The sequence below is a fragment of the Ferruginibacter sp. genome, assembly GCF_028288465.1.
GTDB lineage: Bacteria > Bacteroidota > Bacteroidia > Chitinophagales > Chitinophagaceae > Ferruginibacter.
The window spans coordinates 57,672-150,647 of the sequence record NZ_JAQBNR010000069.1; the positions used below are offsets into that span (position 1 = coordinate 57,672).

Consider the following 92,976-nt stretch of genomic DNA (forward strand, 5'->3'; position numbering starts at 1 on the left):
ACATCATTGGGTACTTCAAAATAATCAGCGAGTGTTTGTTTACCATCACCAGATGTAAATTGCGATAACACATTAAATGGTTTGTAAACGATGCAGTAATATTCCAACAGAAAGAAAATTATAGATGAATAAAATTGAGCAATGAGCAGTAAATAAAGCCAATTGAATGTGTTGTAAAAATAATAAAGCCCGACATTTAATAGCCAGGCTTTGTTATATTAATGGGTTAGTAAGTACCAGGAAATAAATTTCCTTACACAATATTAAAAAGAATTTATTCTATCTGAAAAATTATTTTAATAAATTTTATGCACATTTTATTTTGAGCTGTGGATAAGGGCCGTATGTTTTAACGCATCTTACAAAACGATGACAACAAAATGGAAGCAGTCAATTGTAATTTTGATCGTCGTTGGAAAATAGCAGTGCGCTGAAAGTATTGATTTTACAGATATTTCAGCGATTTGTAGTTTATGTAATCAGGTGCGGTAATAAATTATATCAGCAGCATTGCGGTTTTTATTTTGCTATACCGGAAGCTCTTGCTATGATTTTTTTGATGAAAAAAAATTTAGAAAAATTTTGACTGCGGCATGCATTTTTGATGCTTCAATACAAATATTTTGATGCTCCGCTTATAAAACAAAGCAGCCTACCTTTGACAAAATTTTTATTGCATGCAATTCCCTTCTCCTGTTTCTGTACAATGGATCGCTTCCTTCATTGATGCAGAATTAATTGGTAACGTAAACGGCTCCGCTACCGGCATCAACGAGATACACAATGTTATGGAAGGCGATCTTGTTTTTGTTGATCATCCAAAGTATTATGATAAGTGCATTAACAGCGCCGCAAGTTTTATCATCATCAATAAAACAGCAACGGTACCTGGCGGAAAAGCGTTGCTGATTGTAGCGGATCCTTTTGAAGCATACAGTAAAATTGTTGAGCATTTTTCTCCTTTCAAAGCATCTTTAAAAGCTATCAGCGACAGCGCCATCATTGGTGAAGGAACGGTAGTAATGCCGAACTGTTTTGTTGGCAACAATGTGCGCATTGGTAAAAACTGCATCATTCATCCTAATGTAAGTATTTATGATAATTGCATTTTAGGGGATGAAGTAGAGATACATTCCGGCACCGTAATCGGCAGTGATGCGTTCTATTTCAACACTAAAAAAAACAGGGAGGTATGGTACAAAAAAATGAGCAGTTGCGGCATCGTTTTAATTGAAGATAATGTAGAGATCGGAGCCGGTTGTACCATCGATCGGGGCGTGAGTGCCGTCACAAAAATTGGTAAAGGAACCAAGTTTGATAACCTGGTGCATATTGGTCATGATACAGTGATAGGAAAAAACTGCCTGATCGCCGCACAGGTAGTTGTTGCCGGCTGTGTGGTCATTGAAGATGGTGTTACACTGTGGGGACAAGTTGTTGTTAATAAAACATTGACCATTGGAGCCAATGCAGTACTGTTGGGTACATCAGGTGTAACACATAGTCTTGAAGGCAATAAAACTTATTGGGGCACGCCGGCGCAGGATGCTGTTTTAGCAAGAAGAGAACTGGTATGGATAAAAAGAATTCCACAGTTGTGGGATAAGGTGATGGGGAAGTAAGGCAGGTTTGAGTCGTGAATGGTGAATTCTGAATGGTAATGCGGAGTATTGTTGCGACTTGTTATTGAGGTTGAGTACTCATCACTAATACTCACAATTCACCATTCACCATTCACCACTGGCACTTACTACTCATAACTAATTACTGCGGCCTGAAATCGTATGGAAGTACATCCGCCACTTTTTGCCATGTCCAGTAGCCGTTGACCACAATATCATTCTGATCAAAGAAGTAACCATTCTGTTCTATGCCCAGTGATTGGTCCGGCGCAAAGGTTACAATTGACAATTGAAATTTCCTGGGTGTATCACCGGTGGTTGAAAGATACAGCGGGTCAGGCGCCTGCTTGTTGTACAACACTGCCAGGTTGGGTTGATTGGGCAGTATTTCTACCACCTGCGTACTGTCATTTTTTGTATAGTTGAGAGCGCCATAAAAATCCTGCACAGGGATGGCGGTTTCTACCTCGTTTGCTTTTGTCACCAACTGAATTTCAAATCCTTCTTCCTTTATTTTTTTATCATGCACGCTGCGCATAAAATGCAGCATTGATCCCTGGTAAGCTTTTAACCGGTTATTGTACCAGTTAATTTTTTGCGCTTCATCTGCAGGCTGCAAATCCTTAAATAACGGATAACCGGAGTAAGTACTTAACTGTGATGCGTACTCATGCGTAAAAGAGTCCAGCGTATATTTTATGGAATACCCCAAAGCAGTATTTTCAATCTCCAAAGGTTCGGTTGCCAACACTTTTAAGCGGTTCTTCTTTTTATAAAAATAAAAATGCAGTGCGTTTTTATTTTTAATAACGCATTGGCTGCTGTTGGCGGTTTTGCCAATAAAGTTTTCTTCAAAAAAACTACCATATTTTTCTAGTCCGTCTTTTACTTCGTTGCTTGATTTTATCACTACATCTTCCAGTGCTTTTTCTTTGGGTACTATTTCAATGACGATGTTTTTATCCAATGCATCGGCGGTAGTAATACGCCGGTTGGCCGTTTGGTAACCGGTAAAAGTGATAATCAAATCGTATCCGCCATTTAACAGGTGCAAACTAAAGTTTCCTTGCTGATCCGTAGCTGTACCGATGGTTGTATTTTGTGCGAATACGCTTGCACCCTGCAACGGTAATTTGGTATTGCCATCTATCACCCGGCCGGTAATGATATACTGCTCAAACTGAGCCCGGGTTTGACTGGTAATAAAAACAACACACAATAAAAAGATGATTTTTTTCATACAAAAAGAATTAATCCAACACCATTTTATAAATAACAGAAACGGTATTTTACAAACAAAATTGCCACCGAAAATACATCAACGGTTGTTAAGCTTTTGTTGCAATGCCCTGCTGGTTTCATTGATGGTTGATTCTATGCTGCGGTAATTAAAATGAGGCAAAAAGGATTTTAACTTGCTGTTATCATACCGCTCCTGCGACAACGCGGAAGCTGCGGTTTCTTTTGTTAGTAATGGGTCTTTCCCGGTAATCAGGCTTTTAAGTGCCTCCATACGCCAAACCATTTTTGCAATGAGTGGTGTAACTTTCTTATGCGGTTGCTTCTTATGAAAAGCGGTGGCTATTAAATTAAAAATTTCCTGGTAGGTTTTGTTGGCAGCACTTACGATAAAACGCTCGGCTGTTATATTACTGTCCATTAATTGCAGCATGATGGATGCAACGTCCCTGACATCTACAAAGCCGTTGATACCATCCGTATACCAGGGAAATTCATCGTAGGCTGTTTTAAAAATCTGGGAGCTGCCAGATTCCCAGTCTCCTGCACCTAAAATAATAGTGGGGTTAACTACCACAGCATCCAGTCCCTCTGCTATACCACGCCATACTTCGAGCTCGGCCATGTACTTGCTCTGGCCATAACTGCTGGTGCTGTTTTCTTCTGTCCAGGGCATTGTTTCATTGATCATTTCCCCGGCAAATTTTCTTCCCAACGCTGCTACGGAACTTACATACACCATTTTATTTACGCCTGCATTCAATGCAGCATTTACGATATTGGCAGTGCCTTCAATATTTACGGTAAACAATTCTTTTTTACGGCGGGGATTAAACGTAACGATGGCTGCACAATGATATACCTGTGTAATATCCTGCTGCATCAGTTCTTCAAGACCAATCACATCCAAAATACTACAGGGTACCTGTGTTAATAATGTTGAATCAAAAGAAGGCAATGCGGTCTTATTGTAAATCGCTGTAACTCCTTTGCCTTGTGCAAGCAATTGCGTAATTACCTCTTTACCCAATAAACCGCTGCCGCCTGTGACAAGAATCATAATATTTGATATAAGATTGGTCACGAAGATAATCCCAATCTGTGAAAGCTGAAATACCTGTAGCTGCCGCGATTTATTATTACAGGTTAGAAATAAAAACTGCTATGCAACCATATCGATTTTTTTCAAAATCTCAGGCCACATAGCAGCAAACCAAAACCAAATACCAAGATGAAAAATTTCTTCCAGATAATTTTCTAATTTTTAAAATAGATATAGAAACAGATCATACCGCAGCCCGATCCTGAGCCTTTAATTTTTTTGAGCTGCCTGTTGTTTTGCTTCCGCTTTCATTTTATCATTGGCAGTAACTGCAAATTCAACGCGGCGATTACTTGCCCTTCCTGCTTCAGTACTATTATCAGCCTTTGGCTGTGTTTCGCCATACCATTTAATGGTTAACCTGCCTGATGAAATACCCTGCGCTTTTAAATAATCCCCTACAGCGTCAGCCCTTCTTTGTGAAAGGGATAAATTATAGGGAGCAGTACCCACATTGTCGGTATGCCCTTCAATTAGAATATTAGTTTCAGGATACTGGTTAAATATCTTTACGAGTTTACCCAATGCCAGTTTTGAATTGTCTGTAATATTATATTGATTGGTAGCAAAAAAAACACCCGCTGCCGAACCATCCGGATTTTTTTCATCGAAGGTTACATTGATACCTTCTTCTACCCTGCTTACCTGTGCACCAGGTACTTCATTCTTTATTGCATCTGCCTGCCTGTCCATTTTGTCACCAATCAAGCCACCAGCTACGCCGCCTACTACGGCTCCAATAAGTGCACCCAACACAGTATTGCTTTTCTTACCAACATTGTTTCCAATGATGCCACCAACAGCAGCCCCACTTGCAGCACCAACGGTGGCCCCCTTTTGTTTGTTGTTCATTTTCCTGGTGGTTTTGCAGGCTGGCAAAACAAAAATAGTTGCCGCCAGACACAGCAAAAAATACCCTTTTAACTTACACATAGACGTTTATTTTAAAACTTATTTTTTTACAAAATTGTATACATATACTGCAGGCTTTCCCTCAAATGTTATGTGTGATTTCAGCTGCATACTGTTATCAGTTATACCTGAAACATCCAGCCGGAAACCATCACCATTATCCATCGGATTTCGTTTATCATCAAGTCTCTTAAATTGAAATTGTTTTGCCGCGTCTTTTGGTTCGTAAATGGACCATTTTATCAAACGCTGTACAGCACTGCATTCCGAGCCGCTAGAATTAATATTGTAACTACCTGTGCCATTATTGGAAACAAAATTCCAGGAACTACCCACGAAGCAATTAAAGGATGCTTCATTAAAAATTGTGGCTTTCACTTTTCCTTCAATACCTTCTGTAGTGATGGTTTCAAGCATCCAGGTGCCATCTATCTTATGCTTCATATCTCTTGCCTCTTTTGACGCAGAGCAGGAATAAAGCAAGACAAGCACCAGGAAGGCAGTGACATATTTTTGTATATTTCTCATACAATAGTTTAATTGTTTTTTTGAGAAAGGCAATTTGGATGCCACAAAAAATACCAGTTGGCTATGGTCAGTAAAAAAGAAATAAATAAAATGTGTTTGAGGAACTTATTCTACAAATTGGAGTGCTGTGCCAGATACTGAAGGCGGTTAGAATTTAAAGCCAGGTAAGTTATCATATAGGTGATTTATTTATGACACTATTAAAAAATGCTACTGCTTTTATGCTGTAGCATTAATACTATTTTAAAAGATAATAATAATCAGATCACCTATAAACAGATGGGTTTACACAACGACTCAACAGTTCCAAAAAGGTATACCGTATAAGTGAGTGACACAACGATGCCGCCATAAAAAACTACTGCCGGCAAAAAATAATCAGGCAATTGCTATACTGCACTGGTAAACTGTTTTAAAAAACGTACATCATTTTCACTGAACAACCGCAGATCTTTTATCTGGTATTTCAGCATGGTAATTCTTTCAACCCCCATACCAAATGCAAAACCGGTGTACTTATTGGAATCGATGCCACAGTTATCCAGCAGATTTGGATGCACCATGCCACAACCCAATATTTCTACCCAACCGGTATGTTTGCAAACGCTGCAACCCGGGCCACCACAAATGAGGCAGCTGATGTCCATCTCGGCACTGGGCTCTGTAAAAGGAAAATAGCTTGGCCTGAAACGAATCTTCACTTCTTTGCCAAACATTTCCTGCACGAAAAAATACAGGGTTTGTTTAAGGTCGGCGAAAGAAACATTTTCGGCAATGTACAAACCTTCCACCTGGTGAAAAAAGCAATGCGCCCGGGCGCTGATGGTTTCGTTGCGGTACACACGTCCCGGGCAAATAATGCGGATCGGCAATTTACCTTTTTCCATCTCCCTTACCTGTACGCTGGATGTGTGTGTGCGCAGCAGCCAGTCAGGATTTTGATTGATATAAAAAGTATCCTGCATGTCACGGGCCGGATGATTTTCGGGTAAATTAAGGGCGGTAAAATTATGCCAGTCATCTTCTATTTCGGGGCCTTCTGCAACGGCGAAACCAAGGCGTTGAAAAATAGATACCATGCGGTTGCGCACCAGGCTGATGGGATGACGGCTGCCCAATGGCAAAGGATCTGCCGGCAGGGAAAGATCCAGCTCATCCGCAGCGGCTTTTCCGTTATTGCTTTCAGCATCTTTCAGTGCTTCATATTTCGCTTCTGCAAAAACTTTAAAATCATTCATTACCTGGCCGAAAGATTTTTTATTTTCCGGCGCCACATTTCTCATTTCCCCCATCAGTTCTTTCACAAGCCCTTTGGTGCCAAGGTATTTGATACGAAAAGCTTCCGCCGTTTCTCCGTCAGATGCTATAAAATTGCTGATCTCTGTTTTGTACTGATCAATCTTCAATAATAAATTATCCATACTGCAAAAATAAGGAAATAGCTGCAAGCGGATAAGTGGCAAGTACAAAGTATAAAGTATCAAGTATCAAGACAAAGGCAGGCAGCTGTATTTGCCACGCCCCAACAAACTCATTATTGCCTATTTACTATTGCCCGGTGACTGTCAACCATTGACCATCGACTATGGACTATCGACTTACAACTTATAACTCAGAACTATTTAATAAGTTTGCTGCAAATTATAAAACGGATGTACGACCTGCACGATTTTTTACAACCCATCAATATTTACAGTTTAAATGATGACAAAGGCTATAACGATGGCCAGCTGGCTAAACATATACTGATTAATGAAGGTGAAATTCCCAACCTGGAAACAGCTGATATTGTGCTGGTGGGTGTGGGAGAATCCAGGGGCAGCGGTGTTTTCGATGCATGCAACGATGCGCCGGACGCCATTCGCAAACAACTTTTTCAATTGCATTACTGGCATAAAGATGTAATAATTGCAGATGTGGGCAATATTAAAACCGGGGCCAGCCTCAGTGATAGTTACGCCGCCATCACTACTGTGCTGGCCGAATTACTGGCACTTAATAAAACCGTTGTATTACTGGGCGGATCGCATGATGTTACACTGGCACAATATTTTGCTTACCGCAAACTGCACAAAATAACAGAAGCCACCTGCATAGATGCCACCATTGACTTACGCGGCGAAAGTGCTTTAAGAAGTGAAAATTTTTTACTCGAAATGCTCACCGGCGAACCCAACCTGGTAAAACATTACAACCACATTGGTTTTCAAAGTTACCTCGTGCACCCTCACATGCTGGAAACCATGGACAAGCTGCGTTTTGATTGTTACCGCGTTGGTAAAGTAAAAGACAGCATGGAAGAAATGGAACCGGTGATCCGTAATACCAACCTGCTCAGCTTCGATATCAACGCCATTAAAAACAGCGACGCACCGGCCAACGAATGCAGTCCCAACGGCTTCAGCGGCGAAGAAGCGTGTACGCTTACCCGTTATGCCGGCATGAGTTCCGCACTCACCAGTTTTGGCATTTATGGCTACCAGCCCAGGGCAGATATACATGATTTAACAGCCAAGCAAATTGCACAAATGTTGTGGTATTTTATAGATGGAAAAAGCCGCAGCAAGCAGGAAGCGTTGCTGGAAGACAGTTCCAGTTTCAATGAGTTTCACACCGTGTTTGCAGAAGTGGATACCCGCTTTTTGCAAAGCCGTAAAACCGGCCGCTGGTGGATGCAGTTGCCTGATCAAAGCATCATCGCCTGCAGTTACAGCGATTATGTAAATGCCAGCCGAAACGAAATTCCCGAGCGCTGGTTAAGAACCCAGGAAAGAAATTAGTAAAGCCATTGACTAAATAATACATGAAGATGGATCAAAATAAAAACAATACCAGCATCAATTTTCATGGCGGCATCGTTGTGTCACAATCCTTTCATCCGCATACCTGCGTGCATCTTCAGCCCACGAATGCAAGTGTACACACTCACTGCAAACCATTTTTTAATTTAATATTTTTTGCAGGTATATCGCTTTTTTTATTCTCCTGTTCTATCAGCAAACAAATCAATAAACAGGCAACCGCAATTTTATTCAAAGACACGACGGTTAGCTCAGGTTACACCGGCATCAGCATATACGAACCTTCAACAGGAAAATATTGGTACAATCATGATGCAACAAAAAACCTTGTGCCGGCGAGCAATGTAAAATTATTCAGCCTGTACGCGGGTTTAAAATACCTCGGCGATAGTTTAACCGGGCTGCGTTACCAGCAAACGGACAGTGGGCTAATCATCTATCCAACAGGCGACCCCAGTTTTTTACATCCTGATTTTAAAACACAACCCGTAGCTGATTTTTTAAAGAGTAAAAACAATCTCATCTATTGTACACAACATTTTAAAGAAGCATTAGGCGCAGGCTGGGCATGGGATGATTATATGGATGATTATATGGTGCAGCGAAGTGAGTTTCCCATCTATGGCAACCTGGTACAAATAAGCAACAACAAGGGTTTGCTCAGCAGCACACCAAAAAATATTGCACTATACATCATAAAAGGAGCGGAAAATTATGGAGACAGCATCGCCTACAAATTCAGTAGAAAATGGGACAGCAATGATTTTACAGCTACCCCAGACCCGCTCGTTGCGCCCCAAAATTTATATACAATACCAATGGTTGCAAACGAACAGGAATCGGTTCGCTTTTTACAGGACACACTGCAACAATCCATTCGTTTAACTGCCACCAATGATTTATTTCATTTCAACAATACAAAATTTCAACGCATTCATTCGCAACCGGCAGACTCGCTCTTTGCGCCCATGATGCACAACAGTGATAATTTTTTCGCAGAGCAAACGTTGCTGATGGCAAGCAATGAACGCCTTGGTTACATGAGCGATGAAGCGATGATCGACGCATTGTTGAAAACAGATTTAAAAGACATTCCGCAGCAACCGCAGTGGGTGGATGGTAGTGGCTTAAGCCGGTATAATTTGTTTAGCCCGCAGGCGATGGTGTATATCTTGGATAAGATGCAAACGGAGTTTGGTATAAGCAGGTTAAAAACAATTCTGCCCACCGGCGGCACCGGAACTTTAAAACGGTATTACCTGAAAGACGCCGGCTACATCTTCGCAAAAACCGGCAGCTTAAGCAATGTGATTGCATTAAGCGGTTTCCTGTTTACTAAAAAAGGCAAACAAATTATCTTCTCTGTTTTGGTAAATAATTTCCAGGGAAGTGCTACCAGGGTGCGGCGTGCAGTTGAAGAATATATCGAAGGCATCCGGGAAAAATACTGAGGTAATCACACGGATTATAAAACACAAATTCCACGAAATAAATACAACGTGTTGTATCAGTTCGTGGAATTTGTGTAAAAATTTTTGTACAAGTTTCGTTATGCTCTTACATAAAACTATCCGCTTCTCGGTAAGCTTTTATCAACGCAAGTTCTCCTTCTTTTCCTTTGCCCGCGGTACCGTGTTCCATACCTAAAATACCTTTATAGCCTTTGCCATAAATGTGTTTAAAAATATTTTTATAATTCATCTCGCCGGTGCCTGGCTCATTGCGATGAGGGTTGTCGCCAATCTGGAAATAACCTATTTCATCATACACCAAATCCATCGTAGGAATAATGTGACCCTGGTTGCGTTGTACATGATACATATCGTATAATATTTTACAACTTGGGCTGCCCACCGCTTTACAAATGGCATATGCCTGGTCTGGCGTGCGCAAAAACAAATTGGGATTATCGCTCAATGGTTCCAGCACCATGATAATACCAGCCGGTTCTAAAATGGCAGTTCCTTTTTTTACCGCTTCAATTACATTACCCGTTTGTACTCCAATAGGCAGATCACGTACAAAATCACCTGGTACAACTGTTACCAGTTTACTGTTAATGCGTTTGGCAATTTCCACGGCCTTCTTACACGAAGCAACAAATTTTTCTACCTGGTCGGCCTTGCCCGATGCCAGCATATTACTATCATTACCAAGTCCCGGTTGTACAAACACACCCATACCCATACCCAGTTTCGCCAACAGATCACCGATTTTTTTCTGTTCGTCATCTGAGCGGCCGCTCATGCCATTGTCTTCTATCGATCTGAATCCTGCATCGTAAGCAAATTTTATCTGATCTAAAAAATTTCCGCCCGCATGGCTTTCAAACATACCGTCATGAATGCCATAATTCAAATTAAAAGGCTTATCGCTGTTAGCTGCGGGTACAGTATTGTTGTCGGCAAGTGCGTTAACAGATGTAGTTAGCAAGGCCCCGCCCGCCAGTAGCGATTGCTGCATAAATTTTCTTCTTTGCATGATTTTGTTTTTTGTGGCTTAAATTTACCAACATTCATTTACAAAAAATTAAATATTGTTTTTAAGGATATTTTTTGCTGCCATTGTATTGTGCAACTCGTTGCAAATTGTTGCACAACCCAAACGATTCTCTTTTACTGAATCTAAAATGGGTTCTCCGTTTTCAATTATTTTTTATTGTAACGACAGCACGGAAGCCCGCCGGATTGCAAAGCAAAGTTTTGCTCTGACAGATAGTTTTGTTGCCATTTTTAGTGACTATATAGACAGCAGTGAATTGTCTAAATTAAGCGCTTCATCCGGAACGAATGCATTGCCGGTAAAGGTTTCCCCAGCCATGTGGGATATTTTACTGCAGTCAAAAAAGGCGTATGAAAAAAGCGGTGGTGCATTTGACATTACCATCGGGCCATTATCCAAATTATGGCGCAAAGCAAGAAAAGCAAAACAATTCCCGGATAAAGATTCGGTAATAAAAACAAAACAACTGGTTGGTTTTAATAAAATCATTTTCGACACTATCCATCAACAGGTAAGTTTAGCACAAGCTGGTATGCGACTGGATTTGGGGGGTATTGCACAAGGATACATTGCACAGAAAGTAATGGATTATTTAGCTACGCAAAATATACAACAGGCCCTTGTAAATGTAAGTGGTGATATTGCTGTAAGCGGAGCACCACCAGCATCCGATGGCTGGACGGTTGGCATCAACATTCCTGAAGAAGCAGATGAATTATTGCCACGCAAATTGCAATTGCATCATAAAGCCGTTACCACTTCAGGCGATATTTACCAGTTTATTGAACATGATGGAAAAAGATATTCCCATATCATTGATCCACGGACAGGATACGGCTTAACCTCTCAGCGAAACGTCACGGTAATAGCGAGTGACTGTACCAGTGCCGACTGGCTCGCAACAGCATGCAGCATTCTTTCCATAAAAAAAGCAAAAAAATTAGTCGCACAGTTTAGTGCCGCGATGCTGATTGGGGAAAACAAAAAAGGCAAGCTGCGCTTTTATTCTACCAAAAATTTTAATACAAATTATAAATAGCTCCAATTTTAAGTTGCAAAAAAATCCCTGTACAAAAAGCTGTTGTATGAAATTTGACACGCAATCGTTTCAATTCTATTTGTTACGGTTTATTGCGTAACTTTCCGCCTAAAATTTTTTAGTACGATTGTGAAGAAATTACTTATCCTCTTATTTACATCCGTTACCTGCCAGTTGGCCGCAGCACAGGATTCAGTCAAATTATTTGTCACCTACAAATTCAGTATACCCGGATCAACCCTCCAATGCAAGATGGTGCCCATAGAAGCGGGGAATTTTTTAATGGGCAGTGCTGCAACAGAAAAAGACCATGCGGCGGATGAAGGGCCGCAACACAAGGTTAGTGTAAGTGCGTTTTGGATGGGTGCTTATGAGGTTACCAGGGATGAGTTTGATGTATTTTATAAAGACGAAACCACCAGTGAAAATTCTGCAGTAGATGCCGTTACAAGACCCAGCCCGCAATACATTGACCTTAGCTGGGGTATGGGAAAAGAAGGTGGTTATCCTGTAAATAGTATGTCGCAGTTTGCCGCCCTGATGTATTGCAAATGGCTGTACACCAAAACCGGTGTGTTTTATCGCCTGCCTACAGAAGCTGAGTGGGAGTATGCCTGCCGGGCCGGAACTACTACAAGATATTATTTTGGCAATGATGAAAAACAACTGGATAATTATGCCTGGTATGAAAAAAACAGCGATGGTAAATTTCAAAAGGTTGGGATGAAGTTACCCAACGCCTGGGGTTTGTATGATATGCTGGGCAACGTATGCGAATGGACGTTGGATCATTACGATGCCAAACGCATGGAAGCCCTGCAAGACAATACAAAAGACCCGGCAACGGAACCTAACACATCAAAATATCCAAAAGTTTTAAGGGGTGGCGGCTTTGCAGATGAGGCCGGTCAGTTAAGAAGTGCTACCCGGTATAAGTCAGATGCATCGTGGAACAGGCGTGATCCACAAATTCCAAAAAGCAAATGGTGGCTAACAGATGCCTCGGCCGTTGGGTTCCGGATTGTTTGCCCGCTGGAACAGCCCACACCTGCGCAAGCGTTGGCGTTTTATAAAACGTACATTGGGCGATAAGTATATGGCGATGGTTGATTCTTTCTGCTTGAAGAGCAGGGTGTACAGACGGACCTTTTTTGTTTTTTTGATCAACAGGTTTGTGATAATAAGATTGCAGAAGAACTATTAAAAATATGCAGATTCTATTAACGGCGTGGCTTGCCGTAGGTAATTGCCAGGATTGGGTATTTTGATCAGCAACCCTGCGATGTCATAAAACAACTGCCGGTTCAATAATTATAAAACGCACTTTACAATTTGAATTATATCTTAAAACAATAAACCAGATCAATTATGAACAACGATGCTTCTAAACTTACTAACCCCGGCCGCAGGGAATTTTTACGGCAGGGAACATTACTGGCCGGAGGTTTAATGGCCGCCCCGCTTTTATCTCATGCAAATTATTTTTCCGGTGCTGATGGCGTAATTAAAATTGCCATGGTGGGTTGCGGTGGTCGTGGTACCGGTGCCGTAACACAAGCGTTATCAAGCAAGCAAAATGTAAAGCTGGTTGCCATGGCGGATGCATTTCGCGATAATTTAGATACCTGTTATAAACAACTTACCAGTGAAGATACCGCTGAATCAACCAATGGTCGCGGCAGTTTAAAAGATAAGGTAGATGTGCCGGAGGAAAATAAATTTACAGGGTTTGATGCCTACAAACATGCCATTGCTTTGGCTGATGTGGTAATACTGGCAACGCCTCCCGGCTTTCGCCCCATCCATTTTGAAGAAGCAGTTAAACAAGGCAAACATATTTTTATGGAGAAGCCGGTAGCCACCGACCCTGCAGGTATTCAGCGGGTGTTGGCAGCAGCAGCCATCGCCAAAGAAAAGAAATTAAATGTAGTGGTGGGTTTGCAAAGACATTATCAAAACAGCTACCGGGAATTGTATAAGCGCAAAGATATGATTGGCGATATTACCTCTGCACAAGCCTGGTGGAACAATGATGGCGTGTGGGTTAGGCCTCGTAAATACAACCAGACAGAAATGGAATACCAGATGCGTAACTGGTATTATTTCAACTGGCTTTGCGGCGATCATATCAATGAACAACACATTCACAACATCGACGTGATTAATTGGTTTAAAGGAGGCTACCCGGTAAAGGCGCAAGGCATGGGTGGCCGCCAGGTGCGCAAGGGAAAAGACCATGGTGAAATATTTGACCATCACTATGTTGAATTTACTTATGCCGACGGCAGTATTTTAAACAGCCAGTGCCGTCATATACCAGGCACCATGAGCAGGGTAGATGAGCTGCTGATTGGCACTAAAGGAAGAATACAGGCTGGCGCAGCCAACATCATCGATAACAAAGGAAAGGTGTTATACCAGTTTGATAAAACAAAAGAAGAAAACGCTTACCAAACAGAACACGATGAGTTGTTTGCTGCCATTGCAAAAGGCGAATATAAATTTGCTGATGCGGAGAATGGTGCCAAGAGTACCATGACTTCTATATTGGGTCGCATGGCTACTTACAGCGGACAAATCATTGAGTGGGATAAAGCCATCAATTGCGGGCTGGACCTGCATCCTAAAGAATACGCATGGGATGCATTACCACCATTGGTACCGGATGCAGACGGCCATTACCCTGTTGCAGTACCAGGTGTGACGAAATATTTTTAGTACAAATAACTTAGGTGATAACATTGGCCGCGGTATTAAATTATCGCGGCCATTTTTTGTGCGTCTTATTTTTATTTCAAAAAAATTTTTGAGTTACTGTAACAATTATAACCTCTCTGCATCCAATACATGTAAACAACGGAAAGGCCAAGTACGTATCCTTAAAAAAGTAATTAAAAAAGATGAAAAAATTATTGGTAATAGCAATATTAAGTTTGGTTATAATTGAAAGCAATGCACAAAAACAAAAATCATTTTCCGTAACGGTTACCGGCAAGGGGCAACCGGTAATTTTAATTCCGGGGTTTAGCTGCAGCGGCGATGTTTGGAAAGAAACGGTGGATCATTTAAAGGGTAAATTTCAATGTCATATTATTACACTCGCGGGATATGCAGGTACGCCTGCTATTGATTCGCCCGGCTTAAAAATAGTGAGGGACGAGTTGATCCACTATGTACAACAACAGCACCTCAATAAGCCGATCGTGATAGGTCACAGTCTTGGTTCTTTTATGGGGTTGTGGATTAACAGCACCGCACCGGAACTTTTTGGCAAACTGGTTTGTGTTGATGGCATGCCTTTTTATTCAGCATTGAATGACCCTAACGCCAATGCAGATTCATTAAAGAATAATCCATCGTTGAATGAGGCCGCAGTCATCAAAAGCTTTGACAGGCAGGATGATCCCGGATTTGTTGATATGGCTGCAAAGGCGCTTGCATGGCAGGTGGCAGATACGATAAGGGCAAGGCAAATCGCCACCTGGCAATACCGCAGTAACAAGCGCACACTTGGCATAACTTTAATTGAACTGGCTACCACAGACCTTCGGAAAGACATTGCTCAAATTACTTCACCGGTACTGGTGTTGGGTAGTATTTACTTCACCAAAGAAAAGAGTTATGAGTTGATCGGGCAGCAGTTTAAAAATTTACCTTCGGCAACCATACACGTGGCGGATAGTAAACATTTTATTATGTACGATCAGCCACAATGGTTTTACCATGAGCTGGATGCATTTTTAAATTGATGCTGCTGAATTATTTTGCTGTCGCGATAAAGAGTAGGCACTTCCGACATTTGTTCAATAAAGATTTTTTGTACAAGTGTGCGACGCCAATGAAGCATCATAGCAGCACATATGCCCGGACAAAAAATTACAGTAATAAAAAAATATACTCAATCATTTGAATCAACAAGTATTTTTAACCGCATGAATCAGCAAGACGAATTTACAAGGCTGTACAACGAATATGGCGAAGGCATAAAAAAATTATGTCTTGGTTATACCGGTGATGCGGTGCTGGCGCAGGATCTGTTACAGGAAACTTTTATTGCTGTGTGGAATAACATGCAACAGTTCAGGGCCGATGCAAAATGGAGTACCTGGATTTACCGCATTGCCGTAAACACTTGTCTCACACACCTGCGGAAAAAGACGGCCACATTGGTGGATATTGAAGCCACTTCGCTTGCCATGCTGCCGGAGGATATTAATACCAAAGAACAGGAAGTACAATTGCTGTACAAATGTATCAGCCAGTTGCCGGAAACGGAACGTGTTATTATCACGCTGGTGCTGGAAGACAAACCTTATGAAGAGATCGCTTCCATCACCGGCATTACGGAAGCCAACCTCCGGGTAAAAATTCACCGCATTAAAAAACAACTCACTCAAATTTATAACAGCCATGCAGGACTTTGATTCATTAAAAAATATGTGGCAGCAGCCAGCTAAGGGTGGCGAAGTCAGCAGAGAAATACTGGATAGTATAACCCATACAAAAACAACAAAAATGAAATTGCAAAAACCTCAATTACATGGCGCGATAGCGCTTACCATTACAGCTATATTTATTGCATGCCTTGCCTTGTTTGGTAACCTCAATTTTAAACACTGGTACACGTATGGCGGCATGGTGCTGATATGTTTGATTTGCCTGGTGCAGGCTGGCTTTATGTATGCCACTTATAAAAAGATAAAAACCATTGATGATACCGTTGAACCGGCTGCTCACCTGCAACAATGGGAAGCCTATTACGATCTGAGAAAAAAACAAAACCGCTGGAACATGCCGGTGTATTATTTGCTGCTGAATGTTGCCATGGCAATTTATATGGTAGAAATATTTACGGGAAGGCCTGTTGTGAATGTGCTGATTTTTATCGGCGTATATGCCGCGTGGATGTTATTTGCCTACTTTTATCTTGGCAGAAAAAATTTAAAAAAAGAAGACAACCGGTTGCAGACAATCATCAATGATTTAAAGTCGATCGAAGGGCAATTGAAGAAATCCGAATAAGAAAACGGCCGCTACTTTTTAGGCGGCGGCCGTTTATAAATTACAAATCTACTCCCCTACAATTTCATCCTTTCGCTTCCTGAATTTCTTCGGATCGTTACCATCCATCTGCACAATGGCAGGATAAAATTTACCCAACACATCCACCAATGTTGTCTGGCTTTGCATTACTTCGTTGATATCCTTGTAGGCAAAAGGTGCTTCATCCAGTCCGCCACCGATCAGTTTTACTCCATGCTCTTTCAGCTCTTTTTTCAAGGCTTCATGCGTGATGTTGGCGAGCGCTTTGCTCCGGCTCATTTTTCTTCCGGCGCCATGGGACGCAGAATTTAAAGAAGCTGTTTCGCCCTTACCTTTTACAATAAATCCCGGTGCCGTCATGCTGCCCGGAATAATGCCAAGTTCATCTTTACCTGCAGGCGTGGCGCCTTTGCGATGCACAATTACTTCCTTGCCTTCCCACATTTCTTTCCATGCAAAGTTGTGGTGATTTTCTACCATAGCCAATGGTTGTTCACCAATCGCCTTAGCAATTTTTTCGTGGATGGTATGGTGACAGGCACTTGCATAATCACCTGCCAGGTTCATTGCCAGCCAGTATTCCATTCCCTCTTCCGTATCCAGGCCCAACCACGCCAAATGTTTTGCCTCTTTTGGCAACACCATTTTTTGCATGGCAATTTGTGTGTAATGATTCGCAATGGTAGCACCCATGCCGCGGCTTCCGCTATGGCTTAACAGGCCAACATAATTTCCAACTGGTAAATTCATCGGGTTGTCAGCATCACTAATTTCCACTTTACCAAATTCCACAAAATGATTACCGCTACCGCTGGAACCCAATTGCTTTAAGGCCTTGTGTTGTAAGCCGTTTAGGAAAGCGATCTCGCTAAATTCTTTACGGTCGATTACTTCGTGATCCCTGCTGTCGCTGAATTCCCGGCCTGCACCAAACAATGTATGCGCCACCAATTCTCTTTGAAAATATGCTTCCCGCTTTTTCAGTTCCTCCGGGTCAATGGCGAAAATACTCAGGCACATTCTGCATCTACGCCCACCGCGTAAGGAATAATGGCATTGTCTGTTGCCAGCACACCACCAATCGGCAGTCCGTACCCCTGGTGTGCGTCGGGCATTAAAGCACCGGCGATAGCCACCGGTAATTTAGCTGCTATTCGCATTTGCGCCAAAGCACCCTCGTCAATATGTTTTGCACCGAAGACGTTATACGCAACGCTGTTTTCATTCAAAGGAATTTCTATTGCTTCGGCTTCTTCTACTGCCATTAGTTTCTCTGCAATTTTAGATAATACTTCATCTGCCAGGTAATTTTCCGGTGCCGCTAAAATATCTTTTAATATTGTCAGTGCTTCTTCTTCGGTAGCATGTTTAAAGTGCGTGCACATGGTATGCATGGCCACACTCACCACAGGCCCTTCTTCGTAGCCAATGGCACGGATTTGTTTTCCGGTTAATTTTGATTTGCTCATTTTTTATTTTGCCCGCAGAATTCGCTGAGGGCGCTGATTTTTTTTGTTTTAATTATATTTGGATTCCAGCGGATAGCCCTGATTAGACTTCAGTGGCGACGCTCCATTCAATGGTAGAATTAATATACGGCTTTTATTAAGCGCAGATTAATTCATAGTCATTTAATCAATTGTCTCCATCTCCGGCATTGTATGAAGCGGGCCAGGAGTAGGCTATACTCCCGGCATAGCTTCTATTAATTCATCAGTGCCTCTCTTCTAAAACCCATAACCTGTATGGCAGGTTGTGCAAAATCCATCTCATCTGGGTTCGCTATTTCTGCAAGTGTCATTGGCTTTTCAATTGTTATATTGAACCCCAATTCATCACTCAGCCGCTGAGACTTACTCACACTCAATTTGTCAAACTCATACTTAGCTATCAATCTTCCCTTTCGCAGCAAAGCGCTGTCTACGGTGTTCAACGCACTGTTGAAAGTGCAGATGATCTGTACATTCAGGCAGTCGCTCAGCAAACCATCGCTGATGTTGAGCAAATTACTCACACTGCTGTTGCCGCTAAACCTTCTGTCCATAATGATGTTCTCCGCATCTTCAATCACCAGTACTGCATTTGGATTGTCAATCAACAAATCCATAAATTCAGGGTTCATCAGATTACCAGCCACTGCAGGTGATAAAAACAATACCCGTTTATTGATACTTCCAATCAGGTGACGCAAATAAGTTGTTTTACCAGTGCCTGGCAAGCCATGCAACAGTATAATACCCTTGTCACTTTTTTGTTCCAGCCTTTTGCGGATGATGCCATCAATTTCTTTAAAGTCATCATTGTAATACAGGTCAATGTCCAGGTGTGTTGGTTCAATATCCAACTGCTTCAAATCAAGTCCCGCTGCAGTATGCGTTATGATATTAATTTCAAAAGCCTTTTTCTTTTCCGGCATTTTAAATGCCGCCAGTTTATTCACCAACGCTGCTGAAAAAACAAGATCATTCGGCAGATGCAATACTTCAGCATAGTCAGTCCCCAACTCAATAATAACATTGTTGTTCAGCACGAAAATTGTCCTGGTGAATTCCTGCCTGTTTCTCTCATGGCTATAGTCGCAGGATTGATAAATATTCACCTGCAAACTTTTTAATTCGCTGTTTATGTATTCAAAAGCTTTTGCTACATCCACTTCATCTATATAGACCACTGTAGGTACTTTTCTAAACTGGTAAGTAAAAAATGCTTTGCTTTCTATGTACTGATGATCAAAAAATCCCAGCGACCTGTATGCGTTCACCCAAAGCCGCAGCTTTCGAAAGCGGCCGGCAAAACTTGCTACAGCAAAGCATATCAGCCATATCAGTATGATGATTATTATAAATTGCATGATTGTAAATTTTAATTATTTCTTTTTTATAAAATATTATTGCACCACTTTATTAGCGCAACTGCTGCTTGCAAAAGCATCCGGTTTGGCCTTAAATACAAAGCCCATTCCCAGTATATAACCCATCGCTTCTCTCAGCGCATCATTGCTTTTAAAATTCGGATTGGTATTGATGTCCACATGCACTTCCATATCTACACTGTACCGGCTGAAAATATTGCACAACGGGTACGCCACTTCAATACTCTTCGCCACTTCAACCAGCATCCTTTCTTTAATGCTCATTTTTTGTTGGGTCACTTCGTTGCGGATGTACATAAAACCTCCTTTACCTTTCCGGATAAAAACGATTACGGTAGCGAACTCAGTTTCTTTTCCTTTCACCTGGCTGTCGGTACCGATGCATACTTTCAGCTCATGCCCGCCCGCTCTTTCCCTGGCAATAGCAGCCCTTACTTCCTCTTCAATCGGGATGCGTATTTTTTGTCCATTCAATTTTCTCCATTGCTGTTGATCAGTTTCCATCGTTGCATGTTTTATTGTTTTGCTTACCAGCAGTTGTTTTTCATGGCGTCATCGTTGTGTCACTCACTTGTACGACAAACCATCATCCATCTTTGTCCACATTTTATTGTTGCATCAATACAAGGATTCGAGCCCTGACAGATAGTGCTGGAAGCTATCGTGCTACCGTTACATCATACTGATATTTTACTGTGGACAAAACAGGATTCGAACCTGTACCCCTGCGGCTTCAACGCAGTGCTCTACCGTTAGAGCTATTCGTCCGTTTGTCTGTGACAGATTTTTTGATTGATCCCTCTTTCCTCATTATCGAATTCATCTATCAACAAACAATTATTTTAGACTCTTTAAAATTTCTTTTTTTCAACAACCGCTGCCGGGGTTTATAACCGCCGACAGGGTTTTGCGGAGAGAAAGAGATTCGAACTCTTGAGGCTTTTTACACCCAGTCTGTTTTCAAGACAGCTTCCATGACCATTCGGACTCTCTCCTTTGTGTGAGTAGTAATTCCCGATAGCTATCGGTAGAACTTACTCAGCTAAAAAAGCAACGGTTTTACAGACCGCTACGACTCTCCAACTTCGTCGCACGCACATGATAAAACCGCCCACCCGGTTTTGCGGAGAGTAAAGGATTCGAACCTTTGCACCGAATCAACGATGACGGCTTAGCGGGCCGTTACATACCACTCTGTCAACTCTCCAACATATTTTGAGGACGAAGAAAGATTCGAACTTTCAACCCTTCCGTTAACATCCGCCGGCCAGCGGACTGCCATTGAGCTATTCATCCAATTGGTAGTTCCGGAAGGATTCGAACCTTCAACCCCCGGATTAAAAGTCCGGTGCATCTGACCATTGAGCTACGAAACTGTTTTTTTGCGGCCACAATCCCGATAGCCATCGGGAGAACTTGCAGGTAAGGCTTATGAGACCTTTGAGTTACTATTACTCTAAACCACAATTTGTTGTTGGCTCAAAAAGAATCGAACTTTTATCTCTGCGTTCGTAGCGCAGTATTCTTATCCGTTGAACTATGAGCCAGTTTGTGCGGCTTCCGGACTTGAACCGGATAAAACCTTCTTATGTTTACCTCTTAGAAAAAGAGTAAGAAGATGATGTTACCATTACACTCAACCGCATTATTTTTTAACGTTGGCTAAAACAGGCTCGAACTGTTAACCTGGAACGTATAGGTTCCTGCTCTAACCATTGAGCTATGAGCCAATTTTAACCTGGTTGTCTCCGGGACTCGAACCCTGTTCTTCACATTCACAGTGTGCTACTTTGCCTGTTAAGCCAGAGACAACTTCTTGTTTCAATCCAGGTTTGCGGTTCGTACGGGAATCGAACCCGTTTCAACAGATCGACAATCTGTGATGTTAGCCGTTACACCAACGAACCTTTATGGCGGAGTACCGGCTGAAACAATATTGCACGCCACGCTTCAAAGAGTTTGTAGTCTGTACCGGATTCGAACCGGCATACTCAGGTAGAAAGCCCGATATCCTGAACCCTTAGATGAACAGACCAACTCGTATAACAGACAGGATTCGGACCTGTATCCTCTCCGTTCCAGGCGGAGTATCCAACCAATTGGAATGCTGCTATATTTTTCCTACTGCGTTTAAAATAGCGCCCCTGTTGCATCTCACAGGGAACGCTACTCCTCCTTTGACATCTCTTTATTTATTTTTTTCTTGCCGTTAATTTTTCCAGTTGTATTACGATCATCCTGAAAAGAAAAATGGCCGCGATCATTTTCATTTGTTCCTTTTTATAAACCAGCGCCCAACAAAAAGCCCGGTTAGATTTTTCAATCTGACCGGGCTCGCACGCTAACAGGTTTTGCCTGTCAGGTTGGTAAATTACACGGTCGTCTATATGGTTCATCATTGCACACACTTGTATCAAAATACAGATGGGTACTATCCATATTCCACGCTAAGCGATTCGGCGATTGATGTAATTTGTTTTTTATCATTCCAATTATTTTATTACTGTGATGCGATTATTTTTATGGCATAAAAAAACCCCAACTTTTTGTCGGGGCCATGTTGTAGTCAGTTAGTTTGGTAACTAAGGTGTAATACAATTTGCCCCCGAAAATGAACAATCCGCTAACGGACCATACCATTTTGTTGTTGCTATATGTTGATTGCGTTGAAACATTTTTTGTTGTTGGTTATAATTTGTTTTGCGTTGCAAAGATGGAATTATTTTTTTCATTCTGCCAAATATTTTTAAAAAATATTTTTGTTGTAATAAAAGTAAGGTGGCTGAAACACCTGTAAAATCAATGGTTTCAGGGGAATTAATATTTCTTTATTTTACTTAAAATCAACACTACCAATTTCTATGTCACCATATTGATTATCCATGATCACATTTTCAATTTCGATCGACTCACTTTTTTCGCCAAAATGTTTAAATGTTTTAATCCGCACAAATGAAGGAAAATCATTACTGTGATAACCACCATAATAGTTAAGCCGTATTTTATATTTACCGGCCTTTGCCTGTTTCACCTGGTAAATCACCGGGCCATTGTTTCCATAATACCAATAATTATTTGCATAAATAACCGCACCACTTTTTGTTGAATCATCACTTTTTGAAATCACTTTTCCACCTGGTTCAACTACTGAAAGTTGAGCATTACTTCCATCATTTTTATCTACTACGATTCTTAAACCGGATGGCATTTCTTTTATCAGTGCAGCTGGAATTAAAGACAGGTCAAGCAGACTTTTATGCGCCCGGATAATCTCATTCATTTCATACAGCATAGTTGCCTTTATGGCAAGGTTTTCAGTTTCCTTATTTTCTGTATTTATTTTAACAGCGTCATATAAAATGGCCACAGCCCGTTGGTAATTTCCCTGCTGGTAATAAGCCCATGCCAGGTCTCTTTTTAGTGAAAGATTGTGGTTGTTATCTGCTGCCAGTTGCCCATAAATTGCGATAGCATTGTCAAACATTTTCCAGCTCTCTAACAACCATGCAACCGAATGCTGTACTGCCTCTCCGCCGCCGACTTCAGCGGCATTCATCAGTATATTCACTGCATCTGTTTTTAATCCATTGTCAAAAAAATGTTGTGCCATATCAAAATAAAAACCTGTTTCTGTAGCATGTTCTTCCATTAATTTTTTATAAACAATTAATTTTTCTTTCACAGGTACCTCCTTAATTTCCTGCATGTATTCCACATCTTCCATATCCTTTAACCGGTAGCTTTTATAGTGATAATAGTTGTAATAGTTGCGTGCCTTTTTAGTGGTAATGATAATAGCGCCATTTACCGCTCTTGAACCATAAATTGCCCCGGCTTGTGCATCTTTTAATACGGTAATGTATTCGATATTATTGAGGTTGATCAGGTCGTTGATATTACCTGAAACCGGCATACCATCCAGCACAAACAATGGAGAGCTGTTAGCGCTGATAGACGATGCGCCCCTTATCATAATCGTGGCGGCACTACCCGGCATGCCAGCATTTTGTGTCACCATTAATCCAGCTACTCTTCCCTGCAATGCCTGCTCTACTGTACCCGCAGGTCCAAGTTCATTTCCGCGGACATATGTTATTGCACCCGTCACGCTTCTTTTGGAGACTGCCCCGTATCCAACTACCACCACTTCATCGAGGTGGTTGCTGCCAACATTTAGTCCTAAGGCTTTGCCTGTAATTGCGTTACTTCCGTCTAATTGATTTGCGGCATCCGGAGCAGCTGCTTCTTTGTGATCTATATTCTCAACATCCTGCCTGTTTAAATGAATGGGCACTTCATCTTTATTTATTTTTTTTATCCGTTCATTGTAAACGTTCACAACATTGCTGATGATATCAAAATCATCCTGCTGTTTTATGCGCATGCGCTGTGTGCGGGTATTTGATTTTACATACCTTAAAAGTTTGCATTCTTCCTGCAGATCTTTCGGTGCTTCTATGTTGTATTTCATGTAATCTTCCGCCCTCTCCAAAACAATATAAGCCGTATTGGGTGTTACCACATTTTCTTCCAAACCAAAATCCAATACATCTTCCCAGGCAGGGCCTAACAATATTTTATCAAAACGTTGCAGCATTGCAATACGGCTTATAGCGGGCTCATTGCAATTGTTTTCAGCTGGCAAAATAAGCTGCTCCATTCCTGATGCAGTGTTGCCATTTCCATAGTGAAAAAATAACGTATCGGCTTTGTTTGTCTTACTACCATTGATCATAAGTGCCTGATCAATTTTGAGAGGAAACGATTGCTCCACCACGATCTTGCTACTGGCGGAGGTTACATTCAGCAACCAATTTTCCGCATGGCTGCATAGGTCAATTGCATTCATCATCGTTGTCTTTCTCAGGTCAATCACCTTACCACCGCCGGCACCAACAATCAGCCGCATTGCCTGCATATCGGGTGTAACGGCGCTGGTGATGCAAAATAATAGGGCTCCATTCGTCTTCGGCTTTTTGTTACCATAGGTATTTTTTCCGTCGGTAAATAACATTGCGATGCCGGCCAGGTTTGTATTCAGCGTAATACAACCCAACTGTGTAGCGCCATCATAGGTCATGTTGCGCAGGTATTGCTTCCACAGATGGTCATTCTTTTTATCCAGATCAAAAATCGCGGTGTCCAGTAATTTGTAATTAAAAGGCACAATGGTCATTTTCCGGATGGCATGGTAAGCGATGTACTGTTGAAGAAAATTGATTTCTTTGTCAACGTCCCGGTATTGCGCAGAAGCTGATGCATCCCAGAAAATAGTCAGTTCTTTAGGACTAATTTTATAAACAGTATCACCGCCTGGCTGATAACGCAGCGCAAAATAAGTATGCCCGCCAATAGTATCGCTGCAAATGGTGGTTTTATTTACAAGTGGTATAAAAAAAGAGAGGGCGTTTTTTAACGCAACGTGTGCAGCTTCATATATCAGCTGGTAATGATCACCCGCCGGGGTGAATTGTTTATCCGAAATAAGACCACGGCTCACTGGCTTCTCTCCATCACTTGTGGTTTGTATTGCTAAATGAAATTGCTTTACTGTATCAGGAATGTTTAGCGGCAGTATATATTGCAGGTGATTGTCTTCCACCATGAGTAATTGCTGAATGGCAAAAGTAATTCTCCGGCTGCCTTTGGCTGGTACCGGGTATATACGAAGGCTATAATGGTCTTTATAATCCATGGAAAGCAAGGCTGGATCGATGCGCTTGCCTACAATTCTATTATACGCATTGGTGGCTTTCCATTTTTCTTCCAGCGAACCATCCCGGTACTTTCCATTCAGTTCCAGTTGAAACGCAGTAATTGCCTGACCTGGTTGTAGCTGAAACTGGTACAAGCCTTCCAGTTCCTGTTCATAAGGATTATAAAATTCCATTTCTATAAAAGTGGTTGCTGTAAACTGTCCGCACTTTACATTGATGGTGCAATTTTTCAACTGCATCTGCCTGTTCCATTTCTGTAACTGGGGTTGAGCGTGTAGTTGTGTAAGTACTAATATGCAGGCGAGCAACAATATATTTCTCATGGCAGTTTTTTAAACGGATGCTGAGAAAATATTGATTACATAAAGCGGATAAAAATATTAGCGGAGATTCTTCACGTTAATTTAAACACGTAAATTAAAACTATTGTATTGGCTATGACCTACCCCCACCAAAACGCCGCCGCAATAATGATGTACAGACCCACCAGGGCAACACCTTCCAGCCAGATCGATTCGCCGTCAAAAACTATGAAAGCATTTACTATAACAGCCAGAGCCAGGGCTGCCAGTAACAACGGACTTAATACAAAAGACAATACGGCTCCGCCCAGGAAGAATGACATTAAAACAAGTAAGGGAAAAAGCCCCAACGCGACCTGTAAAGAACTGTTTAAAATAACACTCACCGCATAATCGGCTTTGTTTTTATACGCCAGTTGAATGCCTACTAAATTTTCGATGGCATTGCCTGCAATGGCCACTACTACAAGGCCTGCAAAAACATCATTGATGCCGAGTGTTTTCATGGCCGGTTGCAGGGCTTCTACAAACCAGTCGCTTACAAAAGCTGCACCCACGCCGGCGCCGGCGAGTATCACCAAGGTAAGTGGCATTGACCAGGAAGCTGCATGTACTTCAGCACCATCGGATGGCACCATTGTTTTATCTCCCTTTATAGAAAAAGTAAGACTGGCAACAAATACCAGTAACAGCACAATTGCCACCATTATATTCAATGTGTTCAAATGGCTTTCTGCACTGGTATGTAATTCTTTCGTAAGTGTGGGTATCGCAAGCGCCGCAAAGGCCAATAGCATTAAAGTGGCAATCATTTTAGGTGGCTCCGATTGAAATTTTTGTGTGCCGTTTTTTAGTCCGCCGATGAGCAATGCCAACCCAAATACCAGCAATGAGTTGCCGAGAATAGAGCCAATCAATGCGGCTTGTACCACTTTATCCAGCCCGGCTCTTAATGCAAAAATGCAGACAAACAATTCAGGCAAATTACCCAGCGCTGATTGCAATACGCCTGTTGAAGCGGGCCCCATGCGGCTACCCAGCTGGTCGGTGGCGTGGCCGACTGTCATTGCCAAAAATACCAGCGCCACAGCAGTGAGTACAAACAGCAGTACTGCATTCAGTTCAAACTTAGTTGCAAGGCCGGCTACAACACTCATGATGATGGCGCCGGCAATGGTGATGATATCTTTTTTTGACATAAACAGGTTGGTTGAAATGATAGATAATTCAAAATAGTAAATAACAGCTAATGCGACGCATTTTTTATTGAAGTAATAATTTTCGACGACTATATTAATTTTACAGCACTTAACATTTTTGCCATGTATGAATTAACAAAAGCCGAAAAGAAAATAGCCAGAGCAGCTATTGACAAGGGCCTTCACGCTGAATTCAAAGAAGGGCTTGAAAATTTTGAAAGCATTCTACAAGATTGGCGGCAGGGGAATTCGCCGCAGTAAAGAAGCCTATCACAAAATATTTAAAGCAGTATATGGTAAAGATTACGCCATTCGCCGGCGGTACGACGGGCTTACAGGCGGCAGGTATTTGGTGATTGTATCAAATATTTTTATGGATGTGTACATTGACGAAAAAGACCTGGAGAGTTTTAGGCCGGAGATAAAGGAAATAATTAAAAATTTCTAAAATGTACTGTAGTTTCAGCAAACAGATTTCCCTATTTCCTTAAGCAGTTCAATTACCTCTGACGCAGATTTTTGAAATTCAATTTTTGCCAGTTCTGGATTTTCTGCAATCCAATTTCTTAACTCGTTCAATAATTGCTTTTTAAATTCTCTCTTTTTTTCGCTAAATTTTTGTTTAGCTCAAATTTTTCTCTGAATTCTTTTGGGTAATACTCTTCGAAATCATGCTTGGTTAATTGCCGGAAATTACCGTCATTCCATCCATTTTTTTCAACATAAAATGTTTTCATCTTATCAATTATTTCTTTCTCTTTATCTCCTGAATCAACTACAACCCACGCTCTGTTTTTATAGGTTTCTGTCAGGTGAAGGAACACAAATAGATTATTGAAATCCCTAAATTTTGGTTCAACCTCGGATAAGCCGTTGGCAGAAAATGTTCTTAATTTTCCAGAGAGCTCTATACAAAATTGTGGAATAAGAAACTCCCTAATGAGGACTTCTGCCGATGATTCTTCTAAAAAAAGCCATGAGTTCCATAAACCAAAATCATTAAATTCATATCCTAAGTCTTCCAGAAGCAATCTTCGATCTTCCTCAGTGTTTAAGACTCTATTCACCGTTGATATTGGGATAGGAAAATCAGAATTTCTAAACGTCATGGATACTTTAAATATTTCAGCACCATAGTCAGCACCAAGATATTTTACTATAATGTTTGAGTGGGTAGAGATAAAAAATTGATTTGTTTTCGATTTTTCGATTATTAAATTCAAAAGCCCTTTTAAAGCTTTGGGATGGATATCATTTTCTAATTCTTCAATCAAAAATATTTTCCTTTCAGCCAAACATAAATCTACAATCAATCCAACAATATTTACAACCCCTTCTCCCATAGCGGTGATAGGGATATGCTCCATGTTTTTGATAACCAAAGCTGCCTTTTTGCCTTTTTCAGAAGTTACAGTAGAAATTCTGTAACCGAGTATGTCCATGCATGCTCTTTTATATTCTCCGGCCGCAGGTTTAAAATCTTCGTTACATAATCGATCAATTTTTGCATACAAATCTTCGAAATTTCCCTTTACAGATGTTGAACTCTTTAAATTCATTGTTTCACTATAGTTAACAACTTTTCTTTTTGAAAGAAAGGGATAAATTAGATTGTCAGGTTCTGCTATAGGAAAATCTTTAAATGCAAAATTGCCAGAATTCACATTTACTTTTGGAATTATTTTACTTACACTTCCTTCTCTACTCAATTTAATTACTATCTCCTTTTTTAAACTGTCGTCACTAATACCATTGAACATGCTGTTGATAAGCTGAGCAGTTGACCTTATCACACTAACATTTTCAGTTTCAAAACTCAATACAATAGTTGATAAATACTCGCCCAATCTCACGTCATCGCCATTAAGAAAATTTCCTTGTAAAAAGTGAATAGCGTTTAAAATAGTTGACTTGCCATAATTATTTTGACCGACAAAAAGGTTGATGGACTTGGAAAGCTGGATATCAACTTCTTCGAACGCTCTTATATTTTGTAACTTAATACCCGTTATATGCATATCTCCTTTTATTCAAATGTATTTATAATTTCTTAATGCCTAGTAATGTAAGAATCAGTTTAAGTTTTTTAAATCATATGCAACACATCCTACTGCTTCTCCACCAAATACCGCCAATACCTTTTAGGCATTTGCCGAATGTGCAGCTTCATATTTTTGCGGGCTTGTATGTTTACGCTGCTGAAATATTGTTTCCATAATTGCTGGTAGAGTTCTTCTTTTTCATCATGCAGTGTGGCAAGATTTTGTTCGTTGTTGAGGTCGGCTTCAAAATGCATTTGCACTTCTTCTACCGTTTCACCATTGTAATACAAACCATATTTTCTCAGGCCATCATAAAGGAGCCAGCGCTGGTCTGCGTAGCGTTCTTTAAAGTGTTTGCCGATCAGCGGCAACACATTATAATCCGGTTGAATGATGCAATAATACAATTGATCTTTTGTTAGCTGAAAACGCACGAAGGCTTTCATGCGGTGTTTTTCCCGGTTTACTTTTTTGCTGGTTTGCTGTATCAGCAATACGTCTGCTTTGGTATAATCATTTTCAATGGTGAAGTTGGATTGCAAAGCATATTGTATAAACCGCAACAGCACATTTTCGATCTCCTTTATTTCTGAGAGATAGGTATCGTACAATTGTTTGATTGTTTTTGCACTTATAATTGCTTTTAGTTTTTGATACACCCTGTTGCTTTTTTCTGCATTGGTTATCACCGTATGAGTTTCTCCAAACAGGCTTCCGGTTGTTGCTGCTTCTCTTGCAATAAAAGGTTGCGGTAATTTATATTCGTATACCTCAAACACAGCCGTCAGCAAGCCTTCGAAGCTGCCATCGTATACAACAACCGTCATTAAAATAATTTTAGTTGAGGCGAAAAATTGGCTTCGTATTTACTGTTGCCTTCTTTTAAAATAAAGGACTTAATCTGGTTGGGATGCCAGTCTTTCTTTTCAAATTCCGTATCGCTGCTGATAAAATATTTTGCCCTGTTGTAGGCGATACCCAGCTTTTGTAAATGTGTACTGTTGAGCCGCCTGAACTTTCTGGCAGCACAAATTTTTTGGGCAGACTGTATCCCAATGCCGGGTATGCGCACAATAACTTCATAACCGGCTTTATTGATGTCAACAGGAAACAGCTGCAAATTTCTTAACGCCCAACTTAGTTTAGGATCAATATCTGTATCCAGTAATGGGTTTTCATGGTTCACTATTTCCTGTACTTTAAAACCATAAAAACGCATCAGCCAATCGGCCTGGTACAAACGATTTTCACGAATCATCGGCACCGGCGTACCAATAGCAGGTAAGCGATTATCGTTGCTGATGGGCACATAACCGGAGTAGTACACCCGGCGCATATTGAACTTTTTATAAAAGCCGTTGGCGAGCCATAAAATTTCCAGGTCGGTTTCCGGTGTGGCACCAATTACCATTTGCGTGCTTTGCCCTGCAGGTGCAAACATGGGCGTGCTGGCAAACAACTTTTTTTCTTCCTTGTTTTGAATGATGGCATCTTTTAAAAACTGCATTGGCTTCAGCATATCAGCACGGTTCTTATCAGGTGCCAGTAAAGCCAGGCTTTTCTCCGTTGGCATTTCAACATTGATGCTTAACCGGTCGGCCCATAAGCCTGCTTCCTTTACCAGTTCATCGCTTGCACCGGGTATGGTTTTTAAATGAATGTAGCCGTTGAATTTATGTTCTGTCCTTAATTTTTTCGCTACTGAAACCAGCCGCTCCATTGTATAATCTGCATTTTTAAAAATGCCTGAACTCAGGAACAATCCTTCAATGTAATTACGGCGATAAAAATTAATGGTAAGGTCTACCACTTCCTGCACAGTAAAAGCGGCACGTTTGATATCATTGCTCTTGCGGCTTACGCAGTAGGCGCAATCAAAAATGCAGTGGTTGGTCAACAAAATTTTAAGCAGGGAAACACAGCGGCCATCTTCGGTATAGGCATGGCAAATTCCATTACTGGCATTGCCCAAACCGTTGTTGTTATTTTTACGATCGCTGCCACTGCTGGCGCAGCTTACATCATACTTGGCGGCATCTGCAAGGATGGATAGTTTTTCAGTGATACGGTCACTCATCGGCATTGTCATTTAATAGGGGAGCGTCAAAAAATCGGCGTTGTTGTGTTGATGGTCTTCAAGCGAATTCATTGATAACCTAAATGCGCCATGCAGCCATTCATCGCTTTCAGCCCATCTTCCGGTGCGTACACTAAACGCAATTTCCCAGGTCTGGCTGATGATGATGGTCTGCTCGGTTAAAAATCCAAGGATGAAATTTTTAAGACGTTCATCAAAGTAAGGGATAGATAAAATGAAGTCTGCAATCTCTTCATTGGTGGGATACAACAATGGCTCTGTTAATAATTCGGCTGCGGATAAATTGCGTCGCAAACCTATCGTTTGATTAACGCGCCGTTCGATGATGTTGATTAGATATTCTCCGGTTACTGCTATCATGGTTATAAAAATCAGAAGTGAAAAAATTGGGTCAATACGGAAGTGATAAAAAGTTTCTGTCTTTATTAATGCCGCTGGTATGTGCTTCGCTTAAAAAATAATCATTGCCATGCAGCCACTCAAAACTTTCGGCCCACAGTTTTGTATTTTTTATAAATTCATTTTCCCAGCTTTGGCTGATGATGATAGTGCTGTCAGCAATGTTACCCAGCAAAAAATCTTTCAGCTTTACGTCGAAGTAAGGAATGGTGATAATGAAATCCAGCACCTCTTCATCGGTTGCGCCGGGATAGGGTTCGTTGTCAAACTGCTGTTGTTTACTCTCCCGGTATTTGTCAATGTTTTCGCTGGCTTTTTTAAAAATAATTTCTGTCAGGTAGTCTTTTGTTACTGAGTTCATGTTGCTGATTTTTATCTTTTAAAATAATTTGCCCTGTTCGCCCGGCCGTTTAAAAATATTTGTATTCAGACTCCACTCCTCCGCATTCATGTTATATAATTTGCCGTATTTTTTATATTGCTGCGCCACCATTTGCGCAATGTGTCCCTCGCCCCGCATGCGCACGCCAAAGCGGGTATCGTTCACCTGGCCATCATGACTTTGTTCAATCAGGTGCCATACTTTATCTGCATGGTTGGGAAAGTTTTTAAACAACCAATCGTGAAATAAAAATTTGATGGCACCGTTTAAGCGGATAAAAGTATAAGCCGTGAACGTTGCGCCATTGTCAGCCGCGGCTTTCATGATGCGTTGCATTTCGTGTTCATTCAACCCTGGTATCATCGGGCCCATCATTACACCCATGCGTACACCGGCACTGCTGAGTTCATTGATTACTTTTAATTTTTGTTTGGCCGTGGTGGTTCTTGGTTCCATGATCCTGCGTAAATCTTCGTTGAAAGAAGTGATGCTTACCATTGCGGATACGATGCCCTTCTTTGCCATATCCTGTAACACATCTTTATCTTTTAGTATCCAGGAATTTTTTGTGAGGATACCTACAGGCTGATTGAATTCATTGCACACTTCCAGCAGGCCTCTTGTAAGTCTGAATTTTTGTTCGGCAGGTTGATAGCAATCAGTGTTGCCGCTGAGCATAATGGGTGTTGCGTCCCATTTGGGATGCATTAAAAACTTGCGCAGCAGTTGCGGTGCGTTTTTTTTGATGATGATCTTTTGCTCAAAATCAAGGCCGGCGCTGTAGCCCCAGTATTCATGCACATTGCGGGCGTAGCAATAAATGCAGCCATGCTCACAACCGGCGTAAGGGTTCATACTGTAACTCATGCCTACGTCTTTGCTTTCTATTTTGTTGACGATTGTTTTGCTTTGCTGTTCTATGTACTGGGTTGGGATATTACTTTCTTCCCAATCGTCGATGCCTTCAATGTGTTCCCTGGTAGATTCATTTTTTAGAAACCTGTTTTTGGTATTGAACTGGGCACCGCGACCATGGTGGTAGGAACCCACTGCAGTCCCCTCCAAATCTCCCTCAGGCGGGGGCACTTTTGAACCCCGCTGAACTGCATCTTCTTTCTCTTTATTGATAACTGTTACTGACTTAACTGGTACGCTATCTTGTTGTAGCTGTCCCGGTTTTGATTTATTATTTGCAGCCGTTGATTCGTTGCTCATGGTATTGAATTTTATAGAACCGTTCTTGCTGGTCAACCGCCGTCAGGGTTTTTAACCGCTGACGGGGTTTCGCTTCCGTTTGGTTTTCTGTGGAAACTGTTTTTGATGTGGTGGCAGCTTCAAATTGAAAGGATGCTGCACATGGCGTTTTTTGTACAAGAGGGCGACGCAACGATGCTGCCCATGGCTGAGCCCTTGCCCGGACCCCAATATTTTTATTTTATGCAAACAACGACCCCTGTGTAGTTGTGACGGGTAAATTTTGAAACTCAAACCTTTGTACAATCTGGTATTTCATCTCCCCCACCGGCCGCTTTAACAATAACATGGCGTCGGCTATAAACCTGCCGGTAAATTGTTTGTGGCTATATTCTAACCAGCCTTTTTCATATTGCCAGGGTTGTAATTTTCTGGCGACCGTTACATGCGGCTCCATTATAAAATGGGGCTTGTTATCGTTGTTGAGTTTCATTAGTTGCTGCGCCTCCGTACGAATTTGTTTTACCAAATCCTGTATCGGCAATTTGGAAGTGACATTGATATAAATGGTATGCGAAGGAAAACTGCCATAATCCTTCAACTCAATTTTTACAGGGTGATAGCCCATGGCAATGGTGTTTAAGCGATTGAGCAGGCGCTCTTCCATCATGCCGTACTGTACAAAGTTTACCAGCGTGAGATGGGGCTTGCTGTACAGCGCCGTTTCCGACTGGTACTTTTCTGCAAAATGTTTCTTCGCTTCCATTATTTTATTGCGCAGTTCTTCGTGCGGATTCAGCACCAGCAGGTACTCGTAAATTTTGTAGCCGGGCGTAGTGCCCGACAAGTCTCTCTTTTTTGTCCTAAAAGCGGATTTATTTTCTATGGTTTGATGTTCCATGATAAATGATTTTATGAAAATTAAAATAAGGTAAGCTGGATGGTTCTGTTGTTGGATTCAGGTCCCTCGAGCCCAAATCGTCCCACCACACGATAACGTTCAGCCACACTAACGGATCGCTTCAAAAGTATCATTTCAGCGGCCGTAAACTTGTCGGAAAACTTTAAAGCGCCATATTCCAGTAAGCTTTTTTTATACTGCTCGTTGGTAAGCCCTTTGCAAAGAGTAAGGTGAGGATTTAAAATAAAACGAGGCGGAAATTTGTTGTCAGCTTTAATATATCGCTTTATAGCGTTGGTTATTTTTCTTACTAGTTGTTTCATGTCTGTTTTATATTTTACGTCAACGTATATTGTATGTTCTTTAAACCATTTAAAATTTTCCAGCTCAATTCCTATTTTATTTGACCTTGAGGCAACATCTTTCAGCGGCTTAATAATTTTACCCTGACTACTATCTGATAAGACAAAATTTGCAAGCGTCAAATGTGGTAAACTATGTTCCGCATCACGATTACCATATGTTGATGAAAACTCTTTCTTTCTTCTCATCAACCGACTTCTTAGCCTCCCCTCCGGGCTGATTAAAAGAAGATATTCATTCATCCCTGTGTAGTCATCTAACACAACTAATTTTTTACCAGTGTCAACCATAAATTATGCATTTTAAAATTTGGGATTGCCAATTTATTTAGTGTAAATTTACTAAATAATTTAGTTAACAATAAAATAATTTATATGGAAGTGGAAAACTTTTTTGGCAGCAATTATACCGGCACTAAACGTTTTACCCAGCACCATGTAACCGCTGCGAATGCCACGGGTTTTGGCGCTGCCGCAGATGATTATATGGAGCGGGGAATTGATTTGAATGAACAACTGATCCGTAATAAACCGGCGACTTTTTTTATGAAAGTGAGCGGCAGCAGCATGATCAACGCCGGCATTTTTGACGGAGACATTGTGATTGTTGACCGGAGTATCAAGCCCAGTAACGGCAAGATTGTAATCGCGGTGCTGGATGGTGAAATGCTGATCCGCCGATATGAAAGAACGATCAATAAATTGCGACTGATTCCGGAAACGCCGAAGCTGGCGACCATTGATGTGAGTGAGTTTATGGATTTTAAAATCTGGGGGGTGGTAATTTGTGTGATCAGGAATGTGTAGTACATGCAACCCCGTCAGCGGTTTTAAACCCTGACGGCGGTTGATCGTAGGAAGTTCTTTTTTAAGATTGATGATCTCTTATTAACCGCCGACGGGGCTGATAGCCGCGGTCGGGGTTATCGGGAGTTAACTAATTGCCAATAATAAATCCAGAAAATAAAACAATTCATATGGACATTCAAACATTGGAAGAAGGACAGTTCTTTCATATCTATAACAGGGGTGTAAATGGGGAAGATATTTTTAAAGAAAATCGGAACTATTATTATTTTCTACAGCAATACTTTGCTTACTGTTCCGATGTGTTTGAAACCTATTGCTATGCGTTGTTAAAAAATCATTTCCATCTGCTGGTGCATGTAAAAGAAAATGTAGTGGTGGCTAAATTGAATGGGCAAGGAACGGTGCAGCTCAACGCATCTAAACAATTATCACACTTTTTTAATTCCTATGCTCAATCTGTCAACCGCATTAATAAACGCACAGGATCTTTATTTGAATCTCCTTTTAAACGAAAGTTAATTGATGATGCCAGGTATCTTACCACAGTTATTTATTACTGCCACTACAATGCTCAGCTGCACGGTTTTGTGAATGATTTTAAAGAATGGGAATTTTCTTCTTATCACTCAATTTTAAAAAAGGACGATACTTTTTTGGCTGCCACAAAAGTGTTGGATTGGTTTGGTGGAGTTGCTGCATTTGAAGCTGCTCATAAAGACAGATATGGAAAAGAAGGGATGGAGAAATTCCTGATAGAATAATTTTTATTCCGTCTCCTATTAACCGCCGTCAGGGTCTATAACCGCTGACGGGGTGATGTTTACGGGATTTGAAAACTTAAAATATCTTCTGATGGATTTACAAAATGTTTTTCACGAATCAAATTCTATGGAAAGCTTATCGACTGAGCGCCGGGGCTTTAAAGCCATCATAGATTGTAACAGTTTTTACTGCAGCTGCGAACGGTTGTTTAAGCCGCACCTGGATAATAAACCGGTGGTGGTGCTGAGCAACAATGATGGTTGTATCATTTCCAGGAGCGATGAGGCGAAGGCCATTGGCGTGGGTATGGCCGGGCCGTATTTTTTGGCAAAGCCGCTGATTGAAAAATTCAACGTGGCGACTTTTTCTTCCAACTACAATTTGTATGGCGATTTAAGCTGGCGGGTAATGGAAACATTGCGTGTGATTTTGGGGGCAGAGAATGTAGAAGTATATTCTGTGGATGAAGCCTTTTTGGATTTAACCGATTATGATGCGAACAGTTTATACGACCTGGCCGCCTATATTTTAGACACGGTAGAAATGTGGACAGGCATCAAAGTATCCATCGGGGTGGCGCCGACGAAAGTGCTGGCGAAAGTAGCCAACCGGTTATCTAAAAAAGACAAGCGGAAAAAATGTGTAATGGTATTGGATACGGAAGAAAAAATTACGGATGCCTTGTACAAAACACCCATCAGTGATGTATGGGGCGTGGGCCGGCAGTATGCTGAAAAGCTGCGGGACATGCATGCAATCTACACGGCGCTGGATCTTAGTAAAAGAAAAGAAGAATGGGCGAAAGTGCATTTGGGTGGTGTGGTCGGCGTGCGTTTATTAAAAGAATTAAAAGGCGAACCGGTGAATGAAATGGAAGACCAGTTGAGCAGTAAAAAAATGATTGCTTCTACGCGAATGTTCGGCAATGCGGTGAGTACCATTGAAGAAATTAAAGAGGCCATTGCGACTTATACGTCGCGTGCTGCGGAGAAATTGCGGCGGCAAAAAGGTGCGGCGAATGTGATCAGTGTTTTTGTGGTGCCCAAAGAAGCAAGCACCAGCGAACGCTTCCGGCACGGACCAAGCGTGGGCAGTTATACCACCCTGCCTTTTGCAACTGCTGCCACACATGAACTGATAAAGCCGGCAATGAAGCTGGTTGATAAATTATTTGAGCCCGGCAAGCGATATAAAAAAGCAGGTGTAACACTGAGCGGACTGGTACCGGATGACACCATACAAGGAAACTTATTTAAAGAAGAAACCAACAACAACAAGCGTTTATTAATGAGCATGGTGGACAATGTGAACTTTGCTATGCGGGATGATATCGTGAAATTTGCGGCATCGGGCACCACACGCAACTGGAAGATGCGGCAGGAAATGCGCAGCCCGAGATATACTACCCGATGGGATGAAATGTGCGAAGTGAAATAAGGGTGAAGCTTTAAAAATCACACAACATTTATCATCAACTTGCTAAAACAAACTTTGTTGTTGCGAGACGAAGGTTGGTTTTGGCAATTTTAATCCACACGCTGCATTCAGCTTGTCAACCAGGTAAACTGTCAGCTCGGGTGATGTTGCTTCGTTGTGCATGTGCATGAAAAAGTATATTTCGTTTACCCCTTTATCCAGCCATTGTTTCATGCGGTTTACCCATATATCAATTCTTGTATAATCGGATGCATGTAAGCTATTGCCCACGTATCGTATAAATGTTTTGGCAACGGGCAGATGCATGTGTGCACAATCTCTTCTGCCGCTGGCATCTGTAATTACTGCGCCCATATGGAGCTGCCGCAACGTGGTAAAAAATTCTTTGGAGATGGTGGCATTGGCAAACCATTCCGGGTGGCGAACTTCCACAAAAAATTGAAACGCTGTTGGCAGGGAATGCAGGTAAGCAAACAATTCGCTTTTCCTGGCGGGTGAAAAAGATTTACTTACCTGGATGAAGATGGGGCCCAGGTTTTTGCCAAAGGTCTGTACACCTTTTAAAAACTCAGTCGTCAATCCTTCTTTTCCTTTGAGGCCTCCAATATGTGTTACACCTTTGTACATTTTAGGACAAAATAAAAAGTCTTTTCCGGCAGCCTTATCTGCCCATTTTTGAATGGTATCGGTTCCATATAACTGGTAGTGCGTGGCATTTAATTCAATGCTGTTATAATGCTGCACATAGTGTTGCAGAAAATCTTTTTCTTTTGTTTTGGGTGGATAAATTTTGCCCAACCATTCTGTGCGTCCCCATTTAGCGCAGCCAATGTATACTTTTGGATTTTTAACCGATGCGCCACTTAATATGGCATTATTAAAAGCCGGATCTGCCGGTAAGCTATAATCAACCTTGTCCAATTCATTTTTCGTTACAAGTCCAAATTCCATAAATAAACTGTTTATATTTTTTGTTTCTCGATTGTTGTTGTATCATCGCTGTTCCTGAATTTTTCATACAGTGCAATATTCATCATAATCAACAGCATGCCATAAAAAACATCTTCCATAGGAATAGTATAAATCCGGATGCCGAGGTTCTCTGCATCATTATATAACACCACAGGGATAGCTGTTAAAAAACCATTTACCAAAAGGAACGGAATTAAAATGATAGCATACGCTACTAAAAAAAAAGTTGTATTAAAATTCCGGAAGAAATTTTTAAATGCAAACAAGTTGATTATAAACAGCGCACAGAGGACAAAAGCCCAGCTGGTGTAAAACCTTTTATAAAACATCAGTCCTGTTATTAATAAAACAGCAGCTAATAACTGCATGAAAATATTGGCCGACCTTTTATTGGATAGTTGCGGAAAGTAACACTTTATGCATTCGTAAATAAACACACAACAATAAGGCACTACGAAAAAAAACAATACTTCTTCAATGGGCAGGTTGATGAATTTTATGCCGGTGATATAATTGTCATTAAAGCTCCAGACATTTTTTGCTGTAAAAAAAACATCCCAGGCAATGTAAATTACTGCAGGCAGCAGCATTGCCGGAAACAGGTATTTCCATTTTTTATAAAAAGCTACCTTCTTATCAAAACTCAATGCCAGCGGCCCGGCGAGGCTGCAGCCAAGAATTAAAAAATAAGTGTAGTGATTGTTCAATTATTTCGATTGGAAGTTTTTTTGCAAATACATTACTACGCTAAGATAAAAGATCAATAATGAAATGCAGTAAAAGCGTGCGACGCCTGTGAAGTTTATTAGTAAATCAACTGTTTGGCCAAAAACATTATTGAGCGTTTCTTAATTTATCGGCCTTCACTTTTTGCCAATATTTTTTTGCCACGAACAACATACCAAAACTTTCGCCTTCGTATTTATCCATGTGTTTGTGGTGCATTTTATGCGCCCAGCGGATGGTGCGGATGTAGGTATTGTTGCTGCGGGTAAACCATTTAAACCGCTGGTGAATGATGACTTCGTGCACTACAAAATAGGCAAAGCCATACAAGGCAATGCCAAAGCCAATTGCGGCTGCGGTATATACCTGGTGCTGCAGGCCGAGCATAATGCACAACCAGCTTGGTATGGCGAATATCAAAAAGAAGGCATCATTTTTTTCAAAAAATCCGGGCTTCGGCTGGTGATGATCCTGGTGCAGGTACCACAAAAAACCGTGCATGATGTACCGGTGCGTAAGCCAGGTAATCCCTTCCATTACAAAAAAGGTGACCAGTGTAATTGATATAAATAAAAGCCAGTGCATGGTGTAAAATATTATTTCAAAAAAGTGCGGAGTAATAAAAAAAACATCACTTGAATTAGTAACAAATTTACGGCAAATTTGTTTTGCTTGTTGAATGTACAAAAGTGGAAAACCGCCAGCAGCAATGCGCCGATGGCCAGCCAGCACATATAATTGTACATGGGAATACTGTCATCCTTCCATTGCCAGTAGCCGAGTTTTACCGCCACCGGTTCTATCAGCCAGTCGAACAAAACGGCCAACGTGGCGCCATCGGCAATTACCGATATACCTTTTAAAGCGATCGGTGGTGCTTTGGTTTCAGTGGCTAATTTGTGGATGATATTATTTAAAAAAGTGTGGATAGCGATACCGCAACAATACACTACAATGAGCCAGTTAATACCGATTACAACCGGCACCTGTTGCCATTTAAAACCGAGTACATCGCCATAGCTGTAATTACCAAACAACAGCCCGGTGTTTACGCCGATGACTTCGACTGCAAAGCCAGCAATAAAAGTTACCACCGCGAAGAGATAGAAATACTTGTTCTTTTCCTGCTGCGTCCATACAAGCAAGGTCGCACTCAATAACAAATTAAACGGCGTGGATTGGATGATGAATGTGCTGTTAAAAACAAGTATGCCCACCAAACCAATTGTGTGAAAAAGGATGGCAATAAAAGTGGCTGCCTGGTATTTAGAAATGTTGTTCAGCAATATCAGTGAGCTTGTTTTGGATGATTGGCTGCAATTAATTCACTTACAATTTTAGCACTCTTTAAACATAGCGGAATGCCACCGCCGGGATGCACGCTGCCACCACAAAAATACAATCCCTTTAATGCATTGGAAAAATTTGACGGCCTGAAGAAAGCCGCCAGCTTTGAATTGGAACTGGTACCATACAATGAGCCCATGTAACTTGCCGTTTGTGATTCTATCATTACCGGGTCGAGCGTTTGTTCTGTCTCAATGAAAGGTTCAATATTTTCCTTCAGCATACGGTTCAATTTGCTGATCACGTTTTTTCTTACATCCGTTTTTAATTCGTCCCAGCTTTGCCCGGTATTGGCTGGTGCATTCACCATTACAAACCAGTTTTCCTTTCCGTCGGGACATTGGCCTGCTTCCATTTTCGATGTAATGTTGATGTAGATAGTAGGATCTTCTATCAATTTCTTTTGTTCAAAAATATGATCGAACTCCGTTTTATAATCTTTGCTGAAAAGTATATTGTGCAGGTGCAATTGCGAAAATGGTTTGCTGATGCCCCAGTAAAAAATAATGGCGCTGCTGCTGCGTTCCTGCTTCAATATATTCTTTGCCTCCCGTGCATTGTTGAGTAAATTCCTATAAGTAAAATAAATATCACCATTGCTTATCACCACATCAGCTTCTTCTTCTTTGTCATTTACAATAACACCCTGCACTGTTTTATCAGCATGCATAATTTGTTGCACCGGTGTATCAAAATAAAACTGCACACCTTTTTTTTCTGCCAGTTTATGTAAGGCATTGGTGATGCTGATCATGCCGCCATGCGGATAAAATGTTCCCTGGTTTTGTTCCAGGTGAGGAATCAAACTCAGCATGGCCGGGGCTTTATACGGATTGCTCCCATTGTAGGTTGCAAAACGGTTAAACAGCTGCACCGCCTCCGGCGAAGCAAAATGTTTGCTGTTGTACTGGTTCATCGACTTCAGTAAATAATCAAGCCGCAATGTTTTTAATGCAGGAAATATTTTTCTATTAAGCCAGGTGGCTGCCTTGTGTAAAGAATTATTTAAAAATACAGTGCCGATATTATTGTATAATTTTTCAGCATTCTTTAAATAGGTAATTACATTTTCCGGCGGCTCGTTTAATTGTTCTTTTAGTTCTTTAGCAAACAGCGTTGCATCGGTATATGCATGCACCACTTTGCCATTTTCATAAAAATATTTACAGGCGATGGCAACAGGTTCGTAAGAAAAATATTGCTCCATCGGCTCATTCGCCAACGTAAATAATTCCGCGATATTTTGAGGTTGGGTAAACAATGAGGGCCCAGCATCGAAGTGATAACTATCCTGTTCAAAAGCAGTCAGCTTACCCCCGGGCACACTGTTTTTTTCATACACTGAAACATCAAAACCCTGCAGGGCGAGGCGAATAGCTACAGCCATACCGCCTATACCACTTCCGATAATGATTGCTTTTTTTTTGTGCATGGTTGAATAAGGATGGGCAATCGCATTGCTGCTAACTTGCCGTGTTGCGTTGTGCAAGATACGCCTGTAGTCTTGGAAAGGCTATTTTAAACCACTCACTGTATTTTTCAGGATGTTGTTGCAAATCTGACTGGATGCTTTCGGTAGATTCATACTGGTACCAGTTTACTTCATCTACATCAGGAATAATAATGCCATCGTAAACCCCTGTAAACACGTGATCGTACTCGTATTCGGTAAGTCCGTTATCAAAAGGAGCCTTGTAAATAAATTCAAATGCTTTTTCCAGTTGTGTTGTAAAGCCCATCTCTTCCTTCAAACGTTTTGCCGCCGCATCAATGATATCCTGGCCCGGTGCCGGATGACTACAGCAGGTATTGGTCCATAACAAAGGACTATGGTATTTACTTGCTGCCCTTTGCTGCAACAGCATTTCGCCGTTACTGTTAAAAATAAAAACGCTGAAAGCCCTGTGCAGCAGGGCTTTTTCATGAACTTCCATTTTTTCCATTGTACCCGTTGGTACATCATTTTCATCTACTAAAATAACATCCATACAAGTTCCGCTTTATAAAATATTGAACTGGTTTCTTACGCCAGCTTTCGCTACGATTATTACTTTACCATAATCCGGTATACGGATTCTTTGTTCTAAAATATGGTGCGGCGCTGTCTTTTTTATCTTCTTAAAAAGGGACAAATAATATTTGTACGCTACGTAAACACCGAACCTTGCTTTAATGGGTAACTGAACAATGCCTTCATACGCTCCGGCAAAATCGTCTTCAATTTCCTGCTCTATCTTCCGCTTCATAGAAGGTGTAAAATTATTAAAATCAACTCCCGGAAAATAAGTCCTGCTCAGGCCTTCGTAATCTGCTTTTACATCCCTCAAAAAATTTACTTTCTGAAAAGCCGCACCCAGCAACTGTGCGGAGGGTTTTAATTTTTCATATATCACCTCATCTCCTTCGCAAAAAATATACAGGCACATTAAACCAACCACTTCAGCACTGCCATAAATATAGGCTTTATATCCATCACAGTCATAGCTCGCTTTGCTAAGATCCATTTCCATGCTCTTAAAAAAAGCATCTATTAAATGATGTGGTATGCCGTATTTATTTACGGTTATCTGAAAGCTGTGCAGTATTGGGTTTAGGCTGATCTTTCGTTTAATGGCAAGATAGGTTTCATCTTTAAATTCATCCAGCAACATGGCCTTATCATGCTGGTGAAATGTATCAACAATCTCGTCAGCAAAACGCACAAACCCATATACATTAAATACCGGTGTGCGCATGTTAGGATGCAGTAATTTAATGGCACTGCTGAAAGATGTACTATACATCTCCGTAGTAGCCTTACTACACTGCTGGCTCAATTCATGAAACAGGTCTATCATGCTTCCTAACTGATTTTTTTGGTGATCATTTGTTTTGGGTGCATCATCGTTGTGTCACTCACTTATACTTATAAAGCCGTATTGAACTTCAGCCTCCTGGTGGAAAAGTATTATGATAGCAATCGGATTGAACTACGATCATTCAAACACAACTTCAGTCTCTATAACCAATCAAAGCCGCTTTTGTTAAAAATATTTTACTATTTCTTTTGCAACCACTTCGCCACTTATCAAACAGGGCGGCACTCCCGGACCAGGTACAGTAAGCTGACCGGTGTAAAATAAATTTTTTATTTTCTTGCTCCTGCAGCCAGGCTTTAAAACAGCCGTCTGCATTAAAGTGTTTGCCAAGCCATATGCATTTCCTTTAAATGCATTGTAGTCTTCAATAAAATTGCTAACCGAGTAAGACTTCTTGTAAACAATAGCATCTTTAACTGTTTGACCGATACGGTTTTCATACCGTTCCATAATTTCATCAAAATATTTATCCCTGAGTGCTTCCGTATCGCCGGTTAAACCAGCCGCAACGGGAATCAAAAAAAATAAATTTTCACATCCTTCAGGCGCTACCGTATCGTCGCTTGCAGAAGTTACACTTACATAAAATAAAGGCTTTTCCGGCCATTGTGGTTCGGTATAAATTTCTTTTCCATGTACTTCAAAACTGGTATCAAAAAACAACGTGTGGTGTAAAACGTTGTCGAGTTTTTTATTCAGACCAACATAATATATCAGGCAGCTTGGAGCCATCACGCGTTTATCCCAGTAAGCATCGCTGTAAGATCTGTATTGTAGATCTAGTAATTTTGTTTCAACAAAATGATAATCGGCTCCGCCAATCACCACATCTGCATCAAATATTTTTTCTTCCACCTGCCCTTGTCGATTAGTGGGATTAGCAACTACTCTTTTTGCAAGTCCAGATTCAACATCTATTTTTATAACGTTATGATTGAACTTAAAATCAACACCCAGCTCGGTTGCGAGCTGGTGCATTGCCTCCACAATTTTATACATGCCACCCCTGGGATACCATGTGCCTGATTTTACATCCGCATAATTCATCAGACTATACAAGGCCGGCGTATCTTGTGGCAAAGCTCCTAAAAACAACACCGGAAACTCAAGCAGTTGCTGTAGTTGAGGATTTTTAAAATGTTTGCCGATGTGTTTCTTCATCGATGTAAAAACATCCAGCCGGAAGATGCCTTTTAAAAGATCCAGGTCTGCAAACTCAGCAATACTTTGCCCGGGTTTATGTACCAGTTTATTGATGCCCACTTCATATTTATATTGGGCTTCCTCCATAAATTTGTCCAGCTGTACTCCACTGCCCGGCTCAATAGTGTCAAATAAATTTTTAAGACACTTGTAATCGGCTGGTATATCCATGTATTTTTCCGGCCAGTAAATCCTGTAGGAAGGATCTAGCCTGTCGAGCTGATAATAATCGCTGACGGTTTTACTAAAGCAATTAAAAAAGCGCTCAAACACATCCGGCATCCAATACCAGCTGGGACCCATGTCAAAGGTAAACCCTTCTGCATGTAACACCCTCGCTCTTCCACCAGGCATAGATTGCTTTTCTACAACAGTAACATTCCAACCTTCTTTTGCCATAAAACAGGCAGCGGATAAGCCGGCAAATCCGCTTCCTATGATGACTACGTTTTTCAAATTAAGGTAAACCTAAAGCGTTTTATTTTGGTAAAGGAATGGGTAAAAATTAATAACGGGTAATCTGTTCCTTCAATAACTTTCTTGCAAAGTGTATCCGGCTCTTGATGGTACCCAGGGGCTCGCTCAACATATCTGCAATTTCGTGGTACTTATACCCTTCAAAATACAACATAAAAGGATTGCGAAAAATAGCAGGCAGCTCATGAACGGCAGCCTGTATATCTTTTAACTTTAAAGCGCCTTCAGCAGCATTACTGGTAGTAACCTGATTATAATTTAACAAAAACTCATTTGGAGTGCTGTCGAAAATGGTATTTTGTTTTGCCTTGCGCCGGTAATTATTAATAAATATATTGCGCATAATGGTATACAACCAGGCCTTGATATTTGTACCCACATTGTATTTCTCTTTATTGGCCAGAGCCCTGTACATAGTTTCCTGCAATAAATCTTTCGCCACCTCATTGTCCCGCGTAAGGGTAATAGCAAAGGGTTTTAAAAATTCAGTATTGTTAACAAGCAATTGATTGAAGTCTATCGTTGCCATCTTAAATTGTTTAAATTGTTATACTGTAAAGTTAAACAAATAAAATTGAATAATGCACTATTTTTTGTTTAATTTTTTTAACATTTTATTAAACAAATAAAATGAAGGAGTAATCAGGAAAAGCGGCTTACAAAGCGGCGACAAATTCCATCACTTCAGGAAATGACTTTTTGAAATTGATATGCGCGGGAATTTTCTTTTCATAAGTATTTGTAAGCAGGCCTGAAATAATAATCGGTGTTGAGTGAAACTTTTTTGTGATAGCCGAGATAAACTTATCGAAATTAAAATTATGCCCCACAGCGGTGAGATGAGAATATAAGTAGTCTGGCTTTTTTAAATTTACCACATACTCAACATCCTGCATAGGTACATTGGCACCCAAATAAATGGTTGAGATACCCCTGCTTTTTAAAAGGTAGTACATAAATAACATCCCCAGCTCGTGATATTCACCCTCCGGCAGAAACAACAATACTGTTTTAGTAACTTTCAGAGAGGTAACAATTCCTTCAATACCTCCTATCAGCTTTTGCCGGATGATATTTGTTACAAGATGCTCCTGCGCTGGATTTATGTGATTGGTAAGCCACAGAATTCCTATTTTTTCCAGGTAAGGAAAAATAATATCCCTGATCGTTCGCTCAATGCCCCTCACACGGATATAGTTATCAAGAATGCTTTCCAGTTTTTCAATGTTTAAATCAACCATGCATTGTATTAAATCATGTACAATGCGTTCCTGCTGGGCCTGTGTCTGAGTTAACGATAATATCTTTTCCCTAACCTCAGCGTCTCCCATCTTGTCTATATGAGAAATCTTGTAGCCATATTTATTTAGTAAGGAGATATTAAGGACTTTTTTTAACTCGTCGTTGCTGTAATACCTTATGTTGGTATCCGAACGGGATGGCTTTAAAAAATTGTAACGCTGCTCCCAAATTCGTATGGTGTGCGCCTTGATACCTGATAAGTTTTCGAGATCTTTTATTGTGAATGAATTCATAGCTGGTGAGTTATTTCTTTTGGCCTTTTAACAATGGTTAAATTATTTTGTTTAAAGATAGCAGTTAAAAGATTAACAAGTCCGATTCTAAGTCACTTTTTAAGGCAGGTTAAATAAAGAACTTTGCTTCCCGGGTCTATTGCGTAAAAAAAATCCCGGCTCCTTTCGGAACCGGGATAACCTTTATTCATATTTTCAAATCATCTAAAGTGTTACCCGAACAAAAAAATCCCGCTCAATATCGATAATTTCTGCTTTGTTCAACCATCCCATTTGTCCAAGCAGTGATTCCAGGTCGGTTTTAGAATAATAATACAATGGACAATTGCGCATCTTGTAACGAACTTTGCGTTGCCAGCCAAGAAAACCGCCACTTTTTGGGAAACTCATCAATAACTCTTTAGTTACTTCTTTTTCCAGCTTTTTAAATGTGTCAATGGGTGTTTTTATGTAGTCGAAAAATCCAACCAACACTGCTGCGTCGTACTGCTGAGAAAACGGATGTTCCAGGTAGCCGCTGTGTATATAATTAACTTTACCCTCTGTAATGTATTGAGCTGTCTTTTGTTCGGCCAGCTGCAACATGCCTTCGGCGATGTCTATTCCAGTTACTGTTTTACCTGCATTCAACAAGGCCTCGCAATAAACGCCGCCACCGCAACCCACATCCAGTATGGTTCTAATCTCATTGGTTGCAGTATATTTCAACACCAGTTCATAGCGCAGGCGCATAGACACCCTGAAATATTTATCTAAAAATTTATCCCAACTACTTCTCTTTTTTGTGTGACCGTAAATACTGTCAAAATCTGCTGCGTATCCGTGAAAAAACGTAGCTACATCCTTTGTTTCTGAAATATATTCTTTTGTGTTGGTCATTATGTATGGTTGTTTAAAATGTTTGATACTGTTGTGCATTCAAAATCGGATAACAGCTGCCTTGTTTTTTTTTCGGCAGAATACAAATTTACATAGTGCGTAAATCTTATCCTGCGGTTAATGCCGGGTACTTTTGGCTGGTTGATATCAAGTTCCCATGGATGCAGGTAGAAAATGCAGTGCCTTTCTTTAAGCATGCTGGTCATCTTTTCTTTAAAGAAAGAATAAGGCAGCAACCGGAAATAACCGCCTCCTACACCAAAATCAAAATTCATTACTTTTAGAGTACTCACCGGAAATTCAAGCAACCCATTGTTGAGATGCTGAATGGCGGGATTGAATCCTGGTATACCAGTTCGTTTTGCATCTCCCGGAAAAATACTTGAATCGTATTGAAACCCTTCTTCCTTCAATATATCCAATGCCCACAAACTTCTTGCATCAATCGAAAAATAGGGTGCCCGGAACCCGGTATAACTAACGCCAAACGGCTGAATTAATTGTTTTGATTTTTGTATTTCTTCCCTGAACTGATCGGGTGTTAATTTATATATAAACGGATGAGAATAAGTGTGGCAGCCAATCTCATGGCCTTCGGCAATAATTTCACGGATCATCAGCGGATGATCTTCAATTGTTTTTGCCAATAAAAAATACGTTGCCTTTACATTGGCCTTTTGAAAAAGTTCCAGCAATTTATAGTGCCCGATATGTAATCTTTTTTCGAGCTTTATCCAATTGCTTACAGGCAGGTCGATGCCCTGGTACCAATCTTCAAAATCTACCGTAAAAGCAATCTTCATTTCAGTTTGTTCTGTTGTAAATAATTTGTAAGCGCTGTGCCATTACATGCATATCCCAGTGCTGTATTACATGCTGTTGTGCACGCCTGCCAAATAATGCCCTTAATTCTGGTTGCAAAATTAGTTGTTCTGCCTTGTTAACTAATGCCTTCCTGTCGGTTTGCGGTACAATAAAACCTGATTTACCATTTTCCAATACCTCGGTTGCTCCTTCTACTTCAAACGTTACAACCGGCACCTGCAGTAAAGAAGCTTCTACAATCACCCTGGGTAATCCTTCCCTTAACGATGTAAAAATAAAAATATCGCTTACAGACAAATATTTGGGGATATCTTTTCGATAGCCCAAAAACAAGATATTCTCTTTTTTAATACTTTTTTCTTCTGCAAGCACTTTACATTCAGCCAGCAATTCCCCTTCTCCAATCAATAAAAACTTTAGGTTAGTATATTTTTTTTGTAATTCTGCGAAGGCTTCAATAGCATAACGCTGCGCTTTTGAATAAGAAAATCTGCCGACTGTTATAAATACAATATCATCCTCTGCTATCCCCAACGATTTTCTAAACAAAATTTTATCGCTTGTTGTTTGAACGGCCTGCTGCATATAACTGTCAATATCAATTCCGCTTCTTACTATTTCAAAAGGTATTTTTTCACCGATATTTTCTTTCCTGTATTCGTCTACGGTATCTTTTCCTACCGCCACTACCAGGTCGGCGCAATAAATAGTCAACTTTTCAAGCAGGATATAAAAGTTTCTTTTTAACCTGCTCATCGGATCATTGAAGGTAACCCCATGCAATCCATAAATTACGTAAGGGCAACGAGCCAGCCATGCAGCCAGTTTTGTAATGAAGCTGGCTTTTGTTTCGTGCGTATGTACAATGTCATATTTTTCTTTGCGGATAAGCCGGTAGTAAAACCACAACGCCTGCAAATCTTTTAACGGGTGAATGGTGTTAACCAGGTAAGGGCAAACAATCATTTTTATTTTAGGGTGCTTGCAAAACAAATCATCCTTACACTCCACACCACAGCTTAAATGAAATTCAAATTCCTTTGAAAGATTGGCAATGGTGTAATAGATATTTTTTTCAACGCCGCCACCCAATACCAACCGCGTAGTTGTGTGCAGAATCTTTTTCTTTTTTATGCCGGCTGGTTTCATTTGCTGAGGTAAACTTTTTTATACCAAATTTCCATACTTAATAAAGTCCACAAAATTTTTGCTCTTTTTTCTGCGGATATTTTGATGGTATTATTTAACAGCCCGGTTAAAAATGCATGCTGTAAAAACTGGTTACTGATCGCATCCGGGGCGCCAACATAGTCAAACACTACATCCCTCAACTCTTTTTCAACCCACTTTTTCAATGGTATTTCAAATCCTCTTTTGGGCTGGTTAATTAATTCACCGGGTAAATATTTTTTTGCCAGTTGTCTTAATAAATATTTGGTAGTACTTCCATTAATTTTAAAGCTGTCATCCATACCGGGCGCATATTCCAGCAAATCTTTACAAAGAAAAGGACTGCGCCCTTCCAGTGAGTGAGCCATGTTGGCGATATCCATCTTCACCAGTAAATCTGTGAACAGGGTTGTATTAAAATCCATGTTCATAATCTTTCTTAATCCACTGATGGGCGCATTAGCCACCGCGGTAAAATCGGCACGCATTGATTCAAGGTAATTCATTCCATTGGCAGTGATGTTTGTCTCATAATCTTCCATAATATCCACCCCTGCAGATAAATAAATTTCCAGGCTATTTTTGGATGCCAGCGAAAGCAACCTGTAAATATAATTGTATTTGGATTTTTTGTTATGGCCCGGGGGAAGCAAATTCTTTGCCAGTGAAGCTGTATTTTTTACCGCTCCATGGCTTTTAAAAAAATCATATTTGGCAAAAGGAACATAGCGCCTGTATCCGCCAAACAATTCATCGGCTCCATCGCCATTTAAAATAACGGTGAGGTGTTTTTTTGCTGCAGCACTTACATAATAACTAGGTATAGCAGAGCTGTCAAAAAATGGCTCGCCATAATTACTGCATATTTTTTCGAGATCATTCTTCAAATGATCAAAGGAAATCTTTATTTCCGTGTGGTTGGTATGGCATTTCTCTGCCACCAGTTTTGCAAGGGGTGCTTCATCATACTCTCCGTCAAACGAAACTGTAAATGTTTTTATCCTGTTATTATATTTACTGGCAATGGCGGTAGTTAAACCACTGTCAATACCGCCGCTTAAAAAACTACCCACTTCCAAATCAGATGACTCAACCCTTCTTTTTACCGCCGCATTCAAATATTCATCTACCTTCTCAACGCTTTGTTCAAAATTATCTGTATGAGTTTGCAGGTAAAAATCATTGATGCTCCACCAGCAGGTATCAGTTATGTCAAGCGTAGTACAATCTATTAATAAAAAATGGCCCGCCTTTAATTCGCTTACATTTTTATAGGGTGTGCAACTTCCGTAGAAGGAGCCTAACCGCAGGTAATGGTAAAAATGCTGGTCATTCATTTGCAGTGGCAGCAAGCCTTTCAGGCAATTCAGTTCACTGGCAAAAACAAATTTTTCTTTATCCCGATAATAATACAAAGGCTTTTTGCCGGCACGGTCGCGTGCGATAAACAATTTTTTTTCCTGCCTGTCGTATAAGGCAAATGCGAACATCCCTTCCAGGTAATGCAAAAAGTTAACGCCAAATTGCTGGTATAAAAGTAACAGGGTTTCTGTATCGGAAGAAGTAGTGCCGTGCAAATTAAGCAGGCTTCTTATTTCTTTGTGGTTGTAAATTTCACCGTTAAAAATAATGGTGTAACGATCCTGTAAATGCATTGGTTGCTTACCTCCGCCAATATCAACAATGGATAAACGGAGATGATATAAGTCTACATTATCAACCATATAACCGGCCTGCTCATCAGGACCGCGGTGTAACATTTGTTCATCTATTTGCTTGTATAATAATTTAAAATTTACTGCGCCTGCAATACCACACATATAACACTATCTTTAGTATCAACAAAATAACTCTATATTATTGAATAGCAGATGATAATTTGGGATAAATTTGTCTGCACACTGCATTTACTCTTACGTATAAAAAGTTTTCTTATTAAAAAGGATGGGTTTTACTGACTTCATATTATTTCCATTTTATGTCCTCATTTTTCATTTAATTTTTTCGGCCAGGCGAAAACGTATGACTGATCCGTTTTTAAAAAAATACCAGCGGCAGGGCTTTTGGATACGCGTGTTTAGTGCTGTTGCATTTACCGTTTTCTTTGTTTATCTCACACCCGGTGACAGTACTTCGTTATACTACCCCGAAGGGTATCATATGTACAGCCTGATACTAAATAATCCTGTTAAATATATTCACCTGCTTTTTACTGCCGGAGCAAATTATGACGAGAATCTTTTAATGGTGCCGGATAATATTAATTCGTTTAAAATAGAAAGTAATTTTCTCATAGCAAGGCTGGTAGCCTTTTTTTGCTTTTTTACATTCGGAAAATACCTGCTGATAAACCTTTGTTTTTCGATGATTGCTTACAGCGGCGTATGGCGTTTGTACAAATTTTTTTATGAGCATTACCCGCATTTACATAAGGGCTTAGCCATCACCATTATTTATTTACCCTCACTGGTATTTTGGTGCTCGGGTGTGCTGAAAGATCCGGTTTGTATATGCATGCTGGGCTGGTTAACTTATTCTCTGTATTGTATTTTTGAAAAGCGCCGGGTGTCTTTTAAAAATATATTCATAGCAGTTATTGCCGCTTATACATTGTACATTGTTAAGGTTTACATCATTATTTGCTATCTGCCTTTTTTTATTTTATATCTGGTTTTAGTGAACCTGAAACTACTGAAAAATACAATATTGAAATGGTCTATTGGTGTACTGATTTTATCTGCTGTTGTTGTTGGCATTTTTGTTTTAGCCGACACGTTAAAAGATCAGCTTGGCTTTTTTGCATTGGATAAAATAGTTGAATCGGTTAAAACGCAGCAAACCAATTTTATCAATATGGCAGAAGGTGCTGAGTCATCTTTTTCTCTGGGCGTGGAATACGATGGATCGCCAGGCAGTTTATTGAAAATGACACCAGCAGCAATTGTGGCCACTTTTTTTCGCCCTTTTCTTTGGGAGTCAAAAAAAATTTCTACGCTGATGTCATCGGCAGAAAGTCTTGCTCTGATTTTACTGACTATATACGTACTTATAAAAGCGGGACCTTACCGGTTTATAAAGACGTTGTTTACTGATCCAATGATCTCTTTCTGCTTTTTTTACTCTGTAGTATTTGCCATTTTTGTTGGTGCCACAACACTCAACTTCGGCACGCTGGTACGTTATAAAATTCCTTGTTTACCGTTTTATATCATTGCACTCCTGTTAATACTGGACGCCTTACCCAGCAAGAAAAAGGAAATTAAAAATAGCCTGGAAATGTGAGGATCTTCAGGCATTTAAAGCATTTCCTCTTCTGAACACCAATTGCGCCATGGACCGAAGATTGAGCAATTTTCGTAATGGAAGTTTAAAAGAACGGTTAAGTGTAAGTATAGCGGGTTCAATAGTAGTGAACAGGTTTAAAAAATTTGCTTCATTCGACTGCAGGCTGTACTGTGCAATCATTTTTTGACGGCCGGCAATACCCATTCTTTTTCTTAAGGAAGCATCCAGCAACAGCTTTTCAATATTATTATACCATTCATCATCGGAGTCAGCAAAGTAACCATTTACTCCTGCTTCTATAATTTTTTTATTTACACCAACGGATGATGATACAGAGGGTATACCCAACGACAAATATTGAATTAATTTAAATCCGCATTTCCCTTCACTCCATTCATCTGCTGTAAGTGGCATTAACCCAATTTGACATGCGGCTAGTTCAGACACTTCATTTTCTTCACTCCATTCAACATAGGCTACATTTTTTAAATTGAGCGATGGTTGTTGGTTACAGATAATTTTTACGTTAAAATCGTATTTATCCTGCAGTCGCCTCAACGCATTTTCTACAATGGCTAAATATTTTAAGGTAGAAAAACTTCCTGTCCAGGAAATGGTAATTTTTTCAACGTCATGATTGGCCAGTACATTGTACCGGTTGACGGTATCAACACAGGTTGGATTATATACAACATTGCTATTGTATTGACGGGCATGATTGCATAAATATTGGTTACCGGCGCTAACGCAGTAAGCCATTTTGCAAATGGCGTTAACCTTTTGTGCGTTTTTAAAATGTGCTGCCAGGCGATTTTGCTTAGATACCGATGGCAACCAGATAGCATCATCAAAATCATAAATCAGTTTCTTTTGAAATAACCTGGCTACAAGCCACTCAAAAACCGGGGGGCCAACAGGCGCAAATTCACGTTGTACCAACACGAAGTCGTATTTGTCTATTTTAAATAACAATAGCAGTCTTTTGAAAAAACCTTTACATAATGCAAGAGATTTTTTAAAGAGAAACCCGTACTGATGAATGATCTTAAAATCTGCGGGATCTAAAAAGGATTTAGTAGTTACTTCGTATCCATTTTTTACGAGGGTGTCTTTGTATAATTCAAACCGGAAGCGTTGGCACGGCGAAACATTTTCAGGGTACTGAACAATCATTAAAATTTGTTGAATTCCCTTTTTCATTGCAGTGTGGGTAAGCCGGCATTAAAAATTTAGAATATGTAATCAGCCATCTTCATTTGTTTTTCAAACAAGTGCGGTTAAGGCTAAACTCTAAACGTTTTTTATACCGTTTTATTATTCCGAAATAAGCTCAAAAAACCGGCAGGACTGGCGTGATATATTACAATTTATTTAAGCAGAAAGTGCGGGATGGAGATTGTATTTGGCAGCAGCAAGTTTGGTCAGGAGAATATGATGTCATATACTTTTTTATACCTCTCCACCGCAGTGTTAAGCGAATAAAAATTGGCGCAACTGTTGCGGATATTTTTTTTATCAAATGGATTACCCTCAGCAATTTTTTGAACTACCGCGTTAAATGACTCATCTGAAAAATCAGGCAGCAGGTAGCCACTGTTATAACTTTCAACAATTTCGTCCAGGTCGCCTATGCCGCTATTGGTTATTATTGGGATACCCATTGCCATTATTTCGCCGTGCTTGGTTGGCGAAGAAGCTTGTTTTGAATAACATGGCTTTATAAAGAAAACAGCATAAGTACTAAAGGATAATAGCACGGGCACTTCATGCCGCTTACCATGCTGAACAATTACCTGTCCTTCTGCGAGACCATATTTGGCGCCAGCAGCAGCGACAGTTTGCTGACTGTCGGGTGAAATAAAAAGAAATTTTGCCTTGGGTATTTTAACTGCTACTGCTTTGCAAAAGTGCATCATTTCATCCGTTAAATACCAGCCACCAAGTGAGCCAAGATAAGTAATTATAAAATCGTCGTTGCTGATATTCAGGGCGGATGAAAATGCCGCTTTCAGCAATGGATCAACTTTCTCAGGATTAAACAATTCCATATCAACACTGCAGGGAATTACTTCTACCGGTACTGGCTGGTGGGGCAAATCGGTGCGGCTGTGAATTATTTCCCGCGCTTTATTTGTTACACAAACAGAATAGTCAGCTTTAACAAGACAAGCTTTTTCATGCGCTTTAAAAAACTTGTAAATCTTTTTTAACAGCGGATTTTTTAAATTCCATATACCGCCTTCTACTCTTTCATCTGCCCAAAATCCACGTATATCATTTAAAAATTTTATCCCAAATTTATTTTTCAAATATATGCCAACCAATGATGGTAAGCCGGGCCGTGTATGTACCATATCAAAATGGTGAATGGCATGCAGTTGACCGGCCTTTTTTTTCAATACATAAAAATCATATAGGGAAGAAAATACAGGAGGTTTTTTATGATATGGTACTGACACCCATTGGATAGCAAAGGGCGTCAGCATATTTTCTACATAACCCCGGTTGGCAGCAAATCTTTCGGGTTTATCACAACTTAAAATGACAAAGCTATACCCAAATTTTGTAAGGTTCGACAGATAAGGAATCACCTGGCTTTGTCCCAGAGGATCTGTCATACCATCGTAAGATATAAAGAGGATTTTTTTATCAGGCATTTTGATTGTTGTTTTCGTCAAGCCACCAATGCAAAACTATGATAAGCCAAAGTCTGTTGTATAAATAACCCGTGCCACTTAAATATTTCTCCCGGAGACGATTTACAACATGATAATTCACAATATTGTATTTACCAATCACTGCTTCAGATGTGTATTTGTCCAGTAAAAATTTCAAGTCCGTTTTTAACCACCTCGCAAGTGGAATACTAAATCCCCATTTCGGCCGGTTAAACAATTCTTTGGGAACGTAATCGAAGAGTACTTCTTTTAAAAGATACTTCATTGTGCCATTGTTATTCTTCAATTTTTCATCCAGTTCCAACGCAAATTCTACCAGCCGGTAATCCAGCAATGGCACTCTTGCCTCAAGCGAATATTGCATACTTGCCCTGTCTACTTTAGTCAGTAAATCATCTTTTAAATAATGATTTAAATCCCAGTATGATTGCCTCTCTGCTTCACTTAAATGATCTGCTTCGGGCGGCAATGAATTGATTTCATCAAAATTAAAATTAGTGCCTACAAGTAAGGCAGTCAATTCCTGCTCCCTGAAAAAATACTGCTCCTGCGAAAAAATGTGTGTGATAATATGTTGCTTATCGCCATAGCCAAACATATTTCCAATGCGCTGGTATTTACTGTTCAGCAAACGGGAGGCATTAAACAACGGTCCCTTTAGCAATTGCCATTGCGGTTCAGCCAATCGCTTCGCCCATTGGTACATGCCATATCCATGAAACAACTCATCACCACCATCCCCGGTAAGCGCAACGGTAACGTGTTGCCGCGCCAACCGGCTTACCATCATGGTTGGAAAAGCGGAGCTGTCTGCAAAAGGCTCATCATATGCCGGTATCAATTTATCAACCAGTTCAATTACTTCTTTTTCTTTTACTTTAAATTCATGATGATCTGTGTTTAAATGTGCTGCCACCTGTGCGGCATATTTTGACTCGTTGAATTGGCCTTCATCAATGGCAATACTGAATGTTTTAATTTTATCAGCACCTGAAATTTTAGCTGCAATAGCTGTAACCAAACTGCTATCAACACCGCCACTTAAAAATGTGCCGATTGGTACATCGCTTATCAATTGCTTTTGTACTGCATCTGTCAATAAATTATTAAGTTGAATTTTTGCCGCAGGCTCATTACTAATCTTATGATTGGCGAGCAGCGATTCGGGTTTCCAAAATTTCACTACTTCAAAAGACAGACTATTTTGCGGCGTGTCTTTCATGCAAATTTGTGTGTAATGTGCCGAAGGAAACTTAGTGGTATTATTGTAAATAGTAAGTGGTTGCGGAATAAAACCGAGGTGTAAAAAGTAAGGCACTGCAGCTTTATTGACAGATAATTTTTTACCCAACAGAGACTTAATTGCTTTTAGTTCAGACGCAAAAACGATGGTTGTTGCATCCTGGTAAATAAACAACGGCTTAATGCCGATGTGATCCCTGCAAATGGTGATTACTTTTTCCTGTGTGTCATAAATTATAAATGCAAACATACCGTTCATCATGGCAAAAATGGAAGGGCCATACTGAACAAATAACTCAAGTAATACTTCAGTGTCAGATGTTGTTTTTAGTGAAAGGCCCTTATCAGCCAGGCGATTTTTTAATTCTCCAAAATTGTATATCTCGCCGTTAAACACAATGCAATACCGGCCATTTGCAGAAAACATGGGTTGATTGGCTCCAGATGATAAATCTAAAATTGACAACCGCCTGTGACCTAAACCAATTTTTCCATCAGGTGAAAAATACATTCCTTCTGCGTCAGGACCGCGGTGCTCTATAGCAGACAAGGCTTTACCGAGTTGTTCTTTCGAAAAAGAATTGTCCATTGAAATATAACCTGCAATACCGCACATATTTTCTTTTTTAGAAGAAGATTTTTAAATTTCTTAAGGCCTGTAATTTATTTATCGTGCAAGCTGCTTTTAAATACGCTCATAATGTATTTTTTGGTACTGATAAGTGTAATAAGTAAAACAAAAAAGTAACTCACCATTACCGCAACAGCAGCACCGTAAGCCGACCATCTTTTTATAAAAAAATAATTGGCTGTGATGGCAACTGCCATCGATAAAAACGAATGAACAATGATTTTCTTCTTCTCTTTGTAGTAAAGAAAAAAGGAATATAATATTGAAGCAAGTGTCCAGAAAAAATAACCCGCCGCAATAAAATAAATATAGTGCAAAGCTTCGTGGTATTTAATGTTTATAAACAAGTGATAAAATAAGGCTGTAAAAAACAGGAATAAAACAAAACTGCCAAACATTGCGCCAATATAATACAATAACAATTTTTTTATTTCATGATACTGCACTTTGTCAGCTGATAACAAGGCGAATATTTTAGGAGAAAAGTACTGTATCAGGGCCGCCGAAAAAATTACAATCACCGAAGCAAATGTGCACGCTATGGTATATACACCCAGCAAAGCGTGATCGGTAGCCAGAAAAAATTTATCCGATGAACTCAGGATAAACATATTGGCTTGCATAACAATAATAGGAAATGCGTAGAGGAGCTCGGCCCGGACATATTTCATTTTTATCTTCCCAAACAGGTAACCGTTTTTAATAAAATAGTATAGCGAATAGGTTGAAACCAATAGAAGTGCAGCCATCATTCCGGTAATGCGTCCTAACCATCCATACTGGTAGGCTACTATCAGTACCAGGGCAATACCCAGTTCCGTCGCGGTTTTGGTTATGCCGATGCCCAGGTAACGAAATGGCTGGTCATTATTCCGTATCAGCCCCGTTGTTTGTTCGGAACAAAAATTTAAGAATGTAACAGCCGGAACTATCCACATGAAAATAACAGGCAGCCCATATTTTGCATGCAGGTAATCTTTCAGCAAAAAAATGATTGCTACTGACAAAAGCGTTGTTGCAATTGTTAAGGCAAAGCCTGTAGTAAAAAAATCTTTGAAATCGGTTTTGCCCAGTTTAAAAAAATCGGTGCTGGCAGATTGAGTAAGGCCGAGAGAAATAAAAGGCATTAAAAAGAGTACCGAACTGCTAAACAAACTTAATACGCCGTTATCGGCAGGGGTTAAAAAGCGGGGATTGGTAAAAACGGGAATTAGCAAAAATGAAATACCCTTTGTGAAGAAGTTCGTAAATGTGTACACTCCGGCAGACCTCAATCCTGGTTTACGTTTCAGTTCATTAAAGTATCCTGATACAGCCATTTATTATTGTGTCAACATTTCAACTAAAAATACAATTCTGTTATTTAAATGTGCGTTGTAAGATAAACGCATATTAACCGATGATATTTTGCTTGTTGAAAGGATTGTAGGGTTATGCTAGATACGAAGTAATTGTTGACTGTTGAAGCATATGGTGATTGGAAGTGCAAAATGACCTGAAGAAAAATTTTGTTAAACTGAGGAAGATAAAAATATAAACCCGCAAACAATGTTGCGGGTTCAAAAATATTTGTATCTGCCTTGAAATTCAGTGAAATGCGCTTAAGAAATTACCCGCTTTAAGTATTCGCCATAACCGCTTTTACTCAATGTTGACGCCAGTTTTAATAATTGCTCTTTGTCAATAAACCCCATGCGGAAAGCGATTTCTTCAGGGCAACCGATTTTTAATCCCTGTCTTTTTTCTATTACCCTTACATATTCACTTGCATCATTCAGCGATTCAAAAGTACCGGTGTCTAACCACGCAAAACCCCTGTCCAGCACACCCACTTTTAGTTTTTTGTTGGCCAGGTAAATTCTGTTTACATCTGTAATTTCATATTCGCCCCTTGGGCTTGGCGGAATATTTTTTGCAATATTCACCACTTCATTATCATAAAAATATAAACCCGGAACGGCAAAATTACTTTTGGGCTGCGTTGGTTTTTCTTCAATACTGATGGCATTTAAATCTGCATCAAACTCAACCACGCCATAACGTTCCGGATCACTTACAGGATAGGCAAATATAACAGCGCCGTCAGGATTGGCAGAGTTCTGAAGTAATTTGCTGAACCCACTTCCGTAAAAAATATTATCTCCTAAAACAAGTGCTACGCTATCAGCTCCAATAAATTTTTCACCAATTACAAAAGCCTGTGCAAGTCCGTTTGGTATTTCCTGCTTTGCATATTCAATTTTGCAACCCCACTGTGAGCCATCACCGAGCAACCGTATAAACTGGGCCTGGTCATCTGGTGTAGTTATGATCAAAATCTCCCTTATTCCTGCCAGCATTAAAGTGCTCAGCGGATAATAGATCATCGGTTTATCGTAAATAGGCATTAATTGTTTACTGATGCCCATTGTTATTGGATACAACCTTGTACCGCTGCCACCTGCCAAAATAATTCCTTTCATATTTCCTGGATTCTTAAATGAAATTGCTTTTTATCGTTTATCGTATTGTTGCTCGTAATAGTTCTGATAATTGCCACTCGTAACGTGGTTAAGCCATTCGGTATTGTTCAGGTACCAATCTATAGTTTTTGAAATACCTTCTTCAAATTGCAGCGATGGCATCCACCCCAATTCATTTTTAAGCTTGGTTGCATCAATCGCATATCGCAAATCGTGTCCGGCCCTGTCCTTTACGTAAGTAATCAGCTTTTCAGAAGTGCCTGTTTCACGTCCCAGTTTCAAATCCATTTGTTTGCACAGTTCTTTTACCAAATCAATATTGGTCCATTCGTTGTGCCCGCCAATATTGTAGGTTTCACCAATTTTGCCGGTGTGGAAAATAACATCGATGGCCCTTACATGGTCTTCTACGTAAAGCCAGTCCCTGATATTTTCCCCTTTCCCATAAATTGGCAAAGGCTTATTGTTAATGATATTGTGTATGCAAAGAGGTATTAATTTTTCAGGAAAATGAAAAGGCCCGTAGTTGTTGCTGCAGTTGGAAATTTTTACCGGCATGTGGTAGGTGTGATAAAAAGCCCTTACCAAATGATCAGACGCTGCTTTGGAAGCGGAATAGGGGCTGCGGGGATCGTACGCCGTTTCTTCAGTAAAAAACCCTTCTTTTCCAAGCGAGCCATATACCTCGTCAGTAGAAATATGATAGAAAATCTTATTATCAAAATTATCTTTCCAAAACTCTTTGGCAGTTTGCAAAAGGCAGCCGGTCCCTACCACGTTGGTGGTGACAAAAGCCAGCGGGTCAGTAATAGACCTGTCAACATGGCTTTCAGCCGCACAATGAAGTACCGCAGTAAATTGGTGTTTTTCAAATAAGGAACGCAAAAATGGGAGGTCGGTAATATCGCCTTTTACAAATTCATAATTGGCGTTATGCTCAATATCTTTTAAATTTTCAAGATTCCCGGCATAGGTAAGCTTATCAATATTTACAATTTTGTACTGTGGGTATTTTGTAACAAATAATCTTGTTAAATGAGAACCAATAAACCCGGCGCCACCGGTAATTAATACTGTATGCATAGGTTGTTTTTATTAAAAGTGTGTAAAAATAGAAATAAATTCTTAAGTACGTGCTTTTGGTAATATTGCGAAATGATTAAGGCAGTCAGCAAATGTCAATATCTTTACGCTTGTAATTATTAAAACGGTAATGTAATAGACGTATGCAAGATCAAATGACGGGTTCAGCTCATCTCCTATCATATTATGACTTATTGCTTACCCCCATCTATTTTGTCCTCATTTTATTTTGGATTATTTATTGGAAAAAAAAACGTTACCAAAATTCTCCCTTAAAAAAATACATTATCCCGGCGTTTATACTTAAGTCAATTTGTTGTGTTCTGTTGGCATGCCTGTATAACTTTTATTATGGTTATAGCGATTCTCAATTTTATTTTAATGGTGCAATTGAAATCTGGAATGCGACAAAAGCAAATCCAGTATACGGACTAGAACTGGTTTTTAAGCCGTTGGAAAAATGCTCGCAGGCTGCACAACAATTTGCATCTCATATGTCAAATGAGGATTATGTGTCGTCAATGATGAACATGTTTAAGTTTTCCGGTTTTGTCGGAATGTTTTGCTTTGGCACTTATTTGCCGGTTGCACTATTTTTTACGCTGCTGAGTTTTATCGGAAGCTGGAAAATTTTCCTTGTTTTTGCTGAGGAATTTCCTGCGCATTATAACAAAATTGCTCTAAGCTGCCTTTTTGCACCTTCTTTTATTTTTTGGAGCACAAACGTTTTAAAAGATCCGCTGTGTATTTTTGGACTTGGTCTCTGTGTGAGTGCGTTGTATAATTTTATGAAGGGTAGGTTTACTTTTTTTTTAGTGCTTGAAATGGTTACGGGCGCAATTATGATGCTCCTTTTTAAAAACTATATTTTTTATATTTTTTGTGTGGCAGCTGTTTTCAGTGTCTATATAAATCTTATTACCTCATCTGTCAGCAGGTTTAAAATTTTCTTTAAACTAGGGTCACTTTTTCTATTATTTTTTGCTGTAGCTTTCCTTTTTTGGCAAAAAAATTACATCATAGAAACTCTCTCGGGTGGATTTATGAATGAAGTTCTGTTTATACAAAACAGTCAAAAAAATCAGGGAGGCTCAGTATATGTGCTATCCAATGTAGATGACTTTAGTTTTTGGGGCATTTTGAAAACCTATTTTAGTTCACTTACTGTTGCCTTATTCAGGCCCTATATTTGGGAAATACCGAACCTGATAGCAACGGCCAATGCTCTTGAATCTCTTTTAGTTTTCATATTCACTTTTTATCTTTTAATTAAATTAAAATTTACAGGATTTTTTAGTGCTGCATTTAAAAACCGCATTTTAACCTTCTCTTTAATATTTACTCTTTTGCTGGCTCCTTTAGCGGGCCTTGTTTCATTCAATTTTGGAACTTTAGTCAGGTATAAAGCTCCTGTAGTGCCGTTTTATTACACCTATTTAATTTTGTTATACTATACTGTGCTGCCTCACAAGAAGGTGAAAGAAAAAGAGCAATACTAAATACTGTTTTATGATTCTTTTCAAAAAATTGGCTATAAATTTTATAAACAATGAAAGTATTACAGGTTTTATATTCCGGGTTAGGCGGACATGGAAATGTTTTCTTTTCCTTTATTGCTGCAGATGAAGATAAGGAAAATGAATACGAAGCCATATTTGCCGGGGTAGAAGATATAAGAGAAGAGTATATTAAAAAAAGTGATGAATTTGATATTGAGTGGAACTTTATAAAGAAACGAAAGCGGTTGGATATTGACTTCAATAAAAAATTTATTGCAACCATAAAAAACAGTCAATGCTCCATTATTCTTCTCAACGGAAGCAGGTTTATTATTTTGGCAAAAATTGCGGCCTTCATTAGTAAAAACAAGAAAAAGATAATGGTTACCGAAACCCAGGCCAATCAACTTAAAACAAAGGCCGAATGGTTGTGGTTTATTTTAGCCATGGTGTTTGCTGATAGTATCGTTTTTTTAACTGATAGCTTTAGAGATGAGATAAAGAAAAAATTAAGCCTTTTTTACAACGCCGGAAAAATTGCGGTTATCAATAATGGGCTTGATTTGGCAATTTTCAAGCCCGCTGTTAAACTGCCTGATAAAACAATTGTGCTTGGTATGCAAAGCCGCATAGTACCGATAAAAGATCATGCCACTTTATTAAGAGCTTTTGCATTATTGCAGCAAAAATATCCTGAACTTGTTATGCAACTAAAAATTGCAGGAGATGGAGAGGCACTAGCCGAAATGAAGCAACTCGCTGCGGATTTAAAAATAGATAATGCTGTAACATTTACCGGCATGCTGAATGAAGTGGAATTAGTAGCTTTTTTACAATCTCTCGATATCTATATACATGCTTCGCTGGGAGAAACGATGAGTACAGCGATTATGCAGGCTATGGCCTGCAAATTACCAATTATAGCATCGGATGTTGCAGGCATTAATAACATGATAAAAAATAATGACACTGGTATTTTAGTGCCTGTTAAGAATGAAGCAGCTCTTGCAGAAGCAATTTCTGTAATCATCCATAACTCAACAAAAGCTGAAACATTGAAACAATCAGCCTACAACTTTGCTGTTTTGAATTACAGCAATAAAACTATGTTTGTAAAATATCAGGCTGTTTTTGAATCACTATCAATTAAATAAGATAAAGAGTAAGGGTGAATAAGCAATGACAAAAATGAAAATTTTATTTTATCTGAGAGTGGTAGTAATGGGGGGAGCAGAAAGGTACCTGTTAACGCTATTACCAGAACTAAAAAAACAAAATATTGAGGTGGGTTTTTTTTGCACCCTTCAAGATAACAACCAGGAAATTATAAACCGCTTTGCCGAATATTACAAACAATATGATATACCTGTTTATATATGCAAAGCATCTTCACCTGTAAGTTTAAAAGCAGCCAGTTCCCTTGCCAAAGTAATAAAAAAGGGAAATTACTCAATCCTAAGTGCACACTTAATACACGCTGAAATAATTAGTTCCCTTTCCAAAATATTCTTCCACACACACTGCAAACTGGTTGTTACAAAACACGGTTATCTTCAAAAATTTATGGACGTACATGGCTTGGATTACACAAAGGTTAACAGGCTAAGCGTTAGTTATCAGGTAGAAAAGTTTTTACAATATTTTGTTGCTGACAATTTTTCGGTTTCGGTTGGCCTGGCAAATTTTTATATAAAATCCGGAATTTGCCAATCCTCAAAAATGAGTGTAATACATCATGGTCTAGAACCTGACTTTTCGATACGTTCGGACTTAAAACTAAGATATTCCGATAATCAGCTGTTAATTATCGGACGGTTGCGGCGCCTGAAAGGACACCACCTGCTGATTAAAGCGGTTAAATTGCTAAACACAGAAATTCCTGATATAAAATTAATTATATTAGGACAAGGAGAAGAAATGCCCGTTCTTGTCAAAATGGTAAATGAGTCCAATTTAAATTCCACTGTGATATTTGCAGGATATACAGATAATGTAAGTGATTATATTAAATGCTCTGATATCGTTGTAGCTCCGTCAACTGCTGAGGCTTTTGGATTGATGGTCCTGGAAGCTTACAGCTGTGCTAAGCCTGTCGTGGCTTTTAACGTAACTGCCTTTGATGAAAATATAATTGATAATGAAACTGGATGCCTTGTCGTTCCATATAGTATTGAAGAAATGGCAGCGAAAATTAAGTACCTGTTGCAAAATAAAAATATTGCGACCCAATTCGGATTAAATGGCGCCAGGCTGTTGAAAAATAAATTTTCTTTATCAGAAGCCATTGCAAAAACAATTGCTTTTTTTGAGAAACAATGCGTTGACTGATTATTCTATATTTTTAATTATAATAAATAAAGGTTTATTTTTTAACCATATAATCCGGATAGTTTTAGATTGGAAAGCGTTGCACTACTACTTTCGTCCGCCAAAACAAGTAACTTGCGACCTGAAAATTTTACATTATTGCCCATTATGAGTAAAAATAAGATAGAAATAATTGTTACAGGAGGGGCCGGTTTCATAGGAAGTCATTTAATAGAAAAACTGTTGGCTTCCAATTACTCAGTAACGGTGATCGACAATCTGGATCCGTTCTACTCTCCTGATGTAAAACTTAAAAATATTGCAGCTGTAATAAATCACCCTTATCTGAGATTTATTGAAACAGACATATTGAATACAGAAGAGCTTTATAAAAAATTAACGGGAGAATATGAGGTAATTGTTCACCTGGCTGCAAAAGCCGGCGTACGTCCATCTTTGGAGAACCCCATTATTTATCAGGATGTGAATGTAAAGGGTACTCAAAATATGCTTGAATTTGCAAGGCACAAGAATATTAAACAGTTTGTTTTTGCCTCTTCAAGCAGTGTTTACGGTATTAATAAAAATTTCCCCTGGAAAGAATCTGATTTTGTTCTTAACCCGATCAGCCCCTATGCCAGCACTAAAATTTCCGGCGAATTGCTGGGTTCTGTCTACAGTCATTTATTTGGTATCCGTTTTATAGCACTTCGCTTTTTTACGGTTTTCGGACCAAGGCAGCGCCCCGATCTGGCAATTCATCTGTTTAGTAAGAAATTGCTTAACGGAGAGCCTATTAACTTTTTTGGCAATGGAAGTACCAGGCGGGATTACACCTATGTTGATGACACAGTACAGGGAATTTTTAATGCTATACAATACACCTGGTCAAATTATGAGGTATTTAATTTGGGAAATCATCAAACCGTATCTTTGTCTGAAATGATTGCTGCTTTAGAAGAGGTATTTGATAAAAAAGCGATTTTAAACCATTTGCCCGAACAAATGGGAGATGTACCCATTACATTTGCGGATATTTCAAAAGCAGAACAGTTATTAAACTATATACCCAAGACTAACTTTAAAAAAGGTATAATAAATTTTAAAAATTGGCTTCAGACACAATAAAGAACGTTGCGATTGTATCAAATACCTCCTGGTACATATATAATTTTAGAAAAGGCCTTTTGCAAAAGTTAATCAGTGCAGGTTATAATGTTTTTGCTATTGCTCCAAAAGACAAATTTGTCAAAGAGATTGAGACCTTGGGTTGTGTTTTTATCGAATTAAAACATATTCATAATAAAGGCAAAAATCCATTTCATGACATATCGCTTACCCTTGAACTACGCAAAATTTTTAAAGCAAACCACCTTGATTTTTGTTTTTTCTTCACTCCCAAAATAAATATTTTCGGCTCTCTCGCCGCCAAATTTACCGGAATAAAAACAGTAGCTACTATCAATGGTCTTGGTTTTGTTTTTAGTGAGGGTCAGCCCGGATGGCTTAAGTTTACGGTTGAAAAATTATATACAATTGCCTTTAAAAATTTAAAAGCAATTATTTTTCAAAATAATGATGACAAAAATTATTTCCTGCAGAATAAAATTATAGATCACCGGCAGGAGATTATTGTAGTAAAGGGATCAGGCGCAAATCTTATTGAATTTAACCAAAAAACATTTTTTAATACCGGAAATCGATTGGTTTTTTTATTATCGGCCAGGCTTATAAAAGAAAAGGGTTTATCGGAATATTTTGAAGCGGCAAAAAATCTTAAGCAGAAATATCCTGACATCACCTGTGCCTTACTGGGTCTGGAGGCAGATAATCCTTCATCGATACCGTTACAGATTGTGGAGAAGATGCACGAGCAAAAAATTATTGACTACCGGGGTGGAACGGATGACATGAGCAGTGTTTTAAATACGATAGATGTAATGGTGCTTCCTTCCTATTACAGGGAGGGCATTCCGAAAATTTTAATAGAGGCTTTAGCCAAGGGATTACCCGTAATTACAACTAATAATATTGGTTGTAAAGAAACGGTTGACAATGGTGAAAATGGCTTTTTAATTGAAATAAAAAACGCCAGCGCTTTAGAGGCAGCAATGGAAAAAATGATTTTGATGACGGCAGAAGATTTGGCCAGAATGGGTAAGCTAAGCAGGGCAAAGGCAGAATTGGAATTTGACGAAGCATATAATCATAAAGCATATATTTCAATCCTCAATTCATAATACCGTATTATATTTAAGCGGTCACATCCATTCATTCCACCACAACAAAAACATTAATATCAACCATATTTGCTGATCGTCATTAATTTTTCCTGAATAATAGTCTTCCTTAAGCTGAAGTACATAATTTTTATCCAGCACATTTTGTTTTGAGAGGTTTTCTTCAATAATCGTTTGCATTACCAGGGCCTTTAAACTTCCTTTTAACCAGCTTCTCAATGGAATTCCAAATCCCATTTTGGGCCTTTTCATCAATTCGCCCGGCAAATATTGATGCGTTAATTCTGTGAGCAAATACTTTTTGTGGCCGTTGTTATACTTCATGTCCACTGGCAATTGCGCTGCCCACTCTACCAGCCGGTGGTCCAGAAAAGGTTCACGAGCCTCCAGTCCTGTACTCATTGCGGCCCTGTCTACCTTTGCCAATATATCATCCGGCAGGTAGCTTGTAAAATCTGCTGCCAAAAGGCTATTGATAAATCCTGATTTTTCTCTGGTATGTTTTTTTTCTGAAATAACATCGTAAGCAAAATCAGGTTGTAGCAGATTTTGCAAATCTGTTTCTAAAAAAACAGCATTCAATAGGTCACCTGAAATCGTTGAATCGCATTCGGATAAAAGCAAAGCAATCTTTTTATATTTTGTATTGATGGCTGGTACAGATCCGATCATTTTTGCAATAGTGCGTCTGATAGAAACCGGTACAATTTTTTGCACCTTGTTTATGGTTGATAGCTGGGTGTAACGGTTATAGCCGGCAAATAGTTCATCTGCACCATCCGCAGAAAGTGCGACAGTTACCTGTTGCTTTGCGAAACGGCTTAACAATACGGTGGGTATTGCAGAACTGTCTCCGAAAGGTTCATCATAATAAAACGGGAGAGCCGGTATTACTTCTGAAGCTGATGCTGCTGTACAAAAATGCTCATTGTGATCGGTTCCTAAATATTGAGCTATTTTTTTTGCATGATTTGCTTCATTAAATTGTTTTTCATTAAACCCGATTGTAAAGGTTTTTATTTTGTTGGCGCTGTTATTCTGCAGTATGGCAGCCAGTAAAGAGCTATCGTAACCTCCGCTTAAAAATATCCCCACCGGCACATCGCTTATCATCCGGTATTGAAATGCGGAAACGCAAAGTGTTTCCAGTTCCTGCAGGGCCTGCTTCTTATCAATAGAAAAAGCTGGCTTGTTATAATAGTCCAGCACATTCCAATACTGTTTTAATTGCAGTGATTTACTGGCTAAATCGATTGTTGCAAAATATCCTGGCTGAAGTTTTCGTGCATTTTTAAAAATACTATTGGGTGCTTTTATATAGCCATACTTAAAATAAAGAGATGCCGACACTGCGTCAATTTCTTTTTTAAAACAGGGGAAGGGATGAAATGCTTTTAATTCAGAGGCAAACAAAAAATATCCATCTGCAAAATAATAGTAAAGTGGCTTAACACCAGGCCTGTCTCTTATTAAAAAAACCTTTTGAATACTGGCGTCATAAATTACAATTGAAAACATGCCAATAAAATGACTGATACATTCCATACCAAAATGCTGATAGGCTTGTAAAATTACTTCTGTATCGGAACCGGATAAAAAATGGTATCCTTTCGCCTGTAATTCATCCCGTATCTCTTTAAAGTTGTACACTTCCCCATTCAAAAGTATGGTAACAGATCCATCTGCGCTTTGCATTGGCTGATGAGCCATAGGAGAAAGATCCAATATAGCTAACCTGCGATGGCTCAGTCCAACAAATGCCTCTGTAGTTTCAAGGAATGTATCGCCGCAATCATCCGGCCCCCTGTGTTGAAGCGTATTAACGGAAAGCAGCAGCTGCTGCCGGGTCAGCTTTTTATTAAAGTCTACAAATCCGCTTATTCCACACATACTTATTTTACTTTTTTACCTGGTATCTTAGCATTTTTGCATTTGCTTTTAAAAAGTCCAATGTGAAACATCACTCTTTAACGGAATATTTTAAAATTTATCCGGCGTAAATACAAGCCAACGAAAGTATATTAAAAATTCTAAAATGAAAGTTTGCCTCCACATTAATAAAGTGCTCCTGAGTTTGATAAATATGCAGCATTAAACTATAACAACTGCATGGACATTATTGTGAAAATTGCACTTGCCATTGCAGAATAAACGTTTCGTGCATTTTAGGCAACTTTTACGTCATTTGTTTTATAAAAGCACGCTTACTTTCTATATCTTATTTTTGCAGCTAATTTCTTTGATAAAGAGCTAAATAAAATAGCCATTGACTCAAAGGTTATTATCAACAATATAATTTCAAACGATAACTCTAACCGGGTTAAGTATTTAAATCATTTATTAAATAGCTGTGCTTAAAAAAATACTGCTTACAACTTCGTTAAAAACTAATATTGTTGCTAACTTTTCCGGCAATGGGTTTATGGCCGTCATTAACCTGCTTTTTATTCCGGTTTATTTAAAATACATCGGCAGCGAGGGATATGGTCTGATTGGCGTTTTTGCGAGCATCCAGTCAATACTATACATTTTAGACAGCGGTTTAAGTACAACACTCAACAAAGAATTAGCTGGCTTGTCATCAGGTGTGAGCAATAAGCAGAAGATTGTAAATCTTGTAAAAACACTTGAAACCGTATACTGGCCCGTCGCAATATTGGTAGGTATTATTGCTTTGGCAGCCTCCTGGGTTTTAGCAACAAGTTGGGTACAGGCCAAGGGATTAACAGCTGGCACTGTTTTTCATGCGTTTGCAATTTTAAGCATTACACTTATTTTTCAGTTCCCTGTTGGTTTTTATGCCGGGGGGTTACTTGGTTTACAGCGGCATTTGTTATATAATGTTTTACGGGTTTTTTTTGCAATACTTAAAAATGCAGGCGCTGTATTGCTCTTGATTTTTTACTCTAAATCAGTTATTATTTTTTTTTACTGGAATTTACTCATCACTATTTTTGTTGTTTTAATTTATCGATTTGCCTTGCGCAAACTAATTAACGCAGGCAAATTAACTGCAAAATTTGACGGATATGAATTAAAAAGAGTAGCCAGATTTTCAGGAGGTATGGCTGCCATTTCGCTTTCTGCTATTTTAATGCTGCAGGCTGATAAGGTAGTTTTAAGTAAGACTATACCACTGGCCGATTTTGGTTATTATACAATTGCACTTACAATGGGTATGGCTGTTTTACAGATTGTTAATCCCATAGCCCAGTCTTTTTTTCCTAAGTTTTCCTACCTGTCTTCATTAAACATGCATCTGCAGCTGAAAGAGACTTATCACAAATGCTGTCAGATTGTTAGCATAATAATTTTCCCCGCATCATTAATTATTATTGTCTATACGAAAGAAGTTTTAATGCTGTGGACCAACAATGTTGCTACCGTTGAAAACACCTGGTATATCGCCCGCCTGTTTGCCATAGGTACCTGCATGAACGCCATGGTAAGTATTCTATTTTCGTTCACTTTCGCATTGAACTGGACAAAGTTTGCTTTCTATATGAGTATTTTTTCGTCCGTAATTGTAGCGCCTGCTATTGCTTTGATAACATGGATTTATGGCGCTTCGGGTGCGGCAGGCTGCTGGATTTGTTTAAATGCTTTATACATTATTTTCATCCCCTATATTGTTCATAACAAATTTTTAAAAGAGGATCTTTTAGCATGGTATTGGAAAGACACTTTTAAGCCGCTGATAAGTTGCGTACTGTTCATTTTACTCATTCGCCTGGCTATTTCAACAAATAAATTTACTCCACTTGAAATGTTAGCTTTTTTCACTTTGCTTGGCACAGCAGCCATCGCAATTACTATCTATTTTTCCGATAGAATAAAAAATGATATCGTACAGCTAACTGTCAAAAAAATCAAGCGAATATAGGTATGTTTGTTAGTAACTTATTTGAGAAGCAAAAAATTGAATCGCTTATTTGTTATTAGGTCATAATTAAAAATTAAGTGTATAAATGATAAAGGCATTTGCAAAAAAAATTGTACCCAGCTATTCCTATTTATATTTTGTAGTTGTGAATTTGAAAACAGCGTGGGACAACATTTCTAAACTTGGGCTGTTTAGACAAGACTTCAATAAATTTAAATTAACAAGGGGAAACGGAAAAGAACGCTTTGTTACGGAATGGAAAGAACGTGTTCCTTATTTAAGTGATAATACAGCTGAAACTCCGGTTGACTATCACTATATATATCATCCGGCATGGGCAGCGAGAATTGTTGCAAAAATAAATCCTGTCTTTCATGTTGATATCTCAAGTAAGCTGGATTTTAGTACCATCGTCTCTGCGTTTATACCGGTAAAATTTTATGATTACAGACCTGCTAACCTTTCGTTAAAAAACCTGGATTCGGCCAAAGGCGATTTAATGTCTCTTCCATTTGAAGATAACTCATTATTTTCAGTCAGTTGTATGCATACCGTTGAGCACATAGGTCTTGGCAGATATGGTGACCTGATTGACTACGACGGTGATTTAAAAGCTATTAAAGAACTGATCCGTGTAACTCAAAGTGGCGGAAATATTATTTTCGTAACGCCCGTAGGGCAACCCAAAATAATATTTAATGCACACCGCATTTATAGTTACCAACAAATTCTGGAATATTTTTCTGCTTGTAATTTGGAAGAGTTTAGCCTTATTACTGATAACGGTGAATTCATTACTGATGCAAACCCGGAAATGGTTGCCACACAACAATATGGTTGCGGTTGTTTTTGGTTAAAAAAAAAATAATTTCTGTTTCCAATTTATAATCGCAAATGAATAAACTATATCTGCCCGGTCTAAATGGAATGCGGGCTATTGCTGCTTTAGTTGTGGTTATTGCACACTTTACCCAAATATTTGGTGTCCTCTTTGGTTTTTCCTTTTCATTGTATAACGAAGGAGGTTTAGCAGTAACATTATTTTTTACGCTGAGCGGATATTTAATTACCTATCTGTTACTGCTCGAAAAAGAAAAGTTTGGAACAATATCTCTAAAAGCTTTTTATTTAAGGAGAATTTTAAGAATCTGGCCCCTGTATTATCTGATAATTATTCTCGGCATTGCAATCATGTATTTATTGTACAATCAAAACCTCCTGAACAGCGCCGATGGTAATCTTACGGAGATAATTTTATACATAATTTTTGCGGGTAATTTTGTTGGTGCTGTCCACCCCGTATCCATTCATGATACTTACCCAATACTTGTGATCCTTTGGTCTCTGGGAGTAGAAGAGCAATTCTATTTATTTTGGCCCTTGCTATTAAAGGTTTTTAAAGCCCCTATAAAAATATTTTTGTTTTTTTTAGCAGGGTTTGCAATTATAAAAATTGTTATCCGTCTTTTTTTTGTTGACACTATCCTTTCGCCTTTTATCAGTCAAACCCGCCTGGATTGTATGGCCATTGGGGCGATTGGAGCTTATCTTGTTTTGGATAAGGAACTGTATAAAAATTACGTTCGCCCTTTTTTATTTAACAAGTTTGTCCAAATATTTGCATGGGTTGTTTTTGCAATTGGATTTACAATATGGTTAAAACCATTCAGCATTTTTACAGAAGATTTTTATTCTATATTTTTTACCATACTTCTCATCAATATATCTAAAAATGAAAATACTATCATCACGCTTGAGTCGAAACTATTTAACTTTCTAGGCCGGATTTCTTATGGCATTTATATGTATCATGTTTCCGTTATGTTTGTTCTGGCTAAGTTTATTTATAAGCCACAGGATACTATTTTGTATTATTTTCTATATTTAACTATTGTGATACTTTTAACCGTGTTGGCTGCTTATTTATCTAATCAGTATATAGAGTCCTATTTTCTGAAAAAGAAAAATTCAATGTCAAAAATTAAAACAACGAATTAGTTTTATGATTGTGGTTGAACTGCAAGGCGGCCTTGGTAATCAAATGTTTCAATATGCATTGGGAAGGCATCTTGCTGTTTTAAATAACGCAAAGTTGTATGTAGATACGCATTATTTAAATGACCGCAGACCAAGAAAAAATTTCACTTTCAGAACGCTTGATTTAGATATTTTTAATGCCGAAATTAATGAGGCGCCTTCCCCGCTTTCAAAAAAATATGGGTCGCACAAAAGTATCTTTACCAAAATACTTAACCGTTGTATTCAACCAAAACCGCTCAAGCTTATTGCAGAAAAAGAGTTTAGTTTCAACCATTCAGTATTAACTCTTTCAGATAATGTATATCTTACCGGCTATTGGCAAAGTGAAAATTATTTTACAGGTATAGAACAAATTATAAGAAAAGATTTTGTTTTAAAATTGCCTTTACCTGAACACATACAAAATTTACGAACGGAAATAGAAAATGCAAATGCAGTTTGCCTGCATGTGCGCAGGGGCGATTTTGTAAACACTACGATGCACGGCACTTTGGGAATGGAATATTACAGCGAGGCTGTGAGGCTGATTAAAGAAAAAATTTTGAACCCTGTTTTTTATATCTTTTCAGACGACATTAACTGGTGTAAAAAAAATATTGTGACACAAGGTACCGCAGTTTATGTAGACGACGAATTTGCAGCTGAAAAAGCCAGGGGTCATTTTTCGTTGATGACTGCGTGTAAGCACTTTATTATACCCAACAGTAGTTTTGGCTGGTGGGCTGCATGGCTTGGCAGCTATAATGATAAAATTGTTATTGTTCCAAAAATATGGTTTCATAACAGTAAATGGGATACAAAAGATATAGTACCAAAAAATTGGATCAAAATATGACGAACCCGTTTTTTTCAATCGTAATTCCCACTTATAACCGGGCGCATTTAATAGGTAAAACTATTAACAGCGTTTTACAACAACGGTATACCAACTTCGAGATAATAATTGTGGATGATGGCAGCACCGATGACACGGAAAATGCAATAAAATCTTTTTTAAGTGAGCGGGTAACCTATTTTAAAAAAGACAACGCTGAAAGATCTGCGGCCAGAAACTTTGGAACGGGTAAGGCGAAAGGTGATTACATTTCCTGGTTTGATTCTGATGATTTAATGCTGCCCAATCATTTGGAAGAGGCTGTAAAAATGATACAGCAAAACAATCAGCCGGAAATATTCGCCCTTTCTTTTACAATAGCTACTCCGGAACTAAAAACGGTGAGAGAAGTTATATTACCTGCGACTTCCTGCAACGCTATTTTGTATAAACAAAACATCCTCGCATGTAATCCTGTTTTTGTAAGAAAAGATATAGCCCTGCACTTTCCCTTTAATGAAACAAGGTCGCTTTCCGCTTCTGAAGATTACGAATTGTGGTTAAGAATGGCAGCAAAGTTTACAATTTATACCTCGCAACAACCTACTTCTATTCTGATAGAACATACCGAACGCAGTGTAAATGTCGCAGCCTCCGGAGAAAAAATTGCGACCCGTTTTGAGACTTTTTTAAAAATCGTTCTATCAAACAATTCTGTTGTAAGTTTTTTAAATCATAAAAAGGCTGACTTCACAGCAAGAATATATTTATTGATTGCCACCACGCTTGCTGTAAATAGTTTAAAAAAAGACGCTTCTAACTATTTTTTAAAATCCTTGTCTACCTACCCCCTTATTATTTTACAACGCCAGTTTTATGTATTTTTAAAAGTGATGCTGTTAAAGAAATAATGTTGTTTGTCCCAGGTGTATCAATACTAATTTTTTGTTCTGACAAAGCTGTACAAATAACTTCTGATATAAATAAACCCTGCTTTAGCAAGCCAATTAAGTATTTGCCATTTGCTGTATCCTTTTAATTTAGCAAGGGAGGATAATTGTGCGTAAAGCCGCAAATTGTTTAAATGCTTTTTTAGGTTCAGACTTTTGCTGATGTTGCCGGAATGCTGATACCAAACGCCGGAAATGTTTTTACTTACTATCACATCTTTATTGCTGTTATTGATACACAATTGCAGTAAAGAAAATATATCGGATGAAATTACATCTCTTGAATAAAAATCACTGGCCATCGCTGAGGTCCGGTGATAAAGTGTTGACATGTGAGAAAAATAATTCCGCTTAAAATAATTTAAAAAAAAATCTCCCGCAGTGATAACAGCTTCGCCGGATTTTATATTTGGTTCATTTAGTTTTTCAAACCGGTCACTTTTTATAATATTTACGCCCTGATAAAACAAGGTTTTATCAACACCATTCTTTTTTATGGCCTGCATTGCCTGCGAAATATACTGATCATTTGTAAAGTAATCATCGGCATCCAGGTTGATCACCCAGTCTGCTTTCGCATATTCATACAGGCATTTTCTGTAATTGGCAACCCTGCCTAAATTGACTCCATTTCTTTTATACGTTATAGAAGGCTTACCTAAAAAATTCGCTATTATGGCAGCTGTAGAATCAGTTGAATTGTCATCAGCAATGATGATCTCAATATTGCTGTAATCCTGCCGCAGGGCACTTTCAATGGCTTTCGCAATAAAACGCTCCTGGTTGTAAACCGGAATCATTATACAAACAGAAGGGCTTTCACTCATAAAATACCTACAATTTTACAAGTATAAATTGAATCTCGTAGCACGATATGTTATTGCTCCAGCTATCCTCATACCACTCCTTCATAAAAGTGCTGGCATTAAATATCAGCTGGCATAATTTCCGGAATGGCCGGTTAATGATCCAGGGAGATTTAAAATGCAAAAATACTTTCTGCAATTGCAGCCCGGTATGTACATTGTAATTGGGCACTTTTCTTTTTAGCAAATTATCTTTTACCAGGTAAGAAAATGAGTACAGACCAAAAAATTTTTGATGCGTATAATCAGAATAAAAATAAGCATTGGAAAAATGAGGTACTATCACTTCGATAAAACCAGTTGGTTTTAAAACACGGTTTAATTCTACCAACAAGCCGGGTACATCTGCCAGGTGTTCAAAAAAATGCGAGGCGTGTATTTCATCGGCGCAATTATCAGGAAAAGACTGTAGTATTTCATAAACATCCCCTACAATATCAACGGCATCTTTATCCAGCATATCTATTCCTATCCAGTGAGGCTCTTTTTTAAATGCACCACATCCCAAATCAAGAATCACCGGCTGAAGCATTGATAGCCTGGAAATGATATTTTTTTTGTCTGTCATCATACGAAAAGCAAATCTGCCTTAACGACAAAAGTAATTTTTTTAAGTCGTTGCAGCATTAAAAAAGGCCTGATCGCCTGGCATACTATAATTTAATTTTATATCCATAAAATTTTCGGCTATACATTTACAATCCAAAAAATGCGATAGCTTTCTGAAATCGTACTATTTTTTACCTGATTTTTTATTTAAACTGGCCAATAAGGTTTATTAAAGGGGATTTGTAAACATGCAAAAAAAGAAAGTGGCTATTTTGATCAATGCGCTCGAAGTGGCAGGGGCTGAGAAAGTGGTGGCGCAAATCATCAACTCATTTTATAAAGAATTTGACCTTCATCTGATCTTGCTCAACAATACCATTGAATTTGAATTGCCGGTGAATGATATCACCATCAAAACAATCGACAATTCCAATCTTAAAAAAAGAAAAAGTGCCAAAGATGTTTTAAAAATCCCCCTGCTGGCGTTTCGTTTAAAAAAATATCTGCAACAGGAAAATATCAACATTTGTTTTTCCGCTTTAAACCGGTCAAATTATATCAATTGCTTTTTGCGGATATTAAACTGGAAAGGAGCTATTTTAATCAGCGAACGGTCCCACACTTCTTCCGCCTACAATCCAAATACCGTTGCCGGAAAAACGGGCAGGCTCCTTGTAAAAAAACTGTATCCCTTCGCCAATGTAATCGTACCCAATTCTGCAGGTATTCAATACGATCTTGCCACCAATTTTCACTTAACAAATCGGTTTACGGTAATTCACAACCCGGTTAATATAACCATGCAGCAAAAAGATATGGCGGAATCTGTGGAAGACGTTGATCTCAGCAGTTTTACTTTTTCACACGTGGCCAGGATAGAAAAAGGAAAAAATCATGAACTGGTGCTGGCTGCCGTACAAAAAATAAAACAGCGGGATTTTAAAGTACTGCTGATTGGCCAGGGACCGGAGGAAGAACATATTAAACTCCTCTCACACAAAATGGGCATCAGCGATAAAATTGTTTTTTTAGGTTACCGCAGAAATGTAGTTAAATATGTAGCCCGCTCACAATGCCATTTATTAACTTCCGACTCAGAAGGCTTTCCAAACGCATTGCTGGAGGCGCTTACCTGTGGCACGCCGGTAATTAGTACCGATTGCCCCACCGGTCCACGGGAACTGCTGGATGGGGCTTTTACACCAACCAAACACACCGCCGGTGTTGAAAAAACACCTTTCGGAATATTAATACCGGTAAACGACGCTGCTGCACTCGCAGATGCCATGCTTGCCATAATGGATGATGATGCCTTGCGGAAAGAATACGGTGCCGCAGGAATAAGAAGAGCAAAAGATTTTGACTTGTCGATTATTATGAAACAATTCGCTGACCTGCTGCACCAGTTTTAGCAGCGTCACCTGGCTTCCATTTCAGTCAAAAAATCCCGGCAAATTTGTTGACACATTAACCCTGGTGACTGTTTTAATATTTCCTCCATTACCTTTGCCGCCATGCATTACGCTTCAATAGAAAATATCAGTAAGTCTTTCGGGATAAGAACCCTTTTTAAAAACATCACTTTAAACATAGAGGAAGGCGATAAAATAGCCCTGGTGGCCCGCAATGGCAGCGGTAAAAGTACCTTGCTTAAAATTATTACCGGCCTTGATACGCCCGATACCGGCACGGTGTGGGTACATAAGGATATAAAAGTAGTCATGCTTCAACAGGACAATGATTTTGATGGCAGCAAAACCATTTGGGATAATGTACTGCGGCTTGATAACCCGGTGGTGAAAGTGGTAAAAGAGTACGAACAGTTTTTAGAAGATGGCCTTGAAGATATTGATAAACTGGGCGAGTTAATGGCACGCCTGGATGACCTGAATGCCTGGAGTTTTGAGAGCGATCTGAAACAAATTCTTGGTAAATTAAACCTGCACCACCTGAGTGAAAAAGTCGGCAATTTAAGTGGCGGACAAAAGAAAAGAGTGGCGCTTGCGCAGGCATTGATTGAAGCTGATCTGCACGCTGGCCGCTGCCTGTTGATACTGGATGAACCTACGAACCACCTGGATGTGGACATGATAGAATGGCTGGAAGACTACCTGGCCGCGGCAAAAGTGACGATGTTGCTGGTAACACATGACCGCTACTTTTTAGATGCCGTTAGCAATGAAATAGTTGAAATAGACGAAGAAAAAGTCTTTGTGTACAAAGGCGATTACGATAACTTTTTGGAACAAAAAAGTATGCGCCTGGAAGTTCAGCAAAGTGAGTTGCAGAAGGACAAAAATATATTTAGAAAAGAACTGGAATGGATGCGCAAACAGCCCAAAGCCCGTACCACCAAAAGTAAAAGCCGGCAGGATGCATTTACGGAAGTTGAAGATAGAGTTAAATTGAAAAAAGATGTGGAAGAAGTAAGCCTGCAGGTGAAAATGACAAGGCTCGGCGGAAAGATATTGGAGCTGATTAAAGTGCACAAAAGCTACGGTGATCTTCAGATTATGAAGGGTTTTGATTATACTTTCAAACGTGGTGAACGCATTGGTGTGGTAGGTAAAAATGGGGTGGGTAAATCTACTTTTTTAAAGATTGCCCTGCAGCAGGAAAAGCCAGACAGCGGAAAAATAAATCATGGCGATACGGTGGTATTTGGCAATTTCAGCCAGGATGGTTTGATTTATAAAGAAGATAAAAGAGCCATTGAATATGTAAAAGATATGGCAGAATATTTTCCTTTAAACGATGGCACAAAAATCAGTGCCAGCCAGTTTATGGAAAAATTTGGTTTTTCTGCAGAGCAACAGTTTACCCCGCTGAGCAAGCTAAGCGGTGGCGAAAAACGCAGATTGCATTTAATGAGCGTGTTGTTTTTAAACCCCAATTTTTTGGTGCTGGATGAACCGACCAATGATCTTGACTTGCAGACATTGCGTACTTTGGAAGAATTTTTAATGGAGTATCCCGGCTGCATCCTCATTGTTAGTCATGACCGGTATTTTATGGATAGAATGGTAGATCACTTGTTTGCTTTTGAAGGTAATGGCGTTATCAGGGACTACCCGGGCAACTATACCCAATACCGGGAAGCCGTTTCCAATGGCAGTTTAACAGATGACCGGCAACTGATAAAACAAGAAACTAAAGTGCCGGAAGCAGCACCAGCAGCACCTTCCAGCGCATCTACTCAAAAATTATCTTTTAAAGAGAAGAGAGAGCTGGAGCTGCTGGAGAAGGAAATGCCTGAACTACAAAAAGAAAAAGCCGCTCTTGAAACGAAAATGAATGAAGGTAACCCTGGGTTTGATAAATTACAAAAAGCCGCTGAACGCATCGGCATAATCGTGCAATTGCTGGATGAAAAAGAAATGCGCTGGCTGGAGTTGAGTGAAAAGAATTAGTTACCTTTCTGCTGAATGAAACCGCCTGTAATGAACCAACGCTTTTACTCCCTGGATGTTTTTCGTGGAGCCACGGTAGCTTTAATGATACTCGTAAATAACCCTGGTAGCTGGGCGCATATTTATACGCCGCTTGAACATGCACCCTGGCACGGGGTTACACCAACAGACCTTGTATTTCCATTTTTTTTATTTGCCGTTGGTAATGCCATGGCTTTTGTTTTACCAAGACTGGAAGCTGCCGGCGAATCTGTTTTTTGGAAAAAAGTTATTAAACGATCACTCCTCATTTTTTTAATCGGGTTATTCTTAAATTGGTTTCCGTTTATTAAATGGGACAATGACCAACTGGTTGCCAAGCCATGGGCCTATATTACAAGTGATGGCAAAGCTTCGGGCGTACGTATATTTGGCGTGTTGCAACGCATAGCGCTGTGCTACTTTTTTGCGTCTGTTATTGCGCATTTTGGAAAACAAAAAGGCGCATTTATTGCAGGTGCATTTTTACTGCTGGCTTATTGGTTTGTGTGTATTGCAGCCAACCCTGCCGATCCGTTTAGCTTTGCCGGTTGGTTTGGAACAAAGATAGATTTAGCCTTACTTGGAGAAGCGCATATTTATAAAGGTGAAGGCTCTTCATTTGATCCTGAAGGTTTGATGAGTACCGCAGGCGCTGTTGTACAAGTGATTTTTGGTTACCTCGCCGGCAGTTATATCATACAAAAAGGCAAGACTGCTGAAATGGTCAACGGGTTATTTGTGGCTGGCTGCGTGCTGCTTTTCACAGGGTATTGCTGGGATATGGTTTTCCCGATCAACAAAAAAATATGGACCAGCAGCTATACGGTTTATACAACAGGCTTGGCCTTACTTATTCTTGCGCTGATGATTTATATCATTGAGTTTAAGGAATGGCGTGGCCGGTGGAGCAGGTTCTTTGATGTGTTTGGGAAAAACGCCCTTTTCATTTTTGCGATGAGTGCTATTTTACCAAGACTGCTGGCTTTGATACGCATACCGGCTGGTGTTGGGTTAGATGGCAAGCCTGCTTACTTTACACCATTCGCCTGGTTTTATGAGCATGTTTGTAAACCAATATTGCCAGCCGAACCACGAGCAGGTTCATTAATTTATGCGCTTTGTTTTATAACAATGATGTGGAGTTTTGCCTGGCTGCTGGATAAGAAAAAAATCTACATTAAGGTGTAACTGCAATTTTTTTGGTACCATCACCAGTTGATACAATATATGCTTCGGCATCAATATTAAATTTTTGATGATAAGCTTTGCTGGCGGTGTCAATAAACTGGCTAATGGCTTCGTCTTTTACAATATTAATGGTACAGCCACCAAAGCCGCCGCCCATCAATCTTGCGCCAATCACGCCGCTGTGCTGCTTTGCCAGTTCAACCAAAAAGTCAAGTTCAGGGCAGCTTACCTCATATAAATTACTAAGCCCTTCATGCGTGGCATACATTAGTTTTCCGAAGGAAACCAAATCATCCTGCTGCAACACACTTGCTGCCTTTTTTGCACGGGCAATTTCTTCTACCACATATTTGCAGCAATTAAAAACTTTTGGCTCCATTTTATCCTTAAACGGCATCAACGCCTCCACATCTTTTATATCCCTGAAAGATTGAATGCCCAAATCATTTTTTAAAATTGCCATACCCGCTTCGCAACGTTGCCTGCGGATATTATACTCGCCCGAGGCCAGCGTATGGTGTACTTTGCTGTTGATTAAAACAATTTTGCAGCCCTGCAAACGCAATGGAAAATATTGATGTTCTATCGTTTTGCAATCCAGCATAATCACTTCGTCCTTGCGGCCCATCATGTTGGCGTACTGATCCATAATACCGCAATTAACATGCGGATAATTGTGTTCGGCCCGCTGGCAAAGTAAAGCCAATTCTACCCTGTTCATTTTTGTGTTCAGCATTTCGTTCAATGCAAATGCAAGCCCACCCTCAACTGCAGCAGACGAACTCATACCGGAACCTCTTGGTATATCACCTGCAAAAACACAGTCAAACCCTTTTACAGCAACACCCAGTAATACAAATTCATTTACTACACTCAGAACATAATTCTGCCAGTTACTCATTTTTTTGATATCCATCACAGCAACAGACAGGCGCTCATCAAAATCAATGGCAATAAAATTCAGGTTGTCGCTGTTGTTTGGAGCAACGGCATAGTACACGCCTTTGTCAATTGCGGCGGGCAATACGAAGCCGTCATTGTAATCAACATGTTCACCAATTAAATTAATGCGGCCGGGAGAAAAATAGAGGGTTGGTTCAGATGTAAAGCTTTCCCTGAAGCGGTTTAATACAGTAACGGCAATTGAATTCATCGTTCAGTTTAACGGAGTTATTTTAAAGGTAGTTGCAAACACCTGTGATGTTTGCGGTGCCAAAGTTATCAAACCTATTCCATTATTGAACGCATCCGGCACGGCACTTAAATTTTCTATTGCAATGCTGTTTCTGTGCGGCGGGGTGTAAATCTGCAAATAAGGATAACTTTTATCCGGACGAATTTCGACCTGCAATTTTTGAACAGGATCTCTCAACACACATAATGGCTGACACTCTGCAAAATTTGCAGTAAAACAATTGTCAAAAAAAGTATCTCCTATTTGTTTAAGTGAACCGAATTCCTGGTAAGGCTCCGTTTCGCCATTGGGCACCAGGGTATCGTCAAAAATTATTTTTTCTTTGCTCTGAAATTCCAGCTGCAGTTCGTCTACCTTTTTTCCCAGTTTAAAATAAGGATGCCACCCATCCTGCATCGGGATGATGCCTTTATCCGTATTTGTTATTTTGGTAGCAATTTCCAGTGTGTTTTCCTTTGACAAGGTATAGGTGATGTTACAAACATAACTAAATGGAAACCCAGCATTTTCTCCCTTATAAGCATATTGTAAAACTACCTGCGCCCTTTCATCATTGCCTTCCTGGTGTATTATTTCAAACGCAACATCATACAACAATCCGTGTATGGCGTTATCGCCCAGCATGTATTTATTAAAAGTGTATTGATGGCCGCCAAAACTATATTTGGCATTTTTTATCCTGCATGCAAAAGGAGAAAGTTTGCAACTCTTCATTCCTTTTGATTCTACATTGGCGGCAAAATCCTCAGCACTATCATACTGATCAATTACGTTAATAAAATGATGATTGTGCCAGATTGAAAAGGCATGTAAAATGGCGCCACAACCGGGGATAATTTCAGCGGATGTATTGCTGCTGTTGTCTTTCAAAATAATCTTATCAAACCCATTTTCAGTTTTGCTTTCAACGGTAAACGACATGCTGCTTTATTTTTTGTATATTATGTATAGAATAGATTTATTAAAATGAATGAGTCGGTCTTCTGCCGTAAGCTTGTATAAGCTTGTTACAGAATCAAAAAATAATTCAATCTGAAAACAAAGTATTTACAATTAACCCGTGGTTAACGGATGTGGTCTTTTAGCAACTTAATTTTACCCTGTAAAAATAATTATGGTTCAGAAAAACGACAAAGCCCCGCATATTTTAAATACATCCGCGAATTTACTGGGAATTTGCTTTTTAGTACTCACTTCTTTAAAAGTTTTAAAATTAAGCGAAACTACCTTTATCGATGAATGTACTTCCGTCGCAACCATCCTTTTTATGAGCAGCAGCGTACTCTCTTTTCTTTCCATTCGCAGCAATACTTCAAGGTCAGGCCGTTATGAAAGTATTGCTGATATTATATTTCTATGCGGTTTAATTTGCCTGTTCATTACTATTATGATGGTAACATTTAACTTCATAAAATGAGTTCGCGACTACCTGCCAAACATTTTATCGAGTTCATATTTTTTAAATGAGGTATAAGTTGGTTTGCCGTTGGGGGTAATGTTGGGTGCCATGCAGGCAAATAAATCTTCCACCAGCATTTTCATTTCTTTTTGAGAAAGCGCTGTGCCACCTTTAACGGCCTGCTGCCATGCAAGCGAACGGAATAATTTTTCTCTTTTGCTGTATTTTAAATCGGCGCTGAAGTGTTTAAACTGTTCCAGCATTTTTTCTATCGCCATCTTTTCGTTGCCCTGATCAACATCGGCGGGCGTTCCCTGTATTACAAAAGTGTTATTACCAAAGGGTTCCAGGTGATAGCCGAGTAAATGCAATTCCGGCAATAGTTCCGTTACAATCACCACGTCCATAGCTGTTAATTCCATCGTGATGGGAAAAAGATTTTGCTGAATAGCAATGGGCTTTCCTTCTACTGCTTTAATAAAACGCTCGTACAAAATTCTTTCATGTGCATTTTGCTGATGAATCACCATAAAGCCGGCATCATTTTGTACAACTATGTATGTATTGTGCAACTGCGTTAAATGCTCCAGCGACATGGCCGGTTGCGATATAAAAGATTGCAGACTTACAAAACCAGGATCCCTGTTGATGATGGGTTCTATAATTTCACTTTCTGTGGTAGCATTTAAAATACCGGACTCCCCCTTTGCAGGCTCATACAAATCTTTCCAATGCTTTAACTCACTTTTATTTTCAATAAAGTGCGCCTGATTTTTTTGCGTAAATGTATTATACAAAGAAGAGGAAGCTGCCGAAGATTTCCTTTCATCTGTAAAAGGTTTGGTTACTGCATCCAAATGTTGAATAGATGAATCCAGTTCGAAATCAAGCGTTGGGGTAATGCTGAATTGCGCCAGTGCATGTTTGACCGCACTCTTTACAAAAGCATATACAATCTTTTCATCTTCAAATTTTATTTCCTGTTTGGTAGGATGTACATTGATATCAATTTGGGCCGGATCCAGATCTATGAATAGTGTGTACATCGGGAAACTGTCTTTTGCAATCATTTCGTCGAAAGCACCCATTACCGCATGGTTGAGATAAGCGCTTTTTATAAAACGATTGTTCACAAAAAAGTACTGATCGCCCCTGGTTTTTTTGGCGGTTTCGGGCTTGCCTACAAAACCATAAATATTCATGTAGTCACTTTGTTCCTGAACGCTGACCAGTTTGGCATTGTAGCTGTTGCCGAGTATCTGTACAATACGTTGTTTCAGCGTACCGCTTTCAAGGTGAAATACCTGTTGACCGTTACTGGTAAGCGAGAAAAAGATGGCCGGAAAAGCCATGGATACACGAATAAATTCATCTACAATATGGCGAAGTTCTGATGGATTGCTTTTTAAAAAATTTCGCCTGGCGGGCACATTAAAAAACAGGTTTTTCATGGCAATGCTGGTGCCCTGCTGCATGGCGACAGGCTCCTGTTTTTTTACCACACTGTTATCAATTTCGATACAGGTGCCGGTAATATCTTCCGCTTTTTTCGACTTCAGCTCCACCTGCGAAACGGCCGCAATACTTGCCAGCGCCTCTCCCCTGAAACCCATTGTTTTAATATGAAACAGGTCGTCTATATTTTTTATTTTAGAAGTCGCATGTCTCTCAAAACTCATCCTGGCATCGGTTTCGCTCATGCCTTTGCCGTTATCAATTACCTGTATCAATGCCTTACCTGCATCATTAACGATGAGTTTAATTTCAGTGGCGCCTGCATCTACGGCATTTTCCAGCAGTTCTTTTACAGCACTGGCCGGCCGCTGAATTACTTCACCTGCCGCAATCTGGTTGGCAATATTATCGGGTAATAACTGAATAATGTCGGGCAAAATTTCTCCTTTGTTTTGAGGCAAATTTACGTAGATATTGGTTGGTGTTAATCCCAAATATCCAAAAGCGGCCCAGCCGCTGTACAGTTGTCTTCAAAATGAAATGAATACGTATCCGGATTAATGGCCACCGGTTCATATTGGCTATTTATAAATTGATATACCTCAATTTTTTGAAACTGCGGATCAACAATCAGGTAGTATTTTACCTTTTGTAATTGATATATTTCCATTTTTTCATTTCTATCTTTAGAAGCTGTTGCGGGGGAAAGAATCTCTGCAACCAGCACCGGGGGGAAGTCAAGAAATTTTTTTTCTATCTTATCGCAAACGATTAACACGTCGGGTTGAACAACGGTATTATCATTTATTTTCCAGTCAATCGGCAAGTATACTTTACAATTTTCGCAGCGACTGTTTTTTATAACTTCTTTAAGCAACGAGTATAGGTTGCCATTTACACTCTGATGCTGCGGTACCGGTGCCGGACTCATAGCATAAGGCATCCCTTCAATCAATTCCCAGTTTCCTTCCCACTGGCAATAATCTTCATAAGTATAATGAGGGCGGTATCTTTCTGCAATTGACATGGCATAAAGTTAAAAATTTTTTCCGACCCCATCTCTATTGAAATGTGCTTAAATTGTGTTGTATATCTTTTATTTATGAAAAAATTGTATTGGCTGTTTTTCCTTTTACAGGGAATTTTTTTTGTGGCGAAAGCACAAACTTTTAAAAACAATCATGTAGCTGCAAGTGCCTGGGCCGACAGTGTTTATAACAGCCTGAATCCCGATCAACGCATTGCTCAATTAATGGTATTGCGTTTATCTGCCTACGATTTTAAAACCAAAACTCCCATTTATTATGACAGTGCCGTTGCGGAGGCCGTCAAAAAATACAACGTTGGTGGTATATGCCCGTTCCAGGGTAATCCGGTGCAATTGGCTACCATCATCAATCATTTACAAAGTATAGCCACAACGCCATTGATGACCTGCATCGATGCGGAATGGGGCATCGGCATGCGCCTGTTTGACAGTGTGGCCCCATTGCACCACCAGATGATGCTGGGCGCCATGCAGGATGCATCCATCGTTTACAAATACGGGCAAATAGTGGCCGAACAATGCAAGCGTTTAGGCATCAACGTAAACTACGCTCCGGTGGTTGATATCAATAATAACCCTAACAACCCTGTGATCAACGACCGCAGTTTTGGAGAAGATAAATACAAGGTGGCCCTCTTCGGCACAAAATACATGCAGGGTTTGCAGGATGCCGGTGTGATGGCCTGCGCCAAACATTTTCCCGGCCATGGTGATGTTTCAGTTGACTCCCATTTAGACTTACCGGTGATCAATAAAACGATGGCGCAATTAGATTCACTGGAGTTGTATCCTTTTCGGGAAGTTTTTAAAGCGGGCATCGGCAGTGTGATGATTGCCCATTTATACATTCCTGCAATTGACAGCACCCCCAACAGGGCGAGTTCCATCTCTCTAAAAAACGTAACCGGACTGATGCGTAACGAAATTGGTTACCAGGGATTGACTTTTACAGATGCGTTGGAAATGCAGGGTGTGCAAAAATATTTTCCTGGCGGAGAAGCATCTGTGCAATCTCTGATAGCAGGCAATGATATGTTGTGCCTGCCAGGCAACGTTGATTCAACCATACAAAAAATAAAGGAAGCCATCAGCAATAAACAATTGAGCTGGGATGATATTGAATTGCATTGCAAACGGGTGTTGCTGGCAAAATACCGTTATGGCCCGCAACATTTTGAGCCGGTAAACACAGTGAATATTACAGCAGATTTAAATAAAGATGTGCCTGCGATGAAAAAACTGGTTGCAGAAAACGCACTCACCTTGTTAAATAAAACGGGCAACGATTTTTTTCCATTAAAGACTGATGCTAAAAATGGCGGTGCAGACATCGCCTATGTGGGTATCGGCATTAATACTGACAATGCGTTTGCCAAAAGAATGCGTAGCGACTACAATGCTGCTGTGTTTTATTTTGATTACAAGGCCGATCCTATAAGGATTTTATCGATGGTGGAGTTGATAAAAAAAAGGTACAAAAAGGTAGTGATTGGCATTCACAATTACAGCCGCAGACCTGCCAATAATTTTGGCTTACCTGCTTCTGCCATTGAACTGGCAACGCAGTTACAAAATGAAACCAATTGCATGAGTATTGTTTTCGGTAATCCATATGCCATTAAAAATTTCTGCGCAGCAAAAAATATAGTTGCCTGTTATGAAGATGATGAATACACCGAAAATGCAGTCGCTGATTTTTTGCAGGGTAAGATAGATGCCAAAGGAAAGTTGCCTGTTACCGTGTGCGAAGCGTACCCGTTTGGAAGTGGCGTTATGACGGCTGTAAAGATATTGCCTGCTGTGAGTCCGGCCGTAGTTGGTCTTGACAGCGTGCAGTTAACCAGCATTGATTCAATCGCCAACAATGCCATCAGCAAAGGCGCCACACCTGGTTGCGTGGTCCTGGTTGTTAAAGACGGAAAAGTCGCTTACCAAAAAGCATTCGGTCATTATAATTATGATGATCCAACACCCGTAACAACCGAGTCCGTTTATGACATGGCTTCAGTTACAAAGATCTGCGCTACCACAATTTCCATCATGCGCCTGTATGAGCAGGGGAAAATTAACTTGAAAAAAGAACTGGGCGATTACCTGCCCATGGTAAGAGGAAGCAATAAAGAACATCTTTTAATTGAAAATATTTTATTACACCAGGCCGGCCTGGTGGCGTATATACCTTTTTACCGGCAGGCAATTGATACGGTTACCGGTATCCCTGATCCAGCTTATTTTGCTCATCAGCAAAGTGATTCTTTCAGCGTACGGGTTGCCGATAATTTGTTTATGCGCAATGCATACAGGGACACGATGTACAACAAAATTTTAAGAAGCCCGCTTGGCCCAACGGGCAACTATATTTACAGCGACAATGATTTTATTTTTTTAGGCAAAGTAGTAGAAGCACTAAGCGGCTTACCCTTAAACGAGTATGTAAAAAAAGAATTTTACCAGCCACTTGGTTTAAGCGCTGCCGGCTTTATACCAAGAGACCGCCTGCCATTGAACCGAATCGCCCCTACTGAAAATGAAAAAGTTTTTCGCATGGAACTGATTCGCGGCGATGTGCATGATCCCGGTGCTGCTATGTTTGGTGGCGTTGCAGGTCATGCAGGTTTGTTCAGCTCAGCATACGACATCGCCGTTATTATGCAAATGCTGATGAATGGCGGTGAAATAAACGGCACCCGTTATTTCAAAAAATCAACAGTGGATTTGTTTACGGCTTATCACAGTAAAATCAGCCGCCGTGGACTTGGATTTGATAAACCAGAAAAAGACAACGCTACCCGCCCGGAACCTTATCCCTGCTTAAGTGCATCGCCTCTCACCTTCGGCCACACCGGTTTTACGGGAACCTGTACCTGGGCCGATCCTGCAAAGAAGCTGGTGTTTGTATTTTTAAGTAACCGCGTTACGCCGGTGGGAGATAATCCTTTGCTGGGAAAAATGAATGTGCGACCTACTATTCATGAGGCAATTTATAAAGCAATGACACATTGATTTTTTGGGTAGCCCAAAGGCGCCACCCGCAATCATTAATCTGTAATTTCATCAGAACTTTGCGGCAGGTGATCGTATTCGCCTTTCAACGCGTACCATCCAAAAATAAACAAGCCAATGGCGATTGGTGTAAAAATTCCAATGATGATAAGCCAGGGAACCGGCTTGTTAATATCTTTTGTACCAGTGGCACTAATGTTATGAATGGCACCTGTAACCAAAAAATATATCACTAAGGGTGCAATCAGCATCCAAGCAATTCCCATCATTTTTTTTAATTGATTCATATAAAAATTTTAATCTTTCCTTTTTTTAATTGAGAGCATATGCGCAATAGTACCTTGTAAAAAGATACCTTTCCATGCAAGCATTTTAATCATTTACATTTTTATCTGCCATATTGCTCAAATACAACGCACCAATTACAAAACACAATGCAGCCACACCGATCGGGTACCAAAGTCCTACCAATGGATCGCTTGTAAAAGTGGTTGACAACAATGTGGCAATAAAAGGCACCAATCCGCCAAAAACACCATTTCCTATATGATAAGGCAAACTCATAGATGTGTACCGGATTTTTGTGGGGAACAATTCAACCAGGAAAGCCGCAACAGGTCCATACACCATCGTTACAAAAATGATCATTATCCAGACTAAAAAAATGAACTTCCATTTGAGAGAAGCTGGCAAAATTTTATCGGCATATACAGGCTTAGTATCGGATTTAAAGGAAGAAGAAAAACCGTCAATTCCCTTAAAAATCGAGTCGGATGAAATACGGGTAAACTTTGTATCGCCGTTAAACACTAACACTTTTTTTGTTTGAACAATTACTACTGAGGCTGCAGACTTATTAATTGTATCTCTCTTTACGAAAGGATTTTTTGACGGTTGCTCTGCGATTTTTTCTTGTTGTGCCATCCAAACTTTGGCATCAGCATCTTTCAGCATCGTTCCAAATATCGGTCTGTAAAAAATTACGCCCAGCAGCATCCCCGTCAGCATAATCCATTTCCTTCCAAACCGGTCACTCAGCCACCCGAAAAAAACAAAGAACGGCGTAGCAAGCGCAATGCCCCAAAGCAAAATTTCCCTGTTTTGCATAAACTCAATCTTCACTGTGTTTTCTAAAAATGATTGCGCATAAAACTGCCCCGTGTACCAAATAACTCCCTGTCCCATTACAGCGCCAAATAATGCCAGCAATACCATTTTAAAATTTCCCTTATGGCCGAAACTTTCTTTCAGCGGATTGATGGAAGTTTTCTTTTCTGCTTTCAGTTTTGCAAAAACAGGTGATTCATTCATGCGCATGCGGATGTAGATAGACACCCCCACCAGCAAAATGGATAGCCAGAAAGGATACCGCCACCCGCCCCACTCTGCACTAAAAGATGCATCAGTCATATTACCCTTTACGGCCATAATTACGCCCAGCGCAACAAACAAACCGAGCGTTGCCGTGGTTTGGATCCAGGCAGTAAAGTAGCCGCGCCTGCCCTCAGGAGCATGTTCCGCTACATAAGTAGCAGCTCCGCCATATTCTCCTCCCAGTGCCAGGCCCTGTATTAACCTTAGCAACAATACCAACAGCGGGGCCGCAATGCCAATACTTTTGTAACCGGGTATCAAACCTATTAAAAAAGTTGAGCCTCCCATTAATACAAGGGTTAATAAAAATGTATATTTTCTTCCGATCAAATCACCCAATCTTCCAAACACCAGCGCACCGAAAGGACGTACTAAAAATCCGGCAGCAAAAATGGCGAGCGTGCTGAGTAAGGCTGCTGTATCATTTCCTTCCGGAAAAAATTGTGCTGAAATGGTTTTTGCCAGCATGCCGAAAATATAGAAATCATACCATTCAATTAAAGTGCCCAATGAAGAAGAAAAGATTACCTTGTTGATTCCTTTAGTAGTAGTAACAGCCATGAAGAAGTATTAGAATTTTAGTCAATCGTTTGCCCTGTATAATTGACGTAAATATATTAATTTGGTGGCGAGTATTTGGAATAAATAATTAACAATCATTGCATGTCATATCCTTATCAGATTAAAAGTTTAGCGCAATATCACGACGATTACAAAAAAAGTGCTGAAGATCCAGAAGCGTTTTGGGGCGACGTCGCTTCCAATTTTTACTGGCGTAAAAAGTGGGATAAAGTATTAGACTGGAATTTCACCGAACCAAAAATTGAATGGTTTAAAGGTGGTAAACTCAACATCACAGAAAATTGCATTGACCGTCACCTGGCAACGATGGCTGATAAACCTGCCATTATATGGGAACCCAATAATCCCGAAGAAAGAGTACGCGTGGTAACTTATGCCCGCTTGCATAAAAGAGTTTGCCAGGTAGCACAAATGCTGGTAAACAACGGTGTAAAAAAAGGCGACCGCGTTTGTATCTATATGGGCATGGTGCCCGAACTGGCCTATGCTATACTGGGCTGTGCAAGAATTGGTGCTATCCATAGCGTGATCTTTGGCGGCTTTAGTGCACAAAGCATTGCAGACAGGTTGTATGATGCGCAGGCGGAATTTATCATTACGTGCGATGGTGCATTCCGTGGCGGAAAAGACATTCCTTTAAAAAGTGTGATTGATGATGCGTTGATTGGCAACAGAACGGTTAAAAGAGTGATTGTATATACCCGTACAAGAACTCCGGTATCCATGATAAAGGGAAGAGATGTTTGGTGGGAAGATGAAATGGATTATGCAGAAACGCAGGTTGAAAAAGATGGCAAAGTATTTTTTCCCGCAGAAGAAATGGATGCTGAAGATCCGCTGTTTATTTTATACACTTCAGGCAGTACCGGCAAACCAAAAGGCGTGGTTCACACTATTGCCGGCTACATGATTTGGACAGCTTATACATTTGTAAATGTGTTTCAATACAACCCCGGTGATGTGCATTTTTGTACAGCAGATATCGGCTGGATTACCGGCCACAGTTATATAGTATACGGCCCACTGGCTGCAGGCGCAACTTCAATGATGTTTGAAGGCATCCCCTCCTGGCCCGACGCAGGACGCTTCTGGGAAATCGTACAGAAACATAAAGTGAACTGTATTTATACGGCTCCTACGGCTATCAGGAGCCTGATGAGTTATGGCACTGCACCGGTAGAGGGTAAAGATTTATCATCATTAAAAGTACTGGGCACCGTAGGCGAACCCATCAACGAAGAAGCATGGCATTGGTACGATGAAAACATCGGCAAAAAAGCATGTCCTATTGTGGACACCTGGTGGCAGACCGAAACTGGGGGTACTTTAATTAGTAACCTGGCAGGTGTAACGCCTGGCATACCAAGCTGGGCAAGTTTACCAATGCCTGGTGTACAACCTTTGCTGGTTGACGAGAGGGGTCATGAAATTACTGAAAAGGATGAGCACGGACACCTGAAAGGCAACCTTTGCATTAAGGCTCCCTGGCCGGGGATACTACGCACTACCTGGGGTGATCACGAACGCTGCCGTACCAATTATTTTGCAACCTATCCCGGCTTGTATTTTACAGGCGACGGGGCGTTGAAAGATGAAGATGGTAACTACCGCATTACCGGCAGGGTAGATGATGTGTTAAACATCAGCGGTCACCGCATTGGTACCGCCGAAGTAGAGAATGCGATCAACATGCACTCCGGCGTGGTGGAAAGCGCTGTGGTAGGTTATCCGCATGATATCAAAGGGCAGGGCATTTATGCTTTTGTAATTTACAATGGTCATCATGGTGATGAAAACCTGCGCCGCCAGGATATTAGTTTGACTGTTTCAAAAATTATTGGCCCTATTGCCAAACCGGATAAAATTCAGTTTGTGACCGGACTGCCTAAAACAAGAAGTGGCAAAATCATGCGTCGCATCTTAAGAAAAATTGCTGAAGGAGAAATTGCTAACTTAGGCGATACCACCACGTTGCTGGATCCTGGTGTGGTAGATGAAATTAAGGATGGTAAATTGTAACATTCTATAGACTATTAATTGATTAAGCCATATAGAAAACCCCGGCAAGAACTTAGCAGTGCCGGGGTTTATATTTTTGGAAGTGTCTTCCAATAATTTTAAAAACATCTCGGGAACAAAAGGAGTAATCCGTAAATTTATTTTTCTGCCGCTGTGTGTCGGAAACAATGCGTCACTAAAAATCATCATCAGGCCTGAACAATATTTTAAAAACTATAACCAGCTCCAATGCTGATACCACCTTTTATGCTTGGTTCCATTCTCCAGAAATTATCCGATGCAGGATCCAGTAACAGCATCGGACCAATTATTATTTTCCCAAAAAAACCGGCAGTGCTCTGTTGATACCGGTATCCGACACCCGTCATAATATTCATTTTTTTATCTGATAGATTATTACCGGCAAACAATTGGTTGTACTTTTCTACATAAGGTTCTAAGGTGAGGCTCATCTCAAAATGATGGGCTTCCTTCCCGGTAAAAAACTGTACACCAA

82 protein-coding genes and 8 tRNA genes (1 of these 90 cut by a window edge) are annotated in these 92,976 nt (G+C 39.8%); 30 read left to right on the plus strand and 60 right to left on the minus strand.

The genetic code is table 11. The features are described 5' to 3' along the window. A protein-coding gene (locus JWR61_RS26000) for a pseudouridine synthase (protein WP_301930574.1) crosses the window boundary here: on the minus strand, positions 1 to 107 show its 5' end (the start). Its footprint begins 508 nt before the window's first position; 107 of the gene's 615 nt are visible here — the first part of the coding sequence; its start codon is at positions 105 to 107; its stop codon lies off the left edge, out of view. A gap of 570 nt (positions 108 to 677) precedes the next feature. Between JWR61_RS26000 and JWR61_RS26005 the strand changes: the two genes are divergently transcribed. Beyond that, complete coding sequence (locus JWR61_RS26005; RefSeq protein ID WP_301930575.1) at positions 678 to 1,622, plus strand: UDP-3-O-(3-hydroxymyristoyl)glucosamine N-acyltransferase; 945 nt, start codon at positions 678 to 680, stop codon at positions 1,620 to 1,622. 142 nt (positions 1,623 to 1,764) lie between these two features. Here JWR61_RS26005 and JWR61_RS26010 read toward each other — a convergent pair whose 3' ends face one another. The 5 genes from JWR61_RS26010 to pheS all read right to left on the minus strand — a co-directional run bounded on the left by JWR61_RS26010 (position 1,765) and on the right by pheS (position 6,824). Next, positions 1,765 to 2,862, minus strand: coding sequence for a carboxypeptidase-like regulatory domain-containing protein (locus tag JWR61_RS26010; protein ID WP_301930576.1), 1,098 nt, complete (start codon positions 2,860 to 2,862; stop codon positions 1,765 to 1,767). A gap of 78 nt (positions 2,863 to 2,940) precedes the next feature. Continuing rightward, complete coding sequence (locus JWR61_RS26015) at positions 2,941 to 3,921, minus strand: NAD-dependent epimerase/dehydratase family protein (RefSeq protein ID WP_301930577.1); 981 nt, start codon at positions 3,919 to 3,921, stop codon at positions 2,941 to 2,943. A gap of 252 nt (positions 3,922 to 4,173) precedes the next feature. Beyond that, the gene (locus JWR61_RS26020) at positions 4,174 to 4,815 is read right to left on the minus strand and encodes an OmpA family protein (protein ID WP_290339789.1); all 642 of its coding nucleotides are present in this window, start codon (positions 4,813 to 4,815) and stop codon (positions 4,174 to 4,176) included. Positions 4,816 to 4,914: 99 nt separating this feature from the next. Further along, positions 4,915 to 5,403: a lipocalin family protein gene (locus tag JWR61_RS26025; RefSeq protein WP_301930578.1), complete on the minus strand. Its 489-nt coding sequence runs from the start codon at positions 5,401 to 5,403 to the stop codon at positions 4,915 to 4,917. A gap of 389 nt (positions 5,404 to 5,792) precedes the next feature. Continuing rightward, positions 5,793 to 6,824, minus strand: a complete 1,032-nt coding sequence (pheS, locus tag JWR61_RS26030; RefSeq protein WP_301930579.1) for a phenylalanine--tRNA ligase subunit alpha — start codon at positions 6,822 to 6,824, stop codon at positions 5,793 to 5,795. Positions 6,825 to 7,055: 231 nt separating this feature from the next. Between pheS and JWR61_RS26035 the strand changes: the two genes are divergently transcribed. Together JWR61_RS26035 and JWR61_RS26040 are read left to right on the plus strand one after the other, a co-directional pair. Continuing rightward, entirely contained in the window at positions 7,056 to 8,183 is a 1,128-nt protein-coding gene (locus JWR61_RS26035) for a formimidoylglutamase (protein ID WP_301930580.1), read from the plus strand. Positions 8,184 to 8,212: 29 nt separating this feature from the next. Beyond that, the gene (locus JWR61_RS26040) at positions 8,213 to 9,655 is read left to right on the plus strand and encodes a D-alanyl-D-alanine carboxypeptidase (RefSeq protein WP_301930581.1); all 1,443 of its coding nucleotides are present in this window, start codon (positions 8,213 to 8,215) and stop codon (positions 9,653 to 9,655) included. A 106-nt stretch (positions 9,656 to 9,761) separates the two neighbouring features. On the opposite strand, the gene JWR61_RS26045 is transcribed toward JWR61_RS26040, so the two are convergent. Continuing rightward, complete coding sequence (locus tag JWR61_RS26045; protein ID WP_301930582.1) at positions 9,762 to 10,685, minus strand: hydroxypyruvate isomerase family protein; 924 nt, start codon at positions 10,683 to 10,685, stop codon at positions 9,762 to 9,764. Positions 10,686 to 10,740: 55 nt separating this feature from the next. Between JWR61_RS26045 and JWR61_RS26050 the strand changes: the two genes are divergently transcribed. The 6 genes from JWR61_RS26050 (at position 10,741) to JWR61_RS26075 (ending at position 16,767) form a co-directional block, all read left to right on the plus strand. Continuing rightward, positions 10,741 to 11,745: an FAD:protein FMN transferase gene (locus JWR61_RS26050; RefSeq protein ID WP_301930583.1), complete on the plus strand. Its 1,005-nt coding sequence runs from the start codon at positions 10,741 to 10,743 to the stop codon at positions 11,743 to 11,745. A gap of 129 nt (positions 11,746 to 11,874) precedes the next feature. Next, complete coding sequence (locus JWR61_RS26055) at positions 11,875 to 12,837, plus strand: formylglycine-generating enzyme family protein (RefSeq protein WP_301930584.1); 963 nt, start codon at positions 11,875 to 11,877, stop codon at positions 12,835 to 12,837. Between the two features lie 276 nt (positions 12,838 to 13,113). Further along, positions 13,114 to 14,463: a Gfo/Idh/MocA family protein gene (locus JWR61_RS26060; RefSeq protein ID WP_301930585.1), complete on the plus strand. Its 1,350-nt coding sequence runs from the start codon at positions 13,114 to 13,116 to the stop codon at positions 14,461 to 14,463. A 182-nt stretch (positions 14,464 to 14,645) separates the two neighbouring features. Next, positions 14,646 to 15,494, plus strand: coding sequence for an alpha/beta fold hydrolase (locus JWR61_RS26065; RefSeq protein ID WP_301930586.1), 849 nt, complete (start codon positions 14,646 to 14,648; stop codon positions 15,492 to 15,494). Positions 15,495 to 15,677: 183 nt separating this feature from the next. After that, positions 15,678 to 16,169 carry an RNA polymerase sigma factor gene (locus JWR61_RS26070; protein WP_301930587.1) on the plus strand — a complete coding sequence of 164 codons (492 nt, stop codon included), beginning with the start codon at positions 15,678 to 15,680 and terminating at the stop codon, positions 16,167 to 16,169. Further along, a complete protein-coding gene (locus JWR61_RS26075; RefSeq protein ID WP_301930588.1) occupies positions 16,156 to 16,767 on the plus strand; it encodes a hypothetical protein in 612 nt (203 codons plus the stop codon). Before JWR61_RS26070 ends, JWR61_RS26075 begins: the two co-directional genes overlap by 14 nt. A gap of 48 nt (positions 16,768 to 16,815) precedes the next feature. Here JWR61_RS26075 and JWR61_RS26080 read toward each other — a convergent pair whose 3' ends face one another. From JWR61_RS26080 to cax, 15 genes are all read right to left on the minus strand, one after another. Then, positions 16,816 to 17,808 carry an RtcB family protein gene (locus tag JWR61_RS26080; RefSeq protein ID WP_301930589.1) on the minus strand — a complete coding sequence of 331 codons (993 nt, stop codon included), beginning with the start codon at positions 17,806 to 17,808 and terminating at the stop codon, positions 16,816 to 16,818. Continuing rightward, positions 17,799 to 18,257, minus strand: a complete 459-nt coding sequence (locus JWR61_RS26085; RefSeq protein WP_301930590.1) for an RtcB family protein — start codon at positions 18,255 to 18,257, stop codon at positions 17,799 to 17,801. The genes JWR61_RS26080 and JWR61_RS26085 overlap by 10 nt, the downstream gene beginning before the upstream one ends. 236 nt (positions 18,258 to 18,493) lie before the next feature. Next, positions 18,494 to 19,639 (minus strand): AAA family ATPase, encoded by a 1,146-nt coding sequence (locus JWR61_RS26090; RefSeq protein WP_301930591.1) that lies wholly within the window; start codon positions 19,637 to 19,639, stop codon positions 18,494 to 18,496. A gap of 36 nt (positions 19,640 to 19,675) precedes the next feature. Then, positions 19,676 to 20,164, minus strand: coding sequence for a ribonuclease H-like YkuK family protein (locus JWR61_RS26095; protein WP_301930592.1), 489 nt, complete (start codon positions 20,162 to 20,164; stop codon positions 19,676 to 19,678). Between the two features lie 192 nt (positions 20,165 to 20,356). Continuing rightward, positions 20,357 to 20,428 (minus strand) — tRNA-Phe (locus JWR61_RS26100). A gap of 142 nt (positions 20,429 to 20,570) precedes the next feature. Continuing rightward, positions 20,571 to 20,655: transfer RNA gene (locus tag JWR61_RS26105), tRNA-Ser, on the minus strand. A gap of 129 nt (positions 20,656 to 20,784) precedes the next feature. After that, positions 20,785 to 20,867 (minus strand) — tRNA-Ser (locus JWR61_RS26110). Between the two features lie 92 nt (positions 20,868 to 20,959). After that, a tRNA-Lys gene (locus JWR61_RS26115) sits at positions 20,960 to 21,036 on the minus strand. A 98-nt stretch (positions 21,037 to 21,134) separates the two neighbouring features. Further along, positions 21,135 to 21,207, minus strand: a tRNA-Arg gene (locus JWR61_RS26120). 288 nt (positions 21,208 to 21,495) lie between these two features. Further along, positions 21,496 to 21,567, minus strand: a tRNA-Asp gene (locus JWR61_RS26125). A 55-nt stretch (positions 21,568 to 21,622) separates the two neighbouring features. After that, positions 21,623 to 21,695: transfer RNA gene (locus tag JWR61_RS26130), tRNA-Glu, on the minus strand. 6 nt (positions 21,696 to 21,701) lie between these two features. Next, positions 21,702 to 21,774 (minus strand) — tRNA-Pro (locus JWR61_RS26135). 78 nt (positions 21,775 to 21,852) lie between these two features. After that, entirely contained in the window at positions 21,853 to 22,059 is a 207-nt protein-coding gene (locus tag JWR61_RS26140; RefSeq protein ID WP_301930593.1) for a hypothetical protein, read from the minus strand. A gap of 434 nt (positions 22,060 to 22,493) precedes the next feature. Beyond that, positions 22,494 to 25,700 (minus strand): VIT domain-containing protein, encoded by a 3,207-nt coding sequence (locus JWR61_RS26145; RefSeq protein ID WP_301930594.1) that lies wholly within the window; start codon positions 25,698 to 25,700, stop codon positions 22,494 to 22,496. Positions 25,701 to 25,819: 119 nt separating this feature from the next. Then, positions 25,820 to 26,878 (minus strand): calcium/proton exchanger, encoded by a 1,059-nt coding sequence (cax, locus tag JWR61_RS26150; protein ID WP_301930595.1) that lies wholly within the window; start codon positions 26,876 to 26,878, stop codon positions 25,820 to 25,822. Between the two features lie 214 nt (positions 26,879 to 27,092). Here cax and JWR61_RS26155 point away from each other — a divergent pair, with 214 nt between their 5' ends. Further along, positions 27,093 to 27,326: a hypothetical protein gene (locus JWR61_RS26155; protein ID WP_301930596.1), complete on the plus strand. Its 234-nt coding sequence runs from the start codon at positions 27,093 to 27,095 to the stop codon at positions 27,324 to 27,326. A 127-nt stretch (positions 27,327 to 27,453) separates the two neighbouring features. Here JWR61_RS26155 and JWR61_RS26160 read toward each other — a convergent pair whose 3' ends face one another. From JWR61_RS26160 to JWR61_RS26195, 8 genes are all read right to left on the minus strand, one after another. Next, a complete protein-coding gene (locus JWR61_RS26160; RefSeq protein WP_301930597.1) occupies positions 27,454 to 28,896 on the minus strand; it encodes an ATP-dependent endonuclease in 1,443 nt (480 codons plus the stop codon). Between the two features lie 89 nt (positions 28,897 to 28,985). After that, a complete protein-coding gene (locus tag JWR61_RS26165; protein ID WP_301930598.1) occupies positions 28,986 to 29,747 on the minus strand; it encodes a TIGR03915 family putative DNA repair protein in 762 nt (253 codons plus the stop codon). Further along, positions 29,747 to 30,997, minus strand: coding sequence for a putative DNA modification/repair radical SAM protein (locus JWR61_RS26170; protein WP_301930599.1), 1,251 nt, complete (start codon positions 30,995 to 30,997; stop codon positions 29,747 to 29,749). Before JWR61_RS26170 ends, JWR61_RS26165 begins: the two co-directional genes overlap by 1 nt. 12 nt (positions 30,998 to 31,009) lie before the next feature. Beyond that, the gene (locus tag JWR61_RS26175) at positions 31,010 to 31,378 is read right to left on the minus strand and encodes a hypothetical protein (RefSeq protein WP_301930600.1); all 369 of its coding nucleotides are present in this window, start codon (positions 31,376 to 31,378) and stop codon (positions 31,010 to 31,012) included. 31 nt (positions 31,379 to 31,409) lie between these two features. Beyond that, complete coding sequence (locus tag JWR61_RS26180; protein ID WP_290339764.1) at positions 31,410 to 31,778, minus strand: hypothetical protein; 369 nt, start codon at positions 31,776 to 31,778, stop codon at positions 31,410 to 31,412. 18 nt (positions 31,779 to 31,796) lie between these two features. Continuing rightward, complete coding sequence (locus JWR61_RS26185) at positions 31,797 to 33,014, minus strand: PA0069 family radical SAM protein (RefSeq protein WP_301930601.1); 1,218 nt, start codon at positions 33,012 to 33,014, stop codon at positions 31,797 to 31,799. Between the two features lie 220 nt (positions 33,015 to 33,234). Further along, a complete protein-coding gene (locus JWR61_RS26190; RefSeq protein ID WP_301930602.1) occupies positions 33,235 to 33,894 on the minus strand; it encodes a 2'-5' RNA ligase family protein in 660 nt (219 codons plus the stop codon). Positions 33,895 to 33,914: 20 nt separating this feature from the next. Beyond that, positions 33,915 to 34,547, minus strand: coding sequence for a 2'-5' RNA ligase family protein (locus tag JWR61_RS26195; RefSeq protein WP_301930603.1), 633 nt, complete (start codon positions 34,545 to 34,547; stop codon positions 33,915 to 33,917). 84 nt (positions 34,548 to 34,631) lie between these two features. Between JWR61_RS26195 and JWR61_RS26200 the strand changes: the two genes are divergently transcribed. The 3 genes from JWR61_RS26200 (at position 34,632) to JWR61_RS26210 (ending at position 37,265) form a co-directional block, all read left to right on the plus strand. Next, complete coding sequence (locus tag JWR61_RS26200; protein WP_290339761.1) at positions 34,632 to 35,063, plus strand: LexA family transcriptional regulator; 432 nt, start codon at positions 34,632 to 34,634, stop codon at positions 35,061 to 35,063. Positions 35,064 to 35,233: 170 nt separating this feature from the next. Continuing rightward, positions 35,234 to 35,827 (plus strand): hypothetical protein, encoded by a 594-nt coding sequence (locus JWR61_RS26205; RefSeq protein WP_301930604.1) that lies wholly within the window; start codon positions 35,234 to 35,236, stop codon positions 35,825 to 35,827. A 91-nt stretch (positions 35,828 to 35,918) separates the two neighbouring features. Then, positions 35,919 to 37,265 carry a Y-family DNA polymerase gene (locus JWR61_RS26210; RefSeq protein ID WP_301930605.1) on the plus strand — a complete coding sequence of 449 codons (1,347 nt, stop codon included), beginning with the start codon at positions 35,919 to 35,921 and terminating at the stop codon, positions 37,263 to 37,265. 42 nt (positions 37,266 to 37,307) lie between these two features. Here the strand turns inward: JWR61_RS26210 and JWR61_RS26215 are convergent, their stop codons facing one another. The 14 genes from JWR61_RS26215 to asnB (JWR61_RS26280) all read right to left on the minus strand — a co-directional run bounded on the left by JWR61_RS26215 (position 37,308) and on the right by asnB (JWR61_RS26280) (position 51,077). Beyond that, positions 37,308 to 38,216: a DUF72 domain-containing protein gene (locus tag JWR61_RS26215; RefSeq protein WP_301930606.1), complete on the minus strand. Its 909-nt coding sequence runs from the start codon at positions 38,214 to 38,216 to the stop codon at positions 37,308 to 37,310. Between the two features lie 11 nt (positions 38,217 to 38,227). Continuing rightward, on the minus strand, positions 38,228 to 38,944 hold the full coding sequence (locus tag JWR61_RS26220) for a lycopene cyclase domain-containing protein (RefSeq protein WP_301930607.1): 717 nt from the start codon (positions 38,942 to 38,944) through the stop codon (positions 38,228 to 38,230). A gap of 127 nt (positions 38,945 to 39,071) precedes the next feature. Further along, on the minus strand, positions 39,072 to 39,548 hold the full coding sequence (locus tag JWR61_RS26225) for a sterol desaturase family protein (RefSeq protein WP_301930608.1): 477 nt from the start codon (positions 39,546 to 39,548) through the stop codon (positions 39,072 to 39,074). Between the two features lie 11 nt (positions 39,549 to 39,559). Continuing rightward, on the minus strand, positions 39,560 to 40,249 hold the full coding sequence (locus JWR61_RS26230) for a carotenoid biosynthesis protein (protein ID WP_301930609.1): 690 nt from the start codon (positions 40,247 to 40,249) through the stop codon (positions 39,560 to 39,562). Between the two features lie 2 nt (positions 40,250 to 40,251). Beyond that, positions 40,252 to 41,742, minus strand: coding sequence for a 1-hydroxycarotenoid 3,4-desaturase CrtD (gene crtD / locus JWR61_RS26235; protein ID WP_301930610.1), 1,491 nt, complete (start codon positions 41,740 to 41,742; stop codon positions 40,252 to 40,254). 31 nt (positions 41,743 to 41,773) lie between these two features. Beyond that, complete coding sequence (gene idi, locus JWR61_RS26240; protein ID WP_301930611.1) at positions 41,774 to 42,298, minus strand: isopentenyl-diphosphate Delta-isomerase; 525 nt, start codon at positions 42,296 to 42,298, stop codon at positions 41,774 to 41,776. A gap of 12 nt (positions 42,299 to 42,310) precedes the next feature. Then, positions 42,311 to 43,147, minus strand: coding sequence for a phytoene/squalene synthase family protein (locus JWR61_RS26245; protein ID WP_301930612.1), 837 nt, complete (start codon positions 43,145 to 43,147; stop codon positions 42,311 to 42,313). A gap of 186 nt (positions 43,148 to 43,333) precedes the next feature. After that, positions 43,334 to 44,827: an NAD(P)/FAD-dependent oxidoreductase gene (locus JWR61_RS26250; protein ID WP_301930613.1), complete on the minus strand. Its 1,494-nt coding sequence runs from the start codon at positions 44,825 to 44,827 to the stop codon at positions 43,334 to 43,336. Positions 44,828 to 44,876: 49 nt separating this feature from the next. Beyond that, positions 44,877 to 45,377, minus strand: coding sequence for an RNA polymerase sigma factor (locus tag JWR61_RS26255; RefSeq protein WP_290339749.1), 501 nt, complete (start codon positions 45,375 to 45,377; stop codon positions 44,877 to 44,879). A gap of 127 nt (positions 45,378 to 45,504) precedes the next feature. Further along, on the minus strand, positions 45,505 to 46,383 hold the full coding sequence (locus tag JWR61_RS26260) for a MerR family transcriptional regulator (RefSeq protein WP_301930614.1): 879 nt from the start codon (positions 46,381 to 46,383) through the stop codon (positions 45,505 to 45,507). A gap of 204 nt (positions 46,384 to 46,587) precedes the next feature. Then, positions 46,588 to 47,262 carry a bifunctional 2-polyprenyl-6-hydroxyphenol methylase/3-demethylubiquinol 3-O-methyltransferase UbiG gene (locus JWR61_RS26265; RefSeq protein WP_301930615.1) on the minus strand — a complete coding sequence of 225 codons (675 nt, stop codon included), beginning with the start codon at positions 47,260 to 47,262 and terminating at the stop codon, positions 46,588 to 46,590. Continuing rightward, positions 47,262 to 48,065 carry a polysaccharide deacetylase family protein gene (locus JWR61_RS26270; protein ID WP_301930616.1) on the minus strand — a complete coding sequence of 268 codons (804 nt, stop codon included), beginning with the start codon at positions 48,063 to 48,065 and terminating at the stop codon, positions 47,262 to 47,264. Before JWR61_RS26270 ends, JWR61_RS26265 begins: the two co-directional genes overlap by 1 nt. A gap of 1 nt (position 48,066) precedes the next feature. Then, positions 48,067 to 49,236 (minus strand): glycosyltransferase family 4 protein, encoded by a 1,170-nt coding sequence (locus JWR61_RS26275; RefSeq protein WP_301930617.1) that lies wholly within the window; start codon positions 49,234 to 49,236, stop codon positions 48,067 to 48,069. Beyond that, a complete protein-coding gene (gene asnB, locus JWR61_RS26280; RefSeq protein WP_301930618.1) occupies positions 49,233 to 51,077 on the minus strand; it encodes an asparagine synthase (glutamine-hydrolyzing) in 1,845 nt (614 codons plus the stop codon). Before asnB (JWR61_RS26280) ends, JWR61_RS26275 begins: the two co-directional genes overlap by 4 nt. A 202-nt stretch (positions 51,078 to 51,279) precedes the next feature. Between asnB (JWR61_RS26280) and JWR61_RS26285 the strand changes: the two genes are divergently transcribed. Then, positions 51,280 to 52,539 (plus strand): hypothetical protein, encoded by a 1,260-nt coding sequence (locus JWR61_RS26285; RefSeq protein ID WP_301930619.1) that lies wholly within the window; start codon positions 51,280 to 51,282, stop codon positions 52,537 to 52,539. A gap of 6 nt (positions 52,540 to 52,545) precedes the next feature. Here JWR61_RS26285 and JWR61_RS26290 read toward each other — a convergent pair whose 3' ends face one another. The 6 genes from JWR61_RS26290 to rfbB all read right to left on the minus strand — a co-directional run bounded on the left by JWR61_RS26290 (position 52,546) and on the right by rfbB (position 60,638). Beyond that, complete coding sequence (locus JWR61_RS26290) at positions 52,546 to 53,742, minus strand: glycosyltransferase family 4 protein (RefSeq protein ID WP_301930620.1); 1,197 nt, start codon at positions 53,740 to 53,742, stop codon at positions 52,546 to 52,548. Between the two features lie 221 nt (positions 53,743 to 53,963). Beyond that, positions 53,964 to 55,199 carry a glycosyltransferase gene (locus JWR61_RS26295; protein WP_301930621.1) on the minus strand — a complete coding sequence of 412 codons (1,236 nt, stop codon included), beginning with the start codon at positions 55,197 to 55,199 and terminating at the stop codon, positions 53,964 to 53,966. After that, on the minus strand, positions 55,192 to 57,078 hold the full coding sequence (gene asnB, locus JWR61_RS26300) for an asparagine synthase (glutamine-hydrolyzing) (protein WP_301930622.1): 1,887 nt from the start codon (positions 57,076 to 57,078) through the stop codon (positions 55,192 to 55,194). Before asnB (JWR61_RS26300) ends, JWR61_RS26295 begins: the two co-directional genes overlap by 8 nt. 47 nt (positions 57,079 to 57,125) lie before the next feature. After that, positions 57,126 to 58,412, minus strand: a complete 1,287-nt coding sequence (locus tag JWR61_RS26305; protein ID WP_301930623.1) for a lipopolysaccharide biosynthesis protein — start codon at positions 58,410 to 58,412, stop codon at positions 57,126 to 57,128. A 282-nt stretch (positions 58,413 to 58,694) separates the two neighbouring features. After that, positions 58,695 to 59,555 (minus strand): glucose-1-phosphate thymidylyltransferase RfbA, encoded by an 861-nt coding sequence (gene rfbA / locus JWR61_RS26310; protein ID WP_301930624.1) that lies wholly within the window; start codon positions 59,553 to 59,555, stop codon positions 58,695 to 58,697. A 30-nt stretch (positions 59,556 to 59,585) separates the two neighbouring features. Continuing rightward, positions 59,586 to 60,638, minus strand: a complete 1,053-nt coding sequence (gene rfbB / locus JWR61_RS26315) for a dTDP-glucose 4,6-dehydratase (protein ID WP_301930625.1) — start codon at positions 60,636 to 60,638, stop codon at positions 59,586 to 59,588. Positions 60,639 to 61,681: 1,043 nt separating this feature from the next. Between rfbB and JWR61_RS26320 the strand changes: the two genes are divergently transcribed. From JWR61_RS26320 to JWR61_RS26340, 5 genes are all read left to right on the plus strand, one after another. Beyond that, complete coding sequence (locus JWR61_RS26320) at positions 61,682 to 62,137, plus strand: hypothetical protein (protein ID WP_301930626.1); 456 nt, start codon at positions 61,682 to 61,684, stop codon at positions 62,135 to 62,137. Positions 62,138 to 62,187: 50 nt separating this feature from the next. Next, positions 62,188 to 63,291, plus strand: a complete 1,104-nt coding sequence (locus JWR61_RS26325) for a glycosyltransferase (protein ID WP_301930627.1) — start codon at positions 62,188 to 62,190, stop codon at positions 63,289 to 63,291. Positions 63,292 to 63,325: 34 nt separating this feature from the next. Continuing rightward, positions 63,326 to 64,465 carry a glycosyltransferase family 4 protein gene (locus tag JWR61_RS26330; protein ID WP_301930628.1) on the plus strand — a complete coding sequence of 380 codons (1,140 nt, stop codon included), beginning with the start codon at positions 63,326 to 63,328 and terminating at the stop codon, positions 64,463 to 64,465. A gap of 147 nt (positions 64,466 to 64,612) precedes the next feature. Further along, the gene (locus tag JWR61_RS26335) at positions 64,613 to 65,572 is read left to right on the plus strand and encodes an NAD-dependent epimerase/dehydratase family protein (RefSeq protein ID WP_301930629.1); all 960 of its coding nucleotides are present in this window, start codon (positions 64,613 to 64,615) and stop codon (positions 65,570 to 65,572) included. Beyond that, entirely contained in the window at positions 65,554 to 66,684 is a 1,131-nt protein-coding gene (locus JWR61_RS26340) for a glycosyltransferase family 4 protein (RefSeq protein WP_301930630.1), read from the plus strand. The genes JWR61_RS26335 and JWR61_RS26340 overlap by 19 nt, the downstream gene beginning before the upstream one ends. Before the next feature lie 21 nt (positions 66,685 to 66,705). On the opposite strand, the gene asnB (JWR61_RS26345) is transcribed toward JWR61_RS26340, so the two are convergent. Beyond that, complete coding sequence (gene asnB / locus JWR61_RS26345) at positions 66,706 to 68,574, minus strand: asparagine synthase (glutamine-hydrolyzing) (protein ID WP_301930631.1); 1,869 nt, start codon at positions 68,572 to 68,574, stop codon at positions 66,706 to 66,708. A 460-nt stretch (positions 68,575 to 69,034) separates the two neighbouring features. On the opposite strand from asnB (JWR61_RS26345), the gene JWR61_RS26350 reads away from it, so the two are divergent. From JWR61_RS26350 to JWR61_RS26370, 5 genes are all read left to right on the plus strand, one after another. Beyond that, positions 69,035 to 70,567: a lipopolysaccharide biosynthesis protein gene (locus JWR61_RS26350; RefSeq protein ID WP_301930632.1), complete on the plus strand. Its 1,533-nt coding sequence runs from the start codon at positions 69,035 to 69,037 to the stop codon at positions 70,565 to 70,567. Positions 70,568 to 70,652: 85 nt separating this feature from the next. Continuing rightward, a complete protein-coding gene (locus JWR61_RS26355) occupies positions 70,653 to 71,435 on the plus strand; it encodes a DUF268 domain-containing protein (RefSeq protein ID WP_301930633.1) in 783 nt (260 codons plus the stop codon). Positions 71,436 to 71,461: 26 nt separating this feature from the next. Continuing rightward, the gene (locus JWR61_RS26360; RefSeq protein ID WP_301930634.1) at positions 71,462 to 72,565 is read left to right on the plus strand and encodes an acyltransferase; all 1,104 of its coding nucleotides are present in this window, start codon (positions 71,462 to 71,464) and stop codon (positions 72,563 to 72,565) included. A gap of 4 nt (positions 72,566 to 72,569) precedes the next feature. Then, positions 72,570 to 73,442, plus strand: a complete 873-nt coding sequence (locus tag JWR61_RS26365; protein ID WP_301930635.1) for an alpha-1,2-fucosyltransferase — start codon at positions 72,570 to 72,572, stop codon at positions 73,440 to 73,442. Further along, positions 73,439 to 74,332 carry a glycosyltransferase family A protein gene (locus tag JWR61_RS26370; RefSeq protein WP_301930636.1) on the plus strand — a complete coding sequence of 298 codons (894 nt, stop codon included), beginning with the start codon at positions 73,439 to 73,441 and terminating at the stop codon, positions 74,330 to 74,332. Before JWR61_RS26365 ends, JWR61_RS26370 begins: the two co-directional genes overlap by 4 nt. Positions 74,333 to 74,358: 26 nt before the next feature. Here the strand turns inward: JWR61_RS26370 and JWR61_RS26375 are convergent, their stop codons facing one another. Both JWR61_RS26375 and JWR61_RS26380 read right to left on the minus strand, forming a co-directional pair. Next, positions 74,359 to 75,198, minus strand: a complete 840-nt coding sequence (locus JWR61_RS26375) for a glycosyltransferase family 2 protein (protein WP_301930637.1) — start codon at positions 75,196 to 75,198, stop codon at positions 74,359 to 74,361. 7 nt (positions 75,199 to 75,205) lie between these two features. Beyond that, positions 75,206 to 75,808: a methyltransferase domain-containing protein gene (locus tag JWR61_RS26380; RefSeq protein ID WP_301930638.1), complete on the minus strand. Its 603-nt coding sequence runs from the start codon at positions 75,806 to 75,808 to the stop codon at positions 75,206 to 75,208. A gap of 226 nt (positions 75,809 to 76,034) precedes the next feature. On the opposite strand from JWR61_RS26380, the gene JWR61_RS26385 reads away from it, so the two are divergent. The 3 genes from JWR61_RS26385 to JWR61_RS26395 all read left to right on the plus strand — a co-directional run bounded on the left by JWR61_RS26385 (position 76,035) and on the right by JWR61_RS26395 (position 80,405). Then, complete coding sequence (locus JWR61_RS26385) at positions 76,035 to 77,198, plus strand: glycosyltransferase (protein ID WP_301930639.1); 1,164 nt, start codon at positions 76,035 to 76,037, stop codon at positions 77,196 to 77,198. Between the two features lie 102 nt (positions 77,199 to 77,300). Beyond that, positions 77,301 to 79,196, plus strand: coding sequence for an ABC-F family ATP-binding cassette domain-containing protein (locus tag JWR61_RS26390; RefSeq protein WP_301930640.1), 1,896 nt, complete (start codon positions 77,301 to 77,303; stop codon positions 79,194 to 79,196). A 30-nt stretch (positions 79,197 to 79,226) separates the two neighbouring features. Further along, positions 79,227 to 80,405, plus strand: coding sequence for an acyltransferase family protein (locus JWR61_RS26395; RefSeq protein ID WP_301930641.1), 1,179 nt, complete (start codon positions 79,227 to 79,229; stop codon positions 80,403 to 80,405). On the opposite strand, the gene galK is transcribed toward JWR61_RS26395, so the two are convergent. Both galK and JWR61_RS26405 read right to left on the minus strand, forming a co-directional pair. Continuing rightward, positions 80,395 to 81,558, minus strand: a complete 1,164-nt coding sequence (gene galK / locus JWR61_RS26400; RefSeq protein WP_301930642.1) for a galactokinase — start codon at positions 81,556 to 81,558, stop codon at positions 80,395 to 80,397. The two genes, JWR61_RS26395 and galK, sit on opposite strands and share 11 nt — an antisense overlap. Before the next feature lie 3 nt (positions 81,559 to 81,561). After that, the gene (locus JWR61_RS26405) at positions 81,562 to 82,521 is read right to left on the minus strand and encodes an aldose 1-epimerase (RefSeq protein ID WP_301930643.1); all 960 of its coding nucleotides are present in this window, start codon (positions 82,519 to 82,521) and stop codon (positions 81,562 to 81,564) included. Positions 82,522 to 82,714: 193 nt separating this feature from the next. Between JWR61_RS26405 and JWR61_RS26410 the strand changes: the two genes are divergently transcribed. Beyond that, positions 82,715 to 83,017, plus strand: coding sequence for a hypothetical protein (locus JWR61_RS26410; protein WP_301930644.1), 303 nt, complete (start codon positions 82,715 to 82,717; stop codon positions 83,015 to 83,017). 8 nt (positions 83,018 to 83,025) lie between these two features. On the opposite strand, the gene mutL is transcribed toward JWR61_RS26410, so the two are convergent. Further along, positions 83,026 to 84,891: a DNA mismatch repair endonuclease MutL gene (gene mutL, locus JWR61_RS26415; RefSeq protein WP_301930645.1), complete on the minus strand. Its 1,866-nt coding sequence runs from the start codon at positions 84,889 to 84,891 to the stop codon at positions 83,026 to 83,028. Between the two features lie 47 nt (positions 84,892 to 84,938). Further along, entirely contained in the window at positions 84,939 to 85,481 is a 543-nt protein-coding gene (locus JWR61_RS26420; protein ID WP_301930646.1) for a Uma2 family endonuclease, read from the minus strand. Positions 85,482 to 85,556: 75 nt separating this feature from the next. On the opposite strand from JWR61_RS26420, the gene JWR61_RS26425 reads away from it, so the two are divergent. Beyond that, positions 85,557 to 88,505 (plus strand): glycoside hydrolase family 3 N-terminal domain-containing protein, encoded by a 2,949-nt coding sequence (locus JWR61_RS26425; protein ID WP_301930647.1) that lies wholly within the window; start codon positions 85,557 to 85,559, stop codon positions 88,503 to 88,505. A 35-nt stretch (positions 88,506 to 88,540) separates the two neighbouring features. Here JWR61_RS26425 and JWR61_RS26430 read toward each other — a convergent pair whose 3' ends face one another. Both JWR61_RS26430 and JWR61_RS26435 read right to left on the minus strand, forming a co-directional pair. Then, positions 88,541 to 88,792, minus strand: coding sequence for a DUF6814 family protein (locus JWR61_RS26430; RefSeq protein WP_301930648.1), 252 nt, complete (start codon positions 88,790 to 88,792; stop codon positions 88,541 to 88,543). Positions 88,793 to 88,877: 85 nt separating this feature from the next. Next, positions 88,878 to 90,440: an MFS transporter gene (locus tag JWR61_RS26435; protein WP_301930649.1), complete on the minus strand. Its 1,563-nt coding sequence runs from the start codon at positions 90,438 to 90,440 to the stop codon at positions 88,878 to 88,880. A 102-nt stretch (positions 90,441 to 90,542) separates the two neighbouring features. Between JWR61_RS26435 and acs the strand changes: the two genes are divergently transcribed. Further along, the gene (gene acs, locus JWR61_RS26440; RefSeq protein WP_301930650.1) at positions 90,543 to 92,480 is read left to right on the plus strand and encodes an acetate--CoA ligase; all 1,938 of its coding nucleotides are present in this window, start codon (positions 90,543 to 90,545) and stop codon (positions 92,478 to 92,480) included. A 206-nt stretch (positions 92,481 to 92,686) separates the two neighbouring features. On the opposite strand, the gene JWR61_RS26445 is transcribed toward acs, so the two are convergent. After that, a partial coding sequence (locus JWR61_RS26445; RefSeq protein ID WP_301930651.1) for a hypothetical protein occupies positions 92,687 to 92,976 on the minus strand: 290 nt, incomplete at its 5' end.

Bases quoted from the DNA above. Each gene is read 5' to 3' on its own strand.
- JWR61_RS26185 (WP_301930601.1), bottom strand. From the start codon at position 33,014: ATGAGCAACGAATCAACGGCTGCAAATAATAAATCAAAACCGGGACAG.
- JWR61_RS26390 (WP_301930640.1), top strand. From the start codon at position 77,301: ATGCATTACGCTTCAATAGAAAATATCAGTAAGTCTTTCGGGATAAGA.
- JWR61_RS26005 (WP_301930575.1), top strand. From the start codon at position 678: ATGCAATTCCCTTCTCCTGTTTCTGTACAATGGATCGCTTCCTTCATT.
- JWR61_RS26170 (WP_301930599.1), bottom strand. From the start codon at position 30,997: ATGAGTGACCGTATCACTGAAAAACTATCCATCCTTGCAGATGCCGCC.
- JWR61_RS26180 (WP_290339764.1), bottom strand. From the start codon at position 31,778: ATGAACTCAGTAACAAAAGACTACCTGACAGAAATTATTTTTAAAAAA.
- asnB (WP_301930622.1), bottom strand. From the start codon at position 57,078: ATGTGCGGTATTGCAGGTTATATTTCAATGGACAATTCTTTTTCGAAA.
- JWR61_RS26075 (WP_301930588.1), top strand. From the start codon at position 16,156: ATGCAGGACTTTGATTCATTAAAAAATATGTGGCAGCAGCCAGCTAAG.
- JWR61_RS26430 (WP_301930648.1), bottom strand. From the start codon at position 88,792: ATGAATCAATTAAAAAAAATGATGGGAATTGCTTGGATGCTGATTGCA.
- JWR61_RS26420 (WP_301930646.1), bottom strand. From the start codon at position 85,481: ATGTCAATTGCAGAAAGATACCGCCCTCATTATACTTATGAAGATTAT.
- JWR61_RS26070 (WP_301930587.1), top strand. From the start codon at position 15,678: ATGAATCAGCAAGACGAATTTACAAGGCTGTACAACGAATATGGCGAA.
- acs (WP_301930650.1), top strand. From the start codon at position 90,543: ATGTCATATCCTTATCAGATTAAAAGTTTAGCGCAATATCACGACGAT.
- JWR61_RS26255 (WP_290339749.1), bottom strand. From the start codon at position 45,377: ATGGCAACGATAGACTTCAATCAATTGCTTGTTAACAATACTGAATTT.
- galK (WP_301930642.1), bottom strand. From the start codon at position 81,558: ATGAATTCAATTGCCGTTACTGTATTAAACCGCTTCAGGGAAAGCTTT.
- JWR61_RS26380 (WP_301930638.1), bottom strand. From the start codon at position 75,808: ATGATGACAGACAAAAAAAATATCATTTCCAGGCTATCAATGCTTCAG.
- JWR61_RS26010 (WP_301930576.1), bottom strand. From the start codon at position 2,862: ATGAAAAAAATCATCTTTTTATTGTGTGTTGTTTTTATTACCAGTCAA.
- crtD (WP_301930610.1), bottom strand. From the start codon at position 41,742: ATGCACAAAAAAAAAGCAATCATTATCGGAAGTGGTATAGGCGGTATG.
- JWR61_RS26165 (WP_301930598.1), bottom strand. From the start codon at position 29,747: ATGACGGTTGTTGTATACGATGGCAGCTTCGAAGGCTTGCTGACGGCT.
- JWR61_RS26025 (WP_301930578.1), bottom strand. From the start codon at position 5,403: ATGAGAAATATACAAAAATATGTCACTGCCTTCCTGGTGCTTGTCTTG.
- JWR61_RS26270 (WP_301930616.1), bottom strand. From the start codon at position 48,065: ATGAAGATTGCTTTTACGGTAGATTTTGAAGATTGGTACCAGGGCATC.
- JWR61_RS26295 (WP_301930621.1), bottom strand. From the start codon at position 55,199: ATGCCTGATAAAAAAATCCTCTTTATATCTTACGATGGTATGACAGAT.
- JWR61_RS26205 (WP_301930604.1), top strand. From the start codon at position 35,234: ATGGACATTCAAACATTGGAAGAAGGACAGTTCTTTCATATCTATAAC.
- JWR61_RS26045 (WP_301930582.1), bottom strand. From the start codon at position 10,685: ATGCAAAGAAGAAAATTTATGCAGCAATCGCTACTGGCGGGCGGGGCC.
- JWR61_RS26160 (WP_301930597.1), bottom strand. From the start codon at position 28,896: ATGCATATAACGGGTATTAAGTTACAAAATATAAGAGCGTTCGAAGAA.
- JWR61_RS26065 (WP_301930586.1), top strand. From the start codon at position 14,646: ATGAAAAAATTATTGGTAATAGCAATATTAAGTTTGGTTATAATTGAA.
- JWR61_RS26385 (WP_301930639.1), top strand. From the start codon at position 76,035: ATGCAAAAAAAGAAAGTGGCTATTTTGATCAATGCGCTCGAAGTGGCA.
- JWR61_RS26080 (WP_301930589.1), bottom strand. From the start codon at position 17,808: ATGTGCCTGAGTATTTTCGCCATTGACCCGGAGGAACTGAAAAAGCGG.
- JWR61_RS26260 (WP_301930614.1), bottom strand. From the start codon at position 46,383: ATGAATTCATTCACAATAAAAGATCTCGAAAACTTATCAGGTATCAAG.
- JWR61_RS26395 (WP_301930641.1), top strand. From the start codon at position 79,227: ATGAACCAACGCTTTTACTCCCTGGATGTTTTTCGTGGAGCCACGGTA.
- JWR61_RS26435 (WP_301930649.1), bottom strand. From the start codon at position 90,440: ATGGCTGTTACTACTACTAAAGGAATCAACAAGGTAATCTTTTCTTCT.
- rfbA (WP_301930624.1), bottom strand. From the start codon at position 59,555: ATGAAAGGAATTATTTTGGCAGGTGGCAGCGGTACAAGGTTGTATCCA.
- JWR61_RS26175 (WP_301930600.1), bottom strand. From the start codon at position 31,378: ATGATAGCAGTAACCGGAGAATATCTAATCAACATCATCGAACGGCGC.
- JWR61_RS26265 (WP_301930615.1), bottom strand. From the start codon at position 47,262: ATGACCAACACAAAAGAATATATTTCAGAAACAAAGGATGTAGCTACG.
- JWR61_RS26210 (WP_301930605.1), top strand. From the start codon at position 35,919: ATGGATTTACAAAATGTTTTTCACGAATCAAATTCTATGGAAAGCTTA.
- JWR61_RS26225 (WP_301930608.1), bottom strand. From the start codon at position 39,548: ATGCACTGGCTTTTATTTATATCAATTACACTGGTCACCTTTTTTGTA.
- JWR61_RS26290 (WP_301930620.1), bottom strand. From the start codon at position 53,742: ATGAAAAAGGGAATTCAACAAATTTTAATGATTGTTCAGTACCCTGAA.
- asnB (WP_301930618.1), bottom strand. From the start codon at position 51,077: ATGTGTGGTATTGCAGGCGCAGTAAATTTTAAATTATTATACAAGCAA.
- cax (WP_301930595.1), bottom strand. From the start codon at position 26,878: ATGTCAAAAAAAGATATCATCACCATTGCCGGCGCCATCATCATGAGT.
- JWR61_RS26200 (WP_290339761.1), top strand. From the start codon at position 34,632: ATGGAAGTGGAAAACTTTTTTGGCAGCAATTATACCGGCACTAAACGT.
- JWR61_RS26190 (WP_301930602.1), bottom strand. From the start codon at position 33,894: ATGGAACATCAAACCATAGAAAATAAATCCGCTTTTAGGACAAAAAAG.
- JWR61_RS26425 (WP_301930647.1), top strand. From the start codon at position 85,557: ATGAAAAAATTGTATTGGCTGTTTTTCCTTTTACAGGGAATTTTTTTT.
- JWR61_RS26035 (WP_301930580.1), top strand. From the start codon at position 7,056: ATGTACGACCTGCACGATTTTTTACAACCCATCAATATTTACAGTTTA.
- pheS (WP_301930579.1), bottom strand. From the start codon at position 6,824: ATGGATAATTTATTATTGAAGATTGATCAGTACAAAACAGAGATCAGC.
- JWR61_RS26215 (WP_301930606.1), bottom strand. From the start codon at position 38,216: ATGGAATTTGGACTTGTAACGAAAAATGAATTGGACAAGGTTGATTAT.
- rfbB (WP_301930625.1), bottom strand. From the start codon at position 60,638: ATGCATACAGTATTAATTACCGGTGGCGCCGGGTTTATTGGTTCTCAT.
- JWR61_RS26305 (WP_301930623.1), bottom strand. From the start codon at position 58,412: ATGGCTGTATCAGGATACTTTAATGAACTGAAACGTAAACCAGGATTG.
- JWR61_RS26335 (WP_301930629.1), top strand. From the start codon at position 64,613: ATGAGTAAAAATAAGATAGAAATAATTGTTACAGGAGGGGCCGGTTTC.
- JWR61_RS26245 (WP_301930612.1), bottom strand. From the start codon at position 43,147: ATGATAGACCTGTTTCATGAATTGAGCCAGCAGTGTAGTAAGGCTACT.
- JWR61_RS26020 (WP_290339789.1), bottom strand. From the start codon at position 4,815: ATGAACAACAAACAAAAGGGGGCCACCGTTGGTGCTGCAAGTGGGGCT.
- JWR61_RS26060 (WP_301930585.1), top strand. From the start codon at position 13,114: ATGAACAACGATGCTTCTAAACTTACTAACCCCGGCCGCAGGGAATTT.
- JWR61_RS26325 (WP_301930627.1), top strand. From the start codon at position 62,188: ATGAAAGTATTACAGGTTTTATATTCCGGGTTAGGCGGACATGGAAAT.
- asnB (WP_301930631.1), bottom strand. From the start codon at position 68,574: ATGTGTGGAATAAGCGGATTTGTAGACTTTAATAAAAAGCTGACCCGG.
- JWR61_RS26145 (WP_301930594.1), bottom strand. From the start codon at position 25,700: ATGAGAAATATATTGTTGCTCGCCTGCATATTAGTACTTACACAACTA.
- JWR61_RS26405 (WP_301930643.1), bottom strand. From the start codon at position 82,521: ATGTCGTTTACCGTTGAAAGCAAAACTGAAAATGGGTTTGATAAGATT.
- JWR61_RS26285 (WP_301930619.1), top strand. From the start codon at position 51,280: ATGACTGATCCGTTTTTAAAAAAATACCAGCGGCAGGGCTTTTGGATA.
- JWR61_RS26095 (WP_301930592.1), bottom strand. From the start codon at position 20,164: ATGGAAACTGATCAACAGCAATGGAGAAAATTGAATGGACAAAAAATA.
- JWR61_RS26085 (WP_301930590.1), bottom strand. From the start codon at position 18,257: ATGAGCAAATCAAAATTAACCGGAAAACAAATCCGTGCCATTGGCTAC.
- JWR61_RS26015 (WP_301930577.1), bottom strand. From the start codon at position 3,921: ATGATTCTTGTCACAGGCGGCAGCGGTTTATTGGGTAAAGAGGTAATT.
- JWR61_RS26040 (WP_301930581.1), top strand. From the start codon at position 8,213: ATGGATCAAAATAAAAACAATACCAGCATCAATTTTCATGGCGGCATC.
- JWR61_RS26195 (WP_301930603.1), bottom strand. From the start codon at position 34,547: ATGGTTGACACTGGTAAAAAATTAGTTGTGTTAGATGACTACACAGGG.
- JWR61_RS26320 (WP_301930626.1), top strand. From the start codon at position 61,682: ATGAATGAAGTTCTGTTTATACAAAACAGTCAAAAAAATCAGGGAGGC.
- JWR61_RS26330 (WP_301930628.1), top strand. From the start codon at position 63,326: ATGAAAATTTTATTTTATCTGAGAGTGGTAGTAATGGGGGGAGCAGAA.
- JWR61_RS26275 (WP_301930617.1), bottom strand. From the start codon at position 49,236: ATGAAACCAGCCGGCATAAAAAAGAAAAAGATTCTGCACACAACTACG.
- JWR61_RS26370 (WP_301930636.1), top strand. From the start codon at position 73,439: ATGACGAACCCGTTTTTTTCAATCGTAATTCCCACTTATAACCGGGCG.
- JWR61_RS26360 (WP_301930634.1), top strand. From the start codon at position 71,462: ATGAATAAACTATATCTGCCCGGTCTAAATGGAATGCGGGCTATTGCT.
- idi (WP_301930611.1), bottom strand. From the start codon at position 42,298: ATGGATGTTATTTTAGTAGATGAAAATGATGTACCAACGGGTACAATG.
- JWR61_RS26375 (WP_301930637.1), bottom strand. From the start codon at position 75,198: ATGAGTGAAAGCCCTTCTGTTTGTATAATGATTCCGGTTTACAACCAG.
- JWR61_RS26140 (WP_301930593.1), bottom strand. From the start codon at position 22,059: ATGATGAACCATATAGACGACCGTGTAATTTACCAACCTGACAGGCAA.
- JWR61_RS26355 (WP_301930633.1), top strand. From the start codon at position 70,653: ATGATAAAGGCATTTGCAAAAAAAATTGTACCCAGCTATTCCTATTTA.
- JWR61_RS26090 (WP_301930591.1), bottom strand. From the start codon at position 19,639: ATGCAATTTATAATAATCATCATACTGATATGGCTGATATGCTTTGCT.
- JWR61_RS26365 (WP_301930635.1), top strand. From the start codon at position 72,570: ATGATTGTGGTTGAACTGCAAGGCGGCCTTGGTAATCAAATGTTTCAA.
- JWR61_RS26410 (WP_301930644.1), top strand. From the start codon at position 82,715: ATGGTTCAGAAAAACGACAAAGCCCCGCATATTTTAAATACATCCGCG.